Raw genomic sequence first — 105,891 nt, forward strand, 5'->3', positions numbered from 1 at the left:
CCCTCGTGGATGACGTCGGCGCTCGGGGTGGCCTTGCGGTCCCGGGCGCCCTTCCACAGGTCGAACCACTTGGTCACGTCCTCGGCGGTGAAGCCCAGCTCCTTGCCCTTGTAGAGGTCCTTGCCCTGTTGGCGCAGCCAGACCCAGAACGCCTTGTAGTCGGCGCTCGGGTCCTGGGTGCCGGGCACCTTGGTCTTCGCGGTGACCTGCTCGGCCCAGGCGATGTGCTGCTCCCAGCTCATCCCGGTGGTCGGCTCGGGCAGGTTGTGCGTGGTCAGCAGCGTCTTGTTGTAGACCAGACCCTGGGTGTTCTCCCCGGCGGCCAGGCCGGCGAGCTTGCCGTCGACGACGCCGTACTTCCACAGGCTCTCGGGGAACTTGGAGGTGTCCAGCTTCCCGGACTCCTGGTAAGAGGTCAGGTCGAGCGTGGTGTTGCGGCCCGCGTACTCGGCGAGGTAGTTGTCGTCGATCTGGAACAGGTCCGGCGGATTGCCGCCGGCGGTGAGGGTGGCCAGCTTGTCGAAGTAGCCCTGGTTGGCCTGCCAGGTCTTCTCGAAGGTCACGTTCGGGTGCTTCTTGGTGTAGAGCGCCAGCGCGTCCTCGGTCAGCTTGGCCCGGGCGTCGCCGCCCCACCAGAAGATCGAGAGTTTCACCGGGGCGTTCGGGTCGGCGGCGCCGCCGTCGTCGTCTCCGCAGGCGGCGGCGCCGAACATCAGCGGTGCGGCGACCGTCACGGCGAGCAGGCCACGCAGCAGGTGCCGCCGGGGCAGCGGGGTACGGTGGGCGCGCCCGACGGACGCGTCAGTGGTGGGGGGCGTTGCGGGGTGCATGTGCGCTCACTCCTCGGCATTAGGAGGCGACGGCGTCACCGGTGGCCGCAGTCGGGATGCCCGGGTCCGCAGGGCAATGCGGGCCCGGGCCACGTGGTGCGGCCAGGGGACGTGCCGGTCGGGCGTACGGGCCCGGACCGGTCGAGTCGCGGATGACCAGGTCGGTCTGGAGCATTACCTGTGCGGTGGTACGACGGACGCCGAGCGCCGTGCCGGCACCGGACCCCCGCGCACCGCGCGGTGACTCGATGTCCTGTTGCAGCAGCATGTCGACGGCCGTCCGGCCGGCGGCCCCGGTGGGTGTGGCCACCGTCGTCAGTTTGGGGCGGGTCAGCCGGCTCAGGGTGATGTCGTCGACCCCGACGACGCTCACCTCCTGCGGCACCCGGACCCCGAGCGCGTCCAGCCCTTCGATCAGGCCGATCGCCATCAGGTCGTTGTAGGCGAGCACTGCCGACACGCCGCTGCGTCGCACCTGCTCGGCGACTGCGGAGCCGCCGACCTCGGTGGGCGCGTTGGGGCCGAGCATGGTCAGCTCCGCGCCGCCGGCTCGGGCGGCCGCGCCGGCGGCACGGCGCATCTCCCGGTTGGTCCACGAGCTGCGCGGTCCACCGAGCAGCGCGATGCTGCGGTGCCCCAGGCCGACCAGGTGCTCGATCGCCGACCGGGCGCCCTGCCCGACGTCCATCAGCACGCAGGGCAGGCCGGTCACCTGGCGGTTCACCACGACCAGTGGCACCTCGCGGCTGAGCTGCTCGATCAGGCTGTTGCTCATCCGAGGGCTGCACAGCAGCACGCCGTCCACCTGCTTCGCGAGGGCGTGGACCAGCTCTTCCTCGGCGGTCGGGTCCTCGTTGGTGTCGGCCACGAAGACGTGGTAGTCGCGGTGCCGGGCCTGGCTCTCCGCCGCCTTGATCAGCGGCGGGAAGAACGGGTTCGCGATGTCCGCGATGATCAGCCCGATGTTGTGCGTCCGCCCGGTGATCAGGGCCCGGGCGGCGCGGTTGGGCCGATAGCCCAGGTCCTCCGCGCAGGCCAGCACCCGGACCCGGGTCTCGGGATTGACCAGGTGCGGAGCGGAGAAGGTGCGGGACACGGTGGAGATGTGCACACCGGACGCCCGGGCGACGTCCCGGATGGTGACTGGCACGGCGGCCCCTTCGTCCGATGTGGTGGCGGTCACGCAGGTGTGGCCCATTAATGCAAACGGTTGCGCCAGTGTCAACGGTCAATGATTACGGCTTCGTTGCACCCACACTCCCCTTGGTCACCTGCAACCCCCCAAACGCCGACAAATGACGCCGATCACGCCGTCATCGTTGACGCGAACGCATCGATCGTGATTACTTCACTGCAAACCTTTGCAGCACCCACGGGAGGCGACCGCATGTCACCGAGAGCCGCCGGACGGGTCCGGTACGCCGTCGTGGGCACCGGCGCGCGAGCCGAGATGTTCGTCCGGGCGCTGGTGCTCGACCACGCCGACACCACCGAGCTGGTCGCCTTCGCCGACGTGAACCAGGCCCGCATGGACGCGCACAACCGCTGGCTGGGCGAGCTGGGTCACCGCCCGGTGCCCACGTACCCCGCCGGTGACTTCACGACCATGCTGGACTCCGAACGCGTCGACGTCGTCCTGGTCACCAGCGTGGACGTCACCCACGACGAGTACGTGGTGGCAGCACTGCGCGCCGGCCGGGAGGTCGTCACCGAGAAGCCGATGACAGTGGACGCGGCCCGCTGCCGGCGGATTCTGGACACGGTCACCGAGACCGGCGGGCGGGTGGCAGTCGCCTTCAACTACCGCTACAACCCGCTGCACGAACAGGTTCGCCGGCTGCTCGCCGAGGGCGCGGTCGGCGAGATCGGCTCGGTGCACTTCGAGTGGCTGCTCGACGTCCGCCACGGCGCCGACTACTTCCGCCGTTGGCACCGCGACAAGGCCACCTCCGGGGGGCTGATGGTGCACAAGGCCAGCCACCACTTCGACCTGGTCAACTGGTGGCTGGCCGCCACGCCCGTCGAGGTGTACGCGGCCGGCCGACTCTTCTTCTACGGCGAGGACGGTCGCCGGCACGGGTACGCCCGCGACTACGACCGGGCGCACGGCTCCCCCGCCGCCGCCGACGACCCGTTCGCCCTACGGCTGGACGCGCATCCCCGGCTGCGCGAGCTGTACCTCGACGCCGAGGCCGAGGACGGCTACCAGCGCGACCGCAACGTCTTCGCGCCCGGGGTGAGCATCGAGGACGACATGGCGGTGCTGGCCCGCTACTCCACCGGCGCCACCATGACCTACCACCTCACCGCGTACGCGCCCTGGGAGGGCTACCGGGTGATGGTCAACGGCAGCCGAGGCCGACTGGAGCTGAACGTGGCCGAGAACGACTACGTCGACCGGGGCACCGCCGGCGCGGTCAAGGGGGCCGCCCTGCACGGTGCCGAGGCGCCGGCCGAGGGCGGTGGTGCGACGCTTACCCTGCGCCCGTTCTGGGCCCCGCCCCGGCAGATCCCGGTGGAGGGCCGCAGCCGGCACGGGCACGGCGGCGCGGACGCCCGGATGACCGGGGTGCTCCTCGGCGGTCAACCCGACCCGTTGGGCCGCGCCGCGACCGCCGACGACGGCGCGTTGGCCCTGCTCACCGGTCTGGCCGCAAACCGGTCCTTCGAGACCGGCCAACCCGTCCGCGTCGCCGACCTGCTCACCCCCCGCTGACACAGGAGACGAGGAGCCCCACTCCGTGCCCACGTTCGACCACACCGACCTGCTCCTGCCGCCCGAGCCGGGCCAGCGCGCGCTGGCCCGGGAGCTGTACGCCCTGGCGGCGGAGCAACCCATCATCTCGCCGCACGGGCACGTCGACCCGGCCCTGCTCGCCGAGGACCGACCCTTCCCGGACCCGGCGCAGCTGCTCATCGTGCCCGACCACTACCTGACCCGGATGCTGCTCAGTCAGGGCGTACCCCCGGCGGATCTGGGGGTGCCCACCCGCGACGGCAGCCCGGTGGAGACCGACGGCCGGGCAATCTGGCGACGCTTCGCCGCGCACTGGCACCTGTTCCGGGGCACCCCGTCGCGACTGTGGCTGGAGCAGACCTTCCGCACCGTCTTCGGGGTGCACACCCCACTCCGCCCGGGCACCGCCGACGCCATCTACGACGAGATCGCGGCCCGGCTCGCCGAGCCGGACTTCCGGCCCCGAGCGCTGTTCGAGCGGTTCAACATCGAGGTCCTCGCGACCACCGAGTCGCCGCTGGACGACCTCGCGCAGCACGCCAAACTCGCCGCCGACGGATGGGGCGGGCCGGGCGGCCGAGTGGTCACCACGTTCCGCCCGGACGATGTGGTGGACATGGAGTTCGAAGGCTGGTCGACCAACGTGGACCGTCTCGGCGACCGGGCCGGCGAGGACACCGGCAACTACGCCGGCTACCTGGCGGCGCTGCGGGCCCGACGCGCCGCGTTCATCGCCGCCGGCGCCACCTCCTCCGACCACGGCCACCCCACCGCGCGCACCCTGGATCTGACCCCGGCCGAGGCCGAGCGGCTCTACGACCGGGGTCGGCGCGGCGAGGCCGACGCCGCCGACGCGGAGGCGTTCCGGGCGCACATGCTCGTGGAGTTCGCCCGGATGTCGCTCGACGACGGCCTGGTCATGCAGCTGCACCCCGGCGCGGTGCGCAACCACAACCGGTGGTTGCACGCCCGGCACGGTCGCGACGTCGGCGGCGACATCCCGCAGGCCACCGAGTACGTGCACGCGCTCGCCCCGCTGCTGGACCGCTACGGCAACGACCCCCGGCTGCGACTGGTGCTCTACACCCTCGACGAGGACACCTTCACCCGCGAGCTGGCGCCCCTCGCGGGCGGGTACGCCGCGCTGCTGCTCGGCGCGCCCTGGTGGTTCCTGGACTCCCCGGAGGTGCTGCGCCGGTTCCGGGAGGCGGTGACCGAGAGCGCCGGCTTCTACAACACCACCGGGTTCGTCGACGACACCCGGGCGTTCTGTTCCATCCCGGTACGCCACGACGTGGCCCGCCGGGTGGACGCCGGCTTCCTGGCCCGGCTCGTCGCCGAGCACCGGCTGCCGATGGACGAGGCCGCGGAGACCATCGTCGACCTGGCGTACCGGCTGCCCAAGCGGGTCTTCAACTTCGGAGGGGACCACCACCTGTGAGCGCGAGGAGTGCAGCGCAGCGGAGCCCCGCAGTCGCGAACGAAAGGCAGGCTCAGTGACCGTCACCATCACCTCCGTCGAGGTGCACGACGTGCGGTTCCCCACCGCCGCCCGGGGCGACGGCTCCGACGCGATCAACCGGGGCGACTACTCGGCGACGTACGTGGAGCTGGGCACCGACGCCGGCCCGACCGGCGCCGGGTTCACCTTCACCAACGGCCGGGGCAACGAGATCACCTGCGCGGCGGTGCGTGCCCTGGCCCACCACGTCCAGGGGCGCACCATCGAGGAGATCACGGCCGAGCCGGTGGCGTTCTGGCGCTCGCTCAGCGCCGACGTGCAGTTGCGCTGGCTGGGCCCGGAGAAGGGCGTCATCCACATGGCGACCGGCGCGCTGGTCAACGCGGTATGGGACCTGCGGGCCAGACTGGCCGGCAAGCCGATGTGGCGCTTCCTCGCCGACCTGCCCACCGACGAGCTCGTGGCCAGCGTCGACTTCACGCACATCACCGACGCGCTCACCCCGGACGAGGCCGCGGCCATCCTCGACAAGGGACGCGACGGGCTCACCGACCGGTTGGCCACCCTCGAACGTGACGGTTTCCCGTCGTACACCACATCGGTCGGTTGGCTCGGCTACCCCGACGACAAGGTGCGGACGCTGACCCGGCAGGCGTACGCCGACGGCTGGCGGGCGATGAAGATGAAGGTCGGCGGCCCGCTCGCCGACGATCTGCGGCGGGCCCGGATCATCCGGGAGGAGATCGGCCCGGACGCGCTGCTGATGATGGACGCCAACCAGGTCTGGGACGTTGACGAGGCGATCACCGCGATGGCGGCCCTGGCCGAGGTGGACCCGTACTGGATCGAGGAGCCCACCCACGCCGACGACATCCTCGGGCACGCCCGGATCGCCCGCGCGGTGGCCGAGTTGACCGGCGGTCGCTGCCGGGTGGCCACCGGTGAGGTGGCCGCCAACCGAGTGATCTTCAAGCAGCTTCTTCAGGCCGAGGCGATCGGGGTGATGCAGGTCGACGCCTGCCGGGTCGGCGGCGTCAACGAGGTCCTGGCCGAGCTGCTGCTGGCGGCGAAGTTCGGCGTGCCGGTCTGCCCGCACGCCGGCGGCGTGGGCCTCTGCGAGTACGTCCAGCACCTGGCGATCTTCGACTACCTGCGGGTGGGCGCCGGTCTGGACGGTCGGATGATCGAGTACGTCGACCATCTGCACGAGCACTTCGTCGATCCGGTGCGGACCCGCGGTGGCCGCTACCTGCTGCCCGAACGGCCCGGTTACAGCGCCACCATGAAACCCGCGTCGATCGCGGAGTTCCGCTTCCCGGACGGCCCGGCATGGCAGTGACCGTCGGGGCCTCCCGGCTCGGCCTGGGCATGCTGCGCCGGCTGCCCGCCGAGGCCCGCCCGCTGATCCGGCCGGGCACCGTGCCGACCGGCGTCGTACACCTGGGGTTGGGCGCGTTCCACCGGGCCCACCAGGCCGTCTTCACCGAGGCGGCGGTCGGCGCGGCCGGGGGTGACTGGGGCATCGTGGCCGTCGCGCCGCGCAGCACGGCGGTGGTCGAGGCGATCGCCGCGCAGGACAACCTGTTCAGCGTCAGCGCCCTCTCCGCCGCCGGCAGCTCCACCCGGGTGGTGGGTGCACTGAGCGGGGTCCGGCACGCGCCCAGCGACCCGGAGGCCGTGGTGGCGTTGCTCGCCGACCCGGCGGTCCGCGTGGTGACCCTGACCGTCACCGAGAAGGCGTACCACCTCGACCCGGTGACCGGACGACTGTCCGCGGACCCGGCGCTCGCCGCGGACCTGGCCGGCGGCCGAGCGCCGACCACGGTGCCGGGGCTGCTGCTGCGCGGGCTGGCCGCCCGGGCCGCCGCGGACGCCGGACCGGTGGCCCTGGTGAGCTGCGACAACCTGCCGGCCAACGGTCGTCGACTGCGCGGCATGCTCGACCAGGCGGTCGGCCGGGCCGGCGGGGTGCCCGCCGGGCTCGTCGAGTGGGTGGCCGGCAACGTCACCTGCCCGGGCACCATGGTGGACCGGATCGTGCCGGCCAGCACCCCGGAGACGATCGAGGCGGCCCGGCGGGCGCTCGGCGTGACCGACCTGGCCGCCGTGGCCGCCGAGCCGTACGCGCAGTGGGTGATCGAGGACGACTTCCCCGGCGGTCGGCCCGGCTGGGAGTTCGCCGGGGCGGTGCTCACCGACGACGCCGGCCCGTGGGAGCGGTTGAAGCTACGCGCCCTCAACGGGGTGCACTCCGCCATCGCCTACCTCGGAGCGTTGGCCGGTCGGGAGACCATCGCCGACGCGCTGGAGATCCCGCACCTGCGTGACGTGCTGCGCCGGCTGATCGCCGAGGACGTGGCGGCCAGCTTCACCCCGCCGGACGGGGTGCGGGTGGTCGACTACGGCGAGCAGGCCCTCGCCCGTTTCGGTAACCCGGCGATCCACCACCGCACCCTCCAGGTGGCGATCGACGGCTCGCAGAAGCTGCCGCAGCGCGTCCTGCACACCATCGCCGACCTGCGCGCGACCGGCCGGTCCGCGCGCTGGGGCGCGCTGGTCGTGGCGTCCTGGTTGCGCTTCGCGCTGGGGTACGCCGACGACGGCCGGCCGTTGCCGTTCCAGGACCCACTGGCGGGGCCGATCCGGGCCGCCCTGGACGCCGGGTCGCAGAGCCCGGCGGGCGCTGTCGACGCGGTCTTCGCGCTACGCGACGTCATCCCAATGGAGGTGGCCGAGGACGACGAGGTCCGCGCGGATGTGATCGCCTGGCTGACCGCGTTGGAGCGGCACGGCGTCGAGGCCACCCTGGCCGGTGCGCGGTGAGCCGGTCCGCCCGGGCCGGTCGGCGGTGAGCGGGGCCACCCCGCCGCCCCGGGTGGCGGTGATCGGGGCGAACGGGCACGGTCGCTGGCACCGGCGGGTCATCGCGCCCCTGCACGCCGCCGGTCGGTTGCGGTTGGTCGCCCTGGTCGACGTCCGACCGGTGGAGGACGACCCGGCCGCCCCGGTGCCGCCGGGGGTGGCGGTGTTCACCGACCACCGGGCGATGCTCGCCGCCACCCGACCGGAGGTGGTGGTGATCTGCACGCCTCCGCACACCCATCTGGCGATCGCCCGCGACGCCCTGGCCACCGGCGCGGATCTGCTGCTGGAGAAGCCGCCGGTGCTGTCGCTGGCCGAGCACGAGGAGCTGACCTGGGCCCTCACCGCCGCCGGTCGGGTGGCCCAGGTCGGCTTCCAGGCGCTCGGCTCGGCGGCCCTCACCGCGCTGACCGACGCGCTGGCCGCCGGCCGGCTGGGCACTGTCACCGGCATCTCCACCGTCGCCGCCTGGCAACGGCCGGACGCCTACTACGCCCGCTCCCCCTGGGCCGGTCGACGGGCCGTGGACGGCCGGCCGGTGCTGGACGGCGCGCTCGTCAACCCGCTCGCGCACGCGGTGATGCAGTGCCTGGCGATCGCCGAGGCGCTCGCCGGGGCGACGCCGTGGCCGGTCGCGATCGAGGTGGAACGGTATCGGGTCCGGCCGATCGAGGTGGAGGACACCGCCGTGTTGCGGGTCCGGTTCCGCGCCGGGCCGCCGGTGCTGGTGGCGGTGACCCTGGCCGCCGAGGAGTTCGTGGCGGGCGAGGTGGTGGTGACCGGTACGACGGGGCAGGCGGTGCTGGAGTACCCGACCGACCGGCTGCGCCTGCCCGGGGACGTGGTGACCCGCCGGGTGCCGGGGCGACTGGGGCTGCTGGAGAACCTGCTCGCCCACCGGGCCGATCCGTCGGGCGTGCCACTGATCGCGCCGCTGGCCCGTACCGCGCCGTTCACCGCGCTGCTGGACGCGTTGCGGCCCGCGCCGGAGCCCCGGCTGCTCGACGGCGAGCTGGTGACCACCCTCGGCGAGGGCGGGGAGCGGGTCCGCCACCTGCGGGGCGTCGTCGACGTGCTGCGCCGGGCGGCCGAGCGGGGGGCGCTGCCGAGCGAGCTGGGGGTGCCGTGGGCGTCCGGCGCGTACCGCGCCGAGCTGGCGGGACAGACGAACAACCGACAGGTCCCATGATCAGCGAACGGAGTGAGTCGATGCGCAGATTCCTCGGCGGCGCCACGGTTGTCGCCCTTCTCCTCGGCGCCGCACCGGCCGCCGCCGCTGCCCGTCCGGACGTCCCGTCCGCCGACCGGCTCTCCTGGTTGGCCGACCACCTCGGCCGGCAGACACTGCCCGAGCGCGACGGTTGGGCGGCCGACGGCCCCGGCACCACCGGCGGCTCGGCGGCCACTCCCGAGCGGACCCGGGTGGTCCACAGCCGGGCGGAACTGGTCGCCGCGCTGGGCGGCGACAACGCCGGCAACGCCGCCGACGCCACCGGAAAGCTCATCTACGTCGACGGCGCGATCGACGGCTTCGAGGGGCCCGACGGCACGCCGCTGAGCTGCGCCGACCTGGCCGACCCCGGATACCGGTTGGACGCCTACCTGGCCGCGTACGACCCGGCGGTGTGGGGACGGGTGCCACCGAGCGGGCCGCTGGAGGAGGCTCGGGTGCGTTCGGTGACCAACCAGACCCGGCAGACCCAGATCAACGTCGGGCCGAACACCACGATCGTCGGGCTGCGCGGCGCTCGACTGACCGGCCTCACCCTCATGATCGACCGGGCGTCGAACGTCATCGTCCGCAACCTGACCCTCGTCGACGCCCGGGACTGCTTCCCCGCCTGGTCGCCGACCGACGGCGAGGCCGGCAACTGGAACAGCCAGTACGACCAGATCTCGGTACGCCGCAGCGAGAACGTCTGGGTCGACCACAACACCTTCACCGACGGCGACAACCCGGACAGCGCCCAGCCGGTGTACTTCGGTCGGCCGTACCAGGTGCACGACGGGTCGTTGGACGTCACGCACACCGCCAGCCTGGTCACCGCCTCCTGGAACCGCTTCACCGGTCGGGACAAGCTGCTGTTGATCGGCTCGTCCAACACGGTCGGCCCGGACGTGGGCCGGCTGCGGGTCACAGTGCACCACAACCTCTTCGACGGCGTCCTGCAACGGCTGCCCCGGGTGCGTTTCGGTCAGGTCGACGTCTACAACAACCACTACCGACTCGGTGGGGACGACTTCCAGTACGCGCTCGGCATCGGTGTCCAGTCGGCGATCTACGCGCAGAACAACTTCTTCACAGTGGACGCGGCGGTCGACCCGGCGGACCTGCTCTACGACTGGGGCGGCACCGCGGTGACCGAGCGAGGCTCCTGGGTCCGTCAGGGCGGCGGCGCGGCCCGACCTGTCGACCTGCTGGCGGCGTACAACGCGACACATGACCCCGACCTGGCCGCGGACGCGGGCTGGACTCCCACCCTGCGCCGCGACCCCGTGCTGCCAGCGCCGCTGGTCCCGCTCCTGGTGGGCCCGCTCGCCGGCGCCGACCGGCTGCCGATCTGACGGCTCGGCGCGCCCGCGACTCGCGGTCGGGTCGGCGACGTACGGGCTCATCGATCTGGTGAAGATCGGCTATAAGTGACGCATGGACTTCCCGCCGCACCTGGGCAGCATGCCGATGCACGCGATCACCGAGATCCACGGCGAACCGGGCCTGCTGGAACGCTTCCGGTTGGAGGTCCAGCAGTTCGACGATGCCGCCCGGGTGCGGTTGACCGCCGCGCTCGACCTCGCCGCCGAACTGCACCGCGACGATCGACGCGTCCGCGAGCCGTACCTGAACCACCTGCTGCGGGTGGCGATCAGGCTGATGCACCACTACCAGGTGCGGGACGTGGACGTGATCGTCGCCGGTCTGTTGCACGACGCGGTGGAGGACCATCCGGTCGAGCTGGCCGACGGCGACCCGGGCACCGACCCGACCGGGGCCGCGCTCGCCGCGCTCGCCGCGCGGTTCGGGCCACGGGTGGCCACCCTGGTCGCCGCCGTCACCAATCCGGTGTACGACCCCGAGCGGGACCGCAACGCGCAGTACCGGGAGCATCTGGCGGTCAGCCTGGACCGGGAACCCTGGGCCCGGGTGATCAAGGTTTCGGACTTCACCGACAACGGCGTGGGTGTGATCCACACGGTCGGGCCGAAGGTGGTCTCGTCGGCCCGGAAGTACCGGCCGCTGGTGCCGCTGTTCCGGGATCTGATCGGCCGGCCGGACACCCCGTTGTCGCCGGCGGTGAAGCGGCACATCTTCGGCCAGCTGGACCTTGCCGAGGAGCGGTTCAGCGCCATCCTGGACCAGCCCGCCCCGCACTGACCCGTCTCCGATCACCCGACCGGGTTCCGTGACAAGTTCTCAGATCTGCCCGGAAGCCTCGGGCATTACGGTTGGTTTGCGCCAGATGAGAGGCAATGTCCCTCTCCGTTCACTTTCGGGCGTATCCCCAATCGAGAGGATTCGGACCATGCGCGACCTTTCCCGTCGTAATCTGCTCAGGGCGACGGCCGTCGGCGCCGGAGCGGTCGCCATCCCGAGCGTGATCGCCGGCAGCTCGGCCGTCGCGGCCGACGGTCCCGGGTGGCCCTCCGACACGACGTTCCCCCCAGCAGAGCTGACCGGCCGGATCGTCCGCCCGCAGAGCCCCGACTACGCGGAGGCCAGCCTCGGCTGGGACGAGCTGTTCGTGCACTATCCGCTGGTCATCGTCTTCGCCCAGGAGACCCAGGACGTGGTCAACGCGCTCACCTGGGCGCGGCAACACAACGTCGCGCTGCGGGTACGCAGTGGCCGGCACAACCTGGAAGGCTGGTCGAACGTCGACAACGGAATCGTGATCGACGTCAGCGAGCTGAAGGACGTCCACATCGACACCGCCACCCGCACGGCGAAGGTCGGCGCGGGGCTCAACCAGTCGGAGGCGGTGACCGCCCTCGGGGAGCACGATCTCGCGGCGACGACCGGCACGGAGGGGACCGTGGGCCTCTCCGGCGCCACCCTCGGCGGCGGTTTCGGCTTCCTCACCCGCTACCTCGGGATGGCCTGCGACAACCTGATCGGCGCGGAGATCGTCGTGGCGGCGGGCGCCGACGGGGCGAAGGTGCTCGAGGTGGACCCATGGAACTACCCAGACCTGCTCTGGGCGCTGCGCGGAGCGGGCAATGGCAACTTCGGGATCGTCACCTCCCTCACCTACAAGGTCGCTCCGCTCACCAGCGTCGCCTACCTGCAGGTGACCTGGCCCGGCCTCGGCGACCTGCACGAGGTCTTCGACACCTGGCAGCGCGTCGCACCGTTCACCGACCCGCGCCTCGGGACCCAGGTCGAGGTCCACCCGGATGAGATCCTGCTGTTCGCGGTGCTCGCGGAGGGGTCCGAGGCGGAGGCCAGGAAGCTGCTGGCGCCGATCCTGTCGATCGGCAGCCCCACGGTCACCGTGCAGATCGGCGGCTGGGGCGACGTCTACGCCGGCTTCCAGATCCCGAACGAGGACGAGCCGGCGAAGTGGAAGTTCTTCTCCCAGTTCACCCGCGAACCGTTCCCGGAGAAGGCGGTCAGCGTCGTCCGCGAGTTCATGGAGAAGGCGCCCTCACCCGACAGCAACTTCTTCACCCAGGCCTTCGGCCGCGGGGCCCAACGACAGGAGCCCTTCGGCGGCTCGGCGTTCCCACACCGCGACGCGCTCTTCTACTCCGAGCCCGGCGTCGGCTGGGGCACCCGCGGCGAACCCGACAGCGACGACGCCATCACCCCGATCGCCCAGACCTGGATCGCCGAGTTCAGCCAGGCACTGCGGCCCTACGTGGACGGCGCCTACGTCAACGTGCCCAACATCGGCATGGCCGAGTGGGAGAAGGCCTACTGGGGGCGCAACTTCCCGCGGCTACGCAAGATCAAGGCTAAGTACGACCCGCACAACGTCTTCCAGTACGAGCAGAGCATCCCGCCCGCGACGCACTGACCCGGAGGACCGGCGGTGCGGGTGACTCCGACCCGCACCGCCGGGCCGTCACTCATCGTGAGTCTCCGTTGCCACTGCCACTGCCGCTGCCGCTGCCGCTGCCGGTAGGGCTGGCCAGCGGTCACGATCGCACTGCCTCGTCGAGGACGACGCGCAACGGATGCGGGGAGCTGGCGGCGAGGTCGCCGAGCACGGCGAGCAGCAGGCGGTACTGATCGGACGGCTCGTCGACCAGCAGCTGGCCGGCGTCGGTGATCAGCAGGGTGACCGGACCGGTGTCGAGCCGGTCCCGGAGCACGTCGGAGAGAGCGTCCCAGGTGTTCCCCAGGTACGTCGGCAGGGCCAGCACGGCGGCGAGCGCGGCGAACAGACCGGCCCTGGTCCGCGTCGTCGTTCCGGGGAGCACCACCGCGCCGGGCACGTCGACGGCACCGTCGCGGCAGACGATCAGCCAATCGGGCGCCCGACCCGCGTCCTCGTCGACCATGACGTTCCTCCTTGATCTGACCGGGACAACGTCTGACCGGGACAACGACGCCCCGGCGGGGCCAGCCGACCGCCGCGGCCGGCCGGCCCCCAGGCCACTCAGAGCCGGTAGAAGTCGGTGTAGTGGTTGGGCGAGAACCAGGTGACGCCGGTGCTGCGGTTCACCACGATCCGGTACGCGTCCCGGGCGGCGCCCTGGCTGCGCGGGTAGACGTCGTACTCGTGGTAGGTGGCGTTGGCGGGCAGTTGACCCTCGTAGTTGTAGAACTGGCCGCCGGCGAAGTTGGACTTCCCGCCGCTCCAGGAGTACCAGCCTCGGCTGGTCGGGAACCCCTTGGCCGACCAGCCCGAGCGGGCGGTACGGGCGTCCGCGCAGCGGCTCATGGTGCAGGAGCTGTAGACCGCCGCCGAGGCCGGGTCGGTCAATCGAGGCGAGACCACGGACGGGCCGACCAACGCGGCGGCGACCATGGCGAGGAGCAGGGCGAGGGTGGTGGTACGCCGGCGGATCGCGCCAAGCGTGGCCAGCGGGGACACGAGGGTGGACACAGGCTGCCTCCAGACCATCCAGTTCATCGATCCGCGTGATTGTCGGACCAGGCCCAGTCTCACCGTTGACGGTCGACGGCAACACCCCTCGGCGTCCCAACTGCTCCACAATGCTCGGTGAACCGCGAATGATCTGTTTCGGCGCACCCGGGCAGCATGTCGTCAGCGGCTGAGCGCCACCCGACGCACATGGCCTGGATCGTGTCGATATGCCGTCCGCTCGGTGACGGCGTGGCGGCGGACATATCGGTCACCGGTTGTTAGCGTGAAACGCGGATCCGTGACCGTGGAGGGGTGCCATGACGGACGCCCCCGACGGGAGGCCCAGGCCCGCGGACCAGCGGCGACACCGGGGCGTACGCGGCTTGACCATCGCCCGCGACGGCGCCGTGAGTGGCTGGCGGTGGTGGGCTCGTAGCTGGGATCGGCTGGTCGCCGCGCTCCAGGACGAGGCGCCCGTCGGCTCCGCGGCCCCGCCGTCGCCGTCCGGTCCGCTGGTCGAACAGCGCGACGCGCCCCGGCTGATCGCGGTCCCCGCTCGCGGATACGTGTACTCGTTCTACGTCCGCGCCACCTTCGCCTGGTCGTCGCCTGCGAGCCTGCGGGCCGAGGTGCTGAGCTGGTACGTGCAGTACTTCCAACCGAACGCGATCCAGCGGCTGACCCGTCTCGCCGCCGACGCCGCCCGGCACCTGCCGCCGAACCGGGCAGCGGACCTGGAGGTGGCGTTGCAGCGGGCGCTGGCCGAGGATCCCCTGTGGCACTACCAACGGGGCGACATCACGCTGACCTGCCGCCCCGACGCCGCCGTACGACTCGACGAGCGGATCCTGCCGGCGCTTCAGCCGCACGTCGACCGCATGGTCGAGCTGGAGTACCAGTTCGACGAGCAGATCCGAAAGGCCCGGTACGCCGAGGAGCTGAGCCGTCGGTGGACGGCCATCCTGGACGATCACACGGACGACGACGACCTGGCCGACGCCCGCGACCACATGCTCACGGCGCAACGAGAAGCCGCACGGTGGATCGCCGAGCTCCTCCACCGCCACGCCAACCCCTCACCAGAGTCGGCACCAACGCCCAAAATTCCCCCACAACAGACCCACCCCACCCCCGCCCCGGCCCCACCAGCCCCCGAGTAGCCCTCCGGCCCCGCTCCCCCTCCCTCTCCCGCTGCCCCCATGATCAAGTGATGAAAAGTAGGTGCGGAGGGCCTGTGGGAGCTATTTCTCATCACTTGATCATGGCGCGGATGCGGTTGGCGAGGATGGCGAGGGTCTCCTGACGGATCTGGACCGGATCCGTGGTGAGGCGGCGGTGGCTGAAGCGGACGACGACGATGCCGACGGTCGCGAGAAGGGCGTCACGGCGGAGGTCGATCTCGCGTTCGGCCGGGTCGCCGTGGCTGGTCGCGCCGTCCAACTCGATGTTGACCCGCTCCGCCTCGGCGAACATGTCGAGGTAGATCGTCCGGGCACCGACCCGTACCCGCGCCTGCCGGATGAACCTCGGCATTCCCGGTCCGGTGAAGACGTGGTCGTGGCCCCAGATTTCCAACGGGCTGCGGCACCCGGCGGCGAGCCGGTCCAGCAGACCGCTCAGTGCCCCACGGTCGGGCATTCTCGCCACCTCGGCAAGGGCGTCGGCCAGGCGCGGCGGCGTGGTCATCCGATCGTTGACCGCGCGGATGAGCAACGTCGATCGGTCGATCGGCGGCAGCAGCGGCCAACAGTCCACCAGGGTCCGGTCGAGCCGGGTGACCGGCAGTCCTCCCCGTGTCACCACCTGCGGCGGCGCGACCGCGAAGTCGGACCGGTGGGCTACGACCAGATGCGGCCGGTCACGCAGGCCTGATCCTCGCGGCAGGTCGAGATACACCGGCTCGCCCGGTGGCTGGCGGCGTAGACCCCACACGTCGAGCGCGGTCAGGCGGCTCAGCGCCCCACGCTCGTCAACGTACGCCAGCGCAGCGCGTCGGGCGACGTCCCGCTCGACCCGGGCCAGCATCGGCAGGTCGACGTTGGAGTTGCGGATCAGCGCGGCGTCACCGTAGACCCCGGGCAGCAGTCGGATCAGCAGGTCCGCCCGCCGGGCGGTCTGGATCTTCCACGCCGGGGTCACCCGCAGGATGTCCCGTCGAGTGACCAGCCCATCGCCGCTGACGAGGAGCGATTGAATCCGCGCATCCACCGCCTCACCCTGGCGTGATGCGCAGCCCTGCGAGGGCCGCTGTGGACAGCGGAGGCACCGGTGGACAGCCGATCGGGCCGCGGTCGATTGTGGTAGGCGCCCGTCAAGCGACAGTCCGCGCTCGCCCGCTGGCGCTGGGACAGCCTGGTTAGTGCGTTCTAACCGCCGAACTTCAGCGCCTGCCGCAGATCCACGTCCAGGCTCTCGTTGTACTGCGGATCGGGCTCAGCCCCGGCCGCGCTGAGGACGGTGCTGAAGAAGCATCTGGCGCCAACGGCGAGGATCACGTGGAAGATGTCCGTGTCATCGAGACCGTGACCACGCAGGCTCTCGACGTCGGCCTCGGTGACGGAGTTCGCGTCGGCCGCGACCTTTCCGGCGAAGCCGACGACTGCGACCTCCTGCGCGGACAGACCGGCGCTGCCAGTGTCTGACGCGATGGCGGCGACGGTTGGCGCGTCGAAGAACTTGTCGCGTAGGACCTTCCCATGCGCCAGGCCGCAGTAGGAGGATTTCAGGGCCCGGGCTGCGGCGAGGGTCACCAACTCATAGCGGCGCAGCTCCATCCCGGCCTTCACCGAACCGTTGAGCTGCTGCCATGCCAGGTACGCCGCTGGGCTCTGGGCGAACAACCTGGTGTAGTTGGGCAGGTAGCCCATCGCCTTCGTGTCGGCATCGAACATCCGCTCGGTGTCCGGCGACTGCTCTGCCTGCTGCAGGAAACTCATCCGGCTCCTCCCCATGCTTGACCCGGACGGTACGCCGTAGGGCCTGCGGACGCTGTCAGGAAATCGGTCGGCGCGCCCGAGCTATGCCCGCGGCCGGTAACCTCGCGCCAGCACTGATGGATCAGCTAGGTAGCCGCCCATTCCACGGCGAATGGCCGCCGCCGGTTGGTCGACCCGGCGGCGGCCAATCGGCCCCGAAAGCGCCCGTCCAGACAGGTGTGCGCGCGCTAGTAGGTGAAGGTCCAGAGGAAGTAGAAGCCGGGGGCGTTGGGGCCGTACTGGCGGTACTCGCAGTAGTACCAGCTCCAGAGACCGGTCCGAACACCCTCACTGCCGTAGCTGTTGCAGAACTGACCGTCGGAGTAGACGTTGCGCAGCGTGCCGCCCGGTGGATCCGCCGCAGCCGGGGTGGCGCTGAACCCGACCACTCCGCCCAGTGCCAGGGCCACCGCCGTCGCCAGGGTCGCCCATCTGCGTCCGCGCATGAAGCCTCCTCATCACCGTCCACGGTGCATGGCGGCTCCGCGTTGAACCGAGACCGGGACATCGAAGTTCGTCAACGCAAAGGCTCGCATGGGCGCGTGTGGTCTGGCTCCCGACAACGGGTGGCGCCACCGCGATGATCCGCCAGCGCGATCTCCGTCGAATGGGCATCCTCCCTGAACACGCGTCGGCCGCCGCGCCAAACGGGGGCGCCAGGACGGACACCTGCTAGTGAGGCAAGCACTAAGCAACACTCGGTCAGGTTGGAGACAGGTAGGTCATCCGCACTGGCTCGGCGAGAACCGCCTGGGCCGCCGGTATGTCCGCCAGCCGGGCGGCCAGGGTGGCGACGGCGAGCCGCTCCGGCAGAGCGGCACTGAACTTGAGACCGGCAAGCGCCCTTTCTGAGACGTCGGGCAGGCAGATTCGGTCGGCCGCGCCTGACATGGCCTGATGCACGACGGTGCGGTCCACATCCGGCCGCAGCCGAATGGAGGCGTCGTCGTACCGTTGAGCCGGATCGGCAAGTTCGCTGAGGGTAGCGATCAGAGTGGCATTGGCCCGGAAGCCCGCCCAGGTCCACCAACGCACCTCACCGTCGCCGTCCCTGACCAGCACCGGGCCCGCGGGATGAACGACAGGGGCTGCGTCGTCCCGTAGAACAGCCAGTCTGCTCTTCGCCCGTCCGGTGAGGGTGACCGGTGGGTCGGCACCGAGCAGCACATCACGCATCGAGCGGACCATTCGGTACGACAATCCCTGCGGCGATCCGTCGGTCATCCACAGGGCCTTTCCACCCCCCTCGGCTGGCTCGACGAAACAGCGTTGGCGCTTCCAGTCGATATAGGTGACGCGCCAACTTCGGCCGGCGAGCAGCAGCAGCCGGGGACCGAGCACCTTGGCGGTCAACAGTGCAGGGTCGGTCCGGCCGATCTCGGTACGACCAGCCAGCACGGTGAACTGCGGTGGTGCGGTGAATACCGCCAACATGTCCATGAAGTGCCGACGTCCGAAGCGGAGTTCAGCTTCTGGCCCGATGAAGAGCATCCCGGAGTCGACGTCGAGGTAGCCCTGCTCGACGAGGTGCCGCACGATCACGTGGGCGTTCTTGTCGAAGGGTGCCAACCCGTTCCACTCTTGCGACCAGAGGTTGTCACCGACTCGGTGTTGTTGCAGCGATAGCGCCAACATCTGCTGGGCCACGATGTGGCGCGGCTCGGGCGGTGGGACGACGGCTTCAACCCAGCCCTGCGCCCAGAGGTGCAACAGCCCGGCGGCGTGCAGCAGCCCCTGACCGTCCAAGGCGAGGAAGAGGCAGTTGCGGCTGCTGCCGGGACGCCGACCCGTCCGGCCGATCCGTTGCAGGAACGCAGCGACGCTACGTGGGGCGTTGATCTGGATGACCCGGTCGAGATCACCCACATCGATCCCGAGTTCGAGGGTGCTGGTGGCGACGATGACGCAGTCCCGCTCCTGCGCGAAGGCTTCCTCGGCCCGCCGCCGCTCGTCAACCGAGAGTGACGCATGAGAGAGGAAGGTCGTCACGTTGAGCGCGCGGAGCCGTTGCCCGAGATCCTCGACCAGCGCTCGGGAGTCGCAGAAGACCAGGCGCTTTTGTCCCCGATGAAGAGCCGCGATCACCTTGGCAGCATTGTGGACGGATCCGACGTAATCCAGGTCGACTTCGCCGGCTGGACGCGGTACCGGTTTCGTCGGAACCTCCGTCGAAGGACGATCGGGTGCCACCACCTGCGCAACCCGCTGGTCACGGCCCGAGCCCTGCAACCACTTCAACAGCTCGTCAGGGTTACCGACAGTCGCCGAGAGTCCGATTCGCTGTACTGGTCGCCCCGCCACGCGGCTGAGCCGCTCCAACACGGCCAACAGGTGCCAGCCGCGATCGTCGCCAGCGAAGGCATGCACCTCGTCGACCACCATCGTCTGTAGTTGGCCGAAGAATGAGTCGTGGTCGACGGCGGTGCTGACCAGCATCGACTCCAAGGACTCCGGGGTGGTCAGCAGGATGTCTGGCTTCTCTCGGAGGATCACCCGACGCCGCCCCATCGTCACGTCGCCGTGCCAGAGCGCTGCCCGACGCCCCAGCCACGCCGTATAGCTCTCCAGCCGAGGCAGGAGGTTGTTGAGCAGTGCCTTCAGCGGACAGACGTAGAGAACGGAGGTGCCTGACCAGTTCTCCCCCGCCATCCGGGACAGCAGGGGGAACACCGCCGCCTCGGTCTTGCCACCAGCGGTCGGCGCGAGCAGCAGTGCGTCCTCGCCGGCAAGTAGCGGCTGCACCGCAGCCTCCTGCAACGGTCGCAACGCTGGCCACTGCAGTGAGTTCACGACGTGATGCAGGACGACCGGGTGCAGCAGCTCCGCTCCGGTCATGACGAGTGCATGGGCAGATCGTCGAGCCGCTTCAGAACCTTCTCGCTCAACGACTTGAAATCCTGGAAGCACCGCTGCACCAGAGTCTGGGTGCTGCCGAGAGCGCCGTCGGCCGACCGAAGGTCGAACATCGGCTTGCGCGCATCGTGGGCGAGTGGCATCAAACTCTGATAGTTGCGCAACGTTGCCACCTCGTACGACCCGTCGCTTCCCTCACTCGGCTGGTTCAGGACCGAAGTCGCAAAGACAACCGGCACCCGGTCGAGCCAACGCTGATATGCCTTGACCGGCCGGTCGAGCCTCATCTTCGGCTGCATGACCACATAGCCCAGGGGTGTCATGGTGCCAAGAGGCGCTGAAATATCTGGTGGGACATGGGGAAGAACGTTCGTTTGCCATACCCGCCGCCAATCACGCAACGCAGGGCCCAGGTTGCGTAGACCTCGCAGCGAGAAGAGGTCAGCGGCCAGAGGCATCAGGACCGTGTCGGCGGCAAGTAGCGCCGCCCGGTTGATCGCACCAAGGTTTGGACCGACGTCAACCAGCACGATCTCCGCACGAACCCTGCGCGCAGCATCAGTGATCAATCGGTGAAATGCTGTAGTCGTTCGAAGAGCCGCAGGATCGCCAATCAGACTATTTGGCCATGCCGCCGAGAGCTTGTCCTCGAAGGCGCTCAGGTTGAGATCACCGGGTACCAGCCACAGGCCGTCAGTGATGGTAATCGGATCGTTGAATCGGACGTCACCCAAACCCTGCATGATCGGCTGGACCGCAGACGCCACCGTGCCCGAGTCGCGGTATGCCCGTAGGAGAAGCTTCTGTTGCCCCTCCGCAAGCGGCCAGTTCGACTCAAGTCCTTCCTGCCAGATCTCGCTGAGCTCGTCCTCGTCGAGGAACGCTGCCGTCAGGTTCGACTGTGGGTCCAGGTCCACCGCCAGCACGCGATGCCCCAGCCGCTGAAGCATGTGCGCCAGGTGGTAAGTCAGGGTCGTCTTGCCGACGCCGCCTTTGTTGTTGAACAGCGCGACGGAGATCACGAGGCGCTCCTAACCATGACGGTCCAGGAAGAGTCGTCAACCACAAACTCCGGCGGCGGGTTGCCGCTACGCGCGAGAGAAGCTCGGATCCGGCCGATTCCCCGACCAAACTGGTTAACGTAGCCCAACGACTTCATCGCAGCGGCTAGAGACGGGTTTCGGTAGTCATTGACCCGGTCGAAGTTGTCGGCCCGGACCTGACCGAACGGACCGCCCGGGTTGGTCACCTCCACCCGGTCGTCGAACCAGGCGACGCGCACCGGCGCGTTCGAGGACTCGTAGTTGCGGTGCATCAGCGCGTTCATGCACACCTCCCGCAGCGCCTCGATCGGATAGTTTGGGCGGGGCTCCTCGCGGAATCCGCTCACCTCGACCAGTCGGGTCCGAAGGTGTCCCTTCAGCACGCTCTCAAGTCGCTCGGCGAGGTCGATGACGTTGATCCGGAGTTCATGCTCGTCCTGAATGGCGCCGCCCACGTCGATACCTTCGTAGCGGACGAACTGAAGGTAGGCGCCGGAAATCCGGCTTGTCGGGTCGAGGCCGATAAGTATAAGGCCGAGCACAGTTGGAGAACCGTCCGCGTCGGCCAGTCGGAGGGAGGCGAGTTGCTGAGCCGTCGGTCGGTGGTTCTCCTCCAGCACAGAAACATCAACGGCTTGGCGCAAATACTCGGACCGGAACAGGTCCAGATCGAGTTCATCCAAAGTTCCGTCGACGATGGGCCGGACATCGAACGGGGTGTCGTAGGCACGGCGGCGTTCGGAAAGCACACGCTCGTCGGTGCTGCTCGCGGTACGGGTGGAGGGCCCGGGCCGAACGTAGACGACGTTGTCGAACCTGACCGGTGGTGTGTGGGAGGCGTTGACTCGTATCCGGATAACCTGCTCGCCCTGGTACGGCTCCCGGGAGACGACCATCGACGGGCGATCGAGGATCCGACCCTCGTCACGGATGCTGGTGAAGGTCAGCAGAGCCTCGTCAGAGGTGTCCAACCCCATGACCGGCTGGCCGTGTTTGTCCACACCAATGAGCAGATCGCCGCCTCCGAGCCGGGGCAGGTCGTTCGCGAGTGCGCAGATTGCCTTCCTGATCGCGTTGCGATCCTTCGCCTCGCGCTTGAACTCGAGTACGGCCGTCTCCTGCGTGCCGAGCAGTGCGGCGAGGTCGTTGCTCATGAACTGATTCTTTCTTAGAGGTCGAGCGAGATCTCGTCGGCGCTCGTGGCGTTTCGCTCTACGTCCGTCATCTCGGCGGTGGACAGGGTGAGCGCATAGTGTTGCCGAGGGTCGAACTCGGGGAACTGGTCCACCCGATCGAGCACCTCTCCAACGAGCTTCTTGAGAAACAGCCGCGGCGCCACCCCGACCTTGCCGCCCAGACCGCCGGCTATGGCCCGTGCCAGCTCACCGAGGTATCCGTCGTCAACCAGCGCGGACACCCGCTCTGGCACGGTGGACCCGTCGGCGTAGAGGTCTCGCACTCGGCCGCCGAGTTCGACGAGGGAGTCGACGGTGAAGCCCGGCAGCCGGATCTGCACCGCGCGGGGGTTGTCGAACCGAGGGTCGGTGCTGAAATCCACGGCGAGGCGCTGTGCCAGTGGCGCGAGCCGCTGGACGCCCTGCGGGCCATCGTAAAATGCCGGCGTGCCGGTAATGACCAGGTAAAGACCGGAAAACCGTCCGGAGTGCACCTCGTCGATGAGTTGCCGCAGGGCGTTGAGCGCCTTGTCCCGGGCATCCGACCTGACCCGTTGCAGCGTCTCCACCTCGTCGAGCACAAGCAGCAGACCCGGATGCCCGCTGTCGCGCAGTACTGCCAGCAACCCTTGCAGGAAGCTGAGTGCCGCGAAGTGGTCAAGATCGCCCCGTACACCGGCTGCCCGACGGGCGGCGGCCGCGACGTGCGGCTGCCCGCCGAGCCAGGCGAGCACGGCGTCTGCCGTCGCCGCATCGCCTCGCGCGGAAGCAGCCCGGTAGCCGCGCAACGCGGCAGCGAAAGCGGGAGCGCTCCTGCTCACCAGGGCCAGCCGTTGGTCGAGCAGAGTTTCGACAGCGCCGTCGAGAGCGTCGGCGTCATCCGCAGCGACCTGCCCTGCTGCCAAGACATCCTCCTCCAGCGCATAGAACCAGCCGTCCACGATCGGACGGAGTGCGCTGGGCGGAAACGTCGAAGTGGTGAGCCGCTCGCTGAGCCGGCGGTATACGGTTTCCAGCTTGTGTAGGGGCGTTTCGTTCTCGGAGATCTGCACCTCGGCGACGGCGAGGTTCGCCTGCTTGGCCCGCTCGGCAATCCACCGGGCGAAGAACGTCTTGCCGGAGCCGTATTCACCACGAACCGCCTTGAAGACGGAACTGCCGGCGGCAACGCTTTCCAGGTCATCGCCGATGGCACCGGCGAAGCGGTTCAACCCCACCGCGAAGAGGTCCAGCCCGGCCGATGGCACGGCGCCGCGTCGCAACGCGTCGATCACCTCGCGGCGGCGCGCCGGGCTGACCGTCGTCACTCCGCGCCTCCCCGGACGCGGAACTGCTCCTGGAACAACCGGAGGTCCAGCCGGACGGTCCGACCGTTGTCGGTGAGCGACAAAACCGGATAGTTGTCCACGTTGAAGATCCGTTGCAGGGTGGTGGCGAAGCCGACCGCGCGCACCGGTGCCTCGCCGGCCCGCTGCGCCAGAACCGCAACGGGCAGCACCCCCTTGGCGTCGACCAGGGCTCGCAGCGCCGCCTGGATCTTCTTCAGCTCCACCCGGCGCGGCGTCAGACTGTGCTGCGCCTCAAACAGTTCGGTGGCCAGCAGCGCCGCAACCAGGTCACCGTCGCTGGCCGCTGATGCTGCCTGCGGCTCGGCCGCCACTTCCGGTACCTCGAAGAGCGCGTCCCCAGCGATGGCAGGTGCCTTCCGGCGCGGCTTCGGCGCGTTGGTCGGCCGTGTCGGAGCGCTCGGCTCCGACGCCGCAGCGCCCGTCTGCCACCACTCCGGTGTGCGCTCCTCGACGGGTGCCCAGCCCGCCGGTGGGTCCGTAACGTTGGGCAGCAGGTAGGCCAACAACGGGATGGTCACCTCGGCCAGCGACGCACCGCCGTGGTATCCCGCCCGGCTCGGTCGGTGGCGCAGCAGCGGATCCCAGAGCGCGATGATGCGATTGTCATCCGAGATGACCCTCGGACCGGTCAGTTCCACCTCACCGGGGCCGGCCGGGCCGGCCCCGATCCGGTGCCGGGCGGATGCCGCGTCCGCTGTCTTGAGGTGCTGACCCCCACGTTCAAGGATGTGCCCGTGGTCACTGGTGACGATGACGGCCCGGCCGGTCCGACGAGCCTGGTCGAGCAGGCTGCGCAGGAAGCCGAGATCGTTGAGTTGCCACCCGGCTTCATCGCCCTCCCGGCCGTGGGCCAACGCGTCATCAACCGTGTTGATCACAACAGCCACCACGGGAGCAGAACTCGCCACGGCATCGGTCAACTCGGCGGCGATGACCTCGCCCGCACCGCCGCGCGCCGGGCCCTTGTGGAAGATTCGGGAGTCTCGGCCCCATCGCCCCTCGGCGAAGAGCCGCCGCTCAAGGTCCTGATTCCCGGCACGCAGTGCGCCGGCGAAGAGCGACGTGCGGGAAACCGCCGTGAGGGTGGGCAGCGCGGCAACAATCCCCCGACGCCGGGCCGCTCCCGACCCTGCCAGGGGGTCGTACTCCACCCAGTGCGGGGCCAACTCGTCCGCGAGCTGCACCGCGACTGCGGCGCTCATTCCGTCGAGCACGGCGAGCAGCAACGGCCGACCGGCGCGGATCAGCGGATCGACCACGCGGGGCAGAAGATTCTCGACGGTGAGCAGGTCGCCGTCGCTGCCCGGCCCGGCGGTGGCCCACGCGGCGAGCCGGCCGGCGAAAGCGCCGTCGAGGTCACGCCGCCGCTGCTGGGCCAGTTCATGAATCTCCCGGTACGCCCGCTGCAGCTGCGGATGTGTTTCCTCGCCAGCCCAGACGTGGTTGAGCGCCTGATCCACCCATCCCCACTCGGCGATGTGGCGGTCCACCCCGTCGGCGACGCTCTGTGGCGGCACCACCGTCGTGCCGAGCCACCGCACCAGGCGCCGGGCCATCCGGGCTCGACGCACCCGTTCTGCCTCGGCCTCAGCGAGCCGATGCCCGGCGAGGTGTTCGATCGCCAGGTCGAGTTCCGGGTACGCGGGATTCCGCAATCCGGCGAGCAGGGCTCCCGCGGCGACACCGAGGCGGTTGGCGAAGCCGGTCCGGAGGATCGGACTGTGGCCCGCGCTGCTGGCCGCGGAGAACTGGATGAGTAGCTGCTCCGCTCGGTCGAGGATGGCATGGCCGTCGCGGCGAACCGCCGCGCGCGGCGCGTTCAACAGGGCGCCGACCACTTGCACGGCCGCCGTCGCGAAGCTGCGCACTGTGGCATCGTCGTTGAGGTTGCCGAAGTACTGGTCGATGCGCCCCTGGGCGCGCACCGAGTCGGCGCTCTCGCTGCTCCAGAGCGCATCGCAGACCAGGCCCAGTGGCAACGCCTCGTTGCCGTGCCCGGCATCGACCAGCGCAAAGAGTGCCTTCGCCGGCCGGCCGAACTGTTCCAGCAACCAGCGTGCGAGCCCGTTTCGCTCGGCCTCCCGTAGCAGTCCATAGGCCTCGACGGCACCTGGCTCGGCGCTCCACCGCAACAGCGCCGTCACGTCCAGGTCGTCCGGGCCGATGCCCTGCCGGTCGAGACCGAGCCGCACCGCCGCGAGATGCCGCAGAGCCATGTCGCGGGTCAGCACCGACGTAGCCAGCCCCGGCCAGCCGCCCGGCGGCATGGCGTCGAGCAACGCCTCGCCGGCCCAAGCCTCGCGTTCGAGCGCGGTGTCCGGTAGCTGCGCGCCGAACGCGTCGACGACCAGATCCCAGGGTTCCACGGTGATGACGCGCTGACGGAAAACCCGGCTACGCACGCCGTGGTGCAGCACGGACTCTGGGACATCGGTCAGCAGGACGAGAACCTCCTCGTCGCGGTCGGCGACAAGGCGCTCCCACACGGCCAGCGGGGAGACGCATGGCACTACTCGGACCGGGCGTCCGTCGGGCAACAGCACGGTCGGGTCGTGCGGCCATGTCGGTTCCGCCCGGATCACCATCACCGGGTACGCGTCGCCGTTACGGTGCCGTTCGAGTTGCTGCGCCACCTTCTGCCGCAGTGCCACTGGGCTGATCCGCAGTGCCTGGGCCGGTGCAGGTGCCTGAGTCACGAAACGATTCTCCAGGTCACCTCGATGGTCGCATCCGGGTGGGCGGCTACGTACTGGCGAAGTTCGTTCACCGCATCCGCGGAGAGCCCGGCCGAAACGACCGCCTTACCCCCGATGGGCGGGGGCGGAGGAGGCGGCGGCAGTGGAGGCAGCGGCGGCGGGGGCGGGGGCTTCTTGGTGGCACGTCGGATGAGTGCCACCGCGTCAGACTGTGCGCGCCGGAGAGCCGGGCTCAGCGGCGCGGTCAACTCGTCGGCCTGGCCGACGCGGCGCAGCTCGGCGAGGATCGCCGTCGCCTCCCCGGCGTATGGCTCGCCGAGGCCGGCAATGATCTCGAAGTTCTCCCACGCCGCGTGGGCCAACTCGGCGGACACCTGGGCCGCGCTCTTGATGCTCTTTCCGACCCTGTCGGCCGGTCCGGCGAGCTCCGCCCGAGCCAACCGCTCGATGGTCTCCACGGCCGTACGCCCGGTCGCCAGCCGCTCCAGCAGGTCAGCCGCCGCGCGAGCGGTGGCGAGCCGGCCCGACGACGATGCCTGGTCGATACCCAGCCATTTGTCGTGCTGCTCGAGCCGGGTGGTCAGGCCGTGCGCCGCTTCTCGATACCGCGCGCCCTCGTTGCTGAGGTCGCGACCAAACATCGCCACCAGCCGGCCCCGCCGCAGGTTCAGGTTGTGCACACCGAAGATCGCCCCGGCTCGGGCCCGAGCCTCTGCCCAATCGTCCTCGCTGGGCAGCCGCTCCTCGCGCAGCGCATGGTCGGTCGTGATCTTGCCGGGATCAGGGGCGGGTGTGACCGGGCTTCCGTGCAGGTGGAAGGCGCGGTCGGTCTGCTCGGCGAAGGTGGCCACAACGAGCTGCGCCACGATCGGGTCGAGACCACGCGAGCTGGGTTCGTCGATCCAGCGCAGGATGTCGGCGACGCGTAGCTCACCGCTGACGCCCTCGACGGCCGCCCTGTGGTGAAAATGCTGCGCCCATTGACCCTCGACGACGAAGGCCGCCTCGTGCATCGTGCCGAGCCCGAGCGGATTGGCGATCCGGCGCATGGTCTGGCGGTGCGTCCGCTCGACCTCGACGCGCCCTTCAGGCGACTCGACCGCTCGCCGGACGTGGTCGAGCACGACCTTTACTTCGGGCAGCCGCACAGGCTCGCCCTTGCGGTCGGGGTCGAAGTCAGGATGGGCGGGGAACTGCTGGCTGAGCATCTGATCGCCGAGACTGCGCAGCGCGTCGGCGAATGTGGCGCCCATGGGCAGTTTCGGTTCCAACGCACGGGTGAGCGACTGCAGGTGGTCATCGAAGCCAAGCTGCACATCCGAGGGCTGCTTGCCTGCCAGCCCGTACGCCTGGCGCAGCACCGCCTGCATCTTGTTCAGCAGCGCGCTGCGCTGGTTCGTCAGCGCCGCGTGTGCTCGCCGACGGTCGTCGGGGTTGAGGTGCTCGGCGTGGCTGTCGAAACGCTGGCCCTCCAGAAGTTTGTCGATGATGGCGAGCTTGCCCAGCTCGGTGCGGCGTTCGATGGTCAGCGCGGCCGGAATCCAGCAGACCGTGCGCGGCGTCATCCGGCCGCTCAGCTCCTGGACCCGTTGCCGATCGTCCGCTGGTCCGTGACTCCCGTCGTCGAACGGGTAGTCGATGATCATCCGCCAGCCGGAGGGGTCGTTGGGCGGGAATGCCTCGTCCCGAATGTCGTGCGGGTCGCGGACGTTGCCGTACACCAGCTCGATCGTGCGACGACTTCCCCGCCAGGTCAGCCCGGCCTCGGCGAAGAATGAGTCACTCCAGGGCACGCCAAGTTGTTTCCAGAGCAACCGCTGCACGAGGTGCTTGCGGGCGCCTTCGTTGTCGTAGTGCTTGGCGGTGGCGAGCACGCTGTCAACGTCGACGCCGACCAACTCCAGCGACACGATCGGGTCGTCGCCCTCACCGATGCGAATCTCGGCGAACCGGCCGGCCCAGTCGGTCAGCTTCCGGTTGACCTGGGCGACCTCACCTCCTGGGATCGGGCTGGTGATGCTGCCGTGGTTGAGCGCCGACAGCCGTCGGGCGGTGAGATTGCGCAGCGCCGGAACGCTGGGCGCCAGCGCGGCCAGCAGCAGCGTCTTGATCAGCCGGTCGTCGCCGGTGAAGGCGCGGACACGTCCAACGGTCTCAGCCTGCTGGGTGTCACCCCGGCGCGCCGCGTCGAGGTCATCATCGGTGAGGTCGTACTGGTTGAGCAGGTGCGGGCGCAGCTTCAGGTCGTAGAGCTTCTGGGCCATCTCGAACTCGGCCTTGAGCTTCTCGGTGAAGGGCTGGTCACCGCCGGTGCTGATGACGTCGTAGAGGTCGCCGAGTGGTACCAGCTGGCCGAGGCGCAGGGTGTCGCGGCGATCGACCAGTAGCTGGCGCATCAACTTCAGGGCCGTCCGGGAGCGCTGCAACGCGCTGGAGACGTGCACCAGGGTGGAGAGGAATGCCGGGCTGAACGGGTACGTCGACCGGAAGGCGTCGATGTCGGCGCCACTACCCGAGTCGGTGCCGAGCAGGGTGTCGAACACCTCTCTCCGTACCTTTGTGGTGGCGTCGAAGGCCCGGGAGATGGCCCCGCCCGCCCCGGGTCGGTCGTCGCGCGCCTTGAGCAGCCGGCGGCGAGCAATCTCGGGGAGGTTGCGGTCCTCCAGCTTGATCACGTCGAACCGGCCGCTCGCCAGATTGAGGGTGTCCTGATAGCTCAGCTCGTTGGCGCCGGTGACCTCCTCGCCGACCAGCTCCCGCAGGTCGCGCTGCCGGGCGATGAAGCTGACCACCGGGATCGGCCGGCGGGTGTCGCCGCCCTCGACGAAGTTGGTGATCTTCTGGATCTCGCGGGAGACGAACTGCTGGTCGCCGATCGAGTTGGCCAACCAGAGGATCAACTCGTCGAGGAAGAGGATCAACCCGTGGTAGCCGAGTTCCTTGGCGTGCCGGCTGATCTCGGTCAGGCCCCGGTCGAGCGAGACGAACGCTTCGGCGTCCTCGCGGGCGTTGCTGAAGAAGCCGACGTTCCAGCTGGTCAGCAGGTCGTTGACCAACTTGCGGCGCAGTTCGTCGGAGTACGCACCGCCGAACGCCTCATCCAGGCGCTCCGGCGTCCAGAACGTCTCGCTGTCGCCCCACTCGTCTTCGGCGTCCCCGCCGGGCAGGCCGTCGATGAATTGCTTGTCGCCAATCTTTTCCCGCAGCGAGGCGGCCTGCTCCAGCAGCGCGTCGGTGCGGTGGACCGCCGGGATGGGCGCATCGGGGTGCAGCGCGCGGACCCGGTCGACGTAGCCGCCAAGCACCCGCTGCTCCAACGAACGCGCATCGAGCAGGTGGTACGGAATCAGCAGGAACTTACGCCCGTCCAGCCAGACGCTGTGCTTCGCCACCAGCGGGGCCAGTTCGTCGCGGCCGCGGGCAGCGGATTCACCGCGCAGCAGCGCGTGCAGCACGGCCATGAAGTGCGACTTACCGGAACCGAAGGAGCCGTGCAGGTAGGCCGCCTTCGACGCGTGCCCCTCGACAGCGGAGCGAATCAGCCCGAGCGCCTCATCGAAGTTAGCGAGCAGCCGCTCCGTGACGACATAGTCGCGCAGGGTGGTATCGGCGTCGGTGACGCTGTCGGCAAGCTTGAGCACGAAGTCGCTCTGGCTCGTGCGCTCCGGGATGTGGATGAACTCCCGAAGCAGCGGCGCGGGGCTGGGCGAAGACATGCTTGACACCGTACCGATCGAACGTCTGCCCAACTGACCAGGCACGGCGACCGTGCAGCCAAATTGACCGTTGGATGGGCCGAAGAGATCGGACGTACCAGCCGGTGCGCGAGATTCGGGGGCAGGTCGCCTGCAAGTGGGGTGGACACCTCAATCACGACAGGGTAGGAAACATCGAGCCGTTTCTGAAGTCGCCGCCGCGTCACCTCCAGAGCTGGCGGTTGCCACCACGGCCTCACGATGCGGGGAAAGTGGCTGGCCTGCACCGACGTCCAGCCATGACGAAGAGGGTCATACATGCACGTAGACAGAATCGACCGGTCGATTGGTGAACTCATCGACCAAATTTCGAACGCTGAGATCCTGCTGCCAGAGATCCAGCGGGAATATGTCTGGAAGCCGACACAGGTAGCGAAGCTGATGGACTCCATTTACCGCGGCTACCCGTTCGGTTCGTTGCTGTTTTGGGAGACCGACGACACGCCGCAGACCCGCGAGATGTCGGTGAGGGGCACGGAGGTCAGCCCACTCCGCCCACCCCTGTTCCTCCTCGACGGGCAGCAGAGGCTGACGTCGCTGCACCGAGTCTTCAATGACCACCTGGAGGCCCAGGTGGTCTTCAACGTCGAAACCCAGAAGTTTCAGAACCAGAGCGCGGCCACACAGCGCGACCCCAAGTGGATCAAAGTGGCGGACGTGCTCAACCCGAAGACCAGCATGTTGCGGCTGACCAAAGAGTTGCTCGACGCGGGCTCCACGCTGCCAGACCATGACATTGAAGAACGGCTCAGCCACATCAGGCGGCTACGGGACCGACGATTCGTCATGGAGGTGCTCAAGGGCTTCCCTTACGAAGAGGTCGCTGAGATCTTCGTGCGGGTCAACAGCGGCGGTCGCCGACTGGGCACGCTGGACCTCGCCATGGCCACCCTCTCAACCCGCTGGACGGGCGTGCTGGCCAAGTTGAAGGACGAGGCGCAGTACTGGGCGCAACGCGGCTATCCGGACATCGACGTCAACTTCCTCTCCCGCGCCCTGGCTGGCGTGGTGCTCGGACGTGGGCTCTCGATCTGGTCGCACAGTCGGCTGAGGCAGACGGAGGACGTAGAACTCGAACGAGGCTGGGAGGTTGTCAAGCGAGGCCTTCGGCGGCTGGTCCCGTTGCTCCAGGCGAACCTGCGGCTCACCCGGTCCGACCCGCTCCCCTCCATGGTCGTTCTCATCCCACTGGTCGTCCTCGTCGGCGAGCGGAGCGACGAGCCGATCGACAAACCAACTATCGACGGCATTGTCTACTGGCTGCTCCTCGCCACGATCCAGACCCGCTACAGCGGCTCCACGGACACCAAACTGAGCCAGGACATCCGGGCAGCGCGTCAACCGGAGCCCGTCCGCGCCCTGCTCGAGGGTCTCAATGTGGAGCAATCCCGCGCCGAAGTGACTGACCGGGCACTGCGAGGCCGGACGAAGGAAAGCCCGTACTTCTTCCTCAGCCTCCTGGTGTCGCTGGCCAACGGTGCCCGCGACTGGTGGTACGGCAGCGAGATCCTGCCGGGACACGATGACGGGCAGAGACTCGAGCACCATCACATCCATCCCCCCGCGACTCTTGACGACCGATTCGACAAAGGCGTGGTCAACGATCTTTCCAATCTGGTCTTCATCTCGACAAAGGCCAACAAGCAGATCAATGGAAGGAGTCCCGCCGAGTACTTCCCGACGCTGGAGGAACAGGAGCTTCGTGCACACTGCGTGCCATCGGATGAGCCCTTGCGCAACGCGGACGGCTACGCCCGTTTTCTGATCGAGCGGCGGCGGATGCTGGCTGACGCGATGAATTCCCTGCTGGACCGGTTCCGACCGGACTTTCTCGACGAGGTGCCGGCTGGCCCTGCGGACCCGAACGCTGGTTTGTCGCTTGACCTGGCGCTGTTCGAGAGCCGTCGAGACGATGGGCAGATGGTCTTTACCGCGACCGGTGACAACATCTCCTGGCATGGTTCCGCCGACGTCGGCGAACTAGAAGCCGCGATCGACTCGGCACGCATCGCCGGCATCGACAGCGATGTGACCATCGCCGGGGAGTCGGTGCCCGTCCAGATGATCGAGGACTCCCTCCACGTTCCCATCGGTCCGTTCCTCGTGACCGGCACTCCCGAGGAGTGGCGTGCAGTGTTCGACCGGGAACGGCTCGCCTCGCAACCACTGTCGGCGGCGCCACTGCTCGCTCCGGCTCCCTGGAGCGGCGACCGGATCAAATTCCCCGTCACCAGCACCGACTGAAGGAGTAACCGTGACTCAGGCGTGGATCGTCCGGGCTGGACGGGACGACAGCTACGAGGATTTGGCTCTCAACAAGAATCTGATCGCAGTCGGCTGGTCGGCGACCGGCGATCTCAGCGATTCGACGACACTCACCGCCATCCGAAATCGGGTGCTGTCCGCGTACCCCTCGGTGGAGCACCAGGCGGCGGACGGATACTCCATCCAACTCCTCGCCTTCCGGGCCCGGATGGCCCCGGGTGACGTCGTTCTCCTCCTTCGCCGATCGAGTCCAGATGTGGCACTCGGTCGGGTCACCGGCGGCTATGAGTTCCGCCAGGACCTCGCTGCGGGGATCGGTCACGTTCGCGCGGTCACGTGGGCGCGTACCGATTTGCCCCGCGCCTCGGTCGAGCGGGAGTTGCTCGCCCTCCCTGCCCTCACCACCGTCTACCGCATCAACCAAGCCGAGACTGTCGCACGGCTTGTGCGACTTGCGGGCAACCCACAGCCGTTGGCTGACGCGGTCGTCATCAGGCCTGAGGTGGTCGCCGCAGCCCGACCGGACGAGGTGTCCGAGCCTTTCGCCAACCTCCAACGGAACCTGAATTACGCCCGCAGTCTCGCGACCGCTGGCCAGCACCTGGCTCTGCTGAAAGTCGGCGCGTTCGAGATCTCTGACGTCTTCCGTGCGGCATGGGTGCAGAGTGTCGCGGCTCTGGACCACTGGGTGCGCCAGGAGATCCGGGCCCGGATGCTACGACTGGCGGCGCAACCCGGTGTCGAGAAACCGCGCGCCTTTGCCGCCTTCCAGATCTCCATGGGGCTGGTGGAAAAGGTACAGATGGGCACAGCGACTTTGGTCGACGCGGTCGACCAGCAGTTGCGCGACCGCGGCCACCTCGTTTACCAGCACCCAGACAAGATCCGCGAGGGCTTCGCGCTCGTCGCCGACGTGAACGGGTTCTGGAACAGGGTCGCGAAAGTCCTCACCGAGCAGAGCGGCGACGGGATTTCGTTTACCGGGGCAGAGGTGCAGGACCAGTTGCACCAGATCGTGCAGCGGCGACACAAGATCGCGCACGAGTACGACGAGGATCCCGAGAATCCCAGCAGGAAGCGTGCGATCGATGCGCCTGGCGCGACCAAAACGATCGACTGGATCGAGCAGACTGCCGCCGCCATCCTTGTCGTGCTCGACACCAACGTTCCCGCAGGCAAATAGCGCAGGAGGAAACGTCACTGTTGGGTCGGACGACAATGCCGGGCGGCGAGGCCAGTCAACGCAGTGACGATGGCCCCAACGGCGGCTACCGCAGCAGTCGCCGTACCGTCAGGGCCAGTCAGTGCCACCACCAGAAGCACTCCGGTGGACACCGCGCCGACAGCCAGGGTGCCACCGACCACTGCTGACGGCAGACCATCCCCTGCCTGGTTCTCCGACTCATCCATCACAACTCCCAACGAGTAGCGTCCATCGTGTTCAGCGCAGCAGGGATGTGGGTGTTCAGGCACCCGGCGCGTCGTATTGCGAGAGAGCCTTGCGTGAGACTCCATTCACGCCGCACAGTCGGCAGAGGCAACATCGGGGCCGACTGGAGGCCGCCATGGATGCGGACCGTCGCTGGTACGAGCTGCCGGAGGCCAAGCAGGCGGCCTCCACGGGGGATTTCGGCGTGCTGCTGCGGGTCGCACGTACCGCTGCTCGGCTCACCCTCGCGGAGGCCGGCCAGCGCTGCGGATACTCGGCGGCGACCCTCTCCCGGATCGAGCGTGGCCGCCAACCGCTGACGGACGTCACGGTGTTGCGTCGCCTCGCCGAGATATTCGACACTCCACCGGAGCTGTTCGGACTCGCGACAGGAGACGGCCAGAGATTCAACCGTCCCGGTGGCTCACTGGATAGGGTGCTCGGTGAAGAGCCATCGCGCGAGGCGGGAGGTGGTCCGGTGCGACGACGTGATGTGCTCGGCGGCCTGGCAGGCATCGTGGGCGCTGCCATTCCCGTGACGGATGACGGACCGGCTGCGATGCCCGGCCGCGTCGTCAGCAGCCTGGAGGACGCACTGCTGGGGAATGCACCGGCCCCGACCGGCCCCGTTGACCCGGTTCGGTTACGTGCGGCGCTTGGCACCGCCTGGTCCGACTTCCAAGCCTGCCGTTACACCCGATTATCCTCACGGCTGTCGGGGCTGGTGTCGATGGCAACGGCAGCGCACACCACCGCCGACCTTGACGGTCGGTCGACGACGGCGAGCACCCTGGCCGAGACTTATCACCTGACCACGCAGGTGCTCATCAAGCTGCATGAGGACGGCATGGCGTGGTCGGCAATGGACCGGGCTCGCCAGGCTGCTCGGGAAGCCGACGACCCACTCCTGACCGCCGAGACCGCGCGGATCTCCGCCATCGTGTTGCGACGTTCCTGGCACCGGGTCCGGGCAGAACAGACGGTGATCAGCGCCGCCCAGGCCCTCAATGCGGCAACCGGGTTGACCTCGATTGAGCAGGGCTGCGCCTACGGACGACTGCTGGCGACAGCGGCTTACACGGCCGCGCTTTCGGACCGCCGTGACACCGCTTGGGAGTTGCTGACAGAGGCAGATGAGGCCAGCCGGCGGGCCGGCGCGGGCAGCGGCTTCGCGGGGGTGGACGTCGCGCTCTACAAGATCAGCGTCGCCCGGACACTTGGTGACTTCGGAGTGGCGGTTCAATACGCCCGTGCACTGCGTCCGGAGCGGCTGGGCAATGTGGAGCGTCGGGCGCGGGTACTGGGAGGACGTCGCGTTGGCCCTGTTCGGCCGCGGCGCCCACGCGGAGGCGTACCGGGCGCTGCTCGCCGCCGAGCAGACGGCTCCGCAGGAGGTCCGATATCGGCCGTGGGCTCAGCAGCTCACCGGCGCGCTGCTCAGCGCCGACCGCCGCCAGGCACTACCTGGCCTCCGCAGCTTCGCCGCCCGCACCGGCATCACCTGAGCGCGCCGGCTCGAAACAAGCCCATGATCGCCGCCCAGGCGAGAATTACGTCGATCGGCCATTCTGGTAGACGATCCTGAACCCATAGTGCCGCGCCAGCGCCGCCCAGCGCGACGACCTCACCAGCCGCTCCACGCTGTCGACCTTGCCACCGTTGACCATGTTGTTGAGGACCACCGTCTCAAATGCCGCAGACTCGATCCAGTCGATCTCTTTCGTAAAGCCGCACAGCATCGCTGCCTTCGTCTCGCGAAGGAACTCGGCGAGCGTCGTGTCCGAGGCACGAAGCACCGAGCAGCTTCCGAAGTAAAAGCGCTTGCCCTCGCACTGGCCTGACATCCAGCTCGCGATCTCGGCTAGCCCCACCGAGTGCGATCCGGACAAGTGCAGCCGAGTGGGCGAACCATGCAACGCGAAGAAGCCGACCTGGTAGGCGGAGTACTTGCGAGACAGCCACCGTTCCAGAAAGTAGCGCAGTTCCTGTGGGGTGGCGGTGTCACGGTGGATGAAGCGAATGCTGCCTAGCCGTTCAAGCAATTCGAGAGTCGGCAGAACGGATCCCCGCTCGGCGAGATCGTCCTCCCACTCGCCCTCGAAGCAGAAGACACCCCCTGGCTTCGCCACGCTGGCTCCCCTCGCCTGGTCCCGGACGTTGACCCTAACGAATCCGATGGATGTCGGCGTACCGCTGATGATCCGGCCGTCTACAGGCCGCCCGTGGCCCCGATCTAGCCGATCGGACGAAGCCTGCGCCCGGCGCCGACAATAGGCTGCCTCCTCACCCGACGTCTACAACGAGGTGCCGATTTCCGGACAAATTCGGCGGAGGACGACATGTCGAAGTACGACGCTCTACGCGATGACCTCCGGTGCCGGACGGGCGAGGTCGGGTACACGCTGAAGGAGGTCTCTAATTTGGTGCCGGGTGGGCTTCCCCGGTCGGCGTATCGGTACGAGGCGTGGTGGGCGAACGGCGACGTAAGCCATCCGCACTGCCGGTCGTGGGGCGACGCCGGATTTACAGCTCATCCTGATCTTGCGCGTGGCACAGTTCGATTCGTCCCACAACAGAGGACGCCACAGTGACGGGGACGCCAGCCTGTACGCCGCTCTTCGATGAGGATCCTCCTCCACGGGGGACGTACATCCTTGATCACGGGTTCCGGTTCAATCCGGAGATCTGGCAACGGCGCTTGCCTGACGGGATCGACCTGCCGGCCTGGTTCGGTGATCTCCCGCGCGCCGGCCGATGGCCACGAATCACACGGGGTGACCTGCTGCGGGACGGTGCCGCCGCAGACACCGGCCGCATGGCAGTCGACGTTCTGATCGGGGCGTACGCGTGGGGCCACGGGCTACCCGCCGGGCGAGGGCCCGCCCGCGTACGCCAAGTGTTCGACCGCAATATCGGCCGTGTCGAGCAGCACCTTGATGAGGCCCTCCGCCTTCTGCGAAGTGGAGGTCCTTCTGCCGCCTACGAAGGCCTTAATCACGGCGGCGACCAGAGGTTGAGGCGGTTGGGTGCTTCCTTCTTCACCAAGCTGCTCTACTTCCTCGGCTGGGATTCGGCGGTGGGAAGTCATCAGCCCTTGATCATGGACCAGTACGTCGTGATCGGCTTGAACGCGTCCCGGAACACAGCGTGGGAGCCACTCGGACCATGGACGGCGGATCAGAACTGCGAGTACCTCTCCTGGGCCCAGCAGAGGGCAAGGGGATGGGGTGCCGGGACGGAAACTGACGTCGTGGAGCGGGCACTCTGGGAGTACGGAAGGTGCCTCGCAAAGAGGCGACGAGACGCCCCTTGACCTGAAACAAATGCCTACGACCGCAACAGGCGGGTGACGTTGAAGGATCTGTTCGGCGGCGAAGGTGGAGGACGGCACGGGAACGAGTTCCCGTCGGCGGTCATCTCGAACAAGCCCATCCGGAAAGTCTGCCGGAGGAGAAGCACCCGTCAAGACCGCTTCGCTGACGCACGGCGCAACCGTCAGGTCCGCTTCCTCAGCCGAACTCGGTTCCGCAGGTCGTCGGCTGACTCACCGCTTGCGATGGTGGGGACGCACAAATGTGTAGCCGTCGGGGAGTGGCCGGTTCACCATTCGCTTGGCGCGGACCGCCTCATGATGCAGTTCCTTCTGTTCGTCGGATGCCTGCCGCCCGGCCGGGAGGCGACGGACAAAACCGTTCACCATCTCTTCACGGCCAGGGGATTGTGCTTGCGGGCGCCTGGGTGAGGGCGGGGCGAGGCGTTCCAGTCGCGGAGCGTAGCGGAGGAGTCGGATTCGGCTTTCTCCGCGTTGCGGCGGATAGCTGGGCTGGCCGCTGCCGTCCAGGCTTCCCCATACGCGTCCTATACGCTGCTCCTTCAACAGCCGCTCGACCGCAGAATGGACGCGTTTCACCCACTTCTGCGGCAGGCCCAGCTCCAGGCAGTTATGCACGAGCGCTTCCTCAGCCAGGATCGCGCTGCCGTCCGCACTGAGGTGACCCAAGATTCGCAGGGTACGCATCACCCAGGCCGCATCCGACAGATCATGGACTTGCCCACCCTGTTCCGCTCCGGGTGCGTTCTCCCTGGTGACAACCCGTATATCGTACCGGTGTCGGTAGGTCAGCTCATCGATCCGCTCTGGTTGCGGCAGCAGTTGGCTGCTTGCCCTGATGAGGCGTTCACTCGCACGCCAGCGGTAGGTGACCAGGGTTCCCGGAAGTATCCCTCTGGGCCAGGTCACCCCGTGCAGCTCCCATCGTCGGCCGGTACGCCGAAGTAGTACCTCGCTCTCGACCTGAAGGGGCGTGGACCCTCGACGGGGATGGTCAACGACGAGACGAAGCCGTTGTCTGTCCTCGACTGTGGCCTTCAGTCCGTCAGGGAGTTCGGTCCAGCCATCGGCTAGGTGAACCCGACGCAACGCGCCTCGCCAGTGGAGTTCCCCCGCGTTGGAGCCGCCCGGCACCCAAAGCGCCCTGCCGCTCTCCTCCGGTGAGTGCACGCTGGCCGCCGCTGACAGCCTGCGGAACTCCTCTGCGATCTTGTCCCCCGCGGCTTTGATGGCCTCCGTCCCGCCCGGCTGGCGAGCGCGGATCGCGAGGTCGGCCAGTCGCCCTGCCGCCTCGGCCCCACGGTGGCTCTCCTGGCAGCAGTTAGCTGATGCCGAAACTTTGCCGCGGCTCTCAATCAGCCGTGTCAGCAGCTTCCGGGTCTGCTCGGTGACCGGAAATCCCAGCGCTTCGGCGACGAATTTGACCTTCACAACGTGGTTCACCACGGAGGCTGCTCGCTGGTTGCGACACAGAACATGAACGCGGGACACCCCACCGCCAAGCTCCAGAGCCGTACGGCATACGGCCTGCAGCCATGCGTCATGCACATTGGCGGCGTCGCCGCCTCCGGTGCCCCACTCCCCGTGCTCGGTCACCCAGCCATGGCCGAAGCGTCCCGTTCCACTGTCATGTCGCAGCTCGGTGACACCGACCATCCGCCCGAGGTTCGCCGACAGTTGCCCGCGGAGATCCGAGCAGGCGAAGGATTCAGGGCCGCGGCTACAGGTGCTGCCCGTGACATCCCCAGCTTCGACCTCAGAGAGCGCGGAGGTCGCAGTCTGTTCCTTGCCCGCACTCGCACCCGCCCGTGACGAGAGTCGCTCGCGTACGACGTTCGCCACCCCTGGCGCGCACGTCAAACAGGGGTTACTCGGGGACCACTGCGGGCAGGTCCGCCGGTGGTCCGCGCTGGCCCGCGCCACCTCGGCTGCCAATGCCGGCTCGGTCCGAAAGACCGCCTCCATGGCCTCCTTCAGCAGTGCGACACGGAACTGCTGAAATCGTTGCTGCCCGTACTGTTGCAACACCTGCAGCCGAAGCGACTTCAGCGCGAAGTCAGCCATCAGGTTGCGTGCCGACGCCATCGCGTATGCGCCTGCGGCGGAGCGCAGCCTGCCGATCTCCTTGGCCCGCTGTCCCTTCGGCACCCTCCCACTCAGCGTCCGGTCACACTGGTCACGGGCAGACCTCAGCCGAGACTCGACCTCGCCGGTGCACGACGCCCAACGCTCCACGACAGCGGGATGTTCAAAGGCCGCCTCCGGATGGGAGCTCTTCGCATCGGCCACTACGGCCTGCACGAAGGCCGCGTCGTGCATACGCAGCAGCCGGCGGACCCCTGGGGGCAAAGCTTCATTGCCGGGCGGCCGGGCGCCTGCCGCACTGGTGAGCCAGGACCAGAGGCGAACAGTGGGGACGCTGATAGCCTCGGCGCTCAAACCTCGTTGCCGCAGCACGGAGGCGAGCGCCCGGTCGTACTCCTTTCCGGCTATCTCTCGCACTACCAGGACGCTCAATCGATCTGGAATGCTGCTCGTACTCCGCACGTGGGCGAGCCGTTGCCGGTAGTGGTTCTCAAAGCTCCGTACAGCGTCGACGCGTCGCCGAGCCAGCGCCTTGGCGTGGCTGGTCACGGGGCGTCCGCTATGCCTGGCCACCATGGCCTCGCCCTCATCCAGCAACTCCGCATAACGCAACGCCACCGGAAAGATGGGGCCGTCCGCGAGGGTCTTGAGCGCCTGCCGTTCTTCGGAGGTCAGCTTTGCCCCGGCTGCCCGGTCACGCAGAATCGTGGCCAGTTGCACGAAGTTACTGGGCAGGCTCCCCGGTGACCCAGTGCGGGCCTCTCGCTTCTGCGGCTTCGCATTGGTTGACGCAGGTTTCTGCGGCTCTGGAACGGACGGCTTCCACGGCTCGGGAACCACTGGCCAGATGGGGTCGGCGTGCGTGGTCTTGGACAGTTCGCCGTGGCAGCTTTCGCATATCGGGGCTGACCAGTCCCATTCAAGGGTGGCGACTGTCTGGGTCGTCGTATCTCGGCCGCAGCGGCCGCACGGAAACGTCACAGCTGACTGGAGCCGGTACTGCTGCAGCCGCCCCCGGACAGGAAGCATTTCCCTAATGCGCCAGCCGGACGGGATGTCTCTCACTACCACCGCTCCCTCCATCCCGGCCGGCCGCTGAGACCGGCTTCACGGTGAGGACAGTTCAGGTCCCTTCAGATGACGCAGGTGCGCACCGCCGTCACACCGCCCGGCGCGCGGCGTCCGTCAGGCAGCGACTGCAGGAAACACTACGAGTGATCCGTCGCTGCTTCGTTCGATCTCAATCGCCACGTCGGCTCGGTGGTTCCACACGTTGAGGCCGTCGCCCAAAGCCCGCAGGCGGTACGCCGCCTTGAGTAGCTCGTCGACCTCGCCCTGCGTGAACATGATGTTTCGGATGCCGCTGTGACGCTTCAGCTCCACCGACGACAGCCGAAGCAGAACCGAGTTGATGCCTGACTCCAACTCGTCGATGCGACGCTCATCCTCCTGCAGGCTCACGACAAAGCTCTTGAATGGGTTGTCCGCACCCGCCAGCTGGGCGTGCTCCACCGCTTGAAGCACGAGCACCCGGCGTTTGAGCGCGATGGCGAGTCGCGCCAGTTCCACGTGGGCGCGGAACGCACCGCCTTCTTCGTTGATGCCGTGGAACGCCTTCGTCAACACGCTCAGTTCCATCGGGCCATCGGGCAGCGCCGCAAGCGCCTGCTGCCACTTCGTCAGCCGACGCTTGGTTCCCTCGATCGCTGTGTTGATCGCGTACGACGAGGAATCCAGCCCCAAGGACAGGCCAACGCGGCCCTGGTCCAGGAGGACCGACGTTGCCTTGTCGATGGCGTCACGGCAACCGTCCAACGCATTGCGTTCTCTTTCCAAGCTGTCTTCGTGCAACTGCTCCAGGAGGTCGGTGATTCGCTCGATAGCCTGCTGACGTTGGTGATCGGCGTAGGCGCTGACGCCGACCGCGACGGCCATCAACACGAGCGGCGCGGCCACCGTCAACGCTCCGGCACCGGCCGCAGCCACACCAGCGGTGGCGGCTGAGCCGGTCGCCGCCCCGGCAACAGCGGTCTTGCCGGCGACAGGCACGAAGGTGGCCTGGGCGGCGATGCCGGTCGAGTTGACCAGGGCGCCGTGAATGCCTCCCGCGGATGCCTTCGAGGCCATGGGTCGCACGAGTCCCTTACCGACCTGTGCAGCGACCTTGGCCGGCACCACCAAGCGGTAGAGCACGTCACCCGAGGTGGCGGCATTCAACGTTCTGGGCGCTGAGGCCGCGGTCTGAGTGACGAGGTGCGACAGCTGTTGAGCGAGCGGGCTGGTCGCGTGCAGCGGAATCCCGCTGGTCCGGTCGCGTCTGGTCGAGATCGGATGGGCCTCCAGCGTGGCGATGGGGGCAGCCACGAGTGCCGCCAGGGCCGTTCTCAGCTCGGCGAGCCGGGCCGGCGTCATACCATCCGCACCGAGCACGTCGGGCACACTCGCCGCCTCCGTGGCGAGCGTCCACACCGGCACCTGCGCCGTGTCAACAGTGGTCACGTCTTGTTCCCTCCCCGAACTGACAGCACCATCGCCGCGGTTGCGACACCAACAGAATCCTCAGGGCGCAGATCGAAGCCCGGTCGTCCAATCCGCTAGGCCCTCGCCCTGGACCAGGACGACCTGGTTCTCAGCGCAGATGTCGAACCAGGCCTGGTCCGAGCATCTCGACACGACCAGCACAGGCGTCGCTTCGACTCCCCGCGTCGCCAGGCGGTGACGGTATTCGAGGACCTGACCGAGGCCCAGCCGCAGCTGCTCCACCTCGTTGCCCCCGACCACGCTCATGAACTGACGCCCATCGGCATCCCGCCACGCCAGATCCACCAGTACGTCGTGCAGTCCCGCACCAGCCCGTATGCCCTCGGCGCTGAGGTGATCGATCAGCGCCCGGCACAGCCGATCGTGCTCATTCACCCCGGCCCGGTAGGCGTCCGCGTCGAACGACCGCTGCGCCGGCAGGTCGACCGGCGCAGCCGACCCGGCGTACTCCCGGTCGAAGCCCCGCTCCCCGCCGGTCCCGGCGGGCACCGCATCGGAGATCAGGGCCTCGGCGGCCCGCCAGGCACGGCCGGCTACCTCGGGTCGATACCGGCTCTCGAACGGGAACGGGCCGGCCGCCACCCAGGCGTTGAGCATCCGGGCGGCGGCCATCACGGGTGGCTGCCGGAGCAGCCACAGCGCCGTGTCGATGTCGGGGCAGGTGAAGAGCAGCTTGTCCTCGGCGAAGGTCTTCGTCCGGTCCTCGCCCACGTCGATGCCGCGCCGTACCCATTCCTCCAGGTCCGCCGTACCAGCGTCCATGGCCAGGCCGATCGGTGCCGCAGCCACCCGCAGCCACACTTCCTCGCCCGACTCGTACACGCCGAGGGTTTCCAGCACTCCGACGGTCAGCCGCAGCAGCGAAGCGTGGCCGCCGCTCACCCGCGACAGCAGCCAGTGCGTGCCGGCAGTCGGTGCCGCCTCGGGCACCGCCATCCGGGCCACCCACCCCGCAAACGCCCAGGCGGCGCGCTGCGGCTCGTCCAGCCCATCGGCCCAGTCACCGTCGAAGGCGGCCGGCGACGGGTCGAGCGGCGCTGGCTGCGGGTCGGCGAACACCCATGCCGCGAGTTCGGCCGGCTGGGCGTGCTGCCACAGCCGGGAACGGCGGGCCGCCAGGATTCCGGTCAGTTCCTCGACGTCGTCCGCCGACCACAAGCCGATCGGCACTGACTCGGTCGTCACGCCTTGGCCTTGCGGCCGCGGGTCGCCTTCGGCGGGCGCCACGACTCCAGCGCCTCGTCGGTGAGGTGCAGTCGGTTGGTGGTCTCGGCGAGGAAGCCGTCGTAGATGTCCGCCGGCGACGCACCCCACTCCGGGTCGAATTCGCCGTGCCACTGGCGTACCCAGGGAAGGATCTCGCGCAACCCCGCGACCAGCGGCAACAGCCGGTCGTCTGCCCAGCCGTCCTCCTGCTCGCGGGCCACGATCAGGGTCGCCAGGGCCTGGGCCTGCTCGCGGTGGTCCCAGCCGGCCCAGCCGACCAGCAGCGACGGGTCACCGTCGCGACTGGCACCGGGGTACGAGACGAACCGCTCCTTGGGTACGTCGAGCTTGCCCCGATGCTTCCAGAAGCTGCTCTTGAGGAAGTCCGCCGAGGTGTACTTCGGCGGCACCGGGATGCCCTTGCGGAACTCCCGCTTCGCCGCCTCGTCGGGCAGCGCGTCCTCCTGCCGTTGCAGGTCCCACACCTGCTCCCAGTCGGCGCGCTTGGCCAGCCCGGTGTCCTTGTAGCGCTGCGCGGCCAGGTGCGGCACATGCTCGTCGGCGACCAGGTCGGCGATCACCTTGCCGAGATCCTGACCGGGCGCGTAGAGGTTGGCGACGCTGAGCACGTCAGCGTCGCGGCGCAGTTCGTCGGCGAGCTGCGCGGTGGTGAGCGGGCGTGGCTGTTCGAGGCCGTCAACGTGCTGGTACCACAGCTCACGCGCCTCACACCGGTCCAACAGCCACTCGCGCAGCGCCTTCTGCTGCATGACGTCCCAGCCGTCGGTGGCCCAGCGCCGCTTGCACTCCGGCCGCTCGATCAGCCCGATGTTGCGGTTGCCCTCGATGATCGCGATCCGCCGCTCCACGACCGCCTTGTACTCGTCCGACCAATGCGCCGGCAGCTCCGTGATCGGCGTCGACTTGTGCCGAGCGAACCACTGCGTCTCCGCCTCACCGGCAGCGACCTTGCGGGCAAGCACGATCTCGAACGCCCGCTGCCCGAGGCTGAGCATCGGCGGCCGGATGTTCTCCGGGGCGGTCAGATCCTCGTCCAGCAGCCCGTAGAGCGAGTAGACCTGCCAGTCCAACTCCTCCTGCAAGGAGATCATCTGGCCTCGTATGGCGTGCCACTCGTAAGCGGCAGGGTCCAACCGCTCGCGGGTGGGAACACCGGAGGCCGCGACCGCCGCCGGGCTCACCGTGGCGAGCCGCTGCGCGAGGCCGTCGATCTCCCGACTCAGTTCGAGGGGGTACGCCGATGGCAGCGGAAATTCCTGCAGCTTGGTGCTGGTAAATTCGTAACTCCAGGACCAAGGCTGGTCGGCACGCCCACCGCCTGAGTTGTTTGCACCTCCCTTTTTTTGACTCACCTGCTTCAGCCAGAAGCAGGCAACCGAGCTGGCGAGTGGGCCAAGCAGTCTAAGGTGATCGTCCTCCGATGCCCCCTCCGCGAGTTTGATCACGGGCGCGGAGCGATTGAATACCTTGCCACCTCGATCCAACACAAAGTGATTGTGGGATGCGACGAAGGCCGTTACGATCGATAGAGGAATTTTGTAGCGCTTGGCAAAAAACATGCTGTGATCAAACCATCGCAATCCTCGCTGTTCGGGTGTCTGTTCGAAGTCAACGCGTTGCCGCAGCAAGGTGCGGCTACGCCAGTAGAATTCTTCCTCCGCAGCGCCAAGCGCCTTCGCAACACCCGACCGATCATAGGGGAACAGGGTCCAAGTGGGCGCGTCGAGGTTGAAGTCGCGAACGTCTTCGCCGAGAACCACAGGAACGGCGCCACCGGTAAGCTCCCGCGTCATCACAGTCGCGCCTGTAACATAGAAAGCCTCGTCAAGCCCTGTATGGGTTGTCCGTCCGGTCACCTCAATCGCCCCCCTGAGGCGAGCGGTCTGGGCCTCGATCGCCGCGAGAAGGGCGCTGGCGCCACCGCCAGAAAGGCTCCACGGAAATCTAGCCAGAGCACCTCTGGGGAGGTCCGCAACACTGACCCATTCGCTGTCCGATCCCGACAACGCGACCTGGTCCTTGATAGCGCTCCAAACGAATCCAGCCGCTGGATCCTCCGGCACTCCCGGCTCTCCCCGGATGCCTAGGACCGCGCGCACCATCTCTTGGCGGTTACGACTCCGGTTGCGACCGATCAAGAGGATCGTTGGTGTGCCATGACCAGGAATATAGGCACCGGAAGTATCGATAACGTGCGTCAGTTCGACGTCGTGCGCCAGGAAGTCCTCGATCAGCTTCTTGCCGAACTCACGCTTCATAAAAGAGTTGGCAGTGATTTGACCAACATAACCAGCGCCTTGACCGTTGCCGTCCGATGGTATCGCCAGTTCGAAAAAACGCTGCGCGAATGGAATCGATAGTGCGTATTGGCGGTGGCAGACCTTCGGGTAGGCACGGCGGTAGCGCCGATTGGCAGCTTCATCTCTTGGCGTGATGTACGGCGGGTTGCCAACGACGACATGCCACCGACCCTGCTCCAGGATGCCTGCGTGTTCCTGCACGTCCTCCATGGCGTAGTTCGAGTCGATTAGCTCGCCCTGCTCGTCGATGAATGCACGCTGCTCACTTCGCTCAAGCGAGTCGCCGACCGCCAAGTGCAGCGGATATGCGTAGCCGGCGGTGTCGGCGAGTGTCTTGACCTGGCATGCTCGGAGGGCGGCTACCAAGAGGCGGAAGCGGGCGATCGCTATCGCAAACGGGTTTATGTCGACGCCGTGGACGGCGTCGAGGGCGAGGCGTACTCGCTCGTGCGGGTCGCGGTTGGGGGCGTGCTGCTCCCACTCCTTCAACAGCCGGTGGAACGCACCGAGGACGAAGTGGCCTGAGCCGCAGGTGGGGTCGATCATCTTGACCACGTCGTGGCCGAACTCGGCGATCGCCGGGCTGAGGGTCAGGTCGAGAATGAACTCTTCGACGAACTCCGGAGTCTGGAGCAGAGCGTAGGTCTTGCGGGCCGCCTCGGAGAGGTCCTGGTAGAGGTCACCGAGGAAGCGAGTGTCCCACTCCGGGTCAGTGAAGTCGTGAACCAGTCCGCCGGCCTCGCCACGCCGACGCCAGAGGGCGATGAGGTTTTTGGCCTCATCGTGCGACAGCGGGATCTGGTAGAGCGGGTTGTGCCGCTTATCGAAGAGTGACTTGCCGGCCTGCGTGCTGGCGATGGCGTCGTAGCCCTGATGCAGCCAGTCGCGGAGGGTCTTGTCGGGCTGGTCGCGGAAGAACTGCGCCTCGGCCTCCTCGGCGAGGACCAGGCGGTCCCCCGGGCCAGCCAGGTAGGGATCTGGCAGCAGGCCGTTGTCCTCGCTGAAGCGTACGAAGACGGTGCCGAGCACCCAGGCGACGGCGGCCTGGGTTACCCGCTCATCTCGCCAGGCTGCCCAGGTGGCGGCGGTGCGGCCGACCTTGAAGGCGTGGTCGTACTCGCTACGCAGTCGGAGGCGCACCTTCTCGACCGACTCGGCCTGCTCTCGCAGGTCTTTTTCCAGGTTCTTGACCTGCTTCTGCAGGTCGGACAAGAGCAGTTTCCGGTCGATCACGCGCCGACTCTAGTCGTCCCATGGGCGGGACGGGGGTACCCAATAGGCTCGTGTAGGTAGCCGGCCCGCTACCTACGGCTCCCGCATCCAGGTCTTCGGGTCTGTCACGAAGATGCCCTTGCCCTGATGGCGTCGGATGACGCGCAGGGCTTCGAGTCGCACGTAGACCATCTGGATGGTGGACGTGCCCACCCGGTAGTCCGTTGCCATCTGCGCGATCGGCGGCAACTTGTCTTCAGGCTTGAGCCTCCTCGCCTTGACTCCAGCGATGATGTCATCGGCGATGCGGATGTAGTCAGGTGTTGTAGGCATGGCGCTCCTTGCGTGGCTCGCCAATTCGATCACGAACCGCCCAGGAACGACAACACTCAGTGGTTGACTTAAACGACTAGGTCGTTACTCTTGAGCCTGAGCTGCTCCTCGCGTGGCAACGAGTTCGGCTCATCCCCTGGTCGGGGCGGGTGCGTGTGCCCGTCCCGACCCTCCGGACTGCTCTGCTGTCGTACCGCTGAATTGGGCTGCGGCGGCGGAGCGGGCGGGTCGCCCGCGGCCCCCGCGCGGACGGCCCGCCCTTCCAGACCCACCACAGGGACCTTCCGCGCTCCCGCCTGCCCTCAGAGAGGACCGTCGTGGCTCAGGTGTATCGAGGTGGCCAGCCCTACCCCGCCGGCTACCCAGGCCGGTTGACGCCGCACGAGGTGCGGACCCGCGAGTTCGCCGCCTGCCGGCGCGGCGTCGACCCCGATGAGGTACGCGAGTTCCAAGCCCGGGTGGCTGACGAGCTGGCCATGCTCAACGAGGCGGTACGGCTGCTCAGCCAGGAGAACGACCGGATCAAGCGGGCGCTGCGCGACTGGCAGACCATGCACGCCCGGGAGTGCTCGTCGGCTCAGGAGCAGAGCCGCAACTCTGGCCACTGGTGACCGCGCGCCTCTCCCCCGGCGACCTGCTCGTCATCGACGGCCTGGCCTCGGTGCAGTTCGCCGGTGACCGCGCTTTGACCTTTCGCGTCGTCTCAGTCTGCGACCGGCCGACGTACGAGGGCTGGGTCTGGTTGACCGGCTACGCCATCAACCGCCGAGGCAACGCGACCACCAAGCGCGAGGTCTTCGTCCAACTCGCTGGCCTTCGCCCTGCCGTGCCCGTCGCACTAACTCGCGGCGGAAGGCCTTGACCTCCGAAGCATCCGCTGAGCGCTGCCCGTCGCGCTCAGGACCACAGGCCGAAACTGACGGCGTCACGGGGCAGTTGGTGACTCCTTCCGCTGCCACCACGCAGTGAACAGGGTGGACACCTGGGCCTTGACTTCGTCCGCGACGAGCCCTTGGCCGTCACCCATGAGCGGCACGAGGGCGTGCTGGTAGACGCCCTGGTGTCGTTCGACCGACGGGCAGGCGAACACGGCCAACATCCGGAGGACGCGCACGGTGTCCGCACCCAGAAGGGGAAAGTGGGCGTCCAGGAGCCGCGCCAGGGCCGACCACACCTTGTCGACGACGAGGTCGACTATCGCATCCTTCAATCGCTCGGCGACGCCGGAGCCAAAACGCTTAGACAGCGCCGTCTTGAGTGCCTGCTTGGCTACGTCGGCGACAAGGCCGATGGCTTTGTTGACCTTCTCGATCAGTTGGATCAGCGCCACCAGCATGCTGCACCAGCCATGCCGGGCCAGGTCTTTCTTGATCTCTCTAGCGGTCTGCTTGTTACCGACGAGGGCGTCAATGCTGCCATCGATCTCGTGCCATGGCTTGTGCATGACCTCATTGGCGAGGATGTTCATCCGCCCGTTGTCGAAGGTCAGCGACGCCGGCTCACTGAGCTCGAAAGCACGCAGGCGGCTGCCATCAGGCGTGGGGCGAGGGTCGGTGCCCCACAGGTGGCCGGCAAGATCCAAACGAGCGAGGTCGACTGACTGCTGTCGATTGTTCGCGTTGAACCCCAGCCTCCCCGCCGAGGTCTTGCTCAGATTTCTCCTGAGCGCTTTTCGCCGCTCCTCGCGCACGGCCGGGGGCTTGACGGCGAGATCGACCCAACCACCCCAACCGTGCAGCGAGCCACCGCAACCGGAGCACTCGCAACCTGGGTTCTTGGCATTCGCGCAGTTCGCTCGATGCGTGTTCACAACCATCCACAGTCCGCCAATCGGCTCGCCGTCGCTTGGGGTGAAGCAGAGATAACCCTAAGTGCCTGGATGGTCGCCCCCAATCGGTCCCGTCACTGAAGATCGGGCATTTTGCCGCGCCAGCGGGACTGCACGGCTGCCAGTCAGGTGCGCACCTTGCCATGACCAATCGACGTTGTCGGATTCCTGATGGACGTGGTCGAAGAAATCTGCAGATTCGGGTGACCTACGAGCTGTCCATGCTCAACGCGGCGGTATGACTGCTCGGCCGCGAGATCGAGCGGAGCGATCGCTGCACGACCGGCAGAACATGCACGGCGGGTACCTAGCTGCTACAGGTCGCCACCACTCATCAGCCGCTGCGGCGGGACGACCACCAAGCGCGCGAGTTACCTACCAGAGCATTGGCCTGAGCCTGCCACCCACGACGCGCCACACCGCATTCGAACACCGCCTGCACTGCCGTAGCCGACCTTCAGACGGTATGAAGGTGGCCATGGAATTGACCGTCGAAGTCCAGGCTCCGGACAGCCCTGGCACACGACATGTCGCGGACAGTTCGCGGATTGCCGAACTCGCCGCCGCGATCGCCGATGTCACCCGAGGGCTGCCCGCGCAGCTCGATCAAGAGACCGGTCCGTCGCAGCGTTGGGACCTGGACGGTCTAGAGGTGACGTTCTGCCTCGACTTGCAGGCCGAGTCCGGGGTGGTGTTGGTTCGCGACGACGACCGCCATGCCGTGGCGGTGAAGTGCACATACAAGCGCGCGTCCAGGCCCTCCTAGGAATTAGTCGAGCATCGTGAAACGGATGCGGCTCTGGCTGGGCATCCTCGGTCTCGTCGCCACCAGCTACCTGATCTTCGATCCGGTGCAGCGGATCGAACTAGCCTGGGGGAAGCTGACGGAGTTCGGGCCGTATGCTCTCGTGGCTCTCGCCTTGGTCAACCTGGGACGGGCGGCCACGCGTTCCGCCGCGATCTTCGTCGGCCCCTTGACGTTGGCCGCGATCGCGGCAGCGCTGGTCCTGCGACCCGGCATCCGCCTGTCGCATCTGACGAACCTCAGCATCGCGGTGGCGTTCCTCGGCGCGGCCGCCCTGGTGGTGTCCACCTACGCCGAGGAGCGGTCGTGGGCCCGCGTGATGTGGACCGGACGGGTGTCCGCCCCAACGGCGCTACTTGGGGATATGCGTGCGGTCGCGGTCCTCGGCGAGGTGCGGCTAGACATGCTCGGCTCCGAGCCGGCCGGACGGCCGGTCCTCACCGCAGTGACGCTCGGCGGTCGAGTGGTGGTCGACGTTCCCCGCGAATGGCAGATCCTCGCCAGGCCACCCGCCCGTTCACTGCTCATCGTCCGCGAGTCTGGCCGTCGAGCGGTCGAGGGCGACGGCGGCCCAGACTTGGAGGTACGACTGCTCGGATTCGGCGGTGCGCTCGAACTCCGCCGCAGCTAATCACGCTGCGGGTGGACGTAGCTCAACCGCAACTGTTCCGCCGCCGGGGGTGGCTCGGGCATCTCGTCGCTGACTTCAAGGAACAACGACAACGCACGGTTCCGCTCGGCCTCGTGCTGTGTCGTCGCCGGAAGGTCGAGGTGAAGGCCCCGGATCATGTCGAAGCGATGAAGGTCGTAGGCGACCGACATGGCCAGCCCTTGGCTGCGCGCGGCAGCGATCGCCGCCCGGTACGCGGCCACCGACAGCAGCACAAGCACACCGGGCACCAGCAGCAGCCAGGTGTCGTTCGCGAACGCGACGAAACCTAGACCACTCATCACGAGAAAGGTGACAGCGAGATTGACCGATGCGTCCAAGCTGTCGCTGTCAGAGTTAAACTCGTCGGCCACCTTCTGACTGACGAACGGATAGAGCCTTGGCCACGACCTGAGGGTGTTCAGGGCATAGCGCTCACCTGCCACCCGTTCATTACGCCGCAGAGCGTTGCCGAGCATCGTGGGGAGCACTGGCTCGGGTCCGGGCGGGTAGGACAGCAGGGCTGCCACGGCTCGTTCCGCTCGCAGATTAAGCTTATGGACCCGTCGTTGTTCACGGACCTGTTGCCAGATCGGCTGCCGGGCAAGCTCGGCGTCACTAAGGTCCGGAATATCGGCATTAGCGGCCCGGCGCAGCCGGTCTCGTCGCTTCCTATGCGCCGCAGTGGCCAACCGGTAGGGCACAGCGCCCAGACGACTGTGCCAGTAACCCTCAAGGATGCGCACCAGTCGGATCTGAAAAGGCTGGATCACGGTGGTGAGGGTGATGACCATGAGCGCGAAGACGAGCAGGCCACCAGCGTCGGTCCGGAAGCTAGCCTGCCCGAACGCTCGCAAGGTCAGCGGCGGCCCGGTGTTGGTGAATGCGCCAATCGCCACGAGAACCCAGGCATATGCCACGACGATCGCGTTCGGGAGCAAACCGACGATCAGCAGTCGACCGAAATTCGCGGCGGTCGACGTGAACAGCGCGCCCAACCACACCGAACCTCACCCCAACTCTTCGTCGAAGGGACCGGGATAGTGCCGCCCATCATCAAGGTGGACGATTGACGCGGGATTGACGTGCTGCGGATAAACCAGAACCCGGTCGCACTCGTCGCAGCTGAACGAAGCAACGAAGACTTGGTCCACACCGGCAACGCGATGCGTCGGACAGCGAAGACTGGAGTTGGTCCCGCTTATTGGGCGACTTTTCCACGTGCACCCGGCAGCCCGGCACACATAGACGAACCTCTTGCGTGAGTTACCTTCGCCGGGCAGTTCCAGTCGACGCCCGAACCAGGAGAGCAACAGGCGGGAGATCACCAAGAACAGCGCTACCCATGATCTCACCTGGTCCTCCGGAGTGATCCGCTGATGACAGCGAGTGTGCCATTAGCATCTCGGAGGGGGAACGATCCGATCGGCTGACCGACCAGCCGTGAACGTACGCCTCGCCTGTCAACATCCCGACAGTCTTTGAAGCCGCAGGTCGATGCGTCTGCCCTGGGCTTACGCCGTCAAGCAATGACTGCGCTCCGGTGGGCGTTGACGACCCAGGCGTCCGGCAACGAGATCCACTCGTTGTCGCCCACCCGCACCACCGCACCGTCCAACTTCGGCAACAGCGCCGGATCCTCCATCGGGCAAAGCAGCCACACATCCCCCGAGCCACCGCGCGCCGCGTCAGCCACCTCGTGCAGCCGCTCCATCGCCCGGTACCGCGACAGCACCGCCGCGTCGTGCAGCAGCACCGGCCCATCTCCGGCCGCAAGCATGGCGTGCAGCGACGGCACGGTGAGCTGCCACGCCTGCTCGACGTACTCCCCCAGTTTGATCGCCGGCCGCGACCCCTCCTGGGCGATGTCCGCGCTGAGCACGGTCTCCCACGTCGGCTTTGGGCGGGCGTCGACCAGGGCGTGTAGGTGATCCAGGAAGCGGGCCGCCACGTTGACCGGTCGGGCGTCGAAGCGTCGGACCAACTCCTGCTGGGCCAGGTGGTACCGGTTGAGGCGTACCGTCAGCGCCCGGAACCCGCCCGCGGACCGCGCGCCGGCCAGCCGCTCCTCGGCGCGCATCGCCGCCGCCAGTTCCGGAGACTCTGCCGTCCACCGGCTCGGCGTGGCGGTAACCGACGGGCGCCGCTGGATGATCGACACCGAGGACGAGGCCGCGCGGGGCGGTGGCGAGACGTACCGGTCCCGGTCCCAGCGCAGCTCGAAGCCCGCCTCCGCCAGCAACCGGTCCAGTTTGGGGTGACCAGGCAGCGGGTCCAGCTCCGGGAAACGCGCGGTCACCCGGTCCGCGACATGCGTCGGCGTCAGCCCACGCCGGCCATCAGACGCGCTCGTCGGCGGCACCACACCGGCCTGGGCCAGCCGCAGCGCCCGCACCGGGTCGAGGTTGCGCGGGTAGAGTTCCAACCGCGCGGTGGCAGCGGCCCGCTCCGAGGCCACTGCGGCGAGCAACACCCGACGCCGCTCGTCGAACGCCTCGGCCGCACCGCCGGGCGCGGTCACGGCCGCGAGGGTACGGAGCACTGTTGCAGGGCTGGGCAGCACCTCACTCGCGGCGAGTTTGTCGGCGGCCTTGCCGAGCGCGTCGGCGTAGTCGAGCAGCGCCGGCGCGGCCGGGGTGTCCGGTGCGTCGTCATCGCTGACCTCCAGCGCCACCAGCAGCCGGTCGCCGCGCGGGTGTGGCTTGCCGTCGATGTCGGCGCGGGCGTGCCGGCGCAGCAGCAGACGCGGCTCGTCGGCGAGCGCGTCGACTTCCACGGCGGCGCGTACCGCCGCGACGGCCACCGCGAGACGCAGCGCGTCCCCGGTGCGCACCGAGCCACGACTGCTCAGCAGCGCCGCGGCGAGCTCGGCGACGCCCATCACCCGGCCGGCGTCGTGCAACAGCTCGATGATCTGGGTACGCACGCTGGCCACCACTGGGATCTCGTGCCAGCGTTTGCGCTGCTTGCCGAGGATCTGCGCGACCCGACCGGCGGTGACGCCCAGCGCGGTGGCCACCTGCGGCTGCTGCGGCCAGAGCTGCAACGCCGGCAGCGCACCTGACTCGTCGGGCAGGTGCAGCAGCAGCCGGGTGCCTTCGATCTCGGTGGCGTTGCGGCCGTTCTTCGCCGGGACGAGCAGTGTGGCGATGGCGTCCAGGCCGACGCGTACCAGATCGGTGTCGCCGTGGCCCGCGGTGGTTTCGGTGGCCGCTTCTTCGCTGGCCGCCCTGCGGGCGGCGGGCGTGGTGGGCAGCGTCTCCCGCTCCCCCAGGTGCTGCCGCCACTCCTTGACCCGACGTTGCAACTCCTGGCGGGTCTTCGCACCAAGACCGGGCAGGTGCGCGAGCTTGTTGGCGACGGCGAGCAGCTCACCGACGGTGGTGGCCTCCAAGCGGTGTGCGGCCGAGACCGCGCGTGGGGTGAGACCGGCCGCCTCCAGCGCGGTCGCCCGGGTGGCCTTGCCGGCGGCCTCGTCGCGGGCCACTGCGGCGACCTGCTCGTCCGGCTCGTCAACGTCCGGATGCTCGGTGCCGACCGGGGTGCTGGCGTCCGAGCGGCGGAAGACGTCCTGCCAGGCGTCGCGCAGATCCTTCAGCGACGCGTGGCGTTGACGGTGGTCGCGGTGCAGTGCGCGCTGGAAGAACTCCACGAGGCCGTCGCGGATCGCCGGGTCGAACGCTTCGGCGGCAAGCACCGGCGGGCCGTCGGTGAGTTGCGGTTCGGTGCCGCCGTCGCCCCAGACCGGCAGCTCTCCGGAGGCCATCTCGTGCAGGGTGACCGCGAGCGCGTACCACTCGGCGTGCTTGTCATAGACCGGGCGGTTGGCGGTGCCGAGAAACGGGTCCAGATAGCGAGGAGTGCCGGCGATGATTTCTTTGACCGAGACTCCGGCCAGGGAGAAGTCGAAGAGCACCAGCTGCCTGGTGCGGTTGGGCCGGATCCGGATCGCGATGTTGTCCGGCTTGATGTCGCGGTGGTAGACGCCCTCGCCCTCCAGGTAGTCGAGGGCACCAAAGAGGTAGTCGCTGTACGTCTCCAGTTCGTCGACAGTGAGCCGACCGTCGTCGCGCAGCTTGCGCGCCAGGGTGTGGTCGCCAGCGTGTTCCAGGACCACGACGGTGCGGTTGCCCAGTTGCAACGGCTCAGGCCGGGCCAGCCGGATTACCCGGGAGTCGGTGAGCGGGCCGAGGACCCGGGCCTCGTGAGCCAGCCGAGCACCCTTCTCGTCGGAGAGCCCGACCTTCAGGACCTCCTCCCGCCGAGTGCGCTCGTTGAAGCCAAGGAACGCCCGACAGGTCGATCCGGTGCCGAGGCGGCGGACGATCTTCCACTCTCCGACCCGGTCGCCCCCGCGCGCCTCCAGGGGATCAGGCTGCTCGGGCGCCGGCTCCTCCGGGTGCACCGAACCCGGTGGCGGACTGGTCAACTCGTCCTCGACGAGCTGAAGCATCTCGACGAAGTCGGCGACCGTGGTAAGCCGCTGGGCCGGAACCGGTGCGGTGGCGGCCTGGATCAACTCGTCGGCGAACTCACTGATGCCGTCGGCAACAGCGGCGGCCCGCAGACCGTTGTCCCGAGCCAACCGGGCCAGCAGCTCGGGGCGCTTCGTGGCCGGTGGCTGACCGGTCAGGACCAGGTACGCCAGTGCGCCGAGGCCGAAGACGTCCATCGCCACCGCGTCCGGCGTCGGCGCGGTCAACTCCGGAGCGAGGTACGCCTCCGCGGACCGCTCGATGTGAGCGGTCGCGTGTGAGGAGAGAGTCACCGGCTGGCCGCTGCTGCCACCAGCACTGTCCGCGCCTCGGGTCGCCGCCTGCCAGTCGCTGATCTGTAGTTGTGGTGTCAGCCATGCTTCGTCGTCGCTGCCACCACGCCGCACCCGGCCGGGGTTCACCAACACGCTGCGGGCAGAGAGCGCACGGTGGTGCAACCGCCGACCGTGTGCGTAGGCCACCGTCTCGGCGAGCTGGCGGATCATCGCGAGTCGGCTGAGCGCGTCCAGGCGGTCGCCGTACTGAGCGATGTAGTGGTCGAGACGCACCGACCGCGGGTCGTACCGGAAGATCAGCGCCGGGCCGGCCTCGTGCGACTCCATCGCGTCGACCTGCACGATGCCGGGGTGGTTGATGCCGTGCAGGGCCAGCATCTCACGCTTGGCGGCACGTTCGATGCTGGCCCGTTCGGTCTGCACGGCGTTGCGCTCGACCAGGTAGATCCTCACCCGGCGACGTTCGCGCTCCAGGTCGCGGTGCCGCGCCTGGTGGTCCTGCCAGGTGGGGCCGATGTCGAACGGCCGGGTTTCCAACTCCCACGCGCCGATCTGGTAGTGCCGGCGGCTACGGGCGATGCCCACGGCGTCGAGGAGGTCCGGCAGCGCCGCCGACATCTCCTTGGTGACCCGCTGCCGTTCGTCCTGCGGCGGACGCTGCAGCAGCGAGGTGATCGCCGGCAGCAGCCCCGGTTCGTGACCCGGCGCCGGCTCCGGGCCGAAGATGCCGTGCAGATGATGCTCCGACAGCTCTACCCGCAGGCCAGGCTTGGACAGAAACACCGCCGCCTGCACGAACGGGATCCTGACCGGCTGCCCCTTGCGTCGCGAGGCGGCCACCTGGAGCAGCGACTTGAGCTTCTTGGCCTTGGCGTCGGCCAGATGCAACGGGTTGTCGAAGGTGCGAGTGCCGTTCGGACCTTGGAGGATCCAGTTGGAGCCGCTGGATCGGAGCCGGCCGTTCAGACTCTTGATCTCGATGAGGTAGAGACCGCCGGGCGCGGCGACCAACAGGTCCACCTCGTAGGGGTGCCCGGTCTGGGCGGTGAAGGTGAAGTTCGACCAGGCGCGGTAGGGCTCACTGTCCGGCAGCAGCGCCTGGACGTGCGCCAGCGCCTCCCGCTCGTGCGCGAACTGCGACGGCGTGATCGTCGTCCACCGGCCCTCCTGCATGCCAGAGATCCTAGGGCGAGGTGGTTGCTGGAGGGCGGCCCGCCACCCCCTTCGGGGCGTTCCCGTCCGACCTTCCGTCACGGTCTACCCGCTGGCGGTGCTGGGTGCCGACCGTTTCCGTTCATCCCGGCAGCCTCAGGCGTCGGTGCGGTCGCCTCGTCCCTGAGGATGTCGTCGAGAAGCTTGATGATTTCTGCGGCTTCGTGCTCTTCCAGGGGCTGCCCGACTCGGCCGCTCCGGCGCAGGGCTTCCTCCAATTGAGCAGCCAGGCGCTCGACGTTCGACCGCTCCTCCTTCAGGACGAATGCGTCGAGGACGTTGGCGAGATCCTGATCGGTGAGGCGGAGGGCGGCGTGCGCCAGTGGGCTCGGGCGTAGGCGATCGATCAGAGCGATCCAGCGTTGAGTCAGCTGGTCGGTCAGTTGGATCCGCCGAATCCGCAACTCGTGCTCGCTCTCCTCCCTGAGCCGCTGCAGGTGGACGTGCCGGAGTTCCGCCTTCACGTCCTCGTCGAGCTTCACTCGCACCTCTGGCCTGCAGTGCAGTACGACACCCTGACGCTCGTAACGTCGACGAGCGCGAGAGAGCTCACGGTTGAGCTGAATCTCCAGGGCGCCCGCCTGGTGAGGATGGAAGTGCCGAGCGAGATCCGCCGCCTTGTGTTCAACGTCCCGTCGGGCCAGGTCGGCGAACTGCAGCGACCACGCGCCGAGCTGATCCTCCCGCAAACCTTCCGAATACCAGGTGAGAGCCACATGTATTTCGAACGAGAAGACATAGCCCCGAGCTGGCACGATGACCGGCCTGGGGTGACGGCGGCGTTGGGTGAGGTCGGGTGCTGGCGGTCGGTCCCAATAGTCGAACGCCGCTCGAAAATGGGTCAGCAGCCGGCGAATGGCGCTGGCCCCCTGGGGCAGTTCTGATTTTGGGGGGACCTGATTCTCGGCGGTCATGGTGGCTCCTGGATCAGGCGGGGGAAGTGGATGTCGGTGAGGCATTGGAGAGCCAGTAGTTCAGCCGGGAGCGGATCGCCGGTTCAGCGGCAAGCCTCATCGCGAGCGCTCGAACCGGCTCCCTGAGCCGGGCGTCGCTGGCACCACCGCGTAGCCAAGCCGCGAGGCGCCGCCACGCGGCGACGGAGCACCCGGGATCGAGGAGTACGACTCGCCACAATGTGGCCAACCGATCGGCCATGGATGGTTGGGCCTCCAGGAGAGCCACGAGCTGATCAACTCGCTCGGTGAGCGGCTCCTCCAACCAGTTCAGGAAGGCGTGGGTAGCACCCGCGCGGAGAGTGACGTCGTCGCTGTCGAGCCACCAGGAAAGGACGTTGACCGTCCATGCGCTCCCATACTTTCGAGACAGGTTCTCGATCGCGTCCGTGACGGTCCAAATGGACGACGCGTTGGCATTTGCTGCCACGGCAGTCAGGGCCCGTGCGGTCTGGAAGGGGTGACGTGGTGTGTAACCCATCCCCCACACCATCGCTGCGGTGTCCCGTTCGAGCGCCGACCTGGAGTGGGCGAGCCATTCGAGCTTCTTACCCACGTCTGCCCTGACCTGGGAGCTCACCGTCAATCCAACCGCCACCGCACCGTCCAGGTTTGCCGCGGAAGCCATGGCAGCTGCGGCTGCCTTCCGTCTCCCGCGCTTTCGATCCCTCGCCCATCGCCGGATCACCTCCTCGTAGACCTGCTCAAAGTCATGAGTGGCGAAGATCGCGGCGGCGACCGCGGCGCAATTGCTGAACCCTGGGGCAGGATGGGCGGCGAGTTCGTCGATCCACTCAACGAGGGCGGGGCGGGTGTTGTCAAAATCGTTCCAGGCAACGTCGAGGATCGCCCTCACCATCTCGGGCTTGATGTGGGCCACTCTCGCCGTCGTATGCGAAGACTCCCCCTCCGCGGCCCTGTCGTGCCAGTCCGCTCCGAGTTCCTGACCCAACAGAGCCGGCATGTCGTTGAGCAGCGCGGGCCGGCCGATAGCCGGCTCATTGAAGAGTCGATCGAGCTTTCCGAGCAGCAGACCAGCGCCCTCTGAAACACGCGCCATGGATTGTCCCGCGAACACGGCGTATGCGATCCGCAGCGCTCGTCGATGCTGTACGGGCCTGTTCTGAAAGACCGCTTCTTTGTCGTCGGGCAGCAAGAGGATCTGTCGCGCCTTGTCCCGGTACCGCTTGTTCTCAGATGGCAACAGCGCCACGACACCATTAGCGTCTGCGGGGAGTTCACGCGCGATCGTCTCCGCGTGTAGGACGCACTCACTCGGTCTCGTCAGCAGATCGAGCAATCTGCGCACCTCTGGTGTGAGCATCTGGACCGTGTACGCTCTCCCGCAGCTGCGATCACAATCGGTGCAGTTGCCAACGCATTTTTCTCTGAGGTAATACAAGAGATGCTGGCGGAAGACGTCAACGCGCGAGACTGATGAGTGGTGGAACACCTCCGCTCGGTGGCGGGATGCCTCGGGCTCCTCCGTGTCCCGGATGACGACCCCACTACAGTCATTTTCGTGGAACACCGCCTCGATAGATCGGACGGCGCTCCGAACCTGCCGGCCGCCAACCTTGACGATGTAACCAACACCTTTCTTCAGAAATTCGGGCTGCTCCCGGATCAATCGGACGTCGTCCAATCCGGGCGGTACCACGATCTCCATCACCTCGTCGGATCCAAGATGCTCTGCGAGAGCGACGCAGGCGGCGGTCGAACGACCGCTGCCCACCGGACCAGCAAGTCCCACTACTGGATAGCGGCGCAACCGATCCAGCAACTCACCGAAGTGGGCTGGCCGTACGAAGGTGTGGCGTCTCGCGGTCAGATCGCTGATTCGGTCGGCGAAGAACCTCGGCTTCGAGCTGCCCTGCCCGAAACTCAGATTTCCGATGACCGTTGCCCGATCACCGAACGCACTGGGACCAGCGTTGGTCAAGTCCTCGATCCGGAACTCGCTTCCCCGGCGCGACGTGAAGGAACGAAGGGTGGGATTGGAGCGGATGAAGTCGTCGGGCGAGTCGCGATCATCATTCCGCTCGTCGGAAACGTCTGTCGGGTCTTCCGAATCGCGATGGCCTCTGTCACCCGCGTTCGCCTCGCGTCTCGTGCCCTGCTCCGGAACAGGTGGCGACTCCGCGGGGTCCGGGTTCTGCGGCACAGCGGGTGCGGCCGGACCGACGGCTGGCTCGGCTGCGGGCGCCTGCGCCTGCACCGGCCCTGTTGCGGTCTCCGGGCTCACTGTCGCCGCTGCCCATCAGCGCGGGTAGCCTCCGCACCCCACGCTCGGCCATGATCGCCGAAGACGGTCGGGCCGTGGTTGACCACTGAGCCGAAGGCGAAGCGGCTTCCACTCGGCGGTTCGGCTTGTGCTCGCTCGGCACCGCTCCGGTCAGGCCGAGGGGCCGGTGTCGAGGCATCGGCGGATGCGATCGTCGTCGCGTTGACGTTCTCGTCGGGAATGAAGATCCAAGCCTCATCGCCGAACGATTTGACGCGAACGTTGACGCGACCGTAACGCTCCTTCCGTATCCCGCTGTACGACTGGCTCACCACGTCCCGGTAGATCGTCGAAGACACAATCATCGCTACCGCTGCCGCGGGGAACGACGCTAGCGCCTCCTTCAGCGCGGGCGCCTCTACCAGACGAGCCGCAGTCACCACTGCTGATCCGGCGTAGCCGTTCTCGGTCCTCGTCACAAGTCCCTGATGGAACGCGACCCGCATCCTCACCTGCGCGTGCGCACCGGCGTCGCGATTGTGGTCCCGGAGGATCCTGTCCATCGCGGGTACGAGGTCGGCAACAAGCCGAGGTTCAGGCGTCCCGAGGGGAAAGAGCGCGAGTTCCCCGTCCCCGGAAGATTGGATCTCCCAGCCGTCCCGGTCAAGGCCGCACTGCTCGGCCGCCCGCCGCATGAGTGGGCGAAAGTTCATCTGGGCGTTGACCTGGCCGGCGTCGTCGTGCCGGCTGTAGCTCTCCATGTCGACGAACATGATCAATCTGCGGTCTGGCTGCAGCGTTGCCATCTTGCCTCCTCACGCTCTGCGGTCCTGGTCATGTCACTTATAGCGATGGCCAGCCGTGGGAAACCCGTCGAAGTACGGGTTGTCAGGAAGTAGATGAGCATGTGTCGGATACGCGAGATCCCATACTCTTACGGACATCGTCCGCACCTTGTTGCCTTCACTGGATGCATGACCATCTCATCGCGCCACGTGAAATACCGACGGTCCGACGTGGAGGTAGAGCGGGCACTCGCCGCGACCCGCCTACACCAGGACGCCATCCGACATGCCGATGCCAAGATCTCTCGGCTGTTCGCCTTCCACGGCTCGGTGGTGGCCCTCATTGTCAGCAAGGCGCCGGCGGTCTTCCACGTCCTTGCGGATTTCCCCGCCCTCTCCATGGTCGTCAACGGAGTCGGCCTGCTCTTCGTGATCACTCTCCTGATCGCGGCGCGACACCTCGCCATCGGCTTTCGACCACAGACGTCCGGGCCTCCCTCGCCCAACAGGTTCGGGTTCCCGGCGTTGCGGGGCGCCCGCATCGCGCCGCCACGACTCGACGCCGGTCGAGAGGCCGCCGAAGCATGGTTTCTGGCTTCGGTCCTCGCAAACATCGCACTCAGGAAGCACCGGCGGGTGCAGGCGGCGTTGCCGTGGAGCGTGGCGGCGAGTTGCGCAGCCGCAGTTTGGCTGGCCACTGCCGTGTTGGGTGATTGAAAGAAGCGGTGCAGGGCTTCTCCGAGGATCCCGAATCAGAAATACTTGGATCCATTGACTGCCCGTGTCTCATCCGACATGAGCAGGGCTGCCCGCCGACGAACGGGGTGCTGAGGTGCGACACAGCTACGAGCAGCCGCCGACGAGCCTTCGCTGGCCTCCTGGCACACTGCTCGGCTCCCTCAGCCCGAAGACAAGAGCCAGCCTTCTCGCGTTGGGAACAACCGTCTCGGTTAAGGCCGGAGACCACATCTTGCGGGAGGGCACCACCGGTAGTCACCTGATACTGCTCAGGGAAGCCGTAACAAAGGTAACCGTCAACATGGCAGATGGCCGCCAAACGCTCCTGGCCATCCGGGTCTCCGGCGACCTGGTCGGCGAAATCTCCGCACTCAATGACACCCCGCGGACGGCCACGGTCACAACCTGCGGTGCGGGATTGGTTACCGTCATTTACAAGCGAGAGTGGCATCCGTTCCTACACGACCAGCCAGAGGCCGCGCTTGCCCTGGCGAGGACCACGGCAGCGCGGTTCCGGTGGGCGAACCGCCGCCGAGTCGACTTCACCGCCTACCCCGCAAAGATCCGCCTGGCACGGGTTCTGGCCGAACTCTCGACGGCGCACGGTGAGGCCATCAGCGACGGACGCACCGTCGGCGTGACGCTGACTCAGCCGGAGTTGGCGTCACTCTGCGGTGCTGCGGAGCCGACGGTCGAGAAGGCCCTCCGCGAACTGCGGCGGGCGGGAGTCATCCGGACCGGCTACCGGCAGATCGTCGTTCACGATCTGGCGCAGCTACAACGTGTCGGCCACCTGGGAAACAGCGGTCCACGCTGGTCCGCGAGTGCCAACTGACCCCCGTGCTCGCCGGTTAGAGGCTGTTGACGGCCTGGGAAACGCGCAGAACGGCATCGGCAACGGCGGTCACCGTTCCGGCACCTGCCAGCAGGGCCGGTAGCAGGCTGCGGATGCCCTCCACGTTGGGGCGTGGCTCGGCGGCGTACGCCGCTGCTGTGCTCGCCAACTGTGTCAGCCGTTCGGCCTCGCGAACCTCCGTCCGGTGCTTTGCGATCTCGTCGACGAGAGCGGCGACGAGCCCGGCGAGGTCCGAGCCTCGACTGAAATCGTTGCTCCGGTTGTGCACCTGCGCGTGGTCACCGAAGACGTTCGCCTCACCGTTGATGTCGCCGTTGAAGTTGAACTGACTCACTGACTCGTCCTTCCGGGTCGCCCGCTGGCCGGGCCTGCGGGACACCGACCGATCAGTCCGTCTGGTCGTCGTGATCGACATTCGTCACGCGTCCGTGGTTTCCGAAGATGTTGCCCCGGCCGGACACCTCTCCGATGTTGGTGATGTTGTTGATGATCCGCTGCTTTCCGGCGGCTATCTCCGACGTGTCGATGCCCTTGTCCGTCAGGAACGCGACCAGACAGTCAATCACTCCTCGCTGCATCCGCAACAGACCGTCGCGCACGTCCGCGACTTCGAAATAGCTCTCGATGCTCGTGGTGGCCGCGAGTTCCCGGGCGCTGAAGGGCGCGCCGTAGTCGTAGCGTCGCCCCTCCTGGAGCGCCTCGTAGTGATGCCGTGTCCGTTCCTCGTGCGCCTCGGCCAGGTCGATGCCCCGGTCCGAGCGCAGGACAGCTGGGCAAGGTAGGTGCGCCACGCCGCGAGAGCGAGGGCCCAGGTGGTCGAACGCCCGTGAAGCGGGCTCAGATCCTCTCCGAACAGGCCGTAGAACCCGGTGGCGGGCGCGGAGTCGCGACGGACGGGCGGCAGCACCAAGGCGGCGAACTCGCAGGACAGAATGCCCTGGTCGAGGGTGTAGCGGGCGAAGAGGGTGACGACGATCTGGCCGCCGACGAGGCTCTTCGCGAGACACACGTACGTCCTGGCCTGCTCGCCCGGCGCGTCGCTGCCCAGATCAACCCAGGAGGTGTCCAACCGGGAAGGCGGGCGCATCTCGTCGGGATGGAACAATCCCTCACAATCCGGCAGCACGTCCCCCCGCACGTAGATCCGCTTGGTGACCTCGATGTCGCTCAGCCCGAGCCGTGACCGAGCGAGCCGGATCAGATCGTCGTGCAGGTCTCCGACGGAGAAGGTCGCAGGTGTGCGCGTACCGTCTCGATTCTTCTCTCGACTGCGGCTGACGTCGATGGGTGGCAGGGCCCAGCGGCCGATCTCGGTGCCGCTGCCGACGAACGGGCTGTCCGCGGCAACGTCGAAGACAATCATGTTGGCGTCCTGCAGGGCGGCCAGCTCGTCCTCCAGTTCGGACTCGGCCTCTGGCGCCTGGGCGGCCAGATCCTTCTCCTCCGCCAGGGTGCCGATCGCCGCCGCGCGGGTCTCCTGAAGGCTGAGGAAGGTGGTCCGCCACCCGACCCCGCACGCCACGGCGATGAGAGGCAGCGTGAGCAGCGCTGTCACCAGCCCGTCACGCCAGAGGAGGAGGATGCCCAGCCCGACCAGACCGAGTAACGCATAACGTGTCATCGCGACCGCGTCGTACAGCTTCCGCCAATGGGTGTCGGCCGCCTGGGCGTGGCGCACCAGCGCAACTGCGTCCACCCCGAAAGGGGGACACCATGCCTTTGGGTTGTCGAGGCTGTAAAGCAGCAACACCTGCGCCGCCAACGGCGGACGCAGATGCATGGCGCAGCATATCTGCCGGCTGGCCAGGTCTTTCGGCACCGAGGGCAGCATCGACCCTCCGCCGACACGGCCGCTGAGTGGGTCGGCAACGTCTTTCGCACTGACACTTCTGGGAATTGACGGTGCCATGTCGAGACAGTAATTCCCGCACTGTCAATTCGCTGTCCTTGATCTTTCAGTGCCGCACTGCAGCGGAGGTTTCCCCGTCCAGGCCCACATCTGCAATGCGTGCCGGTCGATGAGGTTGATGTTCAGCTGCCGGGCCATCGGGATGCCGTCGCCGGCGGTGAAGAAGCTGTTCGTCACGAGCAGGCAGATCTCGCCGCCATGGATCACCCGGCAGGTGCCGGCGAACCGCTGGATCGCGGCACTGCCCACCCGGTTGCCGGGGCTCTGCCGCTTGCACTGCGCCACGACCCGTCGGCCGTCGGGAGCGATCGCCATAACGTCGGCTCCGCGGTCGCCGGAGCCGCCGCACACCGTCACATTGCCAAAGCCGGACGTGACCAGGAGCCGTGCGAACCACTGCTCGAACTCGGGTCCGCTCATCGTGTCGGTCACCGCGATCAGCCTGTCCCGCTGGGCCTGGTCGGCCCGCTCGCGGGCACGCTGCTTAGAAACGACGAGGGCCACCGCGGTCGCCCCCGCAACGATGAGGCTCATCAGGAGAGCGGACCAGTATGGGTGCCGCTGTACGAAGTCGATGACCATGCGGAGAAGCACGAAGCCGACAACGGTGCAGAGCACCAGAACCCAGCCGTTGGCCGACCTGCCACCGCCAGCCGTGCGGCGGACCGTCGATCTACGCCGAACGCTGCCGCTGCGCCGCCTTCGGTAGTGCGCCCGCACCCGCGCGCCACCTTTCCTGGTGTGTGACCTGACATACGGCACGACGCACCTCCCCGGTCGAGGGAGCTTCAGTGTCGGGGCAGCGTCCGACAAACCGCGTACACGATCGCCATGAATGTCAGGTACCCGTCAGCCGTCGTGCCACATGGGGGCGCTGCGGTTGACGGTCTGCACGACGATTGCCGGCTCGGCGAGGACGGCGACCAGCCGTCGGGACGCCGCGACCGCGAGTGGTCCCAACGTCTGGTGCTCGATCACGGCGTGGCACAGCTGAAGTCCGAGCTCGGCCAGCTCGCGTCGGCCCAGCTCGATCCGCCGAGGGTGATCTCGCCGCCTGGCCAGCACCGCCCGGATGCGGCGGCGCAGTTCAGCCTGTTCGTCGGTGGTGCGTCGCATAACCTCGACCTGCCAGCGCCATGTCTCGGCGAGAAGCAGCAGGTCGACCCGGTCGGGCGGTTGATCGGCGAGGAGCAGTTCCTGATGGCAGATGGCCAGGGCCGTGGCGGGTTCACCGTCGTCGACGAGCAGGCCGGCGAGCAGGCCGGCGCCGATGGGTGCTGGTTCCCCGACATCCTGGCTGGCCGCCGTACGCAACGTATCCAGGCGGGTGCGCGCGGCTTCGACGTCTCCGCCGACGTACTGCAGGACGGCCAGGAACTCCTGCATTCCGGGAGCGGCCGGGCGGTCCGCGGAAGCAGACTCCGGCGTGCCGGCGGTGGCCGCCCGGCTCAGCTCCTCGGCCGCGACGATCAGCTGAGCCACCGGTGCGTGGTTCGCGATCAGCCGGGCGAGCCACTGCCGCTGCACCGCCAACGGCGTCGGCTCGGTGGGTGGTGGGATGAGCGCCAGCAGGTTCGTCAGCCGGGTCCATTCTCCCGCAGCCGCGCCGGCCAGCAGCGCCCGGCGCAGCGCCGCCACGGTGAGGTCGTCGGCGTGCCCGATGCTCGCGGCCCGTGTCTGCGTGACGTCGGCGAAGACGCCAAGCGCCTCCGGCCAGTAGCCGGCCCGGGCCAGCTCGACACCGAACTCCTCGCGCAGCCGGCTGCCCCGTCGGGCGCTCACCGACCCGCCGGCGAGTCGGCTCTGCAGGCGGCCGTGCCGGAACCGGTAGGCCCCCGCGCCGTCGCGCAGCAGGCCGACGGTCTCGGCGTACGCCAGGAAGGCGAGCAGTCGGTGCGGCGTACGGCCGCGGACGGCGAGGGTGGCACGGGTGAGGGCGAAGCGCAGCCACGCCCCACCTCCGCGCCGGTGCAGCCACCAGCCCAGCCCCAGCCCCACCCCGGCCCAGACCAGCGCCGGCAGCGGCGGTACGGCGGGTAGCACCCCGGTGAGACGCAGCGCCACGATGACGAGGAGCAGCCGCAGGATGCCGGTGGCGGCGCTGGCCAGCGCGGATGCGACGCTGGCGGCGCGGTCGGCCTCCAGGGTATCGACCACGCTGGTCGCCCCGAGTTCGGCGGCGGGCGCGGCGACGTCCACCCGCAGTCCGGCCATGACCAGGCCGTACGCCCAACCCAACAGACCGACAACGACGGCGGCCCGGACCGGGTCGGGCCACGGCGGCAGCCCCGGCACGCGGTCCAGCAGCGCAACCAGTTGCGGGGTGGGCGCGTAGGCCGTAAGGAAGGTGAACACGAGCAGCGCCGTGCCAGCCCCGACGAACAGCGCGCCGGGCAGCCCGACGCGCAACGCCCGGAGCCCGCCGGCGAACGCCACCCGGCGCGGTCGTTCTCGACCGGCCCGACCTGAGCCGCGGACCAGCGCCACGACGGAGGCCAGCAGGAAGGCCGTCATCGCCAGGGCACCCGTTTGGTGGACCAGATCGTCGAGGAGACTCCGGGTCGGCGGGTGGGTGACCAGCTCCGCCGTCGCCGTGAGGGCGTCCGCGGAGAGGGTCAGCGTCAGCCAAACCGCCACCGCGGTACGCGCCCCCGCGACGAGCGCCCAGAACGGGCCGGGCTGCGCGTTCGCCAACTGCCACCAGCGGAACTCCCGGACGTCGAGCGACTCCAGGTGCGCGGCGAGGAAGGCCAGGTAGCGCCGGGCGGTCTCGGGTTCCCAGCGCCGCAGCCCCTGGGAACCGCGGCGGGAGCGCAGCGCCGCGTCCACCGCCCTGGTCAGCAGATCGTCCTCGACGGAACGCCTGCCCCGTTCGAGAGCCAGAGGCACGAGGTCCCGAGGGTCGGTGCCCGGCTGGTCGAAGGCGCTGCGGGCCATCGCCACCATCAGTGGGGTGGAGAGCGCGGCGGTCAGCTGCGGGGCGTCGCCGAGTGTGGTGGCGACGGCGGTCCAGTTGCCGACCTGATGCAGCGGGGCCGCGTCCACCAGGTAGTCGGCGACCTCGGCGGGCGCCGGTGGTTCGAGCATGACCACGGCGGTGCCGCGCAGCTTCTCCCCCTGGCTCAGGTAGCGCTCGTAGACCAAGGTCCGACAGGTGAGGACGAAACGCTGGGTCGCCAGTGCGTTGAGCTCGTCGAGGCAGGCGATCAACCGGTCCTCGGGCACCTCGTCCAGTCCGTCGAGGACGGGCACCACCAGGTCGGTCTCGATGAGGTCGCGCAGCACGGCGTCGCGGCGCGGGTGACCGGCCGCGAGCTGTGGGTAGCGCCGAGCGATCCGGTCGACCAGCCAGTCGTGGAAGCCTTCCCGGTCGGGATCCCAGGAGTCCGCCGGGACCAACGCCGGTACCGGGGTGTCCGGCTCGCGGTGCACGGGCAACTCCCGAGCCATCCGCAGCGCGAGGATCGACTTGCCGGAGCCGGCCGGCCCCAACAGCAGCAGCCGCCCGGAGGGTACGCGCCGGTAGCAGCTCCACAGTGATCCGTCGCCACCGGCGAGGTCCACCGGGACGGCGGCGCTGGATCGGCCGATGGCCCGCCAGGAGGGGAGGAACCGGTCGGGAGCGGTGTGCCACCGCACCGGCAGCGGGTACGGCTCGTCGACGGTTCGCAACAACGCCTCGTCGGTCGGGTCGCGTCGGATCAGTTCCACGAGTTCGTCGGCGGCGGCGCGCCGGTGGGCGGCGACCTCGGCGAGGCCCGCCGTTCCGGTGCGGAAGAGCTGATCCAGCAGGACGTAGACGGCGATGACCCCGGCGACGACGCCCCAGGTCCAGTTGACCTTCTCGAAGTCGTACCGCAGCCATACCCACGCCGTGCCGCCCGCCGCCAGGGCGGCCACGACGCCCAGCGATCCCAACTTCCACCCGCGACGCCGCACCGCACGATTGTGGTCGACCCGCGCCAGCCAGGACACCCCGCCCGCAGGCGGGCCCCCGGCACCACCGCACTCAGTTGGCGGGCACCTCCGGCGTCGCGGCGGACCTGTCGACGAACGCCTGCCGCAGCGTCGCGGACTGCTCCACCGACCCCCCGCGCACCCCGAGACTGCGCCGGGCCGCCCGGTAGTACCCGTCGCGGGCCTCGTCGACGCGGGTCAGCATCCCCGCCACGTCCGATGGCGGCTCGACGATCCCACGAGCGAGCCGTTCTACCTGCCAGATCGCGTCCCGCCAGTTGGCGGCGGCCGCAACGGTCGGCTCGTCGCCGAGCATCAACAGGTTCTCCCAGACGATGGTGCGCCGGGCGTCCGCCTCAGCCAACCGGACCAGCCCCTGCTCGCGGTCGATGGGGTGACTCCGCGAACCCGGCCGGTGGTCGGCCGTGAGTCGCAGCGCCACGGCATGACTCTCCTTGAGGGCGTGCGCGTAGTCGACGTACGCGTCGAGCCGCCGCTCGTCCCAGCGGACGCTCTGACTGCGACGCCATCGGGCGCGGTCGGCGAGGGAGGTGGCGAGGATCGTGCCCACGGTGCCAACCAGGACACCGAGGAGCGCCGGAAGCTGCGTCAGAAGGTCGCTCACGCGCTAGAGGCTGCCAGCCCAGGGCAACCCCGGGCAGAGGTGGGCGGCACTGGTGCCCGAGCGGCAGGAGCGGTCGGGCCGTCCATACCGGGTCACCGCCAGAGCACGTACCCGAGCACCAACTCGCGCGGTTCCTCGACCGAAACGGTCTTCACCGTGATCGCGCCGGTGTGCCCTTCGTTCGTCCGCACGCACCACCACCTACCGAGTGAATCGGCATCGATGTCGAGGTCGCCGAGCCGCTTCGTGGTGAGAGCTTCGACGCAGGTCTCCTTGCGCGGGTCACTGCCGCTCGTGCTGAAGTACGTACCCATGAAGGTGCTCTTCAGCACGAATGCCCGTCCGCCGGGCATGACCATGAAGTCCTGCCCTGGCACACCAAAGCCGACGATGCCGCTCTCCAGGTCGGCGCTCGTGATGCTCGAAATCGTGAACAGGCCCTGACTCGACGCTCCGTCCACGCTCGGTGCGATCGGCACCTTCCCGGCTGAGGTGCGGGAAGGCGAGCCGGCTGGTGGAGGGTTGGCACCTGCGCCGGGGCCGGTTGCATTCTGCGACGGCGCCGCCGTTCCGGTGTCGCCGATGACACCGACGACGTGCAGTGCCCCGATGAGCGCCCCGATCGCCGTGATGACGGCCGCGACGCCGGTCAGCAGGCCCCCAATGGTGTTCCACCAGCTCGCCCGCCCGGACTCCGTCACGGGTCCACTGTAGGCATCGATCGCCTCAGCCGAGACCCTGCGCGATTGGTCCGGACCACTCGCGCAGGAGGCACCATTCAGGGCAACAGGTCAGGACGGGACGTCGCGGTGGCGGAAGGCGGCCACGCCGAGCGCCAGCAGGGCCGCGGCCACCGCCGCCAGCACCACCAGGGGAAGCACCGCCGGGTCGACGGCGGGCACGGCCGGCACATGGGTGTACGGCGAGACGTTGAGCGCGGCCTGCGGCAGCTCCAGCACCGCGCCGAGCTGCCCGAGGAGCAGGAAGACCAGTAGCGCCGTCCAGGACAGCACCACCGACCAGCGGGGCAGCAGCCCGAAGATCGCGGTCACCACCCCGGCGATCACGAGCAGGGCGGGCAGGCGCAGCAGCGCGGCACCGCCCAGCTCGACGGCCTGGCCGAGCGGGTCTCCGGTGACGATGCCGTAGCCGAGGCCGGTGGTAACGCCGGCGAGGAGCAGCAGGGCGACCGCGCCGAGCGTCGCGGCGAGCACCTGGGTGCCGAGCCAGCGGGTTCGGCTGACCGCCGTGGCGAGGGCGGCCTCCAGCACCCCGTCGGCTTCGTCGCCGCGTACGCGCAGCAGGGCCTGAACGACGTACGCGCCGATGGTCATGGCGAAGAGGTTGAGCATCGCGGCCAGGTACGCGTTGATCAGGTTCGCTCCGCCACCCATCGCGTTGATCGCTTCGGCGGCGGCCGGATTCGCGTCGATCATGTCGTTGAACTCGTCGGCGGCGACGCCCATGGAGAGGCCGAGCACGGCCACCCCGACCGCCCAGCCGAGCAGCGTGCCGCGCTGCGTCCGCCAGGCCAACCCGGTGGGGCTGAGCAGCCGTGGCGCGCCGGTGGCCGGGCCGCGTCGGGGGGCGATCAGCCCGGCGCCCTGGTCGCGTCGCTCGGCGAGGGCGTACGCCAGCGCCACCCCGGCGAGCAGCAGCGCGACAGGTAGGGCGAGCACCCACCAGCGTTCACCGTCGAAGGCTCGTCCCTGGTTGCCCCAGCCGAGTGGGGAGATCCACGACGGCCAGGCGCTGCGCACGCGGGTGCCGTCGGCGCTCTGTTCGCCGAGCACGTCGCCGGCGGCGCGCAGCACGAAGGACAGCCCGACGGTGGCGGCGGCGAGCGCGTTGGCGCCGCGTGAGGTGACGGAGAGCTGGGCGGTGACGGCGGCGATCGAGGTGAAGGCGACACCGACGCCACCGATCGCGGCCGCTGCCGCGACGGAGCCGGCGAGCGGCAGACCGGCGCCGACCAGGGCGACCGCGAGCAGCACGGCGGCCAGGGTGTTCGCCGCGACGATGATGAGCAGCGCGGCGGTGAGCGGCGCGTATCGTCCGACCACGTTGGCGCCGAGCAGTTCGGCGCGGCCGGTCTCCTCGTTCTGGCGGGTGTGCCGGGTCACCGCGAAGGTGCTCAGCAGCGCGACGATCAGAGCCAATGTCACGTACGTCTCGGCGACGACCACGGCACCGAGGTCGGTGCCGTGGATGGGGCCGTTGAAGGCGCGGGCGACCAGACTGGACGCCGAGGTGGTGGCGTAGCCCAGCCGGGCCTCCTGGTCCGGGTAGATGCCGGCGACGCTGCCGGCGAGGGCGTAGCCGAGCAGGGGCGTGCCGAGGATCCAGATGGCGAGGCGGATCCGGTCGCGGCGCAGCACGAGCCGGGCCAGCCGGGTCGTGCCGGTGAGGGCGCTCATCGGGCACCGCCCTGCGACGCGTCAGCCTGCACACCGGCGGCAGGTTCATCGGCCGACGCGGCGGCGCCGGGACCGTCGGCCGACCCAGCATCCGCACCGTAGCCATCGGCCGACGTGGCCCCGGCAGCAGGACCAGCGACCGACCCAGCAGCGGCGGCGGGGTCGTCGCCGTAGTGGCGGAGGAAGAGCTGCTCCAGGGTGGGTGGTGTGCTGGTCAGCGCGCGGACGCCGAAGCGGATGAGCTGGCCGAGCAGCTCGTCGAGGTGGGCGGGCTCGACCTCCAGGTGGGTGCGGCCGTCGACCTCGTGCACGTCGTGCACGCCGGGCAGCGCGTCCAGGCCGGTGACCGGGCGGGCGGTCTCGACGGTCACCGCCGTGCGGGTGAGGTGGCGCAGCTCGGTGAGGGTGCCGGATTCGACGGTTCGGCCTTCGCGGATGATGCTGACCCGGTCGCAGAGCGCCTCGACCTCGGCGAGCACGTGGCTGGAGAGCAGCACTGTGGCGCCGGCCTGCTTGACCCGCCGGACCTCGTCCTGGAACACCGCCTCCATGAGGGGGTCGAGGCCGGAGGTCGGCTCGTCGAGCACGTACAGCTCCACCGGTGAGGAGAAGGCGGCGACGATGGCGACCTTCTGCCGGTTGCCCTTTGAGTAGGTGCGGCAACGGCGGGTCGGGTCCAGGTCGAAGCGGTGCAGCAGTTCGTCGCGGCGGCGCCGGTCGAGGCCGCCGCGCAGTTGGCCGAGCAGGTCGATGGCTTCCCCGCCGGTGAGGTTGGGCCAGAGGTTGACGTCACCCGGCACGTACGCCAGTCGGCGGTGCAGGCGGACCGCGTCGCGCCACGGGTCGGCGCCGAGCACCTGGGCGTCGCCGGAGTCGCCACGGAGCAGCCCGAGCAGGATCCGGATGGTGGTGGACTTTCCGGAGCCGTTGGGCCCGAGGAAACCGTGCACCTCCCCCTGCTCGACCTGCAGGTCCAGCCCGTCGAGTGCCCGGATGGCGCCGAACGTCTTGACCAGGTTGCCGATCGAGATGACGGGCATGGCCCCTCCTGCCGTTGGTTACGTCGACCGCCACCACTGTACTGACCAACGGTCAGTCGAATCAACGGTGATGGTGCCCACCGGTCAGGGCGTCGCTAGGCTGGCTGGCATGACCGCCGATCCCGCGGACGACACCCGCACCCGGATCCTGCGCGCTGCGCTCGACCTGTTCGCCGAACACGGCTACCAGCGCACCTCGCTGCGCCAGATCGGCGAGCGGCTGCGGCTCACCAAGACCGCGATCCTGTACCACTTCCCGGCCAAGGAGCATCTGCTCGCCGCACTGGTCGAGCCGTTGGTGGCGGACCTGGAGGCGCTGCTCGACTCGGCTCAGACACAGCCCACCGAGCAGGCCCGGTGGACGGTGGTGGAGGGCTGGGTGGACATCATGCTCGCCCACCGCCGGCCGCTCGGCATGCTCTTCCACGACATCGCGCTGATCGGCCGGGGCGACACGTACCACCGGCTCATGGAGGTCGCGATGCGGGCCAACGACCTCATCGCCGGGCCGAACGCGGGCCGCCGCGAGCGGGTCTCCGCGGTGCAGGCGTTGGGCGCGTGCAGCGATCCGGTCGTCTTCTTCACCGACGTGTCCGACGAGGTGCTGCGCGCCGACATGCTCGACGGCGTACGCCGACTGCTGGCCCCACTGCCTGCGGACCCCGCGGCCGAGCCGCGCGCAGACGCCTGGGACGGGCCTCACGCAGACGCCGTAGCCAGGCCGCGCACGGTCTCCGCCGCCAGGACACACAGAGGTGCAGCCAGGCCACACGCAGGAGCCGCCGAGCCGCACTCGGACGCGGCCCTCGGGAGCGTGACCCCGGCGATGCCAGCGGGCGGGGCCGGCGGGGCGGCGAGCCGGCGTCGGCGTCCGGGGCGGCCGCCCGCGCTGGGCCGGGAGCAGGTCGAGGCGGCCCGACGGATGCACGCGGCGGGCACCCACTCGGTGGACGCCATCGCCGCCGAGCTGGGTGTCTCGCGGGCCACCGTCTACCGCCACCTGACCGTGCAATAACGAGACAGTTCCGAGACTGTTTCGAGACGGTTGTGATTCGGCGTTCAGGCCGCCAGCGTGGCGTAGCGACCGTTGCGGTCCAGCAGGTTGTCGTGAGTGCCGGCCTCGACGATCCGACCGTGGTCGAGCACCGCGATCTGGTCGGCGTCGCGCACGGTGGAGAGCCGGTGCGCGATGGTGATCGTGGTGCGCCCCTGGGCGAGCACGTCGAAGGCCCGCTGCACGGCGCGCTCGGTCTCGGTGTCCAACGCGCTGGTGGCCTCGTCGAGGACCAGGATGCGCGGGTCGCGCAGCAGCGTCCGGGCGATGGCCAGGCGCTGCTTCTCACCGCCGGAGAACCGGTGCCCACGTGAGCCGACCATGGTGTCGTACCCGTCGGGCAGCCCGGCGATCAGGTCGTGGATCTGGGCGGCGCGGGCGGCGTCCTCGATCTCGGTGTCGGTGGCCTCCGGGCGGGCGTAGCGCAGGTTCTCCCGGACTGTGGTGTGCAGCAGGTACGTCTCCTGGCTGACCACGCCGACGATCGCGGCCAGGTCGGCCAGGCGCAGGTCGCGCAGGTCGACGCCGTCGACGGTGATCCGGCCGGCGGTCGGGTCGTGCAGCCGGCTGACCAGCCCGGCGAGGGTGCTCTTGCCGGAGCCGGTCTCGCCGACCAGGGCGAGGCTGGTGCCGGCGGGCACGTCGAGGGTGATCCCGGCGAGGGCGGCGGTGTCGCTGCCCGGGTAGCCGAAGGTGACGTCCTCCAGGCGCAGGTGGCCGCGTACCCGGGCGGGGTCGAGGCGGACCGGCTCGATGGGGTCGGCCACGTCGACCGGTAGGTCCAGGTATTCGAAGATCCGGGCGAAGAGCGCCAGCGAGGCGGTGAGCGAGACACCCACGTTGAGCAGGCCCATCAACGGTCGGAACAGGCCACCCTGCAGGGCCGTGAAGGCGACCAGGGTGCCGATGCTCAGCGTGCCGGCGGTGCCGGGCAGCCCGGCGGCGAGGTAGATGACCGCCGGTACGGCGGCGAAGATGATGCTCATCGAGGCCATCCGCCAGCGGCCGGCCAGCTCACTGCGCAGCTCCAGGTCGACCAGTCGGGCCGAGGAGGCGGTGAACCGGTCGATCAGCGCCGGGCCGGTGCCGAGGGTCTTGGCCAGCTGTACGCCACTGATCGAAAGCCCTTCCTCCACTGTGACGTTGAGGTCGGCGAGTTCGCGTTGCCGTTGTGCGGTGATCTCGCGGCGCATCCGGGCGACCCGACGGGTCAGCCAGATGGCCGGCGGCAGCACCACGAGCGAGACCAGGGAAAGCTGCCAGGAGAGCGCGACCATGGCGACCGTGGTGGCGACCACGGTGGTGAGGTTGGCGGCGACGGCGGTGGCGGTGGAGGTGACCACCGACTGCATGCCGCCGATGTCGTTGGTGATCCGGGACTGCACCTCGCCGGTGCGGGTGCGGGTGAAGAAGCCCAGTGACTGGCGCTGGAGGTGGCTGAAGACGTCGGTGCGCAGCCGGTGCATGACCCGCTGGCCGACCTGGGTGGAGATCCAGGTCTGCACGACGCCGAGGGCGGAGGTCACCGCCGCGACGGCGACCATGCCGACGACCAGCCAGACCAGCAGCGTCACGTCGCCCTGCGGCAGGGCCCGGTCGATCACGGCCCGCAGCAGGAATGGGGTGGCCATCGCGATGATCGAGGAGACCACGATGATCGCGATGACGGCGGCCAGCGCGGGTCGGTGGGGGGTGAACAGGCGGCCGATGCGGCGCAGCGACACCTGACGGGCCTGCATCTTCTCTTCGGCGCTGGGGGTGCGGTGGCCGCGGTCGCGGCCCATCGGGGTGGGTTCCAAGGGGGCACTACCCTTCGTTGGCGATATTGCTGAGGTTACCTCATCATGAGGTAGCAACCACATCTCCTGCTACCGTATTCCGGTGACCGAGCACACCGTCGACAGCGCCGACGACGAGAGCCTGGCGGAGACGTTCTGGGCGGTGGCGTCCCGTCTGCGTCGGCAGACCCGGGACTCCCTGGTGCCCTGGGACGTCACCCCCAGCCAGTCCCGGGCCCTCGGCGTGCTGGCCCGACACGGCGAGGTACGCCCCGGCACCCTCGCCGAACACCTGCGCATCGCGCCCCGCTCGGCGACCGAGGTCGTCGACGACCTCCAGACCCGAGGGCTTGTCGAACGCCGGCCCGACCCGGCCGACCGCCGGGCGACCCTGGTCGCGCTCACCGAGGAGGGCGACCGGGTCAGCACCGCCATCCGGGCCGCGCGCCGGGCCGAGGCGGACCGCTTCTTCGGCCACCTCGACGACGCCGACCGCGCCGAACTGGCCCGCATCCTGCGCACCCTGCGTACCTGAGATCGGCGGGTTTGCCCGCCCCACACCCGGGTAGCCAGCGGCCCCGTTCGCACGGCGGGGCCCCCGCCACCACCAGTCGGGGAGACGCCACAGGAGGACGCGCATGTCTGCCCTGAACCACCACCACCCCGGCTGATGTGCGGGATCAGCGGGGAGGCGCGATTCGACGGTCGCTCGCCCGACGCGGCGGCGGTCACCCGGATGACCGAGGCGATGCGCTCACGAGGGCCGGACGACGAGGGCCTGTTCGCCGAGGGCTGGGTGACCCTCGGGCACCGTCGACTGACCATCATCGACCTGTCCGACGCGGGCGGGCAGCCGATGGTCCGCGACGATCTGGGCCTGGCGCTGGTCTTCAACGGCTGCGTCTACAACTACCCGGAGCTGCGCGAGGAGTTGCGCCGGGCCGGGTACGCCTTCCACTCCACCAGCGACACCGAGGTGATCCTGGTGGCGTACGCCCACTGGGGTGAGCGTTTCGTCGACCACCTGGTCGGCATGTTCGCGATCGGGCTGGTCGACCGGGTCCGGCGGCGGCTGATCCTGGCCCGCGACCGGCTCGGCATCAAACCGCTCTACCTCGCCGAGACACCGGGCCGGCTGCGGTTCGCCTCCACCCTGCCCGCGCTGCTCGCCGCCGGCGACGTCGACACCGGCATCGACCCGGTGGCGCTGCACCACTACCTGTCCTGGCACTCCATCGTGCCCGCGCCGCGGACCGTGCTGCGCGGCGTGCGCAAGCTCCCGCCGGCCACCCTGCGGGTGATCGAGGCCGACGGGACCAGCCGCGAGGAGCTCTACTGGCGACCCGACTACCTACGGGAGCCCGCCGACGCGGGGATGGACGCTGCCGACTGGCGGGCCGCGATCGGCGACGCGCTGCGCGCGGCGGTACGCCGACGGCTGGTCGCCGACGTGCCGGTGGGGGTGCTTCTCTCCGGCGGACTGGACTCCAGCCTCATCGTGGCGCTGCTCGCCGAGGCCGGCCAGCAACACCTGCGGACGTTCAGCATCGGCTTCGACAGCCGCGACGGCGAGTCCGGCGACGAGTTCCACTACTCCGACCTGGTGGCCCGCGCGTACGACACCGACCACCATCGGATCCGGCTGGCCGACGACGACCTGGTGCCCGCCGTCCGACGGGCCGTGCTGGCGATGACCGAGCCGATGGGCAGCCACGACGTGGTCGCCTTCCACCTGCTCTCCGAGCAGGTGGCGCAGCACGTGAAGGTGGCCCAGTCGGGGCAGGGCGCCGACGAGGTGTTCGCCGGCTACGGCTACCACCAGCCACTGGTCGAGGCACCCCGGCACGGCGCCGCCGAGACGTTCGCCGCCGCGTTCTTCGACCGCGACCACGACGAGCTGCGCCGCATCGTCGGCCCGGCGTACGCGCTGGAGCACGACGCAAGCCGGGACCTGCTCACCCGGCACCTCGCCGCGCCCGGTGCGCAGACCGCGCTGGACGCCGTGTTGCGCCTGGACACCCACCTGATGCTCCCCGACGACCCGGTCAAGCGGGTGGACAGCATGAGCATGGCGTGGGGTCTGGAGGTGCGCACGCCCTTCCTCGACCAGGACCTGGTCACCCTGGCCGCGCACTGCCCGCCGGAGCACAAGGTCGGCCAGGGTGGCAAGGGCGTGCTCAAGGAGGTCGCCCGGGAGGTGCTGCCGGCCGAGGTGATCGACAGGCCCAAGGGCTACTTCCCGGTGCCGGCGCTGCGCAACGTGGACGGCCCGGTGCGCGAGCTGGTCGCCGAGGCGTTGCAGGCGCCGGCCGCGCGCGAGCGCGAGCTCTTCCGCCCGGAGTACGTGGCACATCTGCTGGCCGAGCCGGACCGGGCGGAGGCCGCGGCCGGCAGCAACAAGCTGTGGCAACTCGGCCTGCTGGAGCTGTGGCTCCAGACCCACGACATCCGCTGATCCCGGTGGGCCGTTACGGACGGGCGGGCGGTCAGCTGGCGGCGGTGCGGGCGATCAGATCGTCGAGGACCACGCGCAGGTCTCCGGTGCGCTCCAGCACCCGCCGCTGCCGGGTGGCGCCGGTGCCGTCGCGACGCAGCCGGGCGAGCTGCGCCAACACGTACCCGAGGTCGCCGTGGCGCAGCAGGGCCGGGGCGATCACCGCCATCATCTCGTCGACGAGCGCCCAAGCGGGCCGGGTACCGCCGGCACGCAGGTCGATCAGCTCGCCGTCGAGACCGTCGTGGGCAGCCCGCCAGTGCGCCGCGGCGACCAGGCAGTCCCGGACGTTCGGCGCGTCCACCCCGGCGCGTACGTCGTCGGCGAGGGTGGCGACGAGGGACCGGACCAGCGCGGCGACCAGCACCGCGTCGTCCACCTCGGTGCAGACGTCACCGACCCGCACCTCCACCGTCGGGTAGGTCGACGACGGCCGGGCGTACCAGTAGACCATCGCCGCGTCGAGCATGATCCCGGCGGCGATCAGCTCGTCGACGGTGCTGTCGTAGTCGGCGCTGGAGTCGAAGTACGGCGTCGGTCCGATGCTGGGCCAGCGTTCCAACTGCATCGAGCGCCAACTGGCGTGCCCGGTGTCGTACCCGTCGTGCAGCGGCGAGTTGGTGGTGATCGCCTGCACCACCGGAAGCCACACCCGCAGGTGGTTGCACACCTGCACGGCCAGTTCCCGGTCGGGCAGGCCGACGTGCACGTGGCAGCCGCACACCGCCGGGTCGTGGGCCACCGGCCCGTACCGGCGCGACATCGCGTGGTAGCGCGGTTCGTCGGGGACCGTCCGGTGCGGCTCGGCCACCGGGGTGGCACCAACCGCCACCAGCCGAGCCCCGGCCGCCGTGGCAGCGTCGGCGGCGGAGCGGCGCAACGCCACCAGGTGCGCGCGCAGTTCGGTGAGGTCGGCGCAGACCGGGGTGACCATCTCCACCATGCTGTGCCGGAACTCCTGGCGGCTCTGCTCGCGGGCGGGGCCGCGAAGGGCGGCGAGCACCTGGTCGGCCACCGGCAGGTTCCGGCCGCTGTCCGGGTCGAGCAGCAGGAACTCCTCCTCCACGCCGAGCGTGAGGGTGGACAGGTCGGGCGCGGTGTCGACGGCGGTCGGTCGGTACGCCATGGCCCCTCCCATCCACTGCTGCGGCGGAGCCTCGGATTCCCGGCCGCCCCTGCGGCAAACGCGCCCTCAGGGCGATGCCAGGGCCGTCGCGCGTGCGGTGAGAAAGGCCCGTTCGGCCGCGTTGTCCGTCAGGGCGACAGCCATCCGGTACGCCTCGACGGCCTCCCCGCCCCGGCCGAGCCGAGCCAGCAGGTCGGCGCGGACCACGTGGTAGACGTGGTAGCCGACCAGGTCGAGGCGGTCCACCTCGATCAGCGCGACCGCCGGTCCGGACAGCTCGGCGAGCGCGACGGCCCGGTTCAGCGCCACCACCGGGCTGGGGGCGACCACCCTCAGTTGGTCGTACAGCGCAAGGATCTGCGCCCAGTCCGTGTCGGCGGCGCGCCGCGCGGCACTGTGCACGGCGGCGATCGCGGCCTGGATCTGGTACGGGCCCGGCCGGTCGCGGCGCAGGCAGCGGCGCACCAGCGCCTGGCCTTCGGTGATCAGCTCGGCGTCCCACCGGGCCCGGTCCTGGCTCGGCAGCGCCACCAGCTGACCCTCGGCGTTGGTCCGCGCGTCGCGGCGGGACTCGGTGAGCAGCATCAACGCGAGCAGCCCGAGCGCCTCCGGCTCGTCCGGCATCAGCTCGACCAGCAGCCGGGTCAACCGGATCGCCTCGGCACACAGCTCGGCGCGGACCAGGTGTGGGCCGGCGCTGGCCGTGTACCCCTCGTTGAAGATCAGGTAAAGCACCGCGAGAACCGCGTGCAGCCGGTCGGGCAGGTCGGCGTCGCGGGGCACCCGGTACGGGATCCCGGCGTTGCGGATCTTCGATTTGGCGCGGACCAGCCGCTGCGCCATGGTCGGCTCCGGCACCAGGAAGGCTCGGGCGATCTCGGCGGTGCTCAGGCCACCGAGCAGCCGCAGGGTGAGGGCGACACGTGTGCTCGGGGCGAGCGCCGGGTGGCAGCAGGTGAAGATCAGCCGTAGCCGGTCGTCGTGCACCGGTCCCTCCTCCACGGGATGGTCGGCGGCGTACAGCAGGGCCGCCTGGGCGTGCCGGTCGACCCGGGACGCGTCGCGGCGCAGCCGGTCGATCGCCCGGTTCCGAGCCGTGGTGATGATCCAGCCGGCCGGACTGGGCGGCAGGCCGGTCGTCGGCCAGCGCGCCACCGCGACCACGAAAGCCTCCTGGACGGCCTCCTCGGCGAGGTCGATGTCGCCGAGGAGGCGGACCAGGACGGCGACCGCACGGCCGTACTCGGCGCGGAACACCGCCTCCACGTCGGGCACTGTCAGTCGCCGGCCCCGCCGTGGAAGGGGCGCACCTCGATCGGCAGGGTGGTGGCCAACGCGTAGCGGCGACCCCAGTGCAGGGCGGCGTCCAGGTCCGGCACGTCGATGATGGTGATGCCGCCCAGGTACTCCTTGCCCTCCACGAACGGTCCGTCGGTGATGAGCACCTCGCCGTCGCGGGGCCGCAGCACGGTGGCGGTCTCCGGGCCGTGCAGGCCCTGCCCGAAGACCCACGAACCGGTGGACGCCAACTCGTCGCGCAGTTCGCCGAGCTGACGCATCACCCCGGCCAGGAACTCCGGCTCCGGCGGCAGCTCACCCTGCGGCTGATGAAGGCTGAGCAGGTACAGCGTCATCGTTCCTCCTCGCGGGGGGCCGGCCCGTCGCCGACCTCTCATCCTCCACACGATCGGCCGCCGCCCGAATCGACAGGCCGGCAGAAATTTTCTGCGGCCAACCCGGTCATGGTGTGTGCCGCGACCGGAGCCGGTAGCCATGCCTGCGACGGTTCTGGGTAGACCCCGGTGTGACCGACGGCTTGCGGGTGGTCGTGGTCGGCGCCGGCTTCTCCGGGCTCGCCGCCGCGCTGGCGCTCACCCGTGCCGGCGCCCAGGTGCGATTGTTGGAGGCCCGCGACCGGGTGGGGGGTCGGGTGCTGACCCGGTGGCTGCCGGAACCCACGCAACTCGACCTGGGTGCGCAGTGGATCGGTCCGACCCAGGACCGGATGTACGCGCTGGTCGCCGAGCACGGGCTGGGCACCTTCGCCTCGGCATCGACCGGCGCGCCCACAGTGCTCTGGGCCGGTGCGCGCCGGGCCGAGCCGCCGGCGCAGGTGGGCCGGGTGCTGGGCCTGCTCGACGAGTACGCCGCGCGACTGGACCCGGCCGAACCCTGGGCGACGCCAAAGGCCGCACTGTGGGACCGGACGACCCTCGGCGGGTGGCTCGCCGCCACGGCCGGGGACGACGACATCGCCGACTACCTGGGGCGAGTGCTCGCCGGCGGGCTGCTCGCCACCGGCGCGGACGAGCTGTCCCTGTTGCACCTGCTGTTCTACCTGCGCAGTGCCGGCGGGACCGGACCGTTGCTGGGGATGGCCGGCGGGGCACAGCAGGACCGGATCGTGGGCGGGCCGCCAGCGCTGGCCGAACGGATGGCCACCGCTCTACCGCCGGGCGCGCTGACGCTGGCCGCGCCGGTGCGGGCCATCGAACAGACAGTCGACGGCGCGACGGCGTGGACCGACACCGGGCGCGTCGACGGCGACGCCGTGGTGGTCGCGCTGGCCCCGGCGCTGGCCGGCCGGATCCGGTACGACCCGCCGCTGCCCCCGCTGCGTGACGGGCTCACCCAGCGCATGCCGATGGGTTCGGCGCTGAAGGTGCACGCCGTCTACCCGGAGCCGTTCTGGCGTGCCGCCGGGTGCTCCGGGGTGGCCACCACCAGCGCCGGTCCGCTCACCGAGACGGTCGACAACTCCACCCCGACCTCACCGATCGGGGTGCTGACCGGGTTCAGCTACTCCACCGACGCCGCCACGCTGCGCGGCATGTCCCCCGCAGGGCGTCGGCGATGCCTGCTGGAAGCGTTCGCCGACGTGGTCGGGCCACGAGCCGAGGACCCGGTGGATCTCGTCGAGTACGACTGGTCCGCCGACGAGTGGACCAGGGGCTGCTTCTCCGGCGCGCTCACCCCGGGCACCTGGCGGACGTACGGCCCGCACCTGCGGACGCCGGTGGGGCGGGTGTACTGGGCGGGCACCGAGACGGCCACCCGCTGGAGTGGCTATCTGGAGGGCGCGGTGCGCGCCGGTGAACGGGCGGCGGCCGAGGTGCTGGCCGGCTGAGCGGCACGACCGCGGCCGGCCCGGTCTCGGCGGGACCGGGCCGGCCACGGCCCTGGGTGCCACCCGGCCGACCCGGTCACAGCGGACCGGGTCGGCGCGGGCGCCCCGGTCAGGGGTAGGTGGTCAGGTACACCGTCTGGTTGGCCGCGTTCGCGGTGCCACCGGCGTTGTTGATCACCCGATTGATGGTGCCGACGCCACCGAGCGAGACGGTCACCATGTTCGTGAACCGCACGTTCGGGTTGGTGGGCACCTCGAAGGACCGTTCCTCGACCACGGCCGGGTTGACGTTGAAGTAGCTGTAGCTACCCAGCCCGTACGCCTGGTGACTGGTCACCGAATCGGCGACCTTGTACGCGGCGTAACCCCGGGTCGACCCGTTCATCCAGGCCGCCTGGTTCGGTACGTCGTAGGGCAGCTCGTTCTGGTAGAAGTACGTCCGCCCGCCGTTGCCGTTCCAGATGGTCTGGTACTTCTGGTAGTGCTCGACGAAGAGGCCGTACATGGTGACGTTGTCGCCGTTGACGGTGAGCCCGGTGTCGGCGGTGTTCAACGTCCACCCGGTCGGTACGCCGCTGGCGGCGTGGTCGGCCCGCCACAGCCACATGTGGTCGCCGATCACGTTGTCGCTGTTGACCGTCAGCGTGTTGGTGGCCCTGCCGACGTGCGGCCCGCCGATGCGGAAGAACACGTCGTGCAGCGAGGTCGGGTTCGAGGCGTGGCTCGCGGACGAGCCGGACGGCCCGACCTCCATCAGCACCGGCGAGTTCGTGGTGCCGGCCTCGAACATGATGCCGGCCACCTTCACGCCGTCCACATCGGCCACCCGCATGCCCACCGTGCCGTTGTCGGCCTGGATGGTGGCCAGGCCGAGGCCGAGGATCACCGTGTCAGCCCGGTTGACCTGGATCGGCTCGGTGATCCGGTGCACGCCCGGCGTGAAGAGCAGGTGCTTGCCCTGGGCGAGGGCGGTGTTGATGGTGGCGGCGCTGGTGCCGGGCTGGACGACGAAGAACTGCGACAGCGACAGCGACGAGCCGGCCGGGGTCTTGTTGTACCAGCTGGTGCCGGTGGAGTTGGTGCGCAGCGCGGGCACGAAGACCCGGTACTCACCGCTTCCGGTCACGTAGAGGAACGGCTTCTCCCGTACCTGCGGGGTCTGCGGGATCACCGTGTGCGACGGGTTGGGGAAGCTGGGCGCGGGAGCGCCGTTGACGCCCTGGAAGACCATGTTCCACACCGAACCGGTCCAGCCGTTGCCGAACTCGCTGTTGCGGGAGTACCACTGCTGCTGCGAGCCGGAGACGACGAGGCCGTCGATGCGGGTGTCGGCCAGCAGGCCGCCGCTGGACCAGCCGTCGCCGCCGTTCCAGAGTTGGATCTGGTTCTGCGCGCCGCGCAGGTGCATCCGCCGGTACGGCGCCGCCTGCGACACCGCCCAGCGCTCCACGGTCTGCCCGGCGGGCAGGGTGACCGACAGGTTCTCGGCGGCCCGCCAGAAGTTCTGGGTGGCGTTGCCGCCGAACCAGAACGCCTCGGCACGCACGTGGCCGTTGAGGTTGACGTCGTCGGGGCTCATGCCGAGGCCGGCGACCTGGGTGAAGAAGCCGAGGTTGACGTCGGCGGTGTAGGTGCCGGGCTTGAACAGCACCGCGTAGCGCTGCGGGCCGAACTGGTTGGTCTCCTGCTGGGTGAAGAGGGTGTTCAGTCGACTCTGGATTGTCGACGTCGGGGTGCTCGGGTCGAAGACGAACGTGTTCGACCCGAGGTTCGGGTTGTACGGGTCGGTGGGCGTCACCGGGGGCTCGTTGGTGCCGCCGCTCTCGCCGTAGACCTGGAACTCCCAGAGCGAGTAGCCGTAGCCGGTGCCGCGGGCGGTGCCGTACATGCGGACGTAGCGGCCGGCGCCGGAGACGGTGAGGTTCTGGGTGCCGCCGGTGCCGGTGGTGGTCGAGTAGATCGTGGTCCAGGTGGACCCGTTGTCGGAGGTCTGGAGCTGGAAGGCCCGGCCGTAGGCGCCCTCCCAGAGCAGGTTGACCTGGGTGATGGTGGCGCGGGCGCCCAGGTCGACCTGGAGCCACTGCGGGTCGCTGAACGCGCTGGACCAGCGGCTGCCGGTGTTGCCGTCGACAGCGGCGGCGGCGGGGGTTCCGCCGTTCTCGGTGGACGAGGCGGTGGCCGTACGGCCCTGGGACAGCAGGACGGGGGCGGCCTGCGCGGGTGCGGTGGCTCCGGTCGGCGTGAGCGCCGCGACCAGGGCCACGGTGAGCCCGACGAGCAGGTGGCGCACGGCCCGGGGACGCGGGCGTACGGATGTAGCACGAGATGTCATGACATCGCCTGTCGATAGGGGGTTACGGGTTGCCGCACGGATGGGATCGGACTCGCCCGTGACGCCGTGGATGGTGCCGCCGACGCGGTGCCGCGGGGAGGAGAGCGCTCTCGTAGGAGTGTTGCGGCGAGATTGCGGCGGCGTCAAGACATCGATCTATAACTTCGTTATTTATCCCGAGGATTCTTTTTGGGTAATTTGCCGTCGGCCTGCGGAGTCGTGCTCCGTCAGCGTCGGACGCCACCCTCGGTGAGGAAGCGGGCGATCGGGAGGGTTGCCGCGCCCAACGCCACCGCGTCCACCCCGAGCCGGCACAGCTCGATCGACGCCTGCTCGTACGGCTGGCGCAGCGCCTGCCGGCCGGCAGCCTCCCGCACGGCCGGCAGCAGGTCGCCGAGGGCCATCGCCGCCCAGCCGCCGAGCACCACGCGCTCCGGGTTGAACAGGTTGATCAGGTTCGCCACCCCGGCACCGAGGTAACCCGCGGTCTCCTCCAGGACCCGTCGGGCGGTGGCCGAGGTCTCGGCGGCGGCGACCAGCGCGGCGATCTGAGACTCCTCGTCCTCGCCCGGCACCTGTCGACCCCGGCGCGCCTCGCGGTAGCGGTCGATGATCGCCTCCGCCCCCACGTACGCCTCCAGGCAACCGCGCGCGCCGCACCGGCAGACCCGGCCGCCGTACACCAGGGTGGTGTGCCCCCACTCCCCCGCGCTGCTGGACGCGCCCCGGTAGGTGGCGCCGTTGGTCACCACCGACGCGCCGACACCGGAGCCGACCAGTGCGAAGACGGCGTGCCGGGCGCCCCGGCCGGCACCGAACCACATCTCGGCCTGGCCCAGGGTCTTCGCGCCGTTGTCGATGTGCAGCGGCAGGTCGGTGCCGGCCCCGATCAGACGCTCCAGCGGCACCCGGTCCCAGCCGAGGGCCTGGGCGTGCACGACGGCCTCGGTGCCCTGCTCGACCACGCCGGAGACGCCGATGCCGACGCCGAGCACGTCGCCGGCGGTCACCCCGGCCTGGCCGGTGACCGCGTCGATGCCGGCCAGCACGTGCCCGGCCACCAGGTCGGGCTCGGTACGGGCCGGGTCGAGCGGGTACTCGATGCTGGCCAGCAGGGTCATCGCGAAGTCGAACAGCTCCACCCGGACCCGGGTCTCGCCGACGTCCACGCCGATCACGAAGGCGAAGCGGGGCGCGATCCGCAGCAACATGCTGGGCCGGCCGCCGTCGGACTCGGCGGCGCCGGCCTCGGCGACCAGCCCTTCGTCGATCATGTCGGCCACCACGTTGCTGACCGCGGGTTGGCTCAGCCCGGTGCTGCGCACCAGGTCCTGCCGGGTGAGCAGGCCGTCCAGGAAGAGCTTGGTCAGCAGGGCGGACCGGTTGCGCAACCGCACGCTGCGGTTGGTGGCACGCGCCAGCTCCACTCGTCACCTCGTTCCCGTCGGCCGTTCGAGGCGACTGTAACCGCCTCGTGCTTGACGACCCACCTGCCAGCAACTTTAATGACGACATAAATTAAGCCGTGATGTAACTCCCGGGAAACGCCGACGGACCCCGACGGCGCACCCCCGAACCCTGTCCGCGGCCGGCCCCCGTCACCCGACCCCTATCGGTGACGAAGACCGGCGGACCCCCACCACGCACCGGAAGGGCTGACCCGTGTCGAGACGACACCTCGGGATATTCACCGCCGCCGTACTGGCGGCCGCCTCGCTGACCGCCTGCGGAGGCTCCGGCGACGACTCCGCCGCATCACCCAAGACGCTCACCTACTGGGCCAGCAACCAGGGCGCCAGCCTGGAGGCCGACAAGACCATCCTCCAGCCGGAGTTGGACAAGTTCGAGAAGCAGACCGGGATCAAGGTCACCGTCGAGGTGGTCCCCTGGTCGGATCTGCTCAACCGCCTGCTGGCCGCCGCCGCCTCCGGCAAGGGCCCGGACGTGGTCAACATCGGCAACACCTGGTCGGCGTCGTTGCAGGCCACCGGCGCGCTGGTCGAGTTCGACGACGCCGCCCTGCAGGCCGTCGGGGGCAAGGACCGGATCGTGCCCGCCGCGCTCGCCGCCGCCGGCGCCCCGGGCAAGCCGCCGGCCGCCGTGCCGCTCTACAGCATGGCGTACAGCCTGTACTACAACAAGAAGTCGTTCGCCGACGCCGGCATCACCGCGCCGCCCACCACCTGGGAGCAGGTCGTCGAGTACGGCAAGAAGCTGAGCACCGGCGGCAAGTGGGGCCTGGCGATCGAGGGCGCCAACCCGTCGGAGAACGCCCACCACGCGTTCACCTTCAGCCAGCAGTACGGCGGCGAGTGGTTCGACTCGGCCGGCAAGCCGACCTTCGACACCCCGCAGAACGTGTCGGCGATCAAGCGGTACATCGACTTCATGGCCGCCGACAAGATCACCAACCCGAGCAACGCCGAATACGCGCAGAACCAGTCGGTCTCCGACTTCGCCAACGGCAAGGCCGCCATGCTGCTGTGGCAGTCCGCCGGGTCGAACCTGAAGACGCAGAACATGCCCGCCGACGCGTACGGGGTGGCCCCGGTGCCGTTCCTGGCCAGCCCGCCGGCCGGCGGCAAGAAGGTCAACAGCATGGTCGCCGGGATCAACATGGCGGTCTTCAAGCACACCAAGAACAAGGACGGCGCGCTGAGCTTCGTCAAGTTCATGACCAGCGACGAGGAGCAGACGCTCCTCAACAAGACGTACGGCTCGCTGCCGGCGGTGAAGACCGCGGCCTCCGACCCGGCGTTCAGCGCGACGGAGCAGAAGACCATCCAGGAGACCCTGGTCACGACCGCGGCCCCGCTGCCGCAGGTGCCCGATGAGAGCACCTTCGAGACCCTGGTCGGCACCGCGATGAAGGAGTTGTTCGCCGACGCGGCCAGCGGCAAGCCGGTCACCGAGGCTTCGGTGAAGGCCAAGCTGACCGACGCGCAGCAGAAGATGCGCTGACCGAGGCGTGACCGGTGGCCGTGGTCGGGTGCTGAACCCGACCACGGCCACCGCCTCCGAGAGGACCCTGATGGCAACCAGCACCACCGCGCCGGACGCCGACCGACGCGAATCCCGGGCCGGATCACCGACCCGGAAGCCGGCCCGCCGGCCCCGCGGCCCCCGCCGCTCACTTCTGCCGTACCTGCTGCTCGCACCGGCCGTCGTGCTGGAACTCGCCATCCACGTGATCCCGATGGTCGTCGGGGTCTGGATGAGCCTGCTGGAGCTGACCCAGTTCCACATCCGCGACTGGTCCACCGCGCCCTTCGTCGGGCTGGAGAACTACCGGGCGACACTCGACCTGAACAGCGCCGCCGGCAAGGAACTGCTGCACTCGTTCTGGGTCACCCTGGCCTACAGCCTGCTCTCGGTCGGGTTCGCCTGGCTGCTCGGCATCTCGGCGGCGGTCGTCCTGCAACGGCCGTTCCGGGGACGCGCGATCCTGCGGGCGCTGTTCCTCACCCCGTACGCGCTGCCGGTCTACGCCGCCGTGATCACCTGGAGCTTCCTGCTGCAACGTGACACCGGCCTGGTCAACCACGTGCTCGTGGACCAGCTCGGGCTGATGAACGAACGGCCGTTCTGGTTGATCGGCGACAACAGCTTCTGGTCCCTGCTGGTGGTGTCGGTCTGGCGTAACTGGCCGTTCGCGTTCCTGTGCCTGATGGCCGGGTTGCAGAACGTGCCCGGTGAGCTGTACGAGGCCGCCGCGATCGACGGCGCCGGGTTCTGGCGCCGACTGCGCTCGGTCACCCTGCCGATGCTGCGGCCGGTCAACCTGGTGCTGCTGCTGGTGCTGTTCCTGTGGACGTTCAACGACTTCAACACCCCGTTCGTGCTGTTCGGCGGCTCCGCGCCGGAGCAGGCCGACCTGATCTCCATCCACATCTACCGCAGCTCCTTCAAGACCTGGGACTTCGGCTCCGGGTCGGCGATGTCGGTGGCGCTGCTGCTGTTCCTGCTGGTCGTCTCGGCCGCGTACCTGCTGATCACCAACCGTCGGAGGGACGACCATGCGTGAGACCGCCGGCGAGCGCTGGGGCCGGCGCATCGTGCTGACCCTGCTCACCCTCTTCGTCGTCATCCCGCTCTACGTCATGGTCACCTCGGCGGCCAAGCCGTTGCAGGACGTGCAGAACGGCTTCACCTGGTGGCCCAGCCGGCCCACCCTGCAACCGTTCATCGACATGTGGAGCACCGTGCCGCTGGCCCGGTACCTGGTGAACAGCCTGGTGGTGTCGAGCATCGCGGCGGTCTGCTCGGTGGCGGTGGCCATCTTCGCCGCGTTCGCGGTGAGCCGCTACCGGTTCCGCGGTCGCGGTGTCTTCTCGGTGACCGTGCTGTCCACGCAGATGTTCCCCGGCATCCTGTTCCTGCTGCCGCTGTTCCTCATCTACGTCAACCTGGGCAACGCCACCGGCATCGAGCTGTACGCCAGTCGCACCGGCCTGGTCATCACGTACCTGACCTTCTCGTTGCCGTTCTCGATCTGGATGCTGGTCGGCTACTTCGACTCGATCCCCCGGGGTCTGGACGAGGCGGCGCAGGTCGACGGCGCCGGTCCGCTGCGCACCCTGTTCCAGGTCATCCTGCCGGCCGCCGTGCCCGGCGTGGTCGCGGTCACCGTGTACGCGTTCATGACCGCGTGGGGTGAGGTGCTCTTCGCGTCGGTGATGACCGACGAGGGCAGCCGCACCCTGGCCGTCGGCCTGCAGGGCTACTCCACCCAGTTCAACGTCTACTGGAACCAGATCATGGCCGCCTCGCTGGTGGTCAGCATCCCGGTCGTCGTCGGGTTCCTGGCCCTGCAGCGCTACTTCGTCGCCGGCCTCACCGCCGGTGCGGTCAAGTGAGTCATCCAACCCCAGAGGAGAACCGACCCGTGCCCGACCTGTCCAAGCTGCCACCCGACTTCCTCTGGGGTGTCGCCACGGCGGCGTACCAGATCGAGGGGGCCGTCGACGTCGACGGCAGGGCACCGTCCATCTGGGACACCTTCTCGGCGACACCCGGCAACGTCGACAACGGCGACACCGGCGCGGTGGCCTGCGACCACTACCACCGGTGGCCGGAGGACCTGGCGTTGCTGCGCCGACTCGGCGTGGACACGTACCGTTTCTCGGTGGCCTGGCCCCGGGTCATGCCCGACGGCGTCGGGCGGGTCAACGCCGGCGGGCTGGACTTCTACGACAGGCTCGTCGACACGTTGCTCACCGACGGGATCCGACCGTTCGTCACGCTCTACCACTGGGATCTGCCGCAGGTTCTGCAGGACTCCGGCGGTTGGCCGGAGCGGGCCACCGCCGAGGCGTTCGCCGACTACGCGGCGGTCGTCGCCGGCCGCCTCGGTGACCGCGTGACCGACTGGTGCACCGTCAACGAGCCGCTCTGCGTGTGCTGGATCGGGCACCTGGAGGGCAACATGGCCCCCGGCGAGCGCGACCTCACCCGCGCCGTGCACGCCTCGCACCACGTGCTGCTCGGGCACGGCCTGGCCACCCAGGCGATCCGCGCCAACGCCGCCCGGCCGGCCTCGGTGGGCCTGGTCGTCAACCTCAGCCCGATCGAGGCGGCGACCGACCGACCCGAGGACGTCGCGGCGGCCCGCCGGGCCGACGGGCACGTCAACAGGTGGTGGCTGGACCCGATCCACGGGCGCGGCTACCCCGCCGACATGATCGCCACGTACGGGGTCGAGCCGCCGGTACGCGGCGACGACCTGGCAGTGATCGCCACGCCGACGGACTTCCTCGGGGTGAACTACTACTTCCGTCAGCTGGTGGTCGACGATCCGACAGGTCCGGCGCCGTTCGCGAAGCAGGTGCCGGTGCCCGGCTCGGTGGAGACCGCGATGGGCTGGGAGATGTACCCGGCGGGCCTGGAGCGGCTGCTCGTCGACGTGCACGAGGAGTACCGGCCGGGCCGGATCATCGTCACCGAGAGCGGCTCGGCGTGGCCGGACGAGGTCACCCCGGACGGCACTGTCGAGGACAAGGAACGCACCGACCACCTGGAGCAGCACCTGGCCGCGTGCGCGTCGGCGGTGGCCCGAGGGGTTCCCCTGGACGGCTACTTCGTCTGGTCACTGCTGGACAACTTCGAGTGGGCGTACGGCTACGACAAGCGCTTCGGGCTGGTGCACGTCGACTACGCCACCCAGCGCCGGACGGTGAAGGCCAGCGGTCTGCGCTACGCCGAGGTGATCCGCGCGCACCAGCGGCTCGCCCGCACCACCGGCACCGCGACTCCGGTGGCCTGAACGGGGGCGGTGCGAGCGGCCGCCCGGGGTCTCGACCCCGGGCGGCCGTTTCCGTTCCGATCGGAGGAAACCACCACCGGCCGCGTTGCCGAGTGGCTAGCCTGCGGCAATGTCCGCAGCACCCGACGAGGTCGAGCGGCCCGACCCCACGGGTCGAGTGTCCGCCACCGACCGGATGACGGCCTTCAGCGACGGGGTCTTCGCCATCGTCATCACCCTGCTGGTCATCGAGTTGCGGGTGCCCGAGTACCACGAGGGTGAGCTGCTCACCGGTCTGCTCGGCGAGGGCGCCTCCTACCTGGCCTTCGTGGTGTCCTTCGTCTACATCGGGGTGCTCTGGCTCAACCACCACGCGCTGTTGCGGCTGATCCGCGGCACCACGCTCACGCTGAGCTGGATCAACCTTGGTGTGCTCTTCGGCGCGGTGATCATCCCCTTCCCCACCGCGGTGCTGGCGTCCGCGTTCACCCATGGCGACACCGACGACCAACGGGCGGCTGTCGCCCTGTACGCGCTGGCTGCGGCCCTGATGTCAGCCCCCTGGCTGGTGTTCTTCGGCTACCTGCACCGCCACCCGGCGCTGCTCCAACGTCGGGTCAGCCCCGGGTACGTGCGGACGCAGCGGCTGCGACCGGTCACCGGCCTGATCCTGTACGGGCTCAGCGGTCTGCTCGGCTGGTTCGTCAGCCCGGTGCTGGGCCTGATCGGCGTCATCGTCATGATCACCTATCACGCGATCACCAGCGAGGGTCTGCCCCGCTGGCTGACCCGTCGCTGACCGGGCGGAGTCGGCGCAGGTCGGCCGGGGTGTCCACGTCGACCGGGGACCCGACGTCGTCACAGGGCACCTCCGCCACCAGGTCCGGCCGATCGCGCAGCAGGTCGCGCGCGCCCCGGTCGCCGACGGCGTACCCGCTCAACAGCGGCCAGGTCTCCCGGCCCAGCAGGATCGGGTGCCCGGGTCGGCCGGCGTAGGTGGCGACCGCGACGAGGGCGCCGCCGTCGTACGCCGCGCGCACCCGGCGCACCGCGACCGGGCTGAGCAGTGGCTGGTCGACGAGGACCACGACGGCGGCCGGCACGTCGGCCGGCAGCGAGGCCAGGCCTCGCAGCAGCGACGAGCCCAGCCCGTCCGCCCAGCGATCGTGCCGGACCGGCACCGCGCCGGGCAGGTCGGGCACCTGATCGGCGCCCGCACCGAGCACCACGTGCACGGGTGCGCAGCCGCCATCGCCGAGCAGCCGGATCGCGCGCCGCACCAGCGGCTCGCCGTCCAGCTCGACCAGCGCCTTCGGCCGGCCGTAGCGCCGCCCGGCGCCGGCGGCGAGGAGCAGTCCGGCGGTCACCGTCGTCACCTCCCGTACGAAGGGCTTTGCGTTATTCGCCCCGAGATATACCGACAAAGCTAGTCTGGGCCGGTGCAGGGCGGACCGGAGAACGCGACGACGATCGACGAGCGCCACTCGTCCCGGGTGACGGTCGAGGTCAACGGCGCGTCCCGTGAGGTGACCCTGGACAACCGCACCACACTGCTTGACACGCTGCGCGAGCACCTCGACCTGACCGGGGCGAAGAAGGGCTGCGACCACGGCCAGTGCGGCTCCTGCACGGTGCTGCTCGACGGCCGCCGGGTGAAGAGCTGCCTGGTCTTCGCGGTGACCGTAAACGGCCGGTCGGTGGTGACAGTCGAAGGGCTGGCCGGACCGGACGAACTGTCCCCGTTGCAGGCCGCCTTCGTCGCGCACGACGCCTTCCAATGCGGCTACTGCACTCCCGGGCAGCTCTGCTCCGCCCGGGGCATGCTCGACGAGGTCTCCCGGGGTTGGCCCAGCGCGGTCACCGGCGACCTGAACACGCCCGCCGAGCTGACCGACGCGGAGATCCGCGAGCGGATGGCCGGCAACCTGTGCCGGTGCGCCGCGTACCCGCACATCGTGGCGGCCGTACGCGAGACCGCGGCGTCCTCGTGAAGGCGTTCCGCTACCACCGGCCCGCCGACGTGGCCGAGGCGGTCGCCGTGCTGGCGGCCGAACCACAGGCCGCCTACCTGGGCGGCGGAACCAACCTGGTGGACCTCATGAAGCTCGGGGTGCAGCGCCCCGACGTGCTGGTGGACGTGACCCGGCTTCCCCTCGACACCGTCGAGGAGCTGCCCGACGGTGGGCTGCGGATCGGCGCGACGGTCCGCAACAGCGACCTCGCGGCCCACCCGGCGGTACGCCGCGACTACCCGGTGCTGGCCCGCGCCCTGCTCGCCGCCGCCTCGGGACAGCTGCGCAACATGGCCACCACCGGCGGCAACCTGTTGCAGCGCACCCGCTGCGTCTACTTCCAGGACACCGGCAAGGCGTGCAACAAACGGGAGCCGGGCAGCGGTTGCGCCGCTCTGCACGGCCAGAACCGCGACCTGGCGGTGCTGGACTGGTCGGAGCAGTGCGTGGCCACCCACCCGTCCGACCTGGCCGTCGCATTGGCCGCCCTCGACACGGTGGTGGAGGTGCACGAGGCCGACGGCCCCCGTGACATCCCGATCGCCGACTTCTACCGCTCCCCCGGCAGCCACCCGGAACGAGAGACCACAGTGGCCCGGGGCGCGCTGATCACCGCCGTGCGGCTGCCGCCACTACCGGCCGCGCGCCGCTCGACGTACCTCAAGGTGCGCGACCGGGCCTCGTTCGCCTTCGCCGCCGGCTCGGTGGCCGCGGTGCTGGACCTCGACGGTGACGTGGTCCGCGACGTGCGGCTGGCGTACGGGGCGGTGGCGCACCGGCCCTGGCGGGCGTACCGGGCCGAAGAGGAGCTGCGCGGACGTCCGTTCAGCCCCGAGTTGGCGGCGCGGGCCGCCGACGCGGAGCTGGCCGAGGCGCGCCCGCTACGGCACAACGGCTTCAAGCTGCCGCTGACCCGGGCCATCACCGTGCGGGCGCTCACCGAACTGGCGTCGTCGTGAGCACCGGGGCGGTCGGCCGGGCGTACCCCCGGCTGGAGGGCCCGGCGAAGGTCACCGGCGCGGCCCGCTACGCGGTGGAGTACCCGGTGGACGGGGTCACCTACGGCTGGGCGGTCCCGTCCACAGTGGTGCGGGGCCGGATCACCCGGATCGACACGACGGCGGCGTTGGCCTCGCCCGGCGTGCTGGCAGTGGTGCACCACGGCAACGCGCCCCGGATGGCGCCCGGCCCACAGCCGGAGCTGCGGCTGTTGCAGGAGCCGACTGTGCACTACCGGGGGCAGTACGTCGCCGTGGTGGTGGCCACCAGCCTGGAGGCGGCCCGCGAGGGCGCCCGACTGGTCCGCATCGACTACGACACCGGCCCGCACAGCACAGTGCTCACCGACGACCATCCCGGCCTGTACAAGCCGGACCAGGTGAACCCCAGCTATCCGACGGACACCGCCGAGGGCGACTTCGACGCCGGGTACGCGGCCGCCCCGGTGCGGGTGGACGTCACCTACCGCACGCCGGCGTACCACAACAACCCGATGGAACCGCACGCCACCATCGCGCAGTGGCACGACGGGCGGCTCCTGGTGCACGACTCCACCCAGGGCGCGACGCCGGTACGCGCCACCCTCGCCGAGCTGTTCGAGCTGCCGCCGGAGTCGATCCGCGTCGTCGCCGAGCACGTCGGCGGCGGCTTCGGCAGCAAGGGGTACGCCAAGGCGTCGGTGGTGCTGGCCGCCCTCGCCGCCCGGCACGTGGACCGCCCGGTCAAGCTGGCGTTGACCCGCCAGCAACTGTTCGGGCCGCTCGGCTACCGCACCCCCACCATCCAGCGGGTCCGCCTCGCCGCCGACACCGACGGCCGGCTCACCGCGATCTGCCACGACGCGATCAGCCAGACCTCCACGATCAGGGAGTTCGCCGAGCAGACCGCCGTCTACACCCGCAGCATGTACGCCGCACCGCACCGCCGCACCACGCACCGGCTGGTCCGCCTCGACGTGCCCACTCCGTTCTGGATGCGCGCCCCGGGCGAGTGCCCCGGCGCGTACGCCCTGGAGTCCGCGGTGGACGAGTTGGCCATCGCCGTCGGCATCGACCCGGTGGAGCTGCGGATCCGCAACGACACCGCTGTCGACCCCGACCTGGGACGCCCGTTCACCAGTCGCAACCTGGTGGCCTGCCTGCGCGAGGGCGCAGAGCGGTTCGGCTGGGCCGGCCGTGATCCGTCGCCCCGGTCCCGGCGCGAGGGGCGGTGGCTGATCGGGACGGGGGTGGCCGGATCGAGCTACCCGGCCCGGGCCCGGCCTTCCTCGGCGACGGCCACCGCTCGGCCCGACGGGAGCTTCCTGGTCCAGATCAACGCCACCGACATCGGCACCGGCGCCCGGACGGCGATCTGGCAGGTGGCCGCCGACGCCCTCGCAGTGCCGCCGGAACGGGTGGAGATCCGCATCGGGGACACCGCGCTGCCGACGGCACCGCTGGCCGGCGGCTCGATGGGGACCGCCAGCTGGAGCTGGGCGGTGATACGCGCGGCCCAGGCGCTGCGCGAGAAGCTGCGCGACGGCGGGCCGCCGACCGACGAGGTGACCGCCGAGGCGGACACCACCGAGGAGGTGGGTGAGCAGCCCGCGCTCCCCCGGTACGCCTACGGGGCGCAGTTCGTCGAGGTGCGGGTCGACGTGGACACCGGCGAGGTACGGCTGAACCGGATGCTCGGGGTGTTCGCGGCGGGGCGGGTGGTGAACCCGACGACGGCCCGCAGTCAGCTCATCGGCGGCATGACGATGGGGCTGTCGATGGCGCTGCACGAGGAGGGCCTGCTCGACGAGCGCTACGGCGACTGGGTCAACCACGACCTGGCCACCTACCACATCACCGGCTGCGCCGACGTCGAGTCGATCGAGGCTTACTGGCTGGACGAGCGGGACGACGAGCTGAACCCGGCCGGGGTGAAGGGCATCGGCGAGATCGGCATCGTCGGCGCCGCGGCGGCGGTCGGCAACGCGGTGCACCATGCGACCGGCGTACGGATCCGGGAGCTGCCGATCCGGCTGGACAAGCTCATCGGAGTATCAGAGTTGGCTTAAATAAGCCGTCAGTGATACAACTGTCGTCGTGCACGCCTTCGACGTGCTGGGCGATCCGGTCCGGCGCCGCATCCTGGAACTGCTCGCCGCCGGCGAGCAGACCGCCGGCGCGGTCAGCACTGTCATCCGCGAGGAGTTCGGCATCTCCCAGCCCGCCGTGTCCCAGCACCTCAAGGTGTTACGCGACAACGGCTTCGCCACCGTGCGGCCGGAGGGCACCCGGCGGCTCTACGCGGTCGACCCACGCCCACTGCGCGAGGTCGACGGCTGGCTGGAGCACTTCCGCCGGTTCTGGACCCCACCCCTGGCGGCACTCGCCACCGAGCTGGCCCGGGGCCGACGCGAGCGTCGGCTGCGCGGCCCCGCCGACCTACCCGACGAGAGGAACACCTGATGTTCGACGCCACCGAGCAGATCAACGCCGTCCAGCGCAAGGTCGGCAGCCGCACCCTGGAAGCCGGTGAGGCGCGGGTCACCACGATCAGCCAGACCTACCAGGCGACGGCCGAGGATCTGTGGGACGCCTGCACCAGCGCCGAGCGCATCCCGCGCTGGTTCCTGCCGATCTCCGGCGACCTGCGGCTGGGCGGCACGTACCAGCTCCAGGGCAACGCCCACGGCACCGTCGAAAGCTGCGAGCCGCCGCACCGCTTCACCGCCACCTGGGAGATGGGCGGCGAGGTGAGCTGGATCGAGGTGCGGGTCACAGCGGTCGGCGACGAGCGGGCCCGCCTCGACCTGGACCACATCGCGCACGTCGACCAGGACCGGTGGGCCCAGTTCGGGCCGGGCGCGGTCGGTGTCGGGTGGGACCTCGGGCTGCTCGGCCTCGCCTCGCACCTGGCCTCCGACGGCAGCGGGATCACGCCGGAACAGGGCGCCGAGTGGACCGCCTCCGCCGAGGGACGACGGGCCATGGAGCTGAGCAGTCAACTGTGGTGCGAAGCGAGCATCGCCGCCGGCACCGACGCCGACGAGGCGAAGGCCGCCGCCGAACGCACCACCGCCTTCTACACGGGCGACCCGGCAGCCTGACCGCGCGGCGAGGCGGCGCGGCAGCCTGAGCAGGGATCGGAGTAACGTGCTGCGGCATGACCGGCACGCCGTACTCGCACTGCTCCTACTGCGGCGCCGCCTACCCGCCGGCCGGCGGTTGGCCGCGAGTCTGCGCGGTCTGCGGCGAGACCGTCTGGCGCAACCCGCTGCCGGTGGCGGTCGCGGTGCTGCCGGTCCGCACCGCCGAGGGCCTGGGAGTGGTGGTGGTCCGCCGGGACATCGAACCCGCCCGCGGCCTGCTCGCGCTGCCCGGTGGCTTCATCGAGTACGGCGAGGAGTGGTCCGACGCGCTCGTGCGGGAACTGCGGGAGGAGACCGGCCTGATCGCGGCGGCCCGGGACGCCCGACTGTTCGCGGTGCACGGCTCACCGACGGGCGGCACGATGATGGTCTTCGGAGTGCTGCCCGAGCGGGCGGCCGAGGACCTGCCACCGTCGGCGCCGACCGAGGAGGCGACCGAGTGGCTGGTGCTCACCGACCCGGTCGAGCTGGCGTTCTCCACCCACACGCGGATCCTGGCCGAGTTCCTGACAGTCACCTCCTGACCCCCGCGCTCGGCCAGGGACAAGGGCTTCGTCGATCCGCAGGACCATGCGGGCGCCGCCGCGCCGCTAGGCTACGGCCCCGACGCCCGTGAGGGGAGACGAGCATGTCGCAGGATCGAGCTGAGCAGCCGGTGGGAGGTTCGGCCGCCAAGCTGGACACGACAGCGCCGCACTCGGCACGGGTGTGGAACTACTGGCTCGGCGGTAAGGACAACTTCGCCCCGGATCGCGAGGTCGGTGAACAGGTACGGGCGGTCTTTCCGGAAATCGTCGAGGCGGCACGGTATTCGCGCGCGTTTCTCAAACGAGCGGTGACCTATCTCGCCGCAGAGGCGGGGATAGGCCAGTTCCTCGACGTCGGTACGGGCCTGCCCACCGCCGACAACACCCACGAGGTCGCCCAACGGATCACGTCGCGGGCGCGCGTCGTCTACGTCGACAACGACCCGATGGTTCTCGCGCACGCCCGGGTGTTGCTGACCAGCAGCCAGGAGGGTGCCACCCAGTATGTCGACGCCGATCTGCGCGACCCGGAGAAGATCGTCCAGGACGCTCGCGACACACTCGACTTCAATGAACCGATCGCACTGATGATGCTGGGCGTCATGGGCCACGTCGAGAAGCCGGCCGAGGCGCAGGCCATCGTCAACGCTCTGGTCTCGTCCCTACCATCGGGCAGCTTTCTGGCCATGTCCGACGGTACGGCTACCAGCGAGCGGGTCATCGAGTCGCATCGGCAGTACAACGAAAGCGGTGCTCTGCCGTACCACCTGCGTGCGGTCGCGGACTTCACGGCGTTCTTCGACGGCCTCGACCTCGTCGAGCCGGGTGTCGTGCCGCTGGGGCACTGGCGGACTGACAGCAGGCCCGCGGCCGTCGTGGATGGCTACTGCGGGGTCGCCCGCGTGCTCTGACGCGGGGACTGCCTGGCCGATCCGCACGGCTGGGCTCCGCGCAGTCTGGTCAGCGGGTGTCGGCGGGGCGGCGTCCGTCGACCCCGGTCAGGTAACCGCTGGCCTGCAGGTTGAACAGCTCGCGGTAGAGGCCACCGGCGGTCATGAGCTCGTCGTGACTGCCGTGCTGGACAAGGCGGCCCCGTTCCAGCACGAAGATCCGGTCGGCGTGCCGGACGTTCGCCAGCCGGTGGGTGATCAGCACGACCGCCCGGTCGGGGCGACGGCGCAGGTGCTGGAACAGGGCATGTTCCGCACGCGCGTCCAGGGCGGCCGAGGGTTCGTCGCAGATCAGCAGGGCGGCGTCCCGGTAGAGGCCGCGAGCCGCGACGAGCCGCTGCCACTGCCCGCCGGACAGTTCGTGGCCGTCTTTGAACTCCCGGTCGAGCAACGTGTCGTAGCCGTGCGGCAGGCCGACGATCATGTCGTGCGCGGCGGCCGCGCTGGCCGCCTCCTGCACGGTGGGGCCGGGGAGGTCCGGGGCGCGGTCGTGCCGCCCGACGCGGATGTTCTGCCCAGCGGTGAACGGAAACTTCCACCACTCCTGGGTCATCACGGCCACCTGGGCGCCCAGGGCACGCGGGTCCAACTCGGCGGCGTCGACGCCGTCCCAGCGGATCATTCCGCCGGTCGGCTGGTAGAGGCCCGCGATCAGTTTGGCCAGGGTGGTCTTGCCCGAGCCGTTCTCCCCGACAAGCGCGATCACCTCGCCCCGGCGGACGGTGAGGCTGACCCGGTCCACCGCCGGTGCGTCGGTGTCCGGGTAGCGCAGGCTCACGCCGTCCACCTCGATCACGTCGACGCCGTCGGCCACCCGACTGCCTCCGACCGGCACCCGGGCCCGGGCGCGGGCCAGGAAGTCCTGGTAGTCCTGGTAGTAGAGGGCGTCCTCGTACAGTGAGTTCGTGGCGACGACTGCCACGCCCAGGCTGGTCCGCGCGGACTGCAACGCGAGCAGGGCGGTGGCCGCGGCGGCGAGGGCGACCATCCCACTGAGCAGCAGACCACCGAGGACCGCGTACACGCCGAAGGTGGCCAGCCCCGCCACCGTGGCACCGACGACCCGGGTGCCCGTCTGCGAGCGGACCAGCCGCAGCTGGGCACGGGTCTCGACGGCCATCACGCCGCGGTACTCGGCGAGCAGGAAGTCGCGCATCTGGTAGGCGCGCACCTCGGCGGCGGTGTGCCGGTTGGCCATCAGGTGGGCGAGCATCCACATCCGTCGTCGGCGGGTGATCCGAGCCAGCATCGCCAGGTACTCCCGGCGGGCCATCCGCACCGCCGTGATCGCCTGGGGCACCGCGGCGAGCAACAGGCAGGGCAGCAGCAGCGGTTGAATGACGGTCACCGCCACGGCGGTGGCGAGCATACCGACCACGCCGGTGACAAGGTTGACGGTGTGGTCGACGATCCACGCCGCCTCGCCCATCCCCCGGTCGCGGGCGCGGTCCATCTCCTCGGCGAAGCCGGCGTCGTCGAACGCGGCCAGGTCCACCGCCGTGGTGGCCTCGAACAGCCGTAACTCCACCTGGTAGTTGATCTGCGGGGTCAGCCGGGCCTGGGCCCAACCGGCCGCGATGGTCAGGCCGCCGCGCGCCGACACCGCCGCCGCGGCCACCATCAGCGCCGGCAGGGCCGAGCGGACCCGGTCCGGGGTGGGACCGGCGGCGAACAACTCGCGCAGCACGCTCGTCGTGGCGAGCAGGCCGAACGTGGTCATCACCCCGGCGGCGATGTTCAGGCCGATGGAGGCGACGGTGTCGCGCTGGTTCGTGGACCAGGCCAGGCCGACCGCTTCCCGGACCAGCCGGGGCAGCCGCCGGGCCACCGCCCAGAAGCTGGTGTGTGCGAACTCCTGCGCGTGGTGCAGCCAGTCCCGATCCTCCAGCTCCGGCAGCACCGAGCTGTCGCCGGGCGGGTCGATCGGCTGGTCGTCGTCCTCAGCAGCGGTGCGCTGGCGGGCCATCGACTCCACGGACCCTCCTCCGGGCGGGGATCACAAATGCCGCCCGAGACTACTGCCCGCGACCACCTGCTGTCTCTAGGTAGTCGGCGCGTCGCGGGGCTCGTCCGTGATCGGCAGCAGGACCCGGAAGGTGGTGCGGCCCGGCTCGGTCTCCACCCGGATGTCGCCGTGGTGTTTGTGCACCACGATCCGGTACGAGATGTCCAGCCCCAGACCGGTGCCCGCGCCGACCGGCTTGGTGGTGAAGAACGGCTCGAAGATGCGCGGACGCACCTCTGGCGGGATGCCCGGCCCGGTGTCGGTGATTTCCACCGCCAACTGGTCACCGATCCGTCCGGTGCGGACGGTCAGCACACCCTTCTCCCCCATCGCGCCCAACGCGTTGTCGATCAGGTTGGTCCACACCTGATTCAGCTCGGCCGCGTACGCCGGGACCGGTGGGAGGCCCCGGTCGTACTCGCGGGCCAGTTTGACCTCAGCGGGGATCTTGCCCTTGAACATCACCAGCGTCGCGTCGAGCAGGTCGTGCACGTCCACCACCCGGTGCGGCGCGCGGTCCAGCTGCGAATACTGCTTGGCGGCGTCCACGAGCCCGGAGATCCGGGTGACAGCGTCGCCGATCTCGCGCATCAGCAGCTCGGTGTCGACGGTGTAGGTGAGCCAGCGCACCGCCGCCTCCAGGTCCGCGGCACCGACCGCGGCCTTCACCTGCGCCAACCAGGCAGCGTCGAGCCCACCGCCGACCAGGATCGGCGCCAGGTCCCAGGCCCCGCCGACGCCATGGTCCTCCAGCCAGTCGGTGAGGGTGTCCTCGGCGTCGGCCGTGGCCATCGGGGTCAACTTCGGCGCGGTGGCCACCCGGGCGACCGCCTCCTCCTGCAACGCGACCAGGCCGTGCAGGGCGCTCCCGTCGAGCCGCCCATCGGCGATCATGGCGAGCTTGTGCCGCATCCCGGCCACCCGGTCCCGCAGCACCGACGTGGCCCGCACCGCCGCCGCGGCCGGGTTGTTCAGCTCGTGGGTCAGCCCCGCCGAGAGCGAACCGAGGGCCAGCAACCGCTCCCGCTCACCGACGATCGCCTGGCTGTCCCGCATCCCGAAGAACAGCCCCTCCAACAGGTGCATGGGCATCGGAAACCAGGACCGCAGGGCGTACGCGAAGTCCTCCGCCGGCAGCACGAAGAACTCCGCGTCGGTCACCGCCCGCAGGCTGTTGCGGTAGATCTGCTCAACCTGGTCACCCAGGTACGCCTGAGTGGCCCCGCCGTACACCCCGCGCTGGTCGGTCCGGCTGACCTCGACGTCGTCGCCGCGCACCAGGCGACTCAACGCCACCGCCCCGCGCACCAGGACGAAGAAGCAGGTCGCGGGCTCACCTTCGCCGTACACGAGGGTGCCGCCGGCACGCTGCTCGACCCGGCCGTGCTCGGCCAGCCAGGCGAGTTGCCCGTCATCGAGCGCCTCGAACAGGAACAGAGTGCGCAACTGCGCCGGTGTCAGCCGGTCAGACTCGATGGTCACAGGGACTCCTTCGCTCGCAGAACCGGCTCACTGGGCCACCTTTCGTTCGCGACTGCGGGGCTCGCAAACCCGGCTCACTCCTCGCGCTCACTGGATTACCTTTCGTTCGCGACTGCGGGGCTCGCAAACCCGGCTCACTCCTCGCGCTCACTGGGCCTCCAGGTAGCGGTGCACCAACGACACCGCCATCGCGCCCTCGCCGACGGCCGAGGCCACCCGCTTGACCGACTCGGCCCGCACGTCCCCGGCGGCGAACACGCCCGGCACGCTGGTCTCCAGGTGGTACGGGTCGCGCGACAACGACCAGCCGGCCGGCCGTCGCCCCCCGGCGAGCAGATCCGGACCGGTCACGATGAAACCACGGTCGTCGCGGACCAGCACCCCGTCCAGCCAGTCGGTGCGGGGCTCCGCGCCGATGAAGATGAACAGCCAGGAGGTGTCGACCGAGCGGGCCTCCCCGGTGCGGGTGTCGCACAGGGTGAGCCGCTCCAGGTGGTCCTCTCCCGCCCCGCCGACCACTGCGGTATGCGGGTGCACGGTGATCCGGTCGATCCGTTCCAGCTGGTCGATCAGGTAACGCGACATCGAGGCGGTCAGGTCCGCACCACGGATGAGCAGGTGCACCCTCGACGCGTACCGGGAGAAGTGGACCGCCGCCTGGCCGGCGGAGTTGGCACCGCCGACGATGTAGACGTCCTGCTCGACGCAGCTCGGCGCCTCGGTGGCGGCGGCGCCGTAGAACACCCCCCGCCCGGTGAAGTCGGCCAGCCCGGGGGCGTCGAGCACCCGGTACGACACGCCGGTGGCCAGCACCACGGTGTGCGCGGCGATCTCGGTGCCGTCGCCGAAACGCAGCAGTCGGGCACCGCCGGCCTCGCTGAGACCGACCACCTCCCGGGCGCTGAGCAGCTCGGCGCCGAACTTGACCGCCTGCCGTCGGGCCCGATCTGTCAACTGTGCGCCGGAGACACCGTCCGGGAAGCCGAGGTAGTTCTCGATGCGGCTGCTCTGCCCGGCCTGACCGCCGGTCGCCCGTCGCTCCACGAGCACGGTGCGCAGCCCCTCCGACGCGCCGTACACCGCCGAACCGAGACCGGCGGGGCCGCCGCCGATCACCACCAGGTCGTAGAAGTCACACGCCGGCACCACAGTCAACCCGGCCAGCGCGGCCAACTCGGCCTCGCTCGGGGCAACCAACGCCTTGCCCTCCGGCGTCACCACCAGCGGCACGTCCGCCTCGGTGGCCCCGGCCGCGTCGAGCAACCGGACGCCCTCCGGATCGTCGGACAACAGCCACCGGTACGGCACCAGATTGCGGGCCAGGAAGTCGCGGACCTTGAACGACGGCGCCGACCAGCGGTGCCCGACGACCCGGATCTCCGCGCTGGCCGCGTCCGGGGTGACCGCCCACGCCTCCAGCAACCCATCGACCACCGGATACAGCTTCTCCTCCGGCGGGTGCCAGGGTTTGAGCAGGTAGTGGTCCAGGTCGACCACGTTGATGGCCTCGATCGCGGCGTCCGTGTCCGCGTACGCGGTGAGCAGCACCCGACGGGCGGCCGGGAAGATGTCCATCGCCGCTTCGAGGAACTCGACGCCGGTCATCTCCGGCATCCGGTGGTCGGCCAGCAGCAGCGCCACCTGTTCGCCGCGCAGCTTGACCTCGCGCAGCGCGTCCAGCGCCTCTGGGCCGGAAGAGGCTCGCAACACCCGATAGCGGTCGCCGTAGCGGCGCCGGATGTCGCGGGCCACCGCCCGGGACACCACGGGGTCGTCGTCGACGGTCAGGATCACCGGGTTCGCCATGGCGCCATGAAATCACCTGCCGACGGTCGACCGCACCATCGCCGGCGCCCGACCCCACGGTTGACCGCCCCGCAGACGGGTAAGCCGGAACGCCGCGCGGGTGGCCGGACATCGACGACCCGCCCGGTTGCCGCGCACACCTCGGGGGGCCCATGGCCGACGCGACACCGAACGGACCGCCGACGTCGGGCGGGATCGTGGAGCTGCGGGTGCACGGTGTCTCCGGCGCGGGCGCGGACCAGGTGTTGGACCGGCCGTACGTCTACCAGGTAGCCGGCGACCGCAGCGGAGGTTTCTACCGACCGCGCCCCGGATACCCGGACTCGACCGGTACGGACGGGGTGACGCTGGAGGCGTACCGCTGGAGTGACCTGCCGTCCGGCACAGCCGTGCGGACCCTGTCGCTGGTCTTCCTGCTGCCGTTCATGCTCTGCAACGTGGCCCTGTGGATGCGGCCGGCGAACACCGTCTCGAAGCGCGGCTTCATGGCGCTGTGCCGGGTGCTCGCCCTCACTCTCACCATGCTCTACGTGCTCTCCATCGTCGGGGTGGCGTTGGACCTGATCGCGTGGCGCTGCATGGGCACCCCGTCGTGCCTGGCCGGTCGGACCTGGCTGTCCTGGCTCGGCGGGCGCCCGACCGGGCTGCGCCTGGGTGTGCTGGCGCTCGTGCCGGTCGCCGCCATCGGGCTCGTCTGGTGGTTGGGCGCTCGCCCGGGCCATTCCTTCGACGCGTTCCGGACGCCGTCGACGACGATGTCGAAACACCAACTGAGCGCCGTCGGCCAGTGGGACGGCGAGCCGCTCGTGGGTCGGCTGCGCTCGGTCCACGTCGCGGCGGCGTTCGCCACGCTCAGCGGCAGCCTGCTGACCGCGCGAGCCAGCCAGCACCGCTCGTGGGTGATGGTGATCCTGTTGACGGCCACCGGAGTGGTGCTGCTGAGCTGCCTGGTCCTGGTCACGGTGGTGCGGAGCATCGACCGCACCGACCCGTCGCCCCGGGTGGACGGGGTCTTCCGCGGGCTGCGCACCATCGCCTGCGGCCTGACGATGCTGGTGATCGTGCACATCGTCATCAGCCCGGCGCCGTGGCCTCAGGGCGGCGTGCTGCCCGGCTACAGCGCGATCGTGGCCTGGCTGTTCGTCAGCCAGACCGTGCTGGTGGTCGCGCTCGCCGTGCTGGTGATCTGGCGGCGGGGTGGCGGGCAGCGCAGGTCACCCATCCGCGCGTTGGGAGCGCCGGTCTTCATGACGATCTCGGCTGGGCTCGCCGTGGCGTTCTCGGCCGAGCTGGTCTTCCGGGTGGCGGACCTGCTCGACCGCAACGGGACGACCGCGGACGGCCTGGAGACCAGTCCTCCCCTGGCGTACAAATGGGCGATCTTCGGGTTTTTCCTGGCCGTGGTGACCGCACTGCTGGTGGCCGGCCTGGTCACCAGGATGACCCGGCGCGGGCGGCGGCAGGCCGCGCGGGCGATCGTGGCCGCCGACTTCCCGGACGCGCCGCCGCACGCGGCGGCCCGGCTGCGGCGGGTCGAGCAGGCGGTGGCCCGCGCCCGTTTCACCGAGAATCTGGAACCGCTCTCCGTGGTGTACGCCAGCCTGGCGGCGCTCGGCCTGGCCACCAGCCTGCTCGGCCTGCTCCAACTCCTACCCGGGGACGTGGCGCAGCGCTACGTCGGAGTGCCGGAGGGCATGGTCAACTTCCTGATCGGGTCGGGTAGCTACGTGATCGCCGCGATCCTGCTCGGCCTGGTGGTGGGCGGCATCTTCGCGTACCGGACACCGCAGTTCCGCCGGTACGTGGGGGTGCTCTGGGATCTGGGCACCTTCTGGCCCCGGGCGGCGCACCCGTTCGCGCCGCCCTGCTATGCCGAGCGGGCCGTGCCGGAGTTGGCCAAGCGGATCACCTACCTGGTGGAACAGGGTCAGGGCGTGCTGCTGGCCGGGCACAGCCACGGCTCGGTACTGCTCGCCGCCGCGGTTCTGCAACTGCCCACCCGGATCACCCACCGGGTCGCCCTCCTGACCTACGGCTCACCGCTGGGCCGGCTCTACTCCCGGCTCTTCCCGGCGTACGCCGACGACCCGGCGCTGCGGGAGATCGGCGAACGGGTCGGCTGGCGCTGGATCAACCTGTGGCGCGACACCGACCCGATCGGCGGTTGGATCTTCGCCTCCCACCGTCCCGGGGAGGCCGAGACGCTGACCGGGCCGGCGGCGATGGTGGACCGGCGGTTGACCGACCCGCAGGACGTGGTGCCGGCGCCCAGCGACAGCGTTCCGCCGCCGATCCTCGGACACTGGCCGTGTGAGTCGCAGGAGGCGTTCGGGGACGCGGTGAGGGACCTCACCGCGCGACTACGTCCGGCGCGCCCCGCACACGACTGAGCCGGCCGGTACGACTGCTCCGACGGCCGGATATCGTCGCCTGGTGACCCCGTCCAAGCCACCCACCCGCCGGTTGATCGCCTCCAACAAGAAGGCCCGGCACCAGTACACGGTGCTGCGCACGTACGAGGCGGGCATCGTGCTGGTCGGCACCGAGGTCAAGTCGCTGCGCGAGGGGCGGGCCTCGCTGGTGGACGCCTTCGCGCACGAGCGCGACGGTGAGATCGTGCTGTACGGCCTTCACATCGCCGAATACGCCTACGGCACGTGGACCAACCACGCCCCGCGCCGCAACCGCAAGCTGCTGCTGCACCGCGCCGAGATCGACCGGATCCTGGACAAGGTCCGCGAGGGCGGGGTGACCCTCGTTCCGCTGTCGATGTACTTCGAGAACGGCTTCGCCAAGGTCGAACTGGCCCTCGCCAAGGGCAAGCGCTCCTACGACAAGCGGCAGACGTTGGCCGAGCGCGACGCCAACCGGGAGATCGCCCGCGAACTGGGCCGGCACCTCAAGGGCCATCCCCGCCGACCCTGACGCCGCCGCTCGTCCCAGGACACGGGTGGGTCGCGGCGTGGCGCGCCGGGCCATCGTTGACGTCCTGCGAGAGACGTGGTCTGCTCAGTCGACGCCGTTATTGGAAACGGTAATCATTAGCTGTAGCGGAGGAGAACCATGTCGCTCACTGTCCCGCCCGCACTGCTGGACGCCGCCGAACGCGGCCCCATCGACGACGAGGCGTTCATCGCCTGCGTCCGTGACTCGCTGCCGTACGCCTGGGCCACCGTCAGCCGGGTGGTCGCCGAACTGGAGGCCGGCGACGACGACCTGGCCGACAACGTCGTTCCGCCGCCCACCGACGCCGACCGGGGTCAACTGCTCCGCGCACTGGCCAGCGACGCCATCCGCGGTGGCCTGGAGCGACACTTCGGCGTACGCCTGGCCTTCCAGAACTGCCACCGCGTCGCCGCGTTCCGCCCATCGGCCGTCGACGGCGAGCGCTACCGCCGCTTCGTGTCGACCCGTGGCCAACTGCTCAACCAGTCCCCCGAACTCCGCAACTGCTGACCGTCGCGGCGGGGGGGGGCACCCCCCCCCCCCCCCCCCCCCCCCCCCCCCCCCCCCCCCCAACCCCCCCCCCCCCCCCCCCCCCCCCCCCCCCCCCCCCCCCCCCCCCCCCCCCCC

General features: G+C 69.5%; 81 protein-coding genes and 1 pseudogene (1 of these 82 cut by a window edge). 38 read left to right on the top strand and 44 right to left on the bottom strand.

The genetic code is table 11. The features are described from left to right. Window positions 1–830, bottom strand: partial view of an extracellular solute-binding protein gene (locus ACGF3C_RS27980; protein ID WP_357230043.1) — the 5' portion only. The gene continues 520 nt to the left of window position 1, outside the view; the window shows 830 of its 1,350 coding nt (coding positions 1–830); the start codon lies at window positions 828–830; its stop codon lies beyond the left edge, outside the window. Between the two features lie 19 nt (window positions 831–849). Continuing rightward, window positions 850–1,980, bottom strand: coding sequence for a LacI family DNA-binding transcriptional regulator (locus tag ACGF3C_RS27985; protein WP_238688794.1), 1,131 nt, complete (start codon window positions 1,978–1,980; stop codon window positions 850–852). 237 nt (window positions 1,981–2,217) lie between these two features. Between ACGF3C_RS27985 and ACGF3C_RS27990 the strand changes: the two genes are divergently transcribed. From ACGF3C_RS27990 to ACGF3C_RS28025, 8 genes are all read left to right on the top strand, one after another. Further along, complete coding sequence (locus ACGF3C_RS27990) at window positions 2,218–3,546, top strand: Gfo/Idh/MocA family oxidoreductase (RefSeq protein ID WP_357230045.1); 1,329 nt, start codon at window positions 2,218–2,220, stop codon at window positions 3,544–3,546. Window positions 3,547–3,571: 25 nt separating this feature from the next. Continuing rightward, window positions 3,572–5,008, top strand: a complete 1,437-nt coding sequence (gene uxaC / locus ACGF3C_RS27995; protein WP_393226586.1) for a glucuronate isomerase — start codon at window positions 3,572–3,574, stop codon at window positions 5,006–5,008. Between the two features lie 55 nt (window positions 5,009–5,063). After that, window positions 5,064–6,368: an enolase C-terminal domain-like protein gene (locus ACGF3C_RS28000; protein ID WP_393226587.1), complete on the top strand. Its 1,305-nt coding sequence runs from the start codon at window positions 5,064–5,066 to the stop codon at window positions 6,366–6,368. Continuing rightward, a complete protein-coding gene (locus ACGF3C_RS28005; protein WP_393226589.1) occupies window positions 6,359–7,852 on the top strand; it encodes a mannitol dehydrogenase family protein in 1,494 nt (497 codons plus the stop codon). The genes ACGF3C_RS28000 and ACGF3C_RS28005 overlap by 10 nt, the downstream gene beginning before the upstream one ends. Next, window positions 7,842–9,080, top strand: coding sequence for a Gfo/Idh/MocA family oxidoreductase (locus ACGF3C_RS28010; protein ID WP_357234760.1), 1,239 nt, complete (start codon window positions 7,842–7,844; stop codon window positions 9,078–9,080). Before ACGF3C_RS28005 ends, ACGF3C_RS28010 begins: the two co-directional genes overlap by 11 nt. A 20-nt stretch (window positions 9,081–9,100) precedes the next feature. Beyond that, on the top strand, window positions 9,101–10,456 hold the full coding sequence (locus ACGF3C_RS28015; protein ID WP_393226591.1) for a polysaccharide lyase family 1 protein: 1,356 nt from the start codon (window positions 9,101–9,103) through the stop codon (window positions 10,454–10,456). Between the two features lie 82 nt (window positions 10,457–10,538). After that, on the top strand, window positions 10,539–11,264 hold the full coding sequence (locus ACGF3C_RS28020; RefSeq protein ID WP_357232860.1) for an HD domain-containing protein: 726 nt from the start codon (window positions 10,539–10,541) through the stop codon (window positions 11,262–11,264). Between the two features lie 148 nt (window positions 11,265–11,412). Then, a complete protein-coding gene (locus tag ACGF3C_RS28025) occupies window positions 11,413–12,906 on the top strand; it encodes an FAD-binding oxidoreductase (RefSeq protein ID WP_357232862.1) in 1,494 nt (497 codons plus the stop codon). 121 nt (window positions 12,907–13,027) lie between these two features. Here ACGF3C_RS28025 and ACGF3C_RS28030 read toward each other — a convergent pair whose 3' ends face one another. Continuing rightward, entirely contained in the window at window positions 13,028–13,393 is a 366-nt protein-coding gene (locus ACGF3C_RS28030; RefSeq protein ID WP_357232864.1) for a barstar family protein, read from the bottom strand. Window positions 13,394–13,491: 98 nt separating this feature from the next. After that, on the bottom strand, window positions 13,492–13,941 hold the full coding sequence (locus ACGF3C_RS28035; protein ID WP_393226593.1) for a ribonuclease domain-containing protein: 450 nt from the start codon (window positions 13,939–13,941) through the stop codon (window positions 13,492–13,494). 299 nt (window positions 13,942–14,240) lie between these two features. On the opposite strand from ACGF3C_RS28035, the gene ACGF3C_RS28040 reads away from it, so the two are divergent. After that, the gene (locus tag ACGF3C_RS28040; RefSeq protein WP_393226595.1) at window positions 14,241–15,083 is read left to right on the top strand and encodes a hypothetical protein; all 843 of its coding nucleotides are present in this window, start codon (window positions 14,241–14,243) and stop codon (window positions 15,081–15,083) included. Window positions 15,084–15,174: 91 nt separating this feature from the next. Here the strand turns inward: ACGF3C_RS28040 and ACGF3C_RS28045 are convergent, their stop codons facing one another. The 9 genes from ACGF3C_RS28045 to ACGF3C_RS28085 all read right to left on the bottom strand — a co-directional run bounded on the left by ACGF3C_RS28045 (window position 15,175) and on the right by ACGF3C_RS28085 (window position 29,730). Then, window positions 15,175–16,131: a DUF559 domain-containing protein gene (locus ACGF3C_RS28045; protein ID WP_393226597.1), complete on the bottom strand. Its 957-nt coding sequence runs from the start codon at window positions 16,129–16,131 to the stop codon at window positions 15,175–15,177. A gap of 158 nt (window positions 16,132–16,289) precedes the next feature. Continuing rightward, window positions 16,290–16,859, bottom strand: a complete 570-nt coding sequence (locus ACGF3C_RS28050; protein ID WP_393226599.1) for a carboxymuconolactone decarboxylase family protein — start codon at window positions 16,857–16,859, stop codon at window positions 16,290–16,292. Window positions 16,860–17,086: 227 nt separating this feature from the next. Next, a complete protein-coding gene (locus ACGF3C_RS28055; protein ID WP_357200891.1) occupies window positions 17,087–17,344 on the bottom strand; it encodes a hypothetical protein in 258 nt (85 codons plus the stop codon). A 256-nt stretch (window positions 17,345–17,600) separates the two neighbouring features. Next, on the bottom strand, window positions 17,601–19,805 hold the full coding sequence (locus tag ACGF3C_RS28060) for a DEAD/DEAH box helicase (protein WP_393226601.1): 2,205 nt from the start codon (window positions 19,803–19,805) through the stop codon (window positions 17,601–17,603). Beyond that, the gene (locus ACGF3C_RS28065) at window positions 19,730–20,773 is read right to left on the bottom strand and encodes a ParA family protein (protein WP_393226602.1); all 1,044 of its coding nucleotides are present in this window, start codon (window positions 20,771–20,773) and stop codon (window positions 19,730–19,732) included. The genes ACGF3C_RS28060 and ACGF3C_RS28065 overlap by 76 nt, the downstream gene beginning before the upstream one ends. Continuing rightward, the gene (locus ACGF3C_RS28070) at window positions 20,770–21,948 is read right to left on the bottom strand and encodes an ATP-binding protein (protein ID WP_393226604.1); all 1,179 of its coding nucleotides are present in this window, start codon (window positions 21,946–21,948) and stop codon (window positions 20,770–20,772) included. The genes ACGF3C_RS28065 and ACGF3C_RS28070 overlap by 4 nt, the downstream gene beginning before the upstream one ends. A gap of 14 nt (window positions 21,949–21,962) precedes the next feature. Then, window positions 21,963–23,276 (bottom strand): BREX system ATP-binding protein BrxD, encoded by a 1,314-nt coding sequence (brxD, locus tag ACGF3C_RS28075; protein WP_393226606.1) that lies wholly within the window; start codon window positions 23,274–23,276, stop codon window positions 21,963–21,965. Continuing rightward, window positions 23,273–26,014 (bottom strand): BREX-2 system phosphatase PglZ, encoded by a 2,742-nt coding sequence (gene pglZ, locus ACGF3C_RS28080; RefSeq protein WP_393226608.1) that lies wholly within the window; start codon window positions 26,012–26,014, stop codon window positions 23,273–23,275. Before pglZ ends, brxD begins: the two co-directional genes overlap by 4 nt. After that, the gene (locus ACGF3C_RS28085) at window positions 26,011–29,730 is read right to left on the bottom strand and encodes a hypothetical protein (protein WP_393226610.1); all 3,720 of its coding nucleotides are present in this window, start codon (window positions 29,728–29,730) and stop codon (window positions 26,011–26,013) included. Before ACGF3C_RS28085 ends, pglZ begins: the two co-directional genes overlap by 4 nt. 297 nt (window positions 29,731–30,027) lie before the next feature. On the opposite strand from ACGF3C_RS28085, the gene ACGF3C_RS28090 reads away from it, so the two are divergent. From ACGF3C_RS28090 to ACGF3C_RS28100, 3 genes are all read left to right on the top strand, one after another. Continuing rightward, the gene (locus ACGF3C_RS28090; protein ID WP_393226612.1) at window positions 30,028–32,013 is read left to right on the top strand and encodes a DUF262 domain-containing protein; all 1,986 of its coding nucleotides are present in this window, start codon (window positions 30,028–30,030) and stop codon (window positions 32,011–32,013) included. Window positions 32,014–32,023: 10 nt separating this feature from the next. Beyond that, window positions 32,024–33,217: a restriction endonuclease gene (locus ACGF3C_RS28095; RefSeq protein ID WP_393226614.1), complete on the top strand. Its 1,194-nt coding sequence runs from the start codon at window positions 32,024–32,026 to the stop codon at window positions 33,215–33,217. A gap of 382 nt (window positions 33,218–33,599) precedes the next feature. Further along, window positions 33,600–35,048, top strand: a complete 1,449-nt coding sequence (locus tag ACGF3C_RS28100; RefSeq protein WP_393226616.1) for a helix-turn-helix domain-containing protein — start codon at window positions 33,600–33,602, stop codon at window positions 35,046–35,048. On the opposite strand, the gene ACGF3C_RS28105 is transcribed toward ACGF3C_RS28100, so the two are convergent. Continuing rightward, window positions 35,014–35,592 carry a DUF6642 family protein gene (locus tag ACGF3C_RS28105; protein WP_393226617.1) on the bottom strand — a complete coding sequence of 193 codons (579 nt, stop codon included), beginning with the start codon at window positions 35,590–35,592 and terminating at the stop codon, window positions 35,014–35,016. The two genes, ACGF3C_RS28100 and ACGF3C_RS28105, sit on opposite strands and share 35 nt — an antisense overlap. Before the next feature lie 458 nt (window positions 35,593–36,050). On the opposite strand from ACGF3C_RS28105, the gene ACGF3C_RS28110 reads away from it, so the two are divergent. After that, window positions 36,051–36,776, top strand: coding sequence for a hypothetical protein (locus ACGF3C_RS28110; RefSeq protein WP_393226619.1), 726 nt, complete (start codon window positions 36,051–36,053; stop codon window positions 36,774–36,776). A gap of 231 nt (window positions 36,777–37,007) precedes the next feature. Here the strand turns inward: ACGF3C_RS28110 and ACGF3C_RS28115 are convergent, their stop codons facing one another. The 5 genes from ACGF3C_RS28115 to ACGF3C_RS28135 all read right to left on the bottom strand — a co-directional run bounded on the left by ACGF3C_RS28115 (window position 37,008) and on the right by ACGF3C_RS28135 (window position 46,492). Next, window positions 37,008–39,599 carry a hypothetical protein gene (locus ACGF3C_RS28115; protein WP_393226621.1) on the bottom strand — a complete coding sequence of 864 codons (2,592 nt, stop codon included), beginning with the start codon at window positions 39,597–39,599 and terminating at the stop codon, window positions 37,008–37,010. Window positions 39,600–40,064: 465 nt separating this feature from the next. Further along, entirely contained in the window at window positions 40,065–41,378 is a 1,314-nt protein-coding gene (locus ACGF3C_RS28120; protein ID WP_393226623.1) for a hypothetical protein, read from the bottom strand. A 60-nt stretch (window positions 41,379–41,438) separates the two neighbouring features. Further along, the gene (locus ACGF3C_RS28125; protein WP_393226624.1) at window positions 41,439–42,605 is read right to left on the bottom strand and encodes a hypothetical protein; all 1,167 of its coding nucleotides are present in this window, start codon (window positions 42,603–42,605) and stop codon (window positions 41,439–41,441) included. Further along, entirely contained in the window at window positions 42,602–46,180 is a 3,579-nt protein-coding gene (gene pglX, locus ACGF3C_RS28130) for a BREX-2 system adenine-specific DNA-methyltransferase PglX (RefSeq protein WP_393226626.1), read from the bottom strand. The genes ACGF3C_RS28125 and pglX overlap by 4 nt, the downstream gene beginning before the upstream one ends. Before the next feature lie 72 nt (window positions 46,181–46,252). Then, complete coding sequence (locus ACGF3C_RS28135; protein WP_393226628.1) at window positions 46,253–46,492, bottom strand: winged helix-turn-helix domain-containing protein; 240 nt, start codon at window positions 46,490–46,492, stop codon at window positions 46,253–46,255. Between the two features lie 317 nt (window positions 46,493–46,809). Here ACGF3C_RS28135 and ACGF3C_RS28140 point away from each other — a divergent pair, with 317 nt between their 5' ends. Together ACGF3C_RS28140 and ACGF3C_RS28145 are read left to right on the top strand one after the other, a co-directional pair. Beyond that, window positions 46,810–47,103, top strand: coding sequence for a DivIVA domain-containing protein (locus tag ACGF3C_RS28140; protein ID WP_393226630.1), 294 nt, complete (start codon window positions 46,810–46,812; stop codon window positions 47,101–47,103). After that, on the top strand, window positions 47,100–47,354 hold the full coding sequence (locus tag ACGF3C_RS28145) for a hypothetical protein (RefSeq protein ID WP_393226632.1): 255 nt from the start codon (window positions 47,100–47,102) through the stop codon (window positions 47,352–47,354). Before ACGF3C_RS28140 ends, ACGF3C_RS28145 begins: the two co-directional genes overlap by 4 nt. 63 nt (window positions 47,355–47,417) lie before the next feature. On the opposite strand, the gene ACGF3C_RS28150 is transcribed toward ACGF3C_RS28145, so the two are convergent. Then, on the bottom strand, window positions 47,418–48,308 hold the full coding sequence (locus ACGF3C_RS28150; RefSeq protein WP_393226634.1) for a hypothetical protein: 891 nt from the start codon (window positions 48,306–48,308) through the stop codon (window positions 47,418–47,420). A 490-nt stretch (window positions 48,309–48,798) separates the two neighbouring features. On the opposite strand from ACGF3C_RS28150, the gene ACGF3C_RS28155 reads away from it, so the two are divergent. Both ACGF3C_RS28155 and ACGF3C_RS28160 read left to right on the top strand, forming a co-directional pair. Then, complete coding sequence (locus tag ACGF3C_RS28155; RefSeq protein WP_393226636.1) at window positions 48,799–49,086, top strand: hypothetical protein; 288 nt, start codon at window positions 48,799–48,801, stop codon at window positions 49,084–49,086. Between the two features lie 25 nt (window positions 49,087–49,111). Next, window positions 49,112–49,756 (top strand): hypothetical protein, encoded by a 645-nt coding sequence (locus ACGF3C_RS28160; protein ID WP_393226638.1) that lies wholly within the window; start codon window positions 49,112–49,114, stop codon window positions 49,754–49,756. On the opposite strand, the gene ACGF3C_RS28165 is transcribed toward ACGF3C_RS28160, so the two are convergent. The 5 genes from ACGF3C_RS28165 to ACGF3C_RS28185 form a co-directional block, all read right to left on the bottom strand. After that, window positions 49,753–50,772 (bottom strand): hypothetical protein, encoded by a 1,020-nt coding sequence (locus ACGF3C_RS28165; protein WP_393226640.1) that lies wholly within the window; start codon window positions 50,770–50,772, stop codon window positions 49,753–49,755. The two genes, ACGF3C_RS28160 and ACGF3C_RS28165, sit on opposite strands and share 4 nt — an antisense overlap. Before the next feature lie 524 nt (window positions 50,773–51,296). Continuing rightward, a complete protein-coding gene (gene pglW / locus ACGF3C_RS28170) occupies window positions 51,297–55,718 on the bottom strand; it encodes a BREX system serine/threonine kinase PglW (RefSeq protein WP_393226642.1) in 4,422 nt (1,473 codons plus the stop codon). Window positions 55,719–55,795: 77 nt separating this feature from the next. After that, on the bottom strand, window positions 55,796–56,671 hold the full coding sequence (locus ACGF3C_RS28175) for a hypothetical protein (RefSeq protein WP_393226644.1): 876 nt from the start codon (window positions 56,669–56,671) through the stop codon (window positions 55,796–55,798). A gap of 13 nt (window positions 56,672–56,684) precedes the next feature. Next, complete coding sequence (locus ACGF3C_RS28180; protein WP_393226646.1) at window positions 56,685–58,874, bottom strand: hypothetical protein; 2,190 nt, start codon at window positions 58,872–58,874, stop codon at window positions 56,685–56,687. A 77-nt stretch (window positions 58,875–58,951) separates the two neighbouring features. Beyond that, window positions 58,952–59,740 (bottom strand): hypothetical protein, encoded by a 789-nt coding sequence (locus ACGF3C_RS28185; RefSeq protein WP_393226647.1) that lies wholly within the window; start codon window positions 59,738–59,740, stop codon window positions 58,952–58,954. A gap of 168 nt (window positions 59,741–59,908) precedes the next feature. Here ACGF3C_RS28185 and ACGF3C_RS28190 point away from each other — a divergent pair, with 168 nt between their 5' ends. Beyond that, window positions 59,909–60,436: a hypothetical protein gene (locus ACGF3C_RS28190; RefSeq protein ID WP_393226649.1), complete on the top strand. Its 528-nt coding sequence runs from the start codon at window positions 59,909–59,911 to the stop codon at window positions 60,434–60,436. Between the two features lie 115 nt (window positions 60,437–60,551). After that, a complete protein-coding gene (locus ACGF3C_RS28195) occupies window positions 60,552–61,292 on the top strand; it encodes a Crp/Fnr family transcriptional regulator (protein ID WP_393226651.1) in 741 nt (246 codons plus the stop codon). Between the two features lie 16 nt (window positions 61,293–61,308). On the opposite strand, the gene ACGF3C_RS28200 is transcribed toward ACGF3C_RS28195, so the two are convergent. The 9 genes and pseudogenes from ACGF3C_RS28200 to ACGF3C_RS28240 all read right to left on the bottom strand — a co-directional run. After that, window positions 61,309–61,647: a hypothetical protein gene (locus ACGF3C_RS28200; RefSeq protein ID WP_393226652.1), complete on the bottom strand. Its 339-nt coding sequence runs from the start codon at window positions 61,645–61,647 to the stop codon at window positions 61,309–61,311. Window positions 61,648–61,699: 52 nt separating this feature from the next. Further along, the gene (locus ACGF3C_RS28205) at window positions 61,700–61,912 is read right to left on the bottom strand and encodes a hypothetical protein (protein WP_393226654.1); all 213 of its coding nucleotides are present in this window, start codon (window positions 61,910–61,912) and stop codon (window positions 61,700–61,702) included. Beyond that, window positions 61,876–63,144, bottom strand: a complete 1,269-nt coding sequence (locus ACGF3C_RS28210; protein WP_393226656.1) for a PspA/IM30 family protein — start codon at window positions 63,142–63,144, stop codon at window positions 61,876–61,878. The genes ACGF3C_RS28205 and ACGF3C_RS28210 overlap by 37 nt, the downstream gene beginning before the upstream one ends. 102 nt (window positions 63,145–63,246) lie before the next feature. Beyond that, window positions 63,247–63,756: a restriction endonuclease gene (locus ACGF3C_RS28215; RefSeq protein ID WP_393226657.1), complete on the bottom strand. Its 510-nt coding sequence runs from the start codon at window positions 63,754–63,756 to the stop codon at window positions 63,247–63,249. A gap of 315 nt (window positions 63,757–64,071) precedes the next feature. Then, complete coding sequence (locus tag ACGF3C_RS28220) at window positions 64,072–67,161, bottom strand: NACHT domain-containing protein (RefSeq protein ID WP_393226659.1); 3,090 nt, start codon at window positions 67,159–67,161, stop codon at window positions 64,072–64,074. Between the two features lie 70 nt (window positions 67,162–67,231). Further along, a complete protein-coding gene (locus tag ACGF3C_RS28225) occupies window positions 67,232–67,804 on the bottom strand; it encodes a hypothetical protein (RefSeq protein ID WP_393226661.1) in 573 nt (190 codons plus the stop codon). A 92-nt stretch (window positions 67,805–67,896) separates the two neighbouring features. Further along, window positions 67,897–68,505: a hypothetical protein gene (locus ACGF3C_RS28230; RefSeq protein WP_393226663.1), complete on the bottom strand. Its 609-nt coding sequence runs from the start codon at window positions 68,503–68,505 to the stop codon at window positions 67,897–67,899. 90 nt (window positions 68,506–68,595) lie between these two features. Further along, window positions 68,596–70,221 carry an ABC transporter permease gene (locus ACGF3C_RS28235; protein WP_393226665.1) on the bottom strand — a complete coding sequence of 542 codons (1,626 nt, stop codon included), beginning with the start codon at window positions 70,219–70,221 and terminating at the stop codon, window positions 68,596–68,598. A 125-nt stretch (window positions 70,222–70,346) separates the two neighbouring features. Further along, window positions 70,347–71,261 (bottom strand): annotated as a pseudogene (locus ACGF3C_RS28240) (ATP-binding cassette domain-containing protein); the annotation flags it as partial. Window positions 71,262–71,370: 109 nt separating this feature from the next. Between ACGF3C_RS28240 and ACGF3C_RS28245 the strand changes: the two are divergent. Then, on the top strand, window positions 71,371–72,276 hold the full coding sequence (locus ACGF3C_RS28245; protein ID WP_393226667.1) for a TetR family transcriptional regulator: 906 nt from the start codon (window positions 71,371–71,373) through the stop codon (window positions 72,274–72,276). Window positions 72,277–72,320: 44 nt separating this feature from the next. Here the strand turns inward: ACGF3C_RS28245 and ACGF3C_RS28250 are convergent, their stop codons facing one another. After that, window positions 72,321–74,099: an ABC transporter ATP-binding protein gene (locus tag ACGF3C_RS28250; protein WP_393226701.1), complete on the bottom strand. Its 1,779-nt coding sequence runs from the start codon at window positions 74,097–74,099 to the stop codon at window positions 72,321–72,323. 97 nt (window positions 74,100–74,196) lie between these two features. Between ACGF3C_RS28250 and ACGF3C_RS28255 the strand changes: the two genes are divergently transcribed. Together ACGF3C_RS28255 and ACGF3C_RS28260 are read left to right on the top strand one after the other, a co-directional pair. Further along, window positions 74,197–74,628: a MarR family winged helix-turn-helix transcriptional regulator gene (locus ACGF3C_RS28255; protein WP_393226669.1), complete on the top strand. Its 432-nt coding sequence runs from the start codon at window positions 74,197–74,199 to the stop codon at window positions 74,626–74,628. 135 nt (window positions 74,629–74,763) lie between these two features. Then, the gene (locus tag ACGF3C_RS28260) at window positions 74,764–76,548 is read left to right on the top strand and encodes an N-acetylglutaminylglutamine amidotransferase (RefSeq protein ID WP_393226671.1); all 1,785 of its coding nucleotides are present in this window, start codon (window positions 74,764–74,766) and stop codon (window positions 76,546–76,548) included. Window positions 76,549–76,579: 31 nt separating this feature from the next. Here the strand turns inward: ACGF3C_RS28260 and ACGF3C_RS28265 are convergent, their stop codons facing one another. The 3 genes from ACGF3C_RS28265 to ACGF3C_RS28275 form a co-directional block, all read right to left on the bottom strand. Further along, window positions 76,580–77,713, bottom strand: a complete 1,134-nt coding sequence (locus tag ACGF3C_RS28265) for a glutamate--cysteine ligase (RefSeq protein WP_393226672.1) — start codon at window positions 77,711–77,713, stop codon at window positions 76,580–76,582. 66 nt (window positions 77,714–77,779) lie between these two features. Beyond that, window positions 77,780–78,988, bottom strand: coding sequence for an RNA polymerase sigma factor (locus tag ACGF3C_RS28270; RefSeq protein WP_393226674.1), 1,209 nt, complete (start codon window positions 78,986–78,988; stop codon window positions 77,780–77,782). 2 nt (window positions 78,989–78,990) lie between these two features. Further along, a complete protein-coding gene (locus ACGF3C_RS28275) occupies window positions 78,991–79,347 on the bottom strand; it encodes a YciI family protein (RefSeq protein WP_145788708.1) in 357 nt (118 codons plus the stop codon). A 170-nt stretch (window positions 79,348–79,517) separates the two neighbouring features. Here ACGF3C_RS28275 and ACGF3C_RS28280 point away from each other — a divergent pair, with 170 nt between their 5' ends. Continuing rightward, entirely contained in the window at window positions 79,518–80,840 is a 1,323-nt protein-coding gene (locus ACGF3C_RS28280) for an FAD-dependent oxidoreductase (protein WP_357227802.1), read from the top strand. A gap of 109 nt (window positions 80,841–80,949) precedes the next feature. On the opposite strand, the gene ACGF3C_RS28285 is transcribed toward ACGF3C_RS28280, so the two are convergent. Next, window positions 80,950–83,172: a discoidin domain-containing protein gene (locus ACGF3C_RS28285; protein ID WP_357227800.1), complete on the bottom strand. Its 2,223-nt coding sequence runs from the start codon at window positions 83,170–83,172 to the stop codon at window positions 80,950–80,952. 227 nt (window positions 83,173–83,399) lie between these two features. Further along, window positions 83,400–84,599, bottom strand: a complete 1,200-nt coding sequence (locus tag ACGF3C_RS28290) for an ROK family transcriptional regulator (RefSeq protein WP_357227797.1) — start codon at window positions 84,597–84,599, stop codon at window positions 83,400–83,402. 235 nt (window positions 84,600–84,834) lie between these two features. On the opposite strand from ACGF3C_RS28290, the gene ACGF3C_RS28295 reads away from it, so the two are divergent. From ACGF3C_RS28295 to ACGF3C_RS28315, 5 genes are all read left to right on the top strand, one after another. Further along, window positions 84,835–86,133 (top strand): sugar ABC transporter substrate-binding protein, encoded by a 1,299-nt coding sequence (locus ACGF3C_RS28295; protein WP_355007348.1) that lies wholly within the window; start codon window positions 84,835–84,837, stop codon window positions 86,131–86,133. 70 nt (window positions 86,134–86,203) lie between these two features. Continuing rightward, complete coding sequence (locus ACGF3C_RS28300) at window positions 86,204–87,196, top strand: sugar ABC transporter permease (protein WP_357227792.1); 993 nt, start codon at window positions 86,204–86,206, stop codon at window positions 87,194–87,196. Continuing rightward, complete coding sequence (locus ACGF3C_RS28305; RefSeq protein ID WP_091398610.1) at window positions 87,189–88,028, top strand: carbohydrate ABC transporter permease; 840 nt, start codon at window positions 87,189–87,191, stop codon at window positions 88,026–88,028. The genes ACGF3C_RS28300 and ACGF3C_RS28305 overlap by 8 nt, the downstream gene beginning before the upstream one ends. 29 nt (window positions 88,029–88,057) lie before the next feature. Further along, window positions 88,058–89,434, top strand: a complete 1,377-nt coding sequence (locus tag ACGF3C_RS28310; protein WP_357227790.1) for a GH1 family beta-glucosidase — start codon at window positions 88,058–88,060, stop codon at window positions 89,432–89,434. A gap of 109 nt (window positions 89,435–89,543) precedes the next feature. Then, a complete protein-coding gene (locus ACGF3C_RS28315; protein WP_393226678.1) occupies window positions 89,544–90,212 on the top strand; it encodes a TMEM175 family protein in 669 nt (222 codons plus the stop codon). Here the strand turns inward: ACGF3C_RS28315 and ACGF3C_RS28320 are convergent. Beyond that, window positions 90,172–90,780, bottom strand: a complete 609-nt coding sequence (locus tag ACGF3C_RS28320) for a nucleotidyltransferase family protein (protein WP_357231346.1) — start codon at window positions 90,778–90,780, stop codon at window positions 90,172–90,174. The genes ACGF3C_RS28315 and ACGF3C_RS28320 overlap by 41 nt on opposite strands. Before the next feature lie 126 nt (window positions 90,781–90,906). Between ACGF3C_RS28320 and ACGF3C_RS28325 the strand changes: the two genes are divergently transcribed. The 7 genes from ACGF3C_RS28325 (at window position 90,907) to ACGF3C_RS28355 (ending at window position 96,986) form a co-directional block, all read left to right on the top strand. After that, window positions 90,907–91,404, top strand: coding sequence for a 2Fe-2S iron-sulfur cluster-binding protein (locus ACGF3C_RS28325; RefSeq protein ID WP_357231352.1), 498 nt, complete (start codon window positions 90,907–90,909; stop codon window positions 91,402–91,404). Continuing rightward, window positions 91,401–92,384, top strand: a complete 984-nt coding sequence (locus tag ACGF3C_RS28330; RefSeq protein WP_357231343.1) for a xanthine dehydrogenase family protein subunit M — start codon at window positions 91,401–91,403, stop codon at window positions 92,382–92,384. The genes ACGF3C_RS28325 and ACGF3C_RS28330 overlap by 4 nt, the downstream gene beginning before the upstream one ends. After that, window positions 92,381–94,471, top strand: a complete 2,091-nt coding sequence (locus tag ACGF3C_RS28335) for a xanthine dehydrogenase family protein molybdopterin-binding subunit (RefSeq protein WP_357231340.1) — start codon at window positions 92,381–92,383, stop codon at window positions 94,469–94,471. Before ACGF3C_RS28330 ends, ACGF3C_RS28335 begins: the two co-directional genes overlap by 4 nt. 28 nt (window positions 94,472–94,499) lie before the next feature. Then, window positions 94,500–94,865, top strand: a complete 366-nt coding sequence (locus ACGF3C_RS28340; RefSeq protein ID WP_357231337.1) for a metalloregulator ArsR/SmtB family transcription factor — start codon at window positions 94,500–94,502, stop codon at window positions 94,863–94,865. Beyond that, window positions 94,865–95,506, top strand: coding sequence for an SRPBCC family protein (locus ACGF3C_RS28345; RefSeq protein WP_357231334.1), 642 nt, complete (start codon window positions 94,865–94,867; stop codon window positions 95,504–95,506). Before ACGF3C_RS28340 ends, ACGF3C_RS28345 begins: the two co-directional genes overlap by 1 nt. A gap of 56 nt (window positions 95,507–95,562) precedes the next feature. After that, a complete protein-coding gene (locus ACGF3C_RS28350) occupies window positions 95,563–96,072 on the top strand; it encodes an NUDIX domain-containing protein (RefSeq protein ID WP_357231331.1) in 510 nt (169 codons plus the stop codon). 104 nt (window positions 96,073–96,176) lie between these two features. Beyond that, window positions 96,177–96,986, top strand: a complete 810-nt coding sequence (locus ACGF3C_RS28355; protein WP_357231328.1) for an SAM-dependent methyltransferase — start codon at window positions 96,177–96,179, stop codon at window positions 96,984–96,986. A gap of 49 nt (window positions 96,987–97,035) precedes the next feature. Here ACGF3C_RS28355 and ACGF3C_RS28360 read toward each other — a convergent pair whose 3' ends face one another. The 3 genes from ACGF3C_RS28360 to ACGF3C_RS28370 form a co-directional block, all read right to left on the bottom strand. Next, on the bottom strand, window positions 97,036–98,991 hold the full coding sequence (locus ACGF3C_RS28360) for an ABC transporter ATP-binding protein (protein WP_393226703.1): 1,956 nt from the start codon (window positions 98,989–98,991) through the stop codon (window positions 97,036–97,038). 75 nt (window positions 98,992–99,066) lie between these two features. After that, a complete protein-coding gene (locus ACGF3C_RS28365) occupies window positions 99,067–100,512 on the bottom strand; it encodes an ATP-binding protein (RefSeq protein WP_393226682.1) in 1,446 nt (481 codons plus the stop codon). A 147-nt stretch (window positions 100,513–100,659) separates the two neighbouring features. Continuing rightward, window positions 100,660–102,318, bottom strand: coding sequence for an FAD-dependent oxidoreductase (locus tag ACGF3C_RS28370; RefSeq protein ID WP_091398639.1), 1,659 nt, complete (start codon window positions 102,316–102,318; stop codon window positions 100,660–100,662). A 152-nt stretch (window positions 102,319–102,470) separates the two neighbouring features. Here ACGF3C_RS28370 and ACGF3C_RS28375 point away from each other — a divergent pair, with 152 nt between their 5' ends. The 3 genes from ACGF3C_RS28375 to ACGF3C_RS28385 all read left to right on the top strand — a co-directional run bounded on the left by ACGF3C_RS28375 (window position 102,471) and on the right by ACGF3C_RS28385 (window position 105,774). Next, complete coding sequence (locus ACGF3C_RS28375; RefSeq protein ID WP_357233349.1) at window positions 102,471–104,708, top strand: hypothetical protein; 2,238 nt, start codon at window positions 102,471–102,473, stop codon at window positions 104,706–104,708. A gap of 43 nt (window positions 104,709–104,751) precedes the next feature. Then, window positions 104,752–105,243 carry an SsrA-binding protein SmpB gene (gene smpB / locus ACGF3C_RS28380; RefSeq protein WP_393226684.1) on the top strand — a complete coding sequence of 164 codons (492 nt, stop codon included), beginning with the start codon at window positions 104,752–104,754 and terminating at the stop codon, window positions 105,241–105,243. A gap of 138 nt (window positions 105,244–105,381) precedes the next feature. Beyond that, entirely contained in the window at window positions 105,382–105,774 is a 393-nt protein-coding gene (locus tag ACGF3C_RS28385) for an SCO5389 family protein (RefSeq protein WP_112673007.1), read from the top strand. Window positions 105,775–105,891 lie beyond the last annotated feature (117 nt).

Origin of the sequence: Micromonospora sp. NPDC047762 (assembly GCF_043204655.1) — a bacterium.
Lineage (GTDB): Bacteria > Actinomycetota > Actinomycetes > Mycobacteriales > Micromonosporaceae > Micromonospora.

Coding starts and splice junctions, on each gene's coding strand:
- ACGF3C_RS28185 (WP_393226647.1), bottom strand. CDS start 59,740: ATGGCAACGCTGCAGCCAGACCGCAGATTGATCATGTTCGTCGACATG.
- ACGF3C_RS28300 (WP_357227792.1), top strand. CDS start 86,204: ATGGCAACCAGCACCACCGCGCCGGACGCCGACCGACGCGAATCCCGG.
- ACGF3C_RS28305 (WP_091398610.1), top strand. CDS start 87,189: ATGCGTGAGACCGCCGGCGAGCGCTGGGGCCGGCGCATCGTGCTGACC.
- ACGF3C_RS28265 (WP_393226672.1), bottom strand. CDS start 77,713: ATGGCGTACCGACCGACCGCCGTCGACACCGCGCCCGACCTGTCCACC.
- ACGF3C_RS28160 (WP_393226638.1), top strand. CDS start 49,112: ATGCGGCTCTGGCTGGGCATCCTCGGTCTCGTCGCCACCAGCTACCTG.
- ACGF3C_RS28275 (WP_145788708.1), bottom strand. CDS start 79,347: ATGACGCTGTACCTGCTCAGCCTTCATCAGCCGCAGGGTGAGCTGCCG.
- ACGF3C_RS28005 (WP_393226589.1), top strand. CDS start 6,359: ATGGCAGTGACCGTCGGGGCCTCCCGGCTCGGCCTGGGCATGCTGCGC.
- ACGF3C_RS28350 (WP_357231331.1), top strand. CDS start 95,563: ATGACCGGCACGCCGTACTCGCACTGCTCCTACTGCGGCGCCGCCTAC.
- ACGF3C_RS28370 (WP_091398639.1), bottom strand. CDS start 102,318: ATGGCGAACCCGGTGATCCTGACCGTCGACGACGACCCCGTGGTGTCC.
- ACGF3C_RS28385 (WP_112673007.1), top strand. CDS start 105,382: ATGTCGCTCACTGTCCCGCCCGCACTGCTGGACGCCGCCGAACGCGGC.
- ACGF3C_RS28375 (WP_357233349.1), top strand. CDS start 102,471: ATGGCCGACGCGACACCGAACGGACCGCCGACGTCGGGCGGGATCGTG.
- ACGF3C_RS28135 (WP_393226628.1), bottom strand. CDS start 46,492: ATGCCTACAACACCTGACTACATCCGCATCGCCGATGACATCATCGCT.
- ACGF3C_RS28315 (WP_393226678.1), top strand. CDS start 89,544: ATGTCCGCAGCACCCGACGAGGTCGAGCGGCCCGACCCCACGGGTCGA.
- ACGF3C_RS28210 (WP_393226656.1), bottom strand. CDS start 63,144: ATGCTGCCCTCGGTGCCGAAAGACCTGGCCAGCCGGCAGATATGCTGC.
- ACGF3C_RS28215 (WP_393226657.1), bottom strand. CDS start 63,756: ATGAGCCTCATCGTTGCGGGGGCGACCGCGGTGGCCCTCGTCGTTTCT.
- ACGF3C_RS28025 (WP_357232862.1), top strand. CDS start 11,413: ATGCGCGACCTTTCCCGTCGTAATCTGCTCAGGGCGACGGCCGTCGGC.
- ACGF3C_RS28190 (WP_393226649.1), top strand. CDS start 59,909: ATGACCATCTCATCGCGCCACGTGAAATACCGACGGTCCGACGTGGAG.
- ACGF3C_RS28245 (WP_393226667.1), top strand. CDS start 71,371: ATGACCGCCGATCCCGCGGACGACACCCGCACCCGGATCCTGCGCGCT.
- ACGF3C_RS28260 (WP_393226671.1), top strand. CDS start 74,764: ATGTGCGGGATCAGCGGGGAGGCGCGATTCGACGGTCGCTCGCCCGAC.
- ACGF3C_RS27990 (WP_357230045.1), top strand. CDS start 2,218: ATGTCACCGAGAGCCGCCGGACGGGTCCGGTACGCCGTCGTGGGCACC.
- ACGF3C_RS28155 (WP_393226636.1), top strand. CDS start 48,799: ATGGAATTGACCGTCGAAGTCCAGGCTCCGGACAGCCCTGGCACACGA.
- ACGF3C_RS28285 (WP_357227800.1), bottom strand. CDS start 83,172: ATGACATCTCGTGCTACATCCGTACGCCCGCGTCCCCGGGCCGTGCGC.
- ACGF3C_RS28345 (WP_357231334.1), top strand. CDS start 94,865: ATGTTCGACGCCACCGAGCAGATCAACGCCGTCCAGCGCAAGGTCGGC.
- ACGF3C_RS28235 (WP_393226665.1), bottom strand. CDS start 70,221: ATGAGCGCCCTCACCGGCACGACCCGGCTGGCCCGGCTCGTGCTGCGC.
- pglW (WP_393226642.1), bottom strand. CDS start 55,718: ATGCAGGAGGGCCGGTGGACGACGATCACGCCGTCGCAGTTCGCGCAC.
- ACGF3C_RS28250 (WP_393226701.1), bottom strand. CDS start 74,099: ATGGGCCGCGACCGCGGCCACCGCACCCCCAGCGCCGAAGAGAAGATG.
- ACGF3C_RS28360 (WP_393226703.1), bottom strand. CDS start 98,991: ATGGCCCGCCAGCGCACCGCTGCTGAGGACGACGACCAGCCGATCGAC.
- ACGF3C_RS28085 (WP_393226610.1), bottom strand. CDS start 29,730: ATGTCTTCGCCCAGCCCCGCGCCGCTGCTTCGGGAGTTCATCCACATC.
- ACGF3C_RS28355 (WP_357231328.1), top strand. CDS start 96,177: ATGTCGCAGGATCGAGCTGAGCAGCCGGTGGGAGGTTCGGCCGCCAAG.
- ACGF3C_RS28050 (WP_393226599.1), bottom strand. CDS start 16,859: ATGAGTTTCCTGCAGCAGGCAGAGCAGTCGCCGGACACCGAGCGGATG.
- ACGF3C_RS28150 (WP_393226634.1), bottom strand. CDS start 48,308: ATGGTTGTGAACACGCATCGAGCGAACTGCGCGAATGCCAAGAACCCA.
- ACGF3C_RS28015 (WP_393226591.1), top strand. CDS start 9,101: ATGCGCAGATTCCTCGGCGGCGCCACGGTTGTCGCCCTTCTCCTCGGC.
- ACGF3C_RS28055 (WP_357200891.1), bottom strand. CDS start 17,344: ATGCGCGGACGCAGATGGGCGACCCTGGCGACGGCGGTGGCCCTGGCA.
- ACGF3C_RS28020 (WP_357232860.1), top strand. CDS start 10,539: ATGGACTTCCCGCCGCACCTGGGCAGCATGCCGATGCACGCGATCACC.
- ACGF3C_RS28040 (WP_393226595.1), top strand. CDS start 14,241: ATGACGGACGCCCCCGACGGGAGGCCCAGGCCCGCGGACCAGCGGCGA.
- ACGF3C_RS28030 (WP_357232864.1), bottom strand. CDS start 13,393: ATGGTCGACGAGGACGCGGGTCGGGCGCCCGATTGGCTGATCGTCTGC.
- ACGF3C_RS28070 (WP_393226604.1), bottom strand. CDS start 21,948: ATGAGCAACGACCTCGCCGCACTGCTCGGCACGCAGGAGACGGCCGTA.
- ACGF3C_RS28100 (WP_393226616.1), top strand. CDS start 33,600: ATGGATGCGGACCGTCGCTGGTACGAGCTGCCGGAGGCCAAGCAGGCG.
- ACGF3C_RS28090 (WP_393226612.1), top strand. CDS start 30,028: ATGCACGTAGACAGAATCGACCGGTCGATTGGTGAACTCATCGACCAA.
- ACGF3C_RS28175 (WP_393226644.1), bottom strand. CDS start 56,671: ATGACCGCCGAGAATCAGGTCCCCCCAAAATCAGAACTGCCCCAGGGG.